This is a genomic window from Enterococcus sp. AZ191 (assembly GCF_051713845.1).
Classification (GTDB): Bacteria; Bacillota; Bacilli; order Lactobacillales; family Enterococcaceae; genus Enterococcus_B; species Enterococcus_B durans.
On the sequence record NZ_JBIOQS010000001.1, the window covers coordinates 287514 to 402856 of the forward strand.

The 115343-nt window shown below is 37.5% G+C and carries 91 protein-coding genes, 10 tRNA genes, 3 rRNA genes, 3 pseudogenes and 1 other annotated feature (2 of these 108 cut by a window edge); of the genes and pseudogenes, 77 read left to right on the forward strand and 30 right to left on the reverse strand.

Features of this window, described 5'->3' with window-relative positions; all coding sequences use genetic code 11:
- The 6 genes from gyrA to dnaA all read right to left on the reverse strand — a co-directional run.
- Positions 1-474, reverse strand: partial view of a DNA gyrase subunit A gene (gene gyrA, locus IGI47_RS01450; protein WP_438783124.1) — the start only. The gene continues 2028 nt to the left of window position 1, outside the view; only the first 474 of its 2502 coding nucleotides appear in the window; it begins with the start codon at positions 472-474; its stop codon lies off the left edge, out of view.
- Between the two features lie 19 nt (positions 475-493).
- Positions 494-2440: a DNA topoisomerase (ATP-hydrolyzing) subunit B gene (gene gyrB, locus IGI47_RS01455; protein WP_438783126.1), complete on the reverse strand. Its 1947-nt coding sequence runs from the start codon at positions 2438-2440 to the stop codon at positions 494-496.
- Positions 2441-3562 (reverse strand): DNA replication/repair protein RecF, encoded by a 1122-nt coding sequence (gene recF, locus IGI47_RS01460; protein WP_005875801.1) that lies wholly within the window; start codon positions 3560-3562, stop codon positions 2441-2443.
- Positions 3549-3791, reverse strand: a complete 243-nt coding sequence (gene yaaA, locus IGI47_RS01465; protein WP_005875799.1) for a S4 domain-containing protein YaaA — start codon at positions 3789-3791, stop codon at positions 3549-3551. Before yaaA ends, recF begins: the two co-directional genes overlap by 14 nt.
- A gap of 216 nt (positions 3792-4007) precedes the next feature.
- Entirely contained in the window at positions 4008-5138 is a 1131-nt protein-coding gene (gene dnaN / locus IGI47_RS01470) for a DNA polymerase III subunit beta (protein WP_311931289.1), read from the reverse strand.
- A gap of 187 nt (positions 5139-5325) precedes the next feature.
- The gene (gene dnaA, locus IGI47_RS01475) at positions 5326-6660 is read right to left on the reverse strand and encodes a chromosomal replication initiator protein DnaA (protein ID WP_438783128.1); all 1335 of its coding nucleotides are present in this window, start codon (positions 6658-6660) and stop codon (positions 5326-5328) included.
- A gap of 532 nt (positions 6661-7192) precedes the next feature.
- Here dnaA and rpmH point away from each other — a divergent pair.
- From rpmH to jag, 4 genes are all read left to right on the forward strand, one after another.
- Complete coding sequence (gene rpmH, locus IGI47_RS01480) at positions 7193-7327, forward strand: 50S ribosomal protein L34 (RefSeq protein WP_002293121.1); 135 nt, start codon at positions 7193-7195, stop codon at positions 7325-7327.
- Positions 7328-7443: 116 nt separating this feature from the next.
- Entirely contained in the window at positions 7444-7800 is a 357-nt protein-coding gene (gene rnpA / locus IGI47_RS01485) for a ribonuclease P protein component (RefSeq protein ID WP_311931287.1), read from the forward strand.
- On the forward strand, positions 7797-8618 hold the full coding sequence (locus IGI47_RS01490) for a YidC/Oxa1 family membrane protein insertase (protein ID WP_311931286.1): 822 nt from the start codon (positions 7797-7799) through the stop codon (positions 8616-8618). Before rnpA ends, IGI47_RS01490 begins: the two co-directional genes overlap by 4 nt.
- A 14-nt stretch (positions 8619-8632) precedes the next feature.
- The gene (gene jag, locus IGI47_RS01495; protein WP_311931285.1) at positions 8633-9391 is read left to right on the forward strand and encodes an RNA-binding cell elongation regulator Jag/EloR; all 759 of its coding nucleotides are present in this window, start codon (positions 8633-8635) and stop codon (positions 9389-9391) included.
- Positions 9392-9578: 187 nt separating this feature from the next.
- On the opposite strand, the gene IGI47_RS01500 is transcribed toward jag, so the two are convergent.
- Complete coding sequence (locus tag IGI47_RS01500) at positions 9579-9917, reverse strand: heavy metal-binding domain-containing protein (protein ID WP_438783131.1); 339 nt, start codon at positions 9915-9917, stop codon at positions 9579-9581.
- A 360-nt stretch (positions 9918-10277) separates the two neighbouring features.
- On the opposite strand from IGI47_RS01500, the gene IGI47_RS01505 reads away from it, so the two are divergent.
- The 10 genes from IGI47_RS01505 to guaB all read left to right on the forward strand — a co-directional run bounded on the left by IGI47_RS01505 (position 10278) and on the right by guaB (position 23209).
- Positions 10278-11282 (forward strand): hypothetical protein, encoded by a 1005-nt coding sequence (locus IGI47_RS01505; protein WP_438783133.1) that lies wholly within the window; start codon positions 10278-10280, stop codon positions 11280-11282.
- Positions 11283-11562: 280 nt separating this feature from the next.
- On the forward strand, positions 11563-12960 hold the full coding sequence (gene mnmE, locus IGI47_RS01510; RefSeq protein WP_311931282.1) for a tRNA uridine-5-carboxymethylaminomethyl(34) synthesis GTPase MnmE: 1398 nt from the start codon (positions 11563-11565) through the stop codon (positions 12958-12960).
- 13 nt (positions 12961-12973) lie between these two features.
- A complete protein-coding gene (gene mnmG / locus IGI47_RS01515; protein ID WP_438783135.1) occupies positions 12974-14869 on the forward strand; it encodes a tRNA uridine-5-carboxymethylaminomethyl(34) synthesis enzyme MnmG in 1896 nt (631 codons plus the stop codon).
- 2055 nt (positions 14870-16924) lie between these two features.
- Positions 16925-17638, forward strand: a complete 714-nt coding sequence (rsmG, locus tag IGI47_RS01520) for a 16S rRNA (guanine(527)-N(7))-methyltransferase RsmG (RefSeq protein ID WP_311931329.1) — start codon at positions 16925-16927, stop codon at positions 17636-17638.
- A gap of 11 nt (positions 17639-17649) precedes the next feature.
- Positions 17650-18417, forward strand: a complete 768-nt coding sequence (locus IGI47_RS01525; RefSeq protein ID WP_005875771.1) for a ParA family protein — start codon at positions 17650-17652, stop codon at positions 18415-18417.
- On the forward strand, positions 18404-19291 hold the full coding sequence (locus tag IGI47_RS01530; RefSeq protein WP_311931277.1) for a ParB/RepB/Spo0J family partition protein: 888 nt from the start codon (positions 18404-18406) through the stop codon (positions 19289-19291). The genes IGI47_RS01525 and IGI47_RS01530 overlap by 14 nt, the downstream gene beginning before the upstream one ends.
- A gap of 120 nt (positions 19292-19411) precedes the next feature.
- On the forward strand, positions 19412-19603 hold the full coding sequence (locus IGI47_RS01535) for a DUF951 domain-containing protein (protein WP_104660237.1): 192 nt from the start codon (positions 19412-19414) through the stop codon (positions 19601-19603).
- Between the two features lie 8 nt (positions 19604-19611).
- Positions 19612-20712, forward strand: a complete 1101-nt coding sequence (gene ychF / locus IGI47_RS01540; protein ID WP_005875768.1) for a redox-regulated ATPase YchF — start codon at positions 19612-19614, stop codon at positions 20710-20712.
- Positions 20713-20797: 85 nt separating this feature from the next.
- The gene (locus tag IGI47_RS01545) at positions 20798-21493 is read left to right on the forward strand and encodes a DUF1129 domain-containing protein (RefSeq protein ID WP_438783138.1); all 696 of its coding nucleotides are present in this window, start codon (positions 20798-20800) and stop codon (positions 21491-21493) included.
- Positions 21494-21724: 231 nt separating this feature from the next.
- Positions 21725-23209, forward strand: a complete 1485-nt coding sequence (guaB, locus tag IGI47_RS01550; RefSeq protein WP_005875762.1) for an IMP dehydrogenase — start codon at positions 21725-21727, stop codon at positions 23207-23209.
- Positions 23210-23527: 318 nt separating this feature from the next.
- Here guaB and serS read toward each other — a convergent pair whose 3' ends face one another.
- The 3 genes from serS to IGI47_RS01565 all read right to left on the reverse strand — a co-directional run bounded on the left by serS (position 23528) and on the right by IGI47_RS01565 (position 26982).
- Entirely contained in the window at positions 23528-24799 is a 1272-nt protein-coding gene (serS, locus tag IGI47_RS01555; RefSeq protein ID WP_311931275.1) for a serine--tRNA ligase, read from the reverse strand.
- Positions 24800-24848: 49 nt separating this feature from the next.
- Positions 24849-25061: a binding site (T-box leader), on the reverse strand.
- 57 nt (positions 25062-25118) lie between these two features.
- Positions 25119-26303 (reverse strand): sensor histidine kinase, encoded by a 1185-nt coding sequence (locus tag IGI47_RS01560; protein ID WP_311931274.1) that lies wholly within the window; start codon positions 26301-26303, stop codon positions 25119-25121.
- Entirely contained in the window at positions 26293-26982 is a 690-nt protein-coding gene (locus tag IGI47_RS01565; RefSeq protein ID WP_311931272.1) for a response regulator transcription factor, read from the reverse strand. The genes IGI47_RS01560 and IGI47_RS01565 overlap by 11 nt, the downstream gene beginning before the upstream one ends.
- Before the next feature lie 713 nt (positions 26983-27695).
- Between IGI47_RS01565 and IGI47_RS01570 the strand changes: the two genes are divergently transcribed.
- From IGI47_RS01570 to gor, 18 genes are all read left to right on the forward strand, one after another.
- Positions 27696-29255: ribosomal RNA gene (locus IGI47_RS01570) — 16S ribosomal RNA — on the forward strand.
- A 77-nt stretch (positions 29256-29332) separates the two neighbouring features.
- A tRNA-Ala gene (locus IGI47_RS01575) sits at positions 29333-29405 on the forward strand.
- A 210-nt stretch (positions 29406-29615) separates the two neighbouring features.
- Positions 29616-32529 (forward strand): 23S ribosomal RNA (locus IGI47_RS01580).
- Between the two features lie 92 nt (positions 32530-32621).
- Positions 32622-32737: ribosomal RNA gene (gene rrf, locus IGI47_RS01585) — 5S ribosomal RNA — on the forward strand.
- The 16S, 23S and 5S rRNA genes sit together here with 10 tRNA genes alongside, the layout of an rRNA operon.
- Before the next feature lie 14 nt (positions 32738-32751).
- Positions 32752-32824 (forward strand) — tRNA-Val (locus IGI47_RS01590).
- 3 nt (positions 32825-32827) lie between these two features.
- Positions 32828-32900 (forward strand) — tRNA-Lys (locus tag IGI47_RS01595).
- Positions 32901-32908: 8 nt separating this feature from the next.
- A tRNA-Leu gene (locus tag IGI47_RS01600) sits at positions 32909-32990 on the forward strand.
- 17 nt (positions 32991-33007) lie between these two features.
- Positions 33008-33080, forward strand: a tRNA-Thr gene (locus tag IGI47_RS01605).
- 10 nt (positions 33081-33090) lie between these two features.
- Positions 33091-33162: transfer RNA gene (locus IGI47_RS01610), tRNA-Gly, on the forward strand.
- A gap of 15 nt (positions 33163-33177) precedes the next feature.
- A tRNA-Leu gene (locus IGI47_RS01615) sits at positions 33178-33263 on the forward strand.
- Positions 33264-33273: 10 nt separating this feature from the next.
- Positions 33274-33347, forward strand: a tRNA-Arg gene (locus IGI47_RS01620).
- Between the two features lie 18 nt (positions 33348-33365).
- A tRNA-Pro gene (locus IGI47_RS01625) sits at positions 33366-33439 on the forward strand.
- Between the two features lie 60 nt (positions 33440-33499).
- Positions 33500-33573, forward strand: a tRNA-Arg gene (locus tag IGI47_RS01630).
- Between the two features lie 142 nt (positions 33574-33715).
- Positions 33716-34183, forward strand: coding sequence for a CtsR family transcriptional regulator (locus IGI47_RS01635; RefSeq protein ID WP_311930623.1), 468 nt, complete (start codon positions 33716-33718; stop codon positions 34181-34183).
- 6 nt (positions 34184-34189) lie between these two features.
- Positions 34190-36670, forward strand: a complete 2481-nt coding sequence (locus IGI47_RS01640; protein WP_311930622.1) for an ATP-dependent Clp protease ATP-binding subunit — start codon at positions 34190-34192, stop codon at positions 36668-36670.
- 186 nt (positions 36671-36856) lie between these two features.
- Positions 36857-37780, forward strand: a complete 924-nt coding sequence (locus IGI47_RS01645; protein WP_311930621.1) for a peptidase U32 family protein — start codon at positions 36857-36859, stop codon at positions 37778-37780.
- Positions 37781-37798: 18 nt separating this feature from the next.
- A complete protein-coding gene (locus tag IGI47_RS01650; RefSeq protein WP_438783141.1) occupies positions 37799-39040 on the forward strand; it encodes a peptidase U32 family protein in 1242 nt (413 codons plus the stop codon).
- Between the two features lie 165 nt (positions 39041-39205).
- Positions 39206-40552: a glutathione-disulfide reductase gene (gor, locus tag IGI47_RS01655; RefSeq protein WP_438783143.1), complete on the forward strand. Its 1347-nt coding sequence runs from the start codon at positions 39206-39208 to the stop codon at positions 40550-40552.
- Positions 40553-40613: 61 nt separating this feature from the next.
- Here gor and IGI47_RS01660 read toward each other — a convergent pair whose 3' ends face one another.
- From IGI47_RS01660 to IGI47_RS01670, 3 genes are all read right to left on the reverse strand, one after another.
- A complete protein-coding gene (locus IGI47_RS01660; RefSeq protein ID WP_005881153.1) occupies positions 40614-40904 on the reverse strand; it encodes a hypothetical protein in 291 nt (96 codons plus the stop codon).
- Entirely contained in the window at positions 40897-41172 is a 276-nt protein-coding gene (locus IGI47_RS01665; RefSeq protein WP_311930618.1) for a DUF2089 family protein, read from the reverse strand. The genes IGI47_RS01660 and IGI47_RS01665 overlap by 8 nt, the downstream gene beginning before the upstream one ends.
- A 250-nt stretch (positions 41173-41422) precedes the next feature.
- Complete coding sequence (locus IGI47_RS01670) at positions 41423-42616, reverse strand: helix-turn-helix domain-containing protein (protein WP_438783145.1); 1194 nt, start codon at positions 42614-42616, stop codon at positions 41423-41425.
- A gap of 600 nt (positions 42617-43216) precedes the next feature.
- Here IGI47_RS01670 and IGI47_RS01675 point away from each other — a divergent pair.
- The 11 genes and pseudogenes from IGI47_RS01675 (at position 43217) to IGI47_RS01725 (ending at position 56342) form a co-directional block, all read left to right on the forward strand.
- A complete protein-coding gene (locus IGI47_RS01675; RefSeq protein WP_438783146.1) occupies positions 43217-44638 on the forward strand; it encodes a helix-turn-helix domain-containing protein in 1422 nt (473 codons plus the stop codon).
- A gap of 110 nt (positions 44639-44748) precedes the next feature.
- Entirely contained in the window at positions 44749-45093 is a 345-nt protein-coding gene (locus tag IGI47_RS01680) for a hypothetical protein (protein WP_438783148.1), read from the forward strand.
- A 23-nt stretch (positions 45094-45116) separates the two neighbouring features.
- A complete protein-coding gene (locus IGI47_RS01685) occupies positions 45117-48137 on the forward strand; it encodes a hypothetical protein (protein WP_438783149.1) in 3021 nt (1006 codons plus the stop codon).
- 28 nt (positions 48138-48165) lie between these two features.
- Positions 48166-49887, forward strand: coding sequence for a VirD4-like conjugal transfer protein, CD1115 family (locus IGI47_RS01690; RefSeq protein ID WP_438783152.1), 1722 nt, complete (start codon positions 48166-48168; stop codon positions 49885-49887).
- Between the two features lie 313 nt (positions 49888-50200).
- A complete protein-coding gene (locus IGI47_RS01695; RefSeq protein ID WP_081135092.1) occupies positions 50201-50431 on the forward strand; it encodes a hypothetical protein in 231 nt (76 codons plus the stop codon).
- 28 nt (positions 50432-50459) lie between these two features.
- The gene (locus IGI47_RS01700; RefSeq protein ID WP_142422255.1) at positions 50460-51284 is read left to right on the forward strand and encodes a type IV secretion system protein; all 825 of its coding nucleotides are present in this window, start codon (positions 50460-50462) and stop codon (positions 51282-51284) included.
- Between the two features lie 13 nt (positions 51285-51297).
- Positions 51298-51651: a PrgI family protein gene (locus IGI47_RS01705; protein ID WP_438783154.1), complete on the forward strand. Its 354-nt coding sequence runs from the start codon at positions 51298-51300 to the stop codon at positions 51649-51651.
- Positions 51648-53990, forward strand: a complete 2343-nt coding sequence (locus IGI47_RS01710; RefSeq protein WP_438783156.1) for a VirB4-like conjugal transfer ATPase, CD1110 family — start codon at positions 51648-51650, stop codon at positions 53988-53990. The genes IGI47_RS01705 and IGI47_RS01710 overlap by 4 nt, the downstream gene beginning before the upstream one ends.
- Before the next feature lie 678 nt (positions 53991-54668).
- Positions 54669-54854 (forward strand): annotated as a pseudogene (locus tag IGI47_RS01715) (lysozyme family protein); the annotation flags it as partial.
- Positions 54854-55330, forward strand: a pseudogene (locus IGI47_RS01720) (Gx transporter family protein); the annotation flags it as partial. The pseudogenes IGI47_RS01715 and IGI47_RS01720, both read left to right, overlap by 1 nt.
- Before the next feature lie 22 nt (positions 55331-55352).
- On the forward strand, positions 55353-56342 hold the full coding sequence (locus IGI47_RS01725; protein WP_311930601.1) for a polyprenyl synthetase family protein: 990 nt from the start codon (positions 55353-55355) through the stop codon (positions 56340-56342).
- 743 nt (positions 56343-57085) lie between these two features.
- On the opposite strand, the gene IGI47_RS01730 is transcribed toward IGI47_RS01725, so the two are convergent.
- From IGI47_RS01730 to IGI47_RS01750, 5 genes are all read right to left on the reverse strand, one after another.
- A complete protein-coding gene (locus IGI47_RS01730) occupies positions 57086-57628 on the reverse strand; it encodes a hypothetical protein (protein ID WP_438783158.1) in 543 nt (180 codons plus the stop codon).
- A 1041-nt stretch (positions 57629-58669) separates the two neighbouring features.
- Entirely contained in the window at positions 58670-59641 is a 972-nt protein-coding gene (locus tag IGI47_RS01735) for a biotin--[acetyl-CoA-carboxylase] ligase (protein WP_311930599.1), read from the reverse strand.
- Positions 59642-59814: 173 nt separating this feature from the next.
- Positions 59815-60618: an ABC transporter ATP-binding protein gene (locus IGI47_RS01740; RefSeq protein WP_311930598.1), complete on the reverse strand. Its 804-nt coding sequence runs from the start codon at positions 60616-60618 to the stop codon at positions 59815-59817.
- Positions 60619-60620: 2 nt separating this feature from the next.
- Positions 60621-61526 (reverse strand): ABC transporter permease, encoded by a 906-nt coding sequence (locus IGI47_RS01745; protein ID WP_438783160.1) that lies wholly within the window; start codon positions 61524-61526, stop codon positions 60621-60623.
- An 18-nt stretch (positions 61527-61544) separates the two neighbouring features.
- On the reverse strand, positions 61545-62513 hold the full coding sequence (locus tag IGI47_RS01750) for an ABC transporter substrate-binding protein (protein WP_438783162.1): 969 nt from the start codon (positions 62511-62513) through the stop codon (positions 61545-61547).
- A gap of 735 nt (positions 62514-63248) precedes the next feature.
- On the opposite strand from IGI47_RS01750, the gene rpoB reads away from it, so the two are divergent.
- The 3 genes from rpoB (at position 63249) to msrA (ending at position 71632) form a co-directional block, all read left to right on the forward strand.
- Positions 63249-66866 carry a DNA-directed RNA polymerase subunit beta gene (rpoB, locus tag IGI47_RS01755; protein ID WP_005881184.1) on the forward strand — a complete coding sequence of 1206 codons (3618 nt, stop codon included), beginning with the start codon at positions 63249-63251 and terminating at the stop codon, positions 66864-66866.
- Positions 66867-66945: 79 nt separating this feature from the next.
- Positions 66946-70596 carry a DNA-directed RNA polymerase subunit beta' gene (rpoC, locus tag IGI47_RS01760; protein WP_311930595.1) on the forward strand — a complete coding sequence of 1217 codons (3651 nt, stop codon included), beginning with the start codon at positions 66946-66948 and terminating at the stop codon, positions 70594-70596.
- A gap of 502 nt (positions 70597-71098) precedes the next feature.
- Positions 71099-71632: a peptide-methionine (S)-S-oxide reductase MsrA gene (gene msrA / locus IGI47_RS01765; protein ID WP_438783165.1), complete on the forward strand. Its 534-nt coding sequence runs from the start codon at positions 71099-71101 to the stop codon at positions 71630-71632.
- Positions 71633-72010: 378 nt separating this feature from the next.
- On the opposite strand, the gene IGI47_RS01770 is transcribed toward msrA, so the two are convergent.
- The gene (locus tag IGI47_RS01770) at positions 72011-72694 is read right to left on the reverse strand and encodes a prepilin peptidase (protein ID WP_438783167.1); all 684 of its coding nucleotides are present in this window, start codon (positions 72692-72694) and stop codon (positions 72011-72013) included.
- Between the two features lie 76 nt (positions 72695-72770).
- On the opposite strand from IGI47_RS01770, the gene IGI47_RS01775 reads away from it, so the two are divergent.
- Positions 72771-74303 carry a gluconokinase gene (locus IGI47_RS01775; RefSeq protein WP_438783169.1) on the forward strand — a complete coding sequence of 511 codons (1533 nt, stop codon included), beginning with the start codon at positions 72771-72773 and terminating at the stop codon, positions 74301-74303.
- A 471-nt stretch (positions 74304-74774) separates the two neighbouring features.
- Entirely contained in the window at positions 74775-75242 is a 468-nt protein-coding gene (locus IGI47_RS01780; protein ID WP_005881193.1) for a Dps family protein, read from the forward strand.
- A 213-nt stretch (positions 75243-75455) separates the two neighbouring features.
- On the opposite strand, the gene argH is transcribed toward IGI47_RS01780, so the two are convergent.
- Together argH and IGI47_RS01790 are read right to left on the reverse strand one after the other, a co-directional pair.
- Complete coding sequence (gene argH / locus IGI47_RS01785; protein WP_438783171.1) at positions 75456-76838, reverse strand: argininosuccinate lyase; 1383 nt, start codon at positions 76836-76838, stop codon at positions 75456-75458.
- A 57-nt stretch (positions 76839-76895) separates the two neighbouring features.
- Positions 76896-78110 carry an argininosuccinate synthase gene (locus IGI47_RS01790; protein ID WP_311930589.1) on the reverse strand — a complete coding sequence of 405 codons (1215 nt, stop codon included), beginning with the start codon at positions 78108-78110 and terminating at the stop codon, positions 76896-76898.
- A gap of 378 nt (positions 78111-78488) precedes the next feature.
- Here IGI47_RS01790 and rplM point away from each other — a divergent pair, with 378 nt between their 5' ends.
- Positions 78489-78917 (forward strand): 50S ribosomal protein L13, encoded by a 429-nt coding sequence (gene rplM, locus IGI47_RS01795; protein ID WP_034865780.1) that lies wholly within the window; start codon positions 78489-78491, stop codon positions 78915-78917.
- 15 nt (positions 78918-78932) lie between these two features.
- Positions 78933-79325: a 30S ribosomal protein S9 gene (rpsI, locus tag IGI47_RS01800; RefSeq protein ID WP_005881201.1), complete on the forward strand. Its 393-nt coding sequence runs from the start codon at positions 78933-78935 to the stop codon at positions 79323-79325.
- Positions 79326-79347: 22 nt separating this feature from the next.
- On the opposite strand, the pseudogene IGI47_RS01805 reads toward rpsI, so the two are convergent.
- The 4 genes and pseudogenes from IGI47_RS01805 to IGI47_RS01820 all read right to left on the reverse strand — a co-directional run bounded on the left by IGI47_RS01805 (position 79348) and on the right by IGI47_RS01820 (position 82398).
- A pseudogene (locus IGI47_RS01805) lies at positions 79348-80630 on the reverse strand (site-specific integrase).
- 65 nt (positions 80631-80695) lie between these two features.
- Positions 80696-80971, reverse strand: a complete 276-nt coding sequence (locus tag IGI47_RS01810) for a helix-turn-helix transcriptional regulator (protein ID WP_438783173.1) — start codon at positions 80969-80971, stop codon at positions 80696-80698.
- 39 nt (positions 80972-81010) lie between these two features.
- Positions 81011-81856: a rolling circle replication-associated protein gene (locus tag IGI47_RS01815; RefSeq protein WP_311930586.1), complete on the reverse strand. Its 846-nt coding sequence runs from the start codon at positions 81854-81856 to the stop codon at positions 81011-81013.
- 197 nt (positions 81857-82053) lie between these two features.
- Positions 82054-82398: a hypothetical protein gene (locus IGI47_RS01820; RefSeq protein ID WP_311930585.1), complete on the reverse strand. Its 345-nt coding sequence runs from the start codon at positions 82396-82398 to the stop codon at positions 82054-82056.
- A gap of 181 nt (positions 82399-82579) precedes the next feature.
- Between IGI47_RS01820 and IGI47_RS01825 the strand changes: the two genes are divergently transcribed.
- The 9 genes from IGI47_RS01825 (at position 82580) to IGI47_RS01865 (ending at position 91412) form a co-directional block, all read left to right on the forward strand.
- Entirely contained in the window at positions 82580-83449 is an 870-nt protein-coding gene (locus IGI47_RS01825; RefSeq protein WP_311930584.1) for a helix-turn-helix domain-containing protein, read from the forward strand.
- A gap of 41 nt (positions 83450-83490) precedes the next feature.
- A complete protein-coding gene (locus tag IGI47_RS01830; protein ID WP_438783175.1) occupies positions 83491-84789 on the forward strand; it encodes a sensor histidine kinase in 1299 nt (432 codons plus the stop codon).
- Between the two features lies 1 nt (position 84790).
- A complete protein-coding gene (locus IGI47_RS01835; protein ID WP_438783176.1) occupies positions 84791-85528 on the forward strand; it encodes a LytR/AlgR family response regulator transcription factor in 738 nt (245 codons plus the stop codon).
- Positions 85529-85630: 102 nt separating this feature from the next.
- Positions 85631-86200 (forward strand): accessory gene regulator B family protein, encoded by a 570-nt coding sequence (locus IGI47_RS01840; RefSeq protein ID WP_438783177.1) that lies wholly within the window; start codon positions 85631-85633, stop codon positions 86198-86200.
- 11 nt (positions 86201-86211) lie between these two features.
- Positions 86212-86352 carry a hypothetical protein gene (locus tag IGI47_RS01845; protein WP_311930580.1) on the forward strand — a complete coding sequence of 47 codons (141 nt, stop codon included), beginning with the start codon at positions 86212-86214 and terminating at the stop codon, positions 86350-86352.
- Positions 86353-86569: 217 nt separating this feature from the next.
- Complete coding sequence (locus IGI47_RS01850) at positions 86570-87028, forward strand: hypothetical protein (protein WP_311930579.1); 459 nt, start codon at positions 86570-86572, stop codon at positions 87026-87028.
- Positions 87029-87101: 73 nt separating this feature from the next.
- Complete coding sequence (locus IGI47_RS01855; RefSeq protein WP_311930578.1) at positions 87102-87485, forward strand: hypothetical protein; 384 nt, start codon at positions 87102-87104, stop codon at positions 87483-87485.
- A gap of 236 nt (positions 87486-87721) precedes the next feature.
- On the forward strand, positions 87722-89179 hold the full coding sequence (locus IGI47_RS01860; protein WP_438783178.1) for an HlyD family efflux transporter periplasmic adaptor subunit: 1458 nt from the start codon (positions 87722-87724) through the stop codon (positions 89177-89179).
- Positions 89180-89192: 13 nt separating this feature from the next.
- The gene (locus tag IGI47_RS01865) at positions 89193-91412 is read left to right on the forward strand and encodes a peptidase domain-containing ABC transporter (protein ID WP_311930576.1); all 2220 of its coding nucleotides are present in this window, start codon (positions 89193-89195) and stop codon (positions 91410-91412) included.
- Positions 91413-91876: 464 nt separating this feature from the next.
- On the opposite strand, the gene IGI47_RS01870 is transcribed toward IGI47_RS01865, so the two are convergent.
- Both IGI47_RS01870 and IGI47_RS01875 read right to left on the reverse strand, forming a co-directional pair.
- Entirely contained in the window at positions 91877-92497 is a 621-nt protein-coding gene (locus tag IGI47_RS01870) for a helix-turn-helix domain-containing protein (RefSeq protein ID WP_438783179.1), read from the reverse strand.
- Between the two features lie 470 nt (positions 92498-92967).
- Positions 92968-93333 carry a lactococcin 972 family bacteriocin gene (locus tag IGI47_RS01875; protein ID WP_311930574.1) on the reverse strand — a complete coding sequence of 122 codons (366 nt, stop codon included), beginning with the start codon at positions 93331-93333 and terminating at the stop codon, positions 92968-92970.
- Between the two features lie 126 nt (positions 93334-93459).
- Between IGI47_RS01875 and IGI47_RS01880 the strand changes: the two genes are divergently transcribed.
- The 12 genes from IGI47_RS01880 to IGI47_RS01935 all read left to right on the forward strand — a co-directional run bounded on the left by IGI47_RS01880 (position 93460) and on the right by IGI47_RS01935 (position 106319).
- On the forward strand, positions 93460-93972 hold the full coding sequence (locus IGI47_RS01880; RefSeq protein ID WP_311930573.1) for a helix-turn-helix domain-containing protein: 513 nt from the start codon (positions 93460-93462) through the stop codon (positions 93970-93972).
- A gap of 156 nt (positions 93973-94128) precedes the next feature.
- Positions 94129-96282, forward strand: a complete 2154-nt coding sequence (locus IGI47_RS01885) for a hypothetical protein (RefSeq protein ID WP_438783180.1) — start codon at positions 94129-94131, stop codon at positions 96280-96282.
- Positions 96279-96896 carry an ABC transporter ATP-binding protein gene (locus tag IGI47_RS01890; RefSeq protein WP_194184995.1) on the forward strand — a complete coding sequence of 206 codons (618 nt, stop codon included), beginning with the start codon at positions 96279-96281 and terminating at the stop codon, positions 96894-96896. Before IGI47_RS01885 ends, IGI47_RS01890 begins: the two co-directional genes overlap by 4 nt.
- Positions 96897-97445: 549 nt before the next feature.
- Positions 97446-97598 (forward strand): hypothetical protein, encoded by a 153-nt coding sequence (locus IGI47_RS01895; protein WP_311930571.1) that lies wholly within the window; start codon positions 97446-97448, stop codon positions 97596-97598.
- A 103-nt stretch (positions 97599-97701) separates the two neighbouring features.
- On the forward strand, positions 97702-97947 hold the full coding sequence (locus IGI47_RS01900; RefSeq protein ID WP_311930570.1) for an EsaB/YukD family protein: 246 nt from the start codon (positions 97702-97704) through the stop codon (positions 97945-97947).
- Positions 97948-97979: 32 nt separating this feature from the next.
- Positions 97980-98201: a type VII secretion protein EssB/YukC gene (locus IGI47_RS01905; RefSeq protein ID WP_311930569.1), complete on the forward strand. Its 222-nt coding sequence runs from the start codon at positions 97980-97982 to the stop codon at positions 98199-98201.
- Positions 98201-99364, forward strand: a complete 1164-nt coding sequence (locus IGI47_RS01910; RefSeq protein ID WP_438783181.1) for a hypothetical protein — start codon at positions 98201-98203, stop codon at positions 99362-99364. The genes IGI47_RS01905 and IGI47_RS01910 overlap by 1 nt, the downstream gene beginning before the upstream one ends.
- Complete coding sequence (essC, locus tag IGI47_RS01915; RefSeq protein ID WP_438783182.1) at positions 99364-102714, forward strand: type VII secretion protein EssC; 3351 nt, start codon at positions 99364-99366, stop codon at positions 102712-102714. The genes IGI47_RS01910 and essC overlap by 1 nt, the downstream gene beginning before the upstream one ends.
- Positions 102715-103362: 648 nt before the next feature.
- Positions 103363-103608: a hypothetical protein gene (locus IGI47_RS01920; RefSeq protein WP_438783184.1), complete on the forward strand. Its 246-nt coding sequence runs from the start codon at positions 103363-103365 to the stop codon at positions 103606-103608.
- A 7-nt stretch (positions 103609-103615) separates the two neighbouring features.
- On the forward strand, positions 103616-103927 hold the full coding sequence (locus IGI47_RS01925) for a hypothetical protein (RefSeq protein WP_438783185.1): 312 nt from the start codon (positions 103616-103618) through the stop codon (positions 103925-103927).
- Positions 103928-104281: 354 nt separating this feature from the next.
- Positions 104282-105583, forward strand: coding sequence for a sensor histidine kinase (locus tag IGI47_RS01930; protein WP_438783186.1), 1302 nt, complete (start codon positions 104282-104284; stop codon positions 105581-105583).
- A 4-nt stretch (positions 105584-105587) separates the two neighbouring features.
- The gene (locus tag IGI47_RS01935) at positions 105588-106319 is read left to right on the forward strand and encodes a LytR/AlgR family response regulator transcription factor (RefSeq protein ID WP_438783187.1); all 732 of its coding nucleotides are present in this window, start codon (positions 105588-105590) and stop codon (positions 106317-106319) included.
- 28 nt (positions 106320-106347) lie between these two features.
- On the opposite strand, the gene IGI47_RS01940 is transcribed toward IGI47_RS01935, so the two are convergent.
- Positions 106348-107082, reverse strand: a complete 735-nt coding sequence (locus tag IGI47_RS01940) for a CPBP family glutamic-type intramembrane protease (protein ID WP_438783188.1) — start codon at positions 107080-107082, stop codon at positions 106348-106350.
- 192 nt (positions 107083-107274) lie between these two features.
- Complete coding sequence (locus tag IGI47_RS01945; protein ID WP_311930565.1) at positions 107275-107616, reverse strand: hypothetical protein; 342 nt, start codon at positions 107614-107616, stop codon at positions 107275-107277.
- 357 nt (positions 107617-107973) lie between these two features.
- Here IGI47_RS01945 and IGI47_RS01950 point away from each other — a divergent pair, with 357 nt between their 5' ends.
- The 5 genes from IGI47_RS01950 to IGI47_RS01970 all read left to right on the forward strand — a co-directional run bounded on the left by IGI47_RS01950 (position 107974) and on the right by IGI47_RS01970 (position 113917).
- Positions 107974-109623, forward strand: coding sequence for a MutS-related protein (locus IGI47_RS01950; protein ID WP_438783189.1), 1650 nt, complete (start codon positions 107974-107976; stop codon positions 109621-109623).
- Between the two features lie 482 nt (positions 109624-110105).
- Entirely contained in the window at positions 110106-111041 is a 936-nt protein-coding gene (locus IGI47_RS01955) for an ABC transporter ATP-binding protein (RefSeq protein WP_438783190.1), read from the forward strand.
- Positions 111034-111804 carry an ABC transporter permease gene (locus tag IGI47_RS01960; RefSeq protein WP_081135255.1) on the forward strand — a complete coding sequence of 257 codons (771 nt, stop codon included), beginning with the start codon at positions 111034-111036 and terminating at the stop codon, positions 111802-111804. The genes IGI47_RS01955 and IGI47_RS01960 overlap by 8 nt, the downstream gene beginning before the upstream one ends.
- Positions 111805-112319: 515 nt before the next feature.
- Positions 112320-112841, forward strand: a complete 522-nt coding sequence (locus IGI47_RS01965; protein ID WP_311930561.1) for a GNAT family N-acetyltransferase — start codon at positions 112320-112322, stop codon at positions 112839-112841.
- Positions 112842-112948: 107 nt separating this feature from the next.
- Positions 112949-113917, forward strand: coding sequence for a tRNA dihydrouridine synthase (locus IGI47_RS01970; protein WP_311930560.1), 969 nt, complete (start codon positions 112949-112951; stop codon positions 113915-113917).
- A gap of 284 nt (positions 113918-114201) precedes the next feature.
- Here the strand turns inward: IGI47_RS01970 and IGI47_RS01975 are convergent, their stop codons facing one another.
- Positions 114202-115185, reverse strand: coding sequence for an AraC family transcriptional regulator (locus tag IGI47_RS01975; protein WP_311930559.1), 984 nt, complete (start codon positions 115183-115185; stop codon positions 114202-114204).
- A gap of 111 nt (positions 115186-115296) precedes the next feature.
- Here IGI47_RS01975 and IGI47_RS01980 point away from each other — a divergent pair, with 111 nt between their 5' ends.
- A protein-coding gene (locus IGI47_RS01980; protein ID WP_311930558.1) for an MFS transporter crosses the window boundary here: on the forward strand, positions 115297-115343 show its start. The gene runs 1261 nt beyond the window's last position; 47 of the gene's 1308 nt are visible here — the first part of the coding sequence; the start codon lies at positions 115297-115299; its stop codon lies beyond the right edge, outside the window.

Consider the following 115343-nt stretch of genomic DNA (forward strand, 5'->3'; position numbering starts at 1 on the left):
AACAGGTTCTTTTTCTGTATCATCATAGTTGCTTTGGAAATCGACTGTATTTTTATTGATATCACGGAGCATCTCTGTGGCGATTTTGCTCATACGCGCTTCGGTATAACGCATCGCAGCAGCTCCATCTCCATCGACTGAACCAAAGTTTCCGTGACCGTCTACCAACATGTAGCGGTAACTAAATGGCTGTGCCATACGGACCATTGATTCATAGATCGCACTATCACCGTGGGGATGATACTTACCCATGACATCCCCAACGATTCTGGCTGATTTTTTATGTGCTTTATCTGGCGTCACACCTAATTCATTCATTCCGTATAAGATACGGCGGTGAACAGGCTTCAAGCCGTCTCGAACATCCGGTAGTGCACGAGCTACAATAACACTCATCGCATAATCGATGAAGGAGTCTTTCATTTCGCTAGTTAGATTGACATCATGGATGTTCTCTCTGATTTCTTCACTCATCTTTATTCCTCCTTCATGATTAAATATCTAAGTTTTTCACGTAATGGGCATTTTCTTCAATGAACGCACGGCGTGGTTCAACACGGTCACCCATCAGCATTTCGAAAATCTGATCAGCTGCAATTGCATCATCCACGCTGACGCGAGCCATCATTCGATTGCTAGGGTCCATCGTTGTTTCCCATAATTGATGATCGTCCATTTCTCCCAAGCCTTTGTAACGCTGTACACTAGGTTTTGGTGTCGCTGGTAAAGAAGCAACAACTTCTTTCAAATCTTCTTCAGCAGTTTTACCTGGCTGAACGTACGTAATTTTTTTCCCTTGTTTTACGCCATACAATGGTGGTTGCGCAATATAAACATATCCTGCTTCCACGATAGGTCGCATATAACGATAAAATAGTGTCAACAGTAATGTCCGAATATGTGCGCCATCGACATCGGCATCCGTCATGATAACTAATTTATGGTAACGGGCTTTAGAAACATCAAAATCTTCTCCAAAACCGGTGCCCATCGCTGTAAATAAAGAACGGATTTCTTCATTCGCTAAAATTTTGTCCATGCTGGCTTTTTCAACATTCAGGATTTTCCCGCGGATCGGTAAAATCGCTTGGAATTCACGATTTCGTCCTTGTTTTGCAGAACCACCGGCAGAATCTCCTTCGACGATGAATAATTCACATTTTTCAGGATCATTACTTGAGCAATCGGCCAATTTACCTGGCAGATTACTGATTTCCAACGCACCTTTTCGTCTTGTCACTTCTCTTGCACGTTTAGCAGCTAAGCGGGCTTTAGAAGCCAATAATCCTTTTTCGATGATTTGGCGTCCGACACTTGGATTTTCTAACAAGAACTTCATGAAGTGCTCGCTGAATAAACGGTCAGTTACAGTACGAACTTCTGAATTTCCCAGTTTTGTTTTGGTTTGTCCTTCAAATTGGGGATCGGGATGCTTGATAGAAATGACTGCTGTCAAGCCTTCTCTTACATCTTCTCCTGTCAAATTATCATCATTTTCTTTCATCAGCTTTTGTTTACGCGCATAATCGTTGATGACACGAGTCAATGCTGTTTTGAACCCAGATTCATGGGTCCCGCCTTCATATGTGTGGATATTGTTCGCGAAACTCATGATGTTGGAATGGTACCCATCGGTATATTGCATCGAAACTTCGACCGTGATATCTTGCTGTTCGCCTTCTAAATAAACAGGCTCTGGAAAGATCACTGTCTTATTGGCATTTAAATATTCGACATAACTCTTGATCCCACCGTCATAATGGTATTCTTTCACTACAGGTGTTTCTTCACGTCTGTCTTCGATTGAGATGTGCATGCCGCGATTCAAGAAAGCTAATTCACGAATACGAGTAGCTAATTTATTAAAATCGAAAACAGTTGTTTCTGTAAAAATTTCCGGGTCTGGAATAAAGTGGACAGTTGTTCCGTGACGGTCACTTTGTTCAATGATTTTTAGATCATCAACGACTGCACCACGACGATATTGTTGGTAATAAACATTGCCGTCCTTATAAACTTTTACATCTAATTGTGACGATAACGCATTAACAACGGATGAACCAACGCCATGAAGTCCACCAGATACTTTATATCCTCCTCCGCCAAATTTCCCCCCTGCATGAAGCACGGTAAAAACAGTTTCTACAGCAGGACGACCCGTTTTTGCCTGGATATCCACAGGAATCCCGCGGCCATCGTCAACTACAGTGATGCTGTTATCTTCTTCAATAATGACTCCAATCTTAGTAGCAAATCCCGCTAACACTTCATCGATCGAATTATCGACGATTTCCCATACCAAGTGATGTAATCCTTCAGAACTAGTAGATCCGATGTACATTCCTGGACGTTTTCGAACGGCTTCTAATCCTTCAAGGACTTGAATCTGACTGGCATCATATTCTTTAGCGCGTTCAATTAAACTTCTCTCATCTGTCATTTAACTTTCTTCTCCTTCTATTTTTCCTTGCTGAACATAAAAAATCTCAGGTTCAACGGTCATTTTATTTTTTACATGATCAAGTGTGGTTGTTGTCAAGAAAGTTTGGACTTTACCTTCAATCGTTTCTAGCAAGTGCAGTTGGCGATTATCATCTAATTCACTCATCACATCATCAAGCAAGAGAATTGGATATTCCCCTGTTTCTTCTTTGATCAAGTCGATTTCAGCTAATTTGACGCTCAAAGCTGTGGTTCGCTGTTGTCCTTGAGACCCATAATTCTGCACGTTTTTTTGATTGACGAAAAAAGAAAGGTCATCACGATGGGGCCCTATCGTTGTTGTCCCTCGAAACAAATCTTTCTTTTTATTCTGATCTAGCAATGCCAAAAACTGTGTTTGGATCTCTTCTTGTGTTTGTGAATGCAAAGAAGAAATCGCTGTTACGTATTCAATCTCTAATTGTTCTTTTTGATGGGTGATTTGTTGATGCAACGTGTTTGCCCAAAACTCTAATCGCTGAACAAATTGCGCACGAGCTTTCAAGATTTTACTGCCAAATTCAGCTAACTGCTCAGATAAAATATCTAAGTAAAGTAGATCTGTTTGCTTTTTTTCGTTCAATTGTTTTAAATATTGGTTTCTTTGTTTTAAGATCCCTTGATATTGAACCAGATCATAAAGATAGATCGGATTGATTTGTCCTAATTCCATATCAAGAAATTTTCGTCTTATCTGAGGACTACCTTTGACTAGAGAAAGGTCTTCCGGTGCAAATAAGATGACGTTCAATTGTCCAACATAACTGCTTAACTTCTTTTGCTCGATATGATTGATTTTTGTTTTGCGCCCTTTTTTTGAAAGTAAGATTTCTAGAGGGATTTTAGATGTACCTTTCGTGATTTCTCCTTGAATCAATGCTTGGTCATCATTCCAACCGATCAATTCTTGTTCACTACTTGTACGATGACTTCTAGTCATAGCTAAAACATAAATACTTTCCAAAAGATTCGTCTTTCCTTGCGCATTTTCACCTAAGAAAATGACGAGATTTTTCGAAAACTCTATTTGTAATTCCTGATAGTTACGATAATTTTTTAAATAGAGCTTATTCAGCCTCATTATCTTTTTTCCCTTTTTTTACCATAAAAAAAGTTCCTACTTCTGGAACTTCAACCATCATACCGGGATAAAGTTTTCGTCCGCGGCGATTCTCAGGTTCGCCATCTACTAAGACAGTGTTCTCAGCTAAATACCATTTTGCTTGTCCACCACTGCTGATCACCGTGACTTCTTTTAGCATTTGACCCAACGTCATAAATTCTGTTTTTAGAATGACTTGTTGTTTCACTCTTCATCCCTCATTTTCATTATAAATGTATACTCTATTATACCTTTTTTTGATCAATAAAACAAATTTATCCATATATTTTTCCATATAAGACGATTTAAGCAAAAAAAGGTGTTTTAAACAAAAAGAAACAAAAAGCCTTAAAATTGATTTTAGGGCTTTTTGCTTCTTTTCTATTTCTTTTCATCTAATTTTTCAATCTATCAAGAAAGTTGCTTAATTTGTACGTACAGGTGTGATCAATTGGATAAATTGAACACCGTCTTCTGTTGGTTCTAAAGTAAATGGACGAATAGAAGAAATAAATTTCACTTTGATACTCATATCGCCAAAAGCACGCAATGCAGCTTTCATGTAATCAGGGTTAAAGGAGATCTCTAAAGGATCGCCACTACTTGTCACATAGTTCAAACTTTCTTCGACTTTACCAATTTCAGGAGAATTTCCATAAAGAACAACAGAATCTGAAGTGATAGATAGACGAACGATGTTGTTACGTCCTTCATGTGACAATAAAGAAGCACGTTCGATCGCTGCTAAGAAGCTAGGTACTGAAAATTCAACTTCTGTATTGAAACTTGAAGGAATCAAACGATTCGTATCAGGGTAGTTCCCTTCTAACAAGCGTGAATAAAAGTACATATTTTCTGTTTTGAACAGTACTTGATTTTCCATGATGCTGATTTCAACGATTTCCTCTTCATTTGTTAGTGAACGAGAAAGTTCCGTTAAACTTTTACCAGGAATGACAATATCGAATTGATCTACTGCTTGTTCAACTGGGATCACTCGTTGGCTCAACCGATGTGAGTCTGTTGCGACAGCTAACAAAGAATTGCCTTCTAAAATAAAATGGACCCCAGTAAGAATTGGGCGACTTTCATGTTGTGAAACGGCAAAAACTGTTTCGTTGATCAGTTTCGTCAAGACATGCACAGGTAATTTCATTTGGTTATGACTTTCTACTACCGGTAGATGTGGGTAATTGTCTGCATCTAATCCATTGACTAAAAAGTTGGCTTTACCTGAAGTGATCGCCACTTGTTTATTTTCTAAAACTTCTAAAGTGAATGTCTCTTCTGGTAAACGGCGAATGATCTCACTAAAGAAACGAGCTTGTAAAACAATTGATCCAGTAGATTCAATTTGCATTTGTGCTTTTTCATTTTCGACCGATAAAAATGTTTCGATTGAAATATCTGCATTGCTACCAGTTAACGTCAATCCTTCTTGTGTCAGAGTGATTTTGACCCCTGTCAAAATGGGAATAGTTGTTTTACTTGATATAGCTCGTTGAACAGTTTGCAACTCTTGCATAAAACTTGCTCGATTTAAGGTAACTTTCATGATGTTTCTCCTTTAGACATGTATTTATTATTAGTTAATATAAAATAATAAAAGTATTAGGTACTGTTGATTCTGTGGAAAACTAAAAAAATGCAAGAAAGAAAAGAAAAAACAGCTGTGGAAAAGGTGTGCATAACTTTTTTGTTTTTTTCACTTTTATCCACAAAGCGTTTTTCCTTTGGTTTGATTAATTTAAAAGAAAATTTTTGATTTCCGATACTTCATTTTGCATGCTTACGCTTGAATCAACTAAGTGTTGGATTTTTTCGTGCGCATGGATGACTGTGGTGTGATCTTTTCCGCCAAATTCGGCTCCGATTTTTGGCAGCGAACTGTCAGTCAACTCTCTTGCTAGATACATTGCGATTTGACGTGGGACAACGATCGATTTCACTCGTTTTTTCCCTTTTAGATCCTTTAATTGAATATGGTAATACTTTGCAACCTCTTCTTGGATCTGTAGGATCGAAAGTTGCGGGTGTCCTTTGCCAGATTTCAGTGTTTTCAGTGCATCAGCAGCTAAACTTGTTGAAATATCTTCACTATTCATCGCAGCAAATGCTTGGACACGCACCAGAGCTCCTTCTAATTCACGGATATTCGAATCGATTTGGCCCGCGATATAACTTAACGTATCGTCGGGGATCTCTAATCGTTCAGCAGCGGCTTTCTTTCTCAAAATCGCTGTTCGTGTTTCTAGATCAGGTGGCGTGATGTCAACGGAAAGCCCCCATGCAAAGCGTGATACTAAACGTTCTTGCAGTTTTGGTATCTCGTTTGGCAAGCGATCACTTGTTAGAACGATCTGCTTTCCTTCGTTGTAAAGTGCATTGAATGTATGGAAAAATTCTTCCTGTGTAGCTTCTTTTTCTGCAAAGAATTGAATGTCATCAACTAATAAAAGATCAACGTTTCGGTATTCTTGACGAAACTCTTCTGCTGTTTTGTTCTGGATCGAGTTGATGAAATCATTCGCAAATGTTTCACTACTAACGTATTTGACCTTCGCATCAGGTTGGCTCAACAGCATCTGATGACCAATTGCATGCATCAAATGGGTCTTACCAAGACCAACGCCTCCATAAAAGAATAACGGGTTGTAAATAGAGCCCGGATCTTCTGCAACGACTAATGCCGCAGCATGCGCCATTTGGTTTCCTTTCCCAATAACAAACGTGTCAAAGGTATATTTAGGATTCAACATCGCTTTTTTTATGGGATTCGCTACAGGTATTTTTGGACTTTGGACTTCTGCAATGATTTCTTGTTCTGCTTCTTCCCCGGTAACAAAACGCGGGATGATCTCTTTACCTGTCAGCATATAACCGACTTCGACGATCTTTGTCGCTAGGTTTTTTTCCCAATATTCTTTATGAATTTTACTAGGAACTTCTACAACTAACTGGCTTTGATCCAACGATCTTGGTTGAGCGGTTTCGATCCAAGTATTATAACTTGCAGGCGATAAATCTTTTTGGTAAGTGGTTTTTAATTCATTCCATAAAGCATCGAGGGATACCATATAAGGCCTCCTCCTTCATTAAAAAGTGAATAACTAGTACTAATTTATCATTTTTCGCTGAAGTTTTCCACAGAAAGAAAAGAAAAAATTTTTATTTTACGTTTATCCACAAAATCAAGAGGTGAATGAGAAGAAAAAAACACAAGTGGGAAAAATAGTTATCCACAAGAGTAATCAACAGGTGGATAAGTGGTATTTTGGAGAAATTCTCCAGAAGTATCTGTGGATAATAAATCTATATTTATCAGATTGTTCAGCAATCAATTCACAAGTTTTTCCCTGTCTGTGGATTACTTTTTTTACAGGTGTTTATTCTGTGTAAAAAGGGCATGGAAAATGTTGTGGATAATTCGTGTGCATAACTTTTTCCACATATAAAACACATTGCAAAAAATAGTTCTGTGGAAAAATAGAATACGTATTTTAACAAGAATCGTTCTATTTTATATTGACAAAATACCTTAGTTGTCGTTATACTATCAAAGTATGTCTGTGTTTAATCAGTAGATAAGAAATTTTGGAGGTGGAATACATGAAAAGAACATACCAACCAAATAAACGTAAACGTCAAAAAGTTCACGGATTCCGTAAACGTATGAGTACTAAAAATGGTCGTCGTGTTTTAGCAAGCCGTCGTCGTAAAGGAAGAAAAGTTCTTTCAGCTTAAGCCACTGGGGTTTCAGTGGTTTTTTTTATATCCTTTTTTGCGAAAGGGTAAAAGAGTCACATGAAATATGGTATGATTATTGACGTAAGTGAGAGATAGAAAAGGAAAGAAAACGAATGAAAAAAGCGTATCGTGTTAAAAAAGAACGAGAATTTCAAGCTGTGTTCCAAACAGGAGCATCATTTGCTAATCGTAAATTTGTTATCTACCGCTTAGAGAAAAAGGGCCAACAGCATTTTCGTGTGGGGCTTTCAGTAGGTAAAAAAGTAGGCAATGCCGTATGTCGCAATGATGTAAAGCGCAAGCTCCGTGCAGCGATTTATTCTTTAAAAGAAGAGATCGACCCGGAATTGGATTTTATTGTGATTGCCAGACCAAGTGTCAAAGGGTTGACTTACGATGAGATTCGTTCCAATCTAGTCCATGTCTTAAAACTTGCAAAAATAATCGATAGAGAGGAAAAGAGTAAGTGAAGAAATACAAACGTTTACTTTTGATGGTAGGGATCATAGGTCTTGCCGTCGTCTTATCCGGTTGTGGAACTGGAGAAGTGAGTGCACAAAGCACAGGAATTTGGGATCGCTACATCGTTTATTATTTTGCAGAAGCGATCAAAGCATTGTCATTTGGTAACGCAGGAATTGGGATCATTTTGTTCACCTTGATCATTCGTGTGATACTGATGCCTTTGATGCATTTTCAGACAAAGAGTATGCGCAAAACGCAAGAACTTCAACCAAAACTGAAAGCATTGCAACAAGAATATAGTTCTAAGGATCCAGATACACAAAGAAAGTTACGTGAAGAGCAACAACGTCTATATGCAGAGAATAATGTGAACCCATATGCAGGTTGTTTACCATTATTAGTACAAATGCCAATCTTGATGGCGTTGTGGCAATCCATTTCACGTGTACCAGAATTAAAACAAGGACACTTTTTATGGTTGAACCTAGGAACTGCTGATCCAACATTTATTTTGCCGATTCTAGCGGCTATCTTTACGTTTGCAAGTACTTATTTAAGTAGTATGAGCCAACTTGAGTCGAATGCGTCAATGAAGATCATGAACTTCGTGATGCCTGTGATGATTTTAGTGATGGGTGTCAATTTAGCCAGTGGTCTTTCATTATATTGGGTAGTCTCAAATGCGTTCCAAGTACTACAAACGCTATTGATCAACAATCCATTTAAAATCAGAAAAGAACGTGAAGAAGAAGCACAACGTATTCGTGAAAAAGAACGAGCAATGAAGAAAGCAATGAATCCTAAGAAAAAACGTAGAAAATAAGGGAGGTAATGCTAATGCCAATTTATGAAGCTGCGACAATAGATGAAGCGGTCCAACTCGGACTGAATGATTTGGGTCTATCAAAAGACAACGTAGAGATCGAGATACTTGATGAAGGTAAAAAAGGATTCTTAGGTCTAGGAAAAAAGAATGCCCGTTTGATGATCAAACCTTCAATCAGTGAAACTGTTTCAGAGACGATCGAAGAAACAGTGGAAGAAGTTTTAGAAGAAAAACCTGAAATAACAGAAATTGTTTACGAAGAAGAATCTCAAGCAGAAGTGCCTAAAAAAGAACTAAGTGAATTAGGTGATGAAGCAGCTTTAACGGAATTAGCAGTTTATCTCACTGAAATTACGAAACAATTGGATGCACTAGCTGTAGTAAAAATCAAGCGAGAAGCAAACATGATCGTTTTTCAATTGGATACTCAAAAACAAGGGCTATTGATCGGGAAACATGGAAAAACGCTGAATGCCTTACAATATTTAGCCCAGGTATTTATTCATCGTGTAGCTGAAAATAAGCTTTCTGTGGTAGTGAATGTAGGCAATTATCGGGAGAAACGCCAAGAAATCATCCAACGACTTGCAGAACGTACAGCGGATAAAGTCAGTCGTACGGGACAACCGGTATTTTTAGAACCAATGCCTGCTTTTGAACGAAAGCAGATCCATGCGGTGTTGAGTAAAAATGAAGCTGTCCAAACTCATTCAGAAGGTGATGAACCTTATCGTTATTTGGTCGTTGAGCCAGTGAAAAAACGCTTGTAACAGAAGGATGATTTCTAGAAATAATGAATACTCGTTGACAAACTTTTTTAAACCAAGTATATTTTACTAGAAATCATTCTTATCGGAGTATACGATGTTCAAGTAGTCTTACTTTGATAGGAAAAGCACATGAAGCCTCGCTTCATGTGCTTTTTTTGCATTAAGATGTACTAATTGTATCAGGTAATCAGCCAATCGTAGTTTGGACAAACTGGATGACCGTTCCGTAGGCAAATAATTCCAAGCACTGTTTTTCGCCACGTGAGCGCTGCTGATAGTCAAAATGACAATTGATCACTGCGTTTGCCCCGTATTCCAGCACTTTCTTTTTTAACTTTCGTTTCGTTGTTAAAAACAGATCTTCAGTATTAAAATTTGGGTAAAACAAGTCAGCTTCAAAGCATTCCACCACAAAAACAATATCACGTACAATATATTTTTGGTTGATATTTCCCGTGGATAACACGACATCATTGATGCGCGGGTCATCTTCACCGTCAAATGAAATAGGATTAAACTGGCCCATAAGTTTCTCCTTTCGATAAAACAAAGTGTAGGTAGATAGCGCTACCATTTTAGTGTACCTTTTTTTTAAAGAAAGATAAAGGAGTATGTAAGAAAGAGCAACGATTACTTCTAGTTAGGGAAAAAATGAATTAAAACTAAAAGAAAATATTACTACACTTTAGAGGATAAAAAGAGGATAAAAAATTTTTTTATCGAAAACACTGAATTGAGGTGATGATTAGTGGGTATTTACGAGTTATTTAGAGAAAGAAAACGGTTAAAACTTATACAATCGGTTGAAAGAAAACGTCAGCGGTACCTAAATAGCGAAGAATACGTGAAAAACATGTGTAGCACGATCATTCAGAATTTAAACCTAATGGGGAATCCAATTCAAGAAAAAATGAAAAAGGTGCCTAATCCCGTGATTGAATTTATGACGACTTACCAACAAGTGTTAGATGTTTACTCAGATAAGTTCCAAGATAGAAATATTCCTCTGTTAAAAGAATCTGTTCAAAAAAGCATGAACAGCTCTGTTGAGACAAAATTAGTGCCTTTTTATTTAAATGAGTTGAAAGAAGATCATCCTGACAGTTTTTTGCTTGTGCCAATAAGTGTTTGTATGAAACTTCCAAATGGAGATGATGGGTATCATGCAGTGGATGTGATTATCAAAAAGATCAGAGGAGATTTTGAAGTTGCTACCTATGATAAAGCACAGATGCGTATAGTTAGCCCTGATAGCCAATCCATTCAAAAAAAATTGAGTGAAGCTGTATACATAGATAGCAAAAAGAAACAGATTACACCGATTTATATCTATAAGATCAAAAATTCACCACAAAAGATCAAGGCAATCACTCAGGCATTGCGTATAGGACGGCTACATCTGAATTGGTTTGAACGAAACGAATTAATAAAAGGACCATTTGAAGAATATCGTCCGCTTCATTTGTTCAGTCGTTGTGCAAAGAAAGAATATCATTCCAATGATCTGGCAACCTCACAATATGTCCAAGATAATTGTATGATCAATAATTTAAATGGTGCAATGAAATATATTTTAGGGGTCAAGAAACAGTTCAAAATAAAAAAACAAATATTTTATAAATCAAGTATTCCTAATTTATCTAATGGAGATTTCAAAAAAGAATTGACTCATTTAGCGATAGTTCATTTGAAAAACAGTGGAGCTTCTAGTAAAACATTAAAAATACTGCAACAGGCACTAGTGACATACCTAGATGAAAAAGGTAAACGTACCGAAGTACTTCAGCAAGAAAAAATTTCTTATAAACTAAAAAAAGGAAAAGAGACGCACCATGCGTGGCTACAAAAAACACTAAGGTCACAAGAGTTAAAGATAGAGCAATCTCGGTAATGAAAGAGAACGACTCAAGAAATAGCCCACTTCCATGTTGAGAAAAAAGTGAAAAGAATCAGCTAAGATAAATCAGGTAAAGTTTACCCAAAAACATGAAAGTCCTAGTAAAGATAAAGCCAGTATCCGATTAAAAACCCTTGATTCCTTCTATTAGATGTGATAACCTATGACCAGAATTTAATCGAGAACAAGCAGTCAAAGTGCTAAGTTCACCATTTATTACAAAGGGTGAAGTGGGCGCTTTTTTTGTGCGTAAAATGAAAGAGGAAGTGAGAAAATGGCTGAAATTACTTTAGAATTTGATACGATTGCTGCAATTTCGACTCCACCTGGAGAAGGCGCCATCAGTATTGTCCGCCTCAGCGGAGATCAAGCAGTAGCGTTAGCAGATAAAGTATATCGTTGTGGAAAGAAAAGTTTACTTGAAGTCCCAAGTCATACTATTCATTATGGGCATATCGTTGATCCTAAAAATGAACAGTTAGTTGATGAAGTCATGGTTTCTGTCATGTTAGCACCCAAAACATTTACTCGTGAAGATGTGGTAGAAATCAATTGCCACGGCGGAATCGTTGTAGTAAACCAAATTTTACAATTGTTGTTGCGTGAAGGCGCAAGACTTGCAGAACCTGGTGAATTTACAAAGCGGGCATTTTTGAATGGGCGTGTCGATCTATCGCAAGCCGAAGCCGTGATGGATCTGATTCGTGCGAAAACCGATAAAGCAATGGGCTTAGCTTTGAACCAGCTGGATGGAAATCTATCTGCGTTGATTCGTTCGTTACGACAAGAAATTTTAGAGACATTAGCACAAGTCGAAGTCAATATTGATTATCCTGAATATGATGATGTAGAAGAACTAACTACGAAACTATTATTGGAAAAAGCCACGATGATCCAAGAAAGAATCCAAGCATTGTTAGCGACCTCTAAACAAGGTAAAGTTCTCCGTGAAGGGTTAAGTACGGCGATCATTGGTAGACCAAATGTAGGAAAATCTAGTCTCTTGAATCACTTATTACGTGAAGAAAAGGCAATCGTCACTGATATTGCAGGAACGACTAGAGATGTCATTGAAGAGTATGTCAATGTTCGCGGGGTACCATTGAAACTGATCGATACAGCTGGCATTCGTGAAACAGAAGATGTTGTGGAACGAATTGGTGTAGAACGAAGCCGCAAAGCGCTTGCTGAATCAGATTTGATTTTATTAGTCTTGAATCAAAGCGAACCGTTAACGAGAGAAGATGAACAGCTGCTAGAGGTCACTAAGGGCTTGAAGCGGATTATTCTTTTAAATAAAACGGATCTACCACCAAAATTAGAAACAGAAAAACTTGAACAATGGGTAGAAAATGAACCAGTTTTTGCCGTTTCTGTGACTAAAAATGATGGTTTGGATCGTTTAGAAACAGCAATTTCTGATTTATTCTTTGGTGGTCAAACGGGAGAACGTGATGCGACATATGTGTCAAATACGCGTCACATTGCTTTGCTTGAAAAAGCAGCTATTTCATTAGAGGAAGTCATCGAGGGCATCGCTGCTGGTATGCCTGTAGACTTAGTACAAATCGACATGACTCGCTGTTGGGATTACTTAGGTGAAGTAGTCGGAGACAGTGTACAAGATGAACTGATTACTCAATTATTTAGTCAATTTTGTTTAGGAAAATAAGGAGGAAAATCTTTTGAATCATTATCAAGCAGATGCTTATGACGTGATCGTCGTCGGTGCTGGACATGCGGGATCTGAAGCCGCATTAGCCGCAGCAAGAATGGGCTCAAAAACATTACTATTAACGATCAATTTGGATATGGTTGCTTTTATGCCATGTAATCCATCCGTTGGTGGACCTGCCAAAGGAGTAGTCGTCCGCGAAATCGATGCATTAGGCGGAGAAATGGGTAAAAATATCGATAAAACCTATATTCAAATGCGTATGTTGAATACTGGGAAGGGACCAGCTGTCAGAGCATTGCGTGCGCAAGCTGACAAACATGCCTATTCCGCAGAAATGAAACATACGATCGAAAAAGAACCAAATTTGACCTTACGTCAAGGTATTGTCGAAGAATTGATCGTTGAAGACGGTATTTGTCGTGGTGTCATTACATCTACTGGGGCGAGTTATCGTGCGCAAGCTGTCGTTATCACTGCTGGAACAGCTCTACGTGGCGAAATCATCATTGGAGAATTGAAATATTCTTCTGGTCCTAATAACTCTCAACCTTCTGTTGGATTAGCGAATAATTTGAAAGAGCTTGGCTTTGCCATTGAACGGTTCAAAACAGGAACACCGCCACGTGTCAAATCAAGCACGATCGATTATTCAGTCACAGAAGAGCAATCAGGTGACAAGGAACCCAATCATTTTAGTTTCAGTACACCTGACAGTGCATATAATTTAGATCAAGAGTCTTGCTGGCTAACTTATACTGGAGAAACGACCCACCAGATCATCCGAGACAACTTACATCGTGCGCCGATGTTTACTGGGATCGTAGAAGGTGTGGGCGCACGCTATTGTCCATCAATCGAAGATAAGATCGTTCGTTTTGCTGACAAGCCACGTCATCAATTATTCTTGGAACCAGAAGGATTGCATACGGAAGAAGTCTATGTACAAGGATTATCAACTTCTTTGCCAGAAGATGTCCAAGTAGATGTGTTACATTCGATTGCTGGTTTGGAAAAAGTAGAGATGATGCGCACCGGTTATGCGATCGAATATGATGTCGTTGAACCACACCAATTACGTCCAACACTAGAAACAAAAGTCGTTGAAAATCTTTACACGGCCGGACAAACAAATGGAACAAGTGGCTACGAAGAAGCAGCTGGACAAGGCTTGATCGCTGGGATCAATGCCGCATTGAAAGTGCAAGGAAAAGAACCATTGGTAATCAAACGAAGTGATGGTTATATCGGTGTGATGATCGATGATTTAGTCACAAAAGGAACAAATGAACCTTATCGTTTATTGACTTCTCGTGCAGAATACCGTTTGCTTTTACGTCATGATAACGCGGATCTACGTCTCACTGAAATGGGCTACCAAGTAGGTTTAGTCAAAGAAGCCCAATACAATGCATATTTGAAAAAGAAAGCTGCTGTTGAAGAAGAAATCAAGCGTTTGATGAGCGTTCGTATCAAACCAACAGAAGAAGTTCAAGCTTTCTTAGCAACAATCAATGCGGCCCCATTAAAAGATGGTGTTTTAGCAAGTGATTTCTTAAGACGACCAGAAATCAGCTACCAGGATCTATTACAGTTTATTCCTGCTAATGAAGCATTGACATGCAAAGAAATCGAACAAGCAGAAATCCAGATTAAATATGAAGGATACATCAAAAAGGCACTTGAAAAAGTAGAAAAACTGAAACGGATGGAAGCTAAAAAGATACCAGAAAATATTGATTATGCAGCCATCAATGGCTTAGCCACTGAGGCAAAACAAAAACTGCAAAAGATCCAACCTGAAACGATTGCACAAGCAAGTCGAATCAGTGGAGTCAATCCAGCTGATTTAAGTATTTTGATGGTCTACATCGAACAAGGGAAGATTGCGAAAGTTGAAGCGTAATGTAGTGGTACGAAAGGACTTATGTTAAAAAATGAGTCCTTTTAGTATGTGATGATGTGACAATCACTCATGAAAATGGAGATAACACATACCGGGCTAAAGCTACGTTAGACAATGGGAGTGCAATAAATATAAATATTGAATACTATCCCAAGAAAGATCGTGTATATGTAGAAATACCATATACCGAGGTGTTAATGTTAAACTAATTTAAATTTATTATGTATACCGTCTGAATAGAAACTCCCAAAGGTGCAAATTCACTAGGGAGTTTTTATAGTTTCCATCGTATAAGTGGAAATATCAACTATGATGATGGTTAAGGAAAATTTGGAAAGCAGCTTATTTTTTATTTTGTAGGATTGATGATAATTAGTTTAGCCGATGGCAGTTTTCTGTCGAAGTATTTTTTGATAAACAAGACAAAGATTTACTGGGTACTGTTAGCCGACAGATAAGTTAGCAGAAGAAAGTCAGTTTAAAATAGAGTATAAAAAATGTACGAAATAACTTTAAATGGTGATACTCTATTAAGTTTAAGATCGAGAATATAAAGTCTAGTGAAGAGATAGATTTCATCTATATTACTGGTAAGGACAGAGATATTTCAACTGATCACCAGTGTATAAAATATCAAAAAAAGTGACCAAATTTGAGGTTAGGTTACATGTAAAAAAAATGATTTTAGTAATTAGGAATACCTGCGGCTATGGAATATTGATTTAGTGAGAAAAAGTAAAGTTGGTTAATTCTTCGTGAATTTTTGTGTAGTTATATAGAGGTGGTAGTTATGAAAAAATGTATTAGTAATTCTATGTATTTTCACTATTTTCAGTCTTTCTACTTATGGTGATTTTACAAGTATGACATCGCTAGGAGTTGAGTACAAGGAAATTCACGCCTGCTGTGGTCCGACAATTAAATGAGCAATATCAAATAGCCGTATCCAAACTAAAGGATATGGCTATTTTTGTGTTAGGGATATACGTCATGTAAGATGATGAGTTGATTCCACTTGAGAATGAATTGAGGTAAACGAGAAGAGTTAAGAAAATTGTACGATTCAAAGATGGTAGTAAAGTGGAAGTGTAGAAAATAGGGATAGATATCTTTTATTTGTTCACATTTTATAACGAAGTATTTAAGATAGCTATTGAATAATGTTTCCTCCACATTTTTCATTTATTTACCCCACCCCGTTGTTATATGACCGTATCTCAAGAGGAACTTTTAGAAAGCATAAACTAACTAGGAGTTCCTTTTTCTGTTTTTTTGGAATCCGCTTATATAAAGTGTATCTGAAATGGGAATAGAGACATTTTTTACTATAATGGCAAGGTTTCAGATACCATGTAGTCAAAAATAGTTTATTGAGAAAATAGGAGAGTATTTGCTACTAACTAGTAGAAAAAAATGGGAAAAAAGGTACATGGAATCATTTCAGGTAATCTGAAATAAAAACATACAGCCACGTAGTGGGACTGTATGTTTTTAAATTTTCAGCGGGCTTGTTTTGACTCCGTGTCTGACTCCGTTTTATTGATTTCAAATGTTATTCAATGACCATTTAACAGGTCGTTTTTGAAATTTTTGTCTCTACATGACTCAGTTTGATACTTATTGATAGATCGATTTGAGTCTACATCGAACAAGGGAAGATTGCGAAAGTGACAGAGGACAAGGCTTGATGATACGCCTTTTTTTATGATTGTTAGTTGCTGATTTTAAAAAAATGAATAAAGTCCCTTGTAATGTATGCCATCATCTTACTCTTTTTTGACACGTTTTTAACACAATATAGAAAAGAATGTTTGATTCAGTACACCATCAATGAATAAGGTGATCCGGAGAGGAAATATGACAAAGCTTTTTGTCATATACTTTCTTTTTTGATTCTTCATTTTTTAACTTACATTTGGAATAGTTAAAATTATTTTTCCTCTCTTTTTTCTGTTTAAATTTCTATTGGAAAGATTGCAACTCCTGACATTTTGCGTTAAAGTAAGAAGAGATTTCGTGAAACAATGAAACTGTTTCACAATGAAAGGACAAACTATGACACCAGAAGAATTTCATCAGATTTTGGCAGAAAAAGGTATCCAGTTAACGGATCAACAAATGACTCAATTTGAACGTTACTATCAATTATTAGTAGAGTGGAACGAAAAAATGAATTTGACAGCAATCACAGAAAAGAAAGATGTTTATTTGAAACATTTTTATGATTCATTGACTTTAGCGTTTGATGGGGACTTTTCAAAAGATGGTACACTTTGTGATGTTGGCTCTGGCGCAGGCTTTCCAAGTATTCCATTAAAAATCGTTTTTCCAGAATTGCAGATCACGATTGTTGACTCTTTGAATAAACGGATTACTTTTTTAACGGAATTAACGAAAGAGTTAGGTATTACCGCAAATCTTTACCATGATCGAGCTGAAACATTTGGACAAAATCCGCAATTTCGTGCGTCTTTCGATTACGTAACGGCGCGTGCAGTAGCTCGATTGAACGTCCTAGCTGAATTGTGTTTACCTTTAGTAAAACAAGAAGGCTATTTTTATGCGCTCAAAGCAGCTAAAAGTGAAGAAGAGTTACTGGAAGCAAAATCGGCAATTGCCCTTTTAGGTGGTAAATTCGTCAAAGAATACACCGTTGAATTACCTAACGTAACGGATAAACGGCACATTCTCATGATTCAGAAAAAGAAGGTCACACCGAAAAAATATCCAAGAAAACCTGGATTGCCTAACAAGCAACCAATTAAGTAGGAGGAGAAGAGATGGCACAAATAATATCTGTTGCAAATCAAAAAGGTGGAGTCGGTAAAACAACGACAACGGTAAATTTAGGCGCATGCCTAGCTAGCCTTGGGAAAAAAGTTCTATTAGTAGATATGGACGCGCAAGGAAATGCAACAAGTGGCGTAGGTATCCGCAAACCTGATGTGACACAAGATATCTATGATGTTTTAGTCAATGAGTTACCTATCGCTGACGCAACACTTGTTACTGAACACGAAAATCTAAGCATTGTGCCAGCAACTCTCCAATTAGCAGGAGCTGAGATCGAGTTAACCTCAATGATGGCCAGAGAATCGCGCCTAAAAGGTTCATTAGCTGAAGTCACCGACTTATATGATTATATTTTGATCGATTGCCCACCTTCATTAGGACATCTGACAATCAATTCATTTACAGCTAGTGATTCAATTTTGATCCCTGTTCAATGTGAGTATTACGCATTAGAGGGATTAAGCCAACTATTGAATACTGTTCGTCTTGTTCAAAAGCATTTCAATCCTGAGTTAGAGATTGAAGGAGTGTTGCTTACGATGTACGATGCGCGCACAAACCTAGGCAACGAAGTAGTGGCTGAAGTCCGCAAATATTTCCGTGAAAAAGTATATGAAACAATTATTCCAAGAAATATCCGACTTTCAGAAGCGCCAAGTCATGGAATGCCTATTATCGATTATGATCCACGTTCTAGAGGAGCTGAAGTCTACCAAGCATTGGCAAAGGAAGTGGTTAATCGTGAAGAAAAATAAAGGATTAGGTCGAGGAATCGATGCATTGTTCCAAGACTTAGAAAATTTAGAAACTGTAGATGTAACAGATGAGACCGTAATCCAGTTGCCATTGAATGAATTACGTCCCAATCCGTATCAACCACGGAAGACTTTTGAAGAAGTTTCTTTGCAAGAATTAGCGAATTCAATTGAACAATCAGGTGTTTTTCAACCCATAATTGTGCGCCGATCAGCAGTAAAAGGCTATGAGATCATCGCTGGAGAACGCCGTTTTCGAGCGTCTAAACTAGCTAAAAAAGAAACTATCCCAGCGATCGTTAGAGAATTTGATGAAGAATCAATGATGCAAGTTGCCGTTCTAGAAAATCTGCAACGGGAAGATTTAAATCCGCTAGAAGAGGCGGAAGCATATGATATGCTGATGAAAAATCTCAAATTGACACAAGCTGAAGTGGCAAACCGCTTAGGCAAGAGTCGGCCTTATATTGCGAATTACTTGCGCTTGTTGACGTTACCCGATCTTGTCAAAGAAATGGTCCAAGATCAACGCCTTTCGATGGGACAAGCACGTACACTCTTAGGCTTGAAAAATAAAAGCTTGATACTAAAATTAGCAAATCGAGCAGTAACGGAGAATCTGACTGTTCGTCAATTAGAACAAATTGTGTCACAATTAAATGAAAATGATGGAAAAGAAAAGAAAAAAATTCCACGTTTAGCAAAAGAAAAACCTTACTATATCCGTGAAAGCGAAGATCGTTTAATGGATAAGTTCGGCACAAGTGTCGCTATCCAAGAAAAAGATGGAAAAGGAAAAATCGAAATTGAATATCTGTCACAAAATGATTTGACAAGAATCCTGGATATTCTTAATATTCAATTTGACGAATAAAACTGAGAAACAAAAATCTTAGGTTTTGTCCTATTACTTTCAATAATAGAGAATCCATCATTGCGCTTCGGTTAATAAAGCAAGCGTTCAGATATTTTTTTCAAAAAGGAGGGGACTTTTATGTACGACTTACATGATATCGTTGAAATGAAAAAACCTCATGCGTGTCAGACGAACCGTTGGGAGATCATTCGAATGGGTGCTGACATCAAAATCAAATGTGTGAATTGTGGACATATCGTTATGATGACTCGTCGAGAATTTGAAAAAAAACTAAAAAAAATACTTGAAAAAAATGCAGAGAAAGAGTGAATAAATTTATGGCATTAACTGCTGGAATCGTAGGTTTACCCAATGTCGGAAAATCGACTTTATTTAATGCAATTACTAAAGCTGGAGCAGAAGCAGCAAACTATCCTTTTGCAACGATTGACCCAAATGTAGGGATGGTAGAAGTACCAGACTGGCGTTTACAACGGTTGACGGAATTAGTTCATCCAAAGAAAACTGTGCCAACTACTTTTGAATTTACGGATATCGCTGGTATCGTAAAAGGTGCAAGTAAAGGTGAGGGCTTAGGTAACCAATTTTTGAGTCATATCCGCCAAGTAGATGCAATCTGTCATGTCGTCCGTTGTTTTGATGATGACAACATCACTCACGTGGAAGGACGAGTTGATCCTTTAGCTGATATTGATACGATCAATTTGGAGCTTGTATTGGCTGACCTTGACTCAATCAACAAACGCTATACACGAGTGGCAAAAGTTGCTAAAACAAAGGATAAAGATGCTGTAGCAGAATTAGCTGTGCTAGATAAAATCAAGCCAGTTTTAGAAGACGGTCGTTCTGCACGTTCGATCGAATTTACAGAAGAAGAACAAAAAATCGTTAAATCATTGTTCTTATTAACAACAAAACCAATCTTATATGTAGCAAATGTGGCAGAAGACGAAGTAGCAGAAGCAGAATCCAATCACTATGTTCAAGAAGTACGTAACTTCGCGGCAGAAGAAAAAGCAGAAGTAATCGTTGTTAGCGCGCGTGCAGAGGAAGAAATCGCCGAGTTAGATGATGAAGATAAAGCTGAATTCTTAGAAGCATTAGGGATCGAAGAATCTGGATTAGATCAATTGATCCGTGCAGCCTATGATTTATTGGGATTGGCTACTTACTTTACTGCTGGAGAACAAGAAGTCCGAGCTTGGACATTCAAAAAAGGAATCAAAGCTCCTCAAGCAGCTGGAATCATCCATTCAGATTTTGAACGAGGCTTCATTCGTGCAGAAACAGTCTCTTTTGAAGATTTAGATCATTATGGCAACATGCATGCCGCAAAAGAAGCAGGTCGCGTTCGTCTAGAAGGTAAAGATTATGTAGTCCAAGATGGCGACGTTATGTTATTCCGTTTTAATGTATAAAAGGGCTATCAAACTGTACGTATAGTATGTTAGAATGTCTTTTGTGACAACCGTTAGAGTAACGGCTAAGGAGGACTATTAGATCATGGAACCAGAACAATTACGCGAGATCGTAAAAGAAAACAATAGTTTAGAAGAAAAGTTGACGAAAAGAAACCAACAATATATTTTTGATTTGAAAAAATCTTTAGAAGCGGCTAACTTATCCGAAGAGGAAAAAGTCACAGCCCTTCATGACATCCTTCCGACTTTAGTTTCTGAGCAAAAGGGCGGAAGAACAGCGAGACAACTATTCGGTACTGTTGCAGAACGAACAGAAGCAATCATCAATAAACCAGCTGAAGTAAAAGTAAATGCCAAACCAGTCTTGATGTGGCTAGATAACGCATTATTACTACTTGGTCTGTTGAGTATCATGGTTGCGATCACTGGATTGTTTTCACGTGGAACAACACCGGCTTATGGAATTTCAACTCTTATTTTAGGTTCTGCAGTCGGTGGCTGGGTATTTTATCTGATGTATAAATACATTTATCAGTATGAATATCCTGGAGCAGATCGCAGTAAAAAACCGGGTATGGGTAAAACATTGCTTATTTTAGGGGGAACAACGCTGATTTGGGTAATCGCATTTTCTGCTACAACGTTACTTCCACCAGTACTAAACCCATTACTAGATCCAGTAGTCATCGTGATCATCGGCGGGGTCGCACTTGCGTTACGTTACTACTTGAAGAAGAAATACGGTATTGTTGGTAGTCTATCAGTACCTAGAAGATAAAAAAAATAAGGAATTAGTCAGAATTTTTGAAGTCTCTTTTGGGAGGATAAAAGATTCTGACTGTTTTTTTTTAGAGAAAACTGCTAAGAGTGAAGTAATAAATCATCTATACGTAAACGATTACAATAAATATCTTCTTAGAAAAGATAGGGATTACGGGAAGACTGTTGACTTAATAAAGAAAATCGATTATTTTAGTAGATAAACTAAAACAGAGGAGTGGTACTAAAAATGTCCAACTGGGAAACAAAGTTCACGAAAAAAGGGTTTACTTTCGACGATGTCTTATTGATACCAGCAGAAAGTCACGTGTTACCAAACGAAGTGGATATGAGCGTACAATTAACAAAAAATATTAAGTTGAATATTCCGATCATCAGTGCAAGTATGGATACTGTTACTGATAGTAAAATGGCAATTGCCATGGCAAGACAAGGCGGATTAGGTGTTATTCACAAAAATATGACGATCAGTCAGCAAGCCGATGAAGTACGTAAAGTAAAACGTTCTGAAAGTGGTGTGATCATCGATCCTTTCTTTTTAACGCCGCAACATCTAGTAGCAGATGCAGAAGAACTAATGAGCAAATACCGTATTAGCGGAGTGCCAATCGTTGAAACTTTAGAAAACAGAAAATTGGTTGGTATTATTACGAACCGTGATATGCGCTTTGTGACTGACTATCATATAGCAATCAATGATGTGATGACAAAAGAAAACTTAGTAACAGCCCCAGTAGGTACTTCTCTAAAAGATGCAGAAAAAATTCTGCAAAAACATAAAATCGAAAAATTACCGATCGTTGACGATGAAGGTCGCTTGAGTGGTTTGATCACCATCAAAGATATTGAAAAAGTGATTGAATTTCCTAACGCAGCGAAAGATGAACATGGACGTTTATTAGTTGCTGCTGCTGTAGGTGTCACAAGTGATACTTTCGAACGTGCCGGCGCATTGTTAGAAGCTGGTGTAGATGCAATCGTTATTGATACAGCACATGGACATAGTGCTGGTGTCATTCGTAAAATCCAAGAAATCCGTTCAACCTTCAAAGACGCAACGCTAATTGCAGGGAATGTGGCAACAGCTGAAGCAACAAAGGCATTGTATGATGCTGGTGTGGATGTTGTAAAAGTAGGGATCGGACCTGGTTCGATTTGTACGACACGTGTCGTAGCTGGTGTGGGTGTACCACAATTAACAGCGATTTATGATGCTGCTTCTGTGGCTCGTCAATATGGAAAAGCAATTATTGCAGATGGTGGTATCAAATATTCTGGCGATATCGTCAAAGCATTGGCTGCTGGCGGACATGCAGTGATGTTAGGAAGTATGTTGGCTGGTACAGATGAGTCACCAGGTGAATTTGAAATTTTCCAAGGACGTCGTTTCAAGACTTATCGTGGTATGGGTTCATTAGGCGCAATGGAAAAAGGTTCGAAAGATCGTTACTTCCAAGGAAGTGTCAATGAAGCCAATAAATTAGTTCCAGAAGGAATCGAAGGGCGCGTAGCTTATAAAGGAAGCGTTGCAGACATCATTTTCCAAATGATCGGTGGGTTAAAATCTGGTATGGGTTATGTAGGAGCAGGTAATTTGAAACAATTACGTGACGAAGCACAATTTATCCAAATGAGTGGTAGCGGATTGAAAGAATCACATCCACATGACGTACAGATCACAAAAGAAGCACCGAACTATTCAGTTGAATCTTAAGTCGTAACAGAACAGATTGGCTACAAGACATAAGAAAGGATTTCCCAGACGTTGTTCTTGAATTTCTGTGAAATCTCGGCTTCGTTTTCAGAGAAGCTATTTGTAGGAGACCGTTATCTTGAGTCAGTTCGACTGCTTAAATTGAATAAAAAGCGAGTTACTCGAAAATAATTTAAAATGTCCCGCAAAAGTTAGATTTTTGGTCTGATTTTTGCGGGACATTTCTTTGCCTGTAGCTTCGAGATCACGTAGTGTGTATTCGTTTTTGATAGCACACGAACGCATTGCAAGCTTGAATAGTTGTCTTAAAGGCTAATTTTATTTGATGATTTTCAAATTCCCCATGTAAGGAACAAGCGCTTCAGGAACTGTGACAGAACCGTCTTCATTTTGGTAATTTTCAAGAATAGCTGCCACTGTTCGGCCAACAGCTAAACCAGAACCGTTTAGTGTGTGTGTGTAATGGATTTTTCCATCTTCATCACGGTAACGGATCATTGCGCGACGTGCTTGGAAATCTTCACAGTTTGAACATGAGCTGATTTCACGATACATATCTTGGGCTGGGATCCAAACTTCTAAGTCATAAGTTTTGGCAGCTGAGAAGCCCATATCTCCAGTTGATAAAGCAACAACACGATAAGGTAAATGCAATTTTTTAAGGATATCTTCTGCATCAGCTGTCATTTTTTCAAGTTCTTCATATGAATGTTCTGCATCAGAGAATTTGACCATTTCAACTTTATTGAATTGGTGTAGGCGAATCAATCCACGAGTATCTCGGCCAGCACTTCCTGCTTCAGAACGAAAAGCTGGACTAAGGGCAGTGAAATAGATCGGTAGGTCTTGACCGTCTAAAATTTCGTCATTGTAATAGTTCGTTAACGGAACTTCTGCAGTTGGGATCAGTGTCAAATCTGTATCCTCTAATTGGAAAACATCCTCTTTGAATTTAGGGAATTGTCCTGTACCAAACATTGCACGTCTGTTCACCATGTAAGGAGTGATCATTTCAGTATAACCATGTTCATAAATATGTTGATCTAGCATAAAGTTATAGACGGCACGTTCTAAACGAGCGCCCAATCCCTTGTAATAAACAAAACGGCTACCTGATACTTTTGCTCCACGTTCAAAATCTAAGATGCCAAGATTTTCAGCGATTTCCCAATGAGGTTTGGGTTCAAAAGAGAAGTTACGAGGTTCATTCCAACGACGCACTTCGACATTGTCGTCTTCATCCTTTCCGATAGGGACAGAATCATTTGGTAAGTTTGGCAAAGTAGTTGCAATTTCTTTTAATTTTTCATCTACTTGTGCGACTTCTTCGTCAAGGGCTTTGATATTTCCCCCAACTTCTTTCATTTCATTGATTTTAGCGGTAGCATCTTCTTTATTTCTTTTTAGTTGTGCAATTTCACCAGAAACATCATTACGGTATTTCTTCAGCTCTTCACTTTTGACAAGTAATTTTCTACGATTTTCGTCAAGTTCCATAAATTCAGCTAAAGTTTCTTTTTTCACGCCACGAGTCATTAGTTTTTCTTGTACATAGTCAAAATTTTGGCGCATCATTTTTACATCTAACATTCCTATTCCTCCTTAGTATAATAAAAAAGACCGATCCATCCCAATGTATTCTTGGGACGAATCAGTCTAACATTCGCGGTACCACCCGAGTTCAACACATGATCAGTGTTGCTCTTGCTAACAGATAACGGCTGTTTGCCGACCTTTCTTATTTCGAAAGGTACACGTCATAGAACTGGAACTTCCAAATTATTTTTTACTGATTTTCAGCAGCCATCAGCTCTCTTGAAAAAAATAAAATGTACTGGGTTCTGTGTTTCATCGATTATCCATGATTGTAATAAGAATATCGGATATTTTAGCGTTCGTCAATGGTTTCCTAGCTTTCGATGGGTAACTTTTCATTTTTTCTTAGTGGCAAGTGCATGATAAAAGAGGTCCAATGTTCATCTGATTTGGCATAGATGTACCCACCGTGTAGAGCAACGATGCTCTGGGCGATCGCAAGGCCTAATCCTGTTCCACCAGTTTCTTGTGAACGTGATTCTTCAACACGGTAAAAGCGGTCAAAAAGGTTATCGATCGCTTGTTGAGGAATCATCGCCCCATTGTTTTTTACAGTTGCAACCACTTCTGAACCGATCTTTTCAACCTCAATCACGATTTTTGTTGCACCTTTTCCGTACTTTAAAGCGTTCGTCAGTAAATTATTGAAGACGCGGACTAATTTTTCAGTATCTCCATCCATGATCAGAGAATCCACTTGGCTTGTCACAACGATTTGAATATGTTTTTTGGAAGCCTCTAATTCAAAATCAGCTGCTAATTGCTCGATTAGTTGGATCAAATCAAAAGCAGAAAAATTAATAGGAACGGCTGGTTGCCGAACCTTTGTGTACTCAAAGAGGTCGTCTACCAGTAATTTCATTTGTTTAGCTTTGATGTAAGCTGTGTGTGTATATTTTAAAATATCTTCTTCTGTTTGATATTGCCCGTCTTCGATCAGACCAAGATAGCCAATAATCGATGTTAGAGGTGTGCGTATATCGTGACTGACGTTGGTAATCAATTCATCTTTTGATTTTTCGATTTTGCGTTCATCCTCAATGGCTGCGACTGTACTGTCTACTAAACCATTGATACTAGTGACTACCCGACTAAGGTCACCGCTCAATTCAAAAGGAATTCGGTGGTCATAGTTACCATTTGCGATATAATGCAGTTCACTGATGATGTGTCGCAACTGCATTTGACGATACCTACGAATCAGTCGCCAATATAAGACACCAATATCTAAAAGAAAGAAGAGAGGGAAGATAAAGTTTCGGCCATTCCAAAATAAATCGCTGTTCAAACGTTCAGCAAAAATGTTTTTTGAATCCCAAATGGCATTTGTCAATGAAGGGGAACTACTGATTACTGAACTAAGAACAACCAATATTGCGACATTCAATAGAAGAAGTAAGATAACTGTGATGATTCCTTCTGCTAATAATTCGCTAATTTCTTTAGAAGTCAAGTTGATCCGCCGACGCTTTTCTGTACCTCTTGTTTTATCGTGCATCAATTTTATAGCCCACTCCCCAAACGGTTTGAATGACTTTTTCTCCACCAGTTGCGTCTTCAATTTTATCTCTTAAGTGACTTACGTGTACCATGACTGTTTTAGCAGAAACAATACTTTCCTGTTTCCACACACGTTCAAAAATTTCATCTGCGCTGAATACGCGGTTTGGATGACTTGCTAATAAATAGAGGATTCCAAATTCTAGTGCTGTTAATTGGATCTCTGTACCATCAATCGTTTTTACTTCATGTGAATCTTTATTGATGATCAAAGAATTTACTTCTAATATATCTGGTTGGTCAGGGGTAACTTGCATTTTTGTCCGACGAAGTAACGATTTCACACGAGCCATCACTTCCAAAGGATTGAATGGTTTAGTTACATAATCATCAGCACCTGCTACCAGACCTTTGATTTTATCCATATCTGTAGTTTTAGCTGTAAGCATGATGATCGGGATCTGTGATTCTTTACGCAATTCTTTTACTACTTGCATTCCATCCATTTCAGGCATCATGATATCCAAGATAAGCAGTTCGATATCGGGAATGGTACGGATTTTTGATAAGGCTTCTTTTCCGTCATAAGCTTTCACAGCTTCATAGCCTTCGTTGTGAATATAGATACTTAGTAATTCAACAATTTCTTTATCGTCATCAGCAATTAATATTTTCATCGATCGTTCCTCCAAGATTATAATGTAGCTATTTACTATATATATTAGCAAAAAAAAGCGTAAATAGATAAAAGCAACACTTTGTTAACAAAAATTTTAGAAGGTTCAGGAAATAACTATGTACCAAGGAAAACAAAACCTGAACATTTAATGGAAATAAAGGCTAAAAAAAACGAAAATACGAACATTGAAAAGCAATTAGAGGGGAATGGTCGAATATGCTATAAATGTTGATAAAACAGCATTTTCTTATTGACTTTCTATTTTGATGTTGGTATATTATTATGTGTTCGAAAGAGCGCGAAACACTTCACAATAACTTAAAAAAGTTCTTGACGTGTGGGTGACCACATGATAAGATAACCAGGTAGTTTAAAAAGAACTTATTGAAAAGCTTGATTTAATCAAGAAAAACTTCAAAAAAGTCCTTGACAAATAACAAAAGATGAATTATGATATACGAGTTGCTGAAAGATTTCTAAAAAACGAAATCGAAAATAACTTTTAAAAAAACAGTTGACATTCACTTGTCACTCTGATATGATATAAAAGTTGCTATGGCAATTCAAGTAGACCTTTGAAAACTGAACAAAGTAAGACAAACCAAATGTGTAGGGCGTCTTGATTGATTCAAGACAACAAACATTTTTAACAAGCAAGCAATATGCTAGCAAACAAATTGAGCTTAACAATCGCAAGATTGTTCTAACTTTTATTATGAGAGTTTGATCCTGGCTCAGGACGAACGCTGGCGGCGTGCCTAATACATGCAAGTCGTACGCTTCTTTTTCCACCGGAGCTTGCTCCACCGGAAAAAGAAGCGTGGCGAACGGGTGAGTAACACGTGGGTAACCTGCCCATCAGAAGGGGATAACACTTGGAAACAGGTGCTAATACCGTATAACAATCGAAACCGCATGGTTTTGATTTGAAAGGCGCTTTCGGGTGTCGCTGATGGATGGACCCGCGGTGCATTAGCTAGTTGGTGAGGTAACGGCTCACCAAGGCCACGATGCATAGCCGACCTGAGAGGGTGATCGGCCACATTGGGACTGAGACACGGCCCAAACTCCTACGGGAGGCAGCAGTAGGGAATCTTCGGCAATGGACGAAAGTCTGACCGAGCAACGCCGCGTGAGTGAAGAAGGTTTTCGGATCGTAAAACTCTGTTGTTAGAGAAGAACAAGGATGAGAGTAACTGTTCATCCCTTGACGGTATCTAACCAGAAAGCCACGGCTAACTACGTGCCAGCAGCCGCGGTAATACGTAGGTGGCAAGCGTTGTCCGGATTTATTGGGCGTAAAGCGAGCGCAGGCGGTTTCTTAAGTCTGATGTGAAAGCCCCCGGCTCAACCGGGGAGGGTCATTGGAAACTGGGAGACTTGAGTGCAGAAGAGGAGAGTGGAATTCCATGTGTAGCGGTGAAATGCGTAGATATATGGAGGAACACCAGTGGCGAAGGCGGCTCTCTGGTCTGTAACTGACGCTGAGGCTCGAAAGCGTGGGGAGCAAACAGGATTAGATACCCTGGTAGTCCACGCCGTAAACGATGAGTGCTAAGTGTTGGAGGGTTTCCGCCCTTCAGTGCTGCAGCTAACGCATTAAGCACTCCGCCTGGGGAGTACGACCGCAAGGTTGAAACTCAAAGGAATTGACGGGGGCCCGCACAAGCGGTGGAGCATGTGGTTTAATTCGAAGCAACGCGAAGAACCTTACCAGGTCTTGACATCCTTTGACCACTCTAGAGATAGAGCTTCCCCTTCGGGGGCAAAGTGACAGGTGGTGCATGGTTGTCGTCAGCTCGTGTCGTGAGATGTTGGGTTAAGTCCCGCAACGAGCGCAACCCTTATTGTTAGTTGCCATCATTCAGTTGGGCACTCTAGCAAGACTGCCGGTGACAAACCGGAGGAAGGTGGGGATGACGTCAAATCATCATGCCCCTTATGACCTGGGCTACACACGTGCTACAATGGGAAGTACAACGAGTCGCGAAGTCGCGAGGCTAAGCTAATCTCTTAAAGCTTCTCTCAGTTCGGATTGTAGGCTGCAACTCGCCTACATGAAGCCGGAATCGCTAGTAATCGCGGATCAGCACGCCGCGGTGAATACGTTCCCGGGCCTTGTACACACCGCCCGTCACACCACGAGAGTTTGTAACACCCGAAGTCGGTGAGGTAACCTTTTGGAGCCAGCCGCCTAAGGTGGGATAGATGATTGGGGTGAAGTCGTAACAAGGTAGCCGTATCGGAAGGTGCGGCTGGATCACCTCCTTTCTAAGGAATATTACGGAGACTACACTGGTTGTTTTATACTTTGTTCAGTTTTGAGAGGTCTACTCAAAATTTAGATCGGGGCCTTAGCTCAGCTGGGAGAGCGCCTGCTTTGCACGCAGGAGGTCAGCGGTTCGATCCCGCTAGGCTCCATTAACAACTTATGTTGTTAAATTATTTTGTTCATTGAAAACTGGATATTTGAAGTAAATTAAGTAATACAAACCGAGAACACCGCGTTGAATTTGAAGGCTAAACACTTGTTTAGCTGGATAGAGTTTTTTAATAAGTTCAATTGCTTATTTTCTTGATCGGACTTCTATCGCTAGAAGAAAGGTCAAAACCCAACCGCAAGGTTGATAAGGTTAAGTGAATAAGGGCGCACGGTGGATGCCTTGGCACTAGGAGCCGATGAAGGACGGGACTAACACCGATATGCTTTGGGGAGCTGTACGTAAGCTATGATCCAGAGATTTCCGAATGGGGAAACCCAACATCTTTTATAGGATGTTACGTTTGCGTGAATACATAGCGCATTCGAGGTAGACGCAGAGAACTGAAACATCTAAGTACCTGCAGGAAGAGAAAGAAAATTCGATTCCCTGAGTAGCGGCGAGCGAAACGGGAAAAGCCCAAACCAATGAGCTTGCTCATTGGGGTTGTAGGACTCCGATATGGTAGTTCTTTCAGATAATCGAATGACTTGGAAAAGTCAGTCAAAGAGGGTAAAAACCCCGTAGATGAAATTTGGAAGGCACCTAGGAGGATCCTGAGTACGGCGGAACACGAGGAATTCCGTCGGAATCCGGGAGGACCATCTCCCAAGGCTAAATACTCCCTAGTGACCGATAGTGAACCAGTACCGTGAGGGAAAGGTGAAAAGCACCCCGGAAGGGGAGTGAAATAGAACCTGAAACCGTGTGCCTACAACAAGTCAAAGCCCGTTAATGGGTGATGGCGTGCCTTTTGTAGAATGAACCGGCGAGTTACGATTGCATGCGAGGTTAAGTCGAAGAGACGGAGCCGCAGCGAAAGCGAGTCTGAATAGGGCGTTTGAGTATGTAGTCGTAGACCCGAAACCATGTGATCTACCCATGTCCAGGTTGAAGGTGCGGTAAAACGCACTGGAGGACCGAACCCACGTACGTTGAAAAGTGCGGGGATGAGGTGTGGGTAGCGGAGAAATTCCAAACGAACTTGGAGATAGCTGGTTCTCTCCGAAATAGCTTTAGGGCTAGCCTCGGATTTGAGAATGATGGAGGTAGAGCACTGTTTGGACTAGGGGCCCATCTCGGGTTACCGAATTCAGATAAACTCCGAATGCCATTCATTCATATCCGGGAGTCAGACTGTGAGTGATAAGATCCATAGTCGAAAGGGAAACAGCCCAGACCACCAGCTAAGGTCCCAAAATATATGTTAAGTGGAAAAGGATGTGGGGTTGCACAGACAACTAGGATGTTGGCTTAGAAGCAGCCATCATTTAAAGAGTGCGTAATAGCTCACTAGTCGAGTGACCCTGCGCCGAAAATGTACCGGGGCTAAACATATTACCGAAGCTGTGGAGTACACCATGAGGTGTATTGGTAGGAGAGCGTTCTAAGGGCGTTGAAGGCAGATCGTGAGGACTGCTGGAGCGCTTAGAAGTGAGAATGCCGGTATGAGTAGCGAAAGACAGGTGAGAATCCTGTCCACCGAATGACTAAGGTTTCCTGGGGAAGGCTCGTCCGCCCAGGGTTAGTCGGGACCTAAGCCGAGGCCGACAGGCGTAGGCGATGGACAACAGGTTGATATTCCTGTACTCGTTGTTTTTGTTTGAGCAATGGAGGGACGCAGGAGGCTAAGGAATGCAGACGATCGGAAATGTCTGTCCAAGCAGTAAGTCTTGATAGGAGTCAAATGCTTCTGTCTACACGGATAAGCTGTGATGGGGAGGGAAATAATAGTACCGAAGTTCCTGATGTCACACTGCCAAGAAAAGCTTCTAGTGAGAAAACAATGACCCGTACCGCAAACCGACACAGGTAGTCGAGGAGAGAATCCTAAGGTGAGCGAGAGAACTCTCGTTAAGGAACTCGGCAAAATGACCCCGTAACTTCGGGAGAAGGGGTGCTGATCTTCGATCAGCCGCAGTGAATAGGCCCAAGCGACTGTTTATCAAAAACATAGGTCTCTGCAAAATCGTAAGATGAAGTATAGGGGCTGACGCCTGCCCGGTGCTGGAAGGTTAAGAGGAGTGCTTAGCGTAAGCGAAGGTACGAATTGAAGCCCCAGTAAACGGCGGCCGTAACTATAACGGTCCTAAGGTAGCGAAATTCCTTGTCGGGTAAGTTCCGACCCGCACGAAAGGCGTAACGATTTGGGCACTGTCTCAACGAGAGACTCGGTGAAATTTTAGTACCTGTGAAGATGCAGGTTACCCGCGACAGGACGGAAAGACCCCATGGAGCTTTACTGTAGTTTGATATTGAGTGTCTGTACCGCATGTACAGGATAGGTAGGAGCCGTAGAAATCGGAACGCTAGTTTCGATGGAGGCGCTGGTGGGATACTACCCCTGCGTTATGGCCACTCTAACCCGCACCACTGATCGTGGTGGGAGACAGTGTCAGATGGGCAGTTTGACTGGGGCGGTCGCCTCCTAAAAGGTAACGGAGGCGCCCAAAGGTTCCCTCAGAATGGTTGGAAATCATTCGAAGAGTGTAAAGGCAGAAGGGAGCTTGACTGCGAGACCAACAAGTCGAGCAGGGACGAAAGTCGGGCTTAGTGATCCGGTGGTTCCGCATGGAAGGGCCATCGCTCAACGGATAAAAGCTACCCTGGGGATAACAGGCTTATCTCCCCCAAGAGTCCACATCGACGGGGAGGTTTGGCACCTCGATGTCGGCTCGTCGCATCCTGGGGCTGTAGTCGGTCCCAAGGGTTGGGCTGTTCGCCCATTAAAGCGGCACGCGAGCTGGGTTCAGAACGTCGTGAGACAGTTCGGTCCCTATCCGTCGCGGGCGTTGGAAATTTGAGAGGAGCTGTCCTTAGTACGAGAGGACCGGGATGGACTTACCGCTGGTGTACCAGTTGTTCTGCCAAGGGCATTGCTGGGTAGCTATGTAGGGAAGGGATAAACGCTGAAAGCATCTAAGTGTGAAGCCCACCTCAAGATGAGATTTCCCATTTCTTTAAGAAAGTAAGATCCCTGAGAGATGATCAGGTAGATAGGTCAGGAGTGGAAGGCCAGTGATGGTTGGAGCGGACTGATACTAATCGATCGAGGACTTAACCAAATGGTTAAAAGAAAAGAACTCGGACATTACTTAAACTTCAAATCCAGTTTTGAGTGAGCAAAATGCAAACTCAATAAAAGATAACACCACAGTGTGGTGGCGATAGCGAGAAGGATACACCTGTAACCATGCCGAACACAGAAGTTAAGCTTCTTAGCGCCGATTGTAGTGAGGGGTTGCCCCTTGTGAGAGTAGGACGTCGCCACGCTTGAATTATCTTATGGAGGTTTAGCTCAGCTGGGAGAGCATCTGCCTTACAAGCAGAGGGTCAGCGGTTCGATCCCGTTAACCTCCATATGAGCCGTTAGCTCAGTTGGTAGAGCATCTGACTTTTAATCAGAGGGTCACAGGTTCGAGCCCTGTACGGCTCATATTTTTTGCGGGTGTGGCGGAATTGGCAGACGCACTAGATTTAGGATCTAGCGCCTTACGGCGTGGGGGTTCAAGTCCCTTCACCCGCATTATATGATTTATACATGCCGGCTTAGCTCAGTTGGTAGAGCATCTGATTTGTAATCAGAGGGTCGAGGGTTCAAATCCTTTAGCCGGCATCATAACCACGCGGAAATAGCTCAGTGGTAGAGCACCACCTTGCCAAGGTGGGGGTCGCGGGTTCGAACCCCGTTTTCCGCTTTGCCAAAGCACTACGCCGGGGTGGCGGAACTGGCAGACGCACAGGACTTAAAATCCTGCGGTGAGTGATCACCGTACCGGTTCGATTCCGGTTCTCGGCATTATAAATATGCGCCCATAGCTCAACTGGATAGAGTGTTTGACTACGGATCAAAAGGTTAGGGGTTCGACTCCTCTTGGGCGCGTAGTCTTTTTTATATCTTCGGGAAGTAGCTCAGCTTGGTAGAGCACTTGGTTTGGGACCAAGGGGTCGCAGGTTCGAATCCTGTCTTCCCGATTTTTTGTTTTTAATTGCTTTTCCTTTCAAGTTGATTTATAATTTGAATGAACTGAATATGCGCCCATAGCTCAACTGGATAGAGTGTTTGACTACGGATCAAAAGGTTAGGGGTTCGACTCCTCTTGGGCGCGTTAATACGGAATGGTTTATTCCGTATTTTTTTTATATATTTTAATAAATAATAAGGTAAAGATGACGAAAAGTCATTCTTCTTTCTTTCTGATATTAAATTCGTTATAATTAAGGTCAATATTAGTCAAAGGAATGAGTAAGATGGCACATCAGAATACCTCGGATTTAATTGAATCTTATATAAAGAAAATTTTGGAAGATAATGAAATGATTGAGATTCGTAGGATTGAAATGGCAGACCTCTTTAATTGCGTTCCTTCTCAGATCAACTATGTCATCAATACGAGATTTACGATTCAACGTGGATATCTAGTTGAAAGTAAGCGGGGTGGCGGAGGCTATATACGTATTGCAAAAGTAAGAATTTCTGATAAAAGACATATGCTGGAACAAATCAATCAGCTGTTTGATGAAACGATCAGTGAAAAAAATGCGTTTGCGATTATCCAAAAGCTATATGAAGATCAAATGATTTCAAAAAAAGAAGGAAATTTAATGTTAAGTGTAATTGCTAAAAGTACACTTAATTTTAGTGAATTAGAAGACTATACACGTGCTAGAATTCTTCGAGCCTTTTTAGAACGTTTAAGTTATGAAGATGGGAAGTGAACATAAATGGAAGAACTTTTTACAGAAAGAGCGCAACAAGTATTAGAAATTGCGCAAAAAGAAGCAAAAAAATTCAAACATCAGTCTGTTAGTTCTGAGCATATCTTGTTAGCCTTAGTACTCGAACCAAATGGTATCGCAGGGAAAGTCTTGCGAGAAGTGGGGCTTAACGAAACGGATATTTATGAAGAGATCGAACATTTAATTGGTTATGGGATGGTCAATTCGTATCCTCAGGGTGTATTTCTTCCATATTCCCCAAGGATGAAACAAATATTTGCATTGGCGAATAGCGAAGTAAAGAAAATGGGTTCGCAAAAAGTCGGTACAGAGCATATTTTGTCTAGTCTGTTGAAGGATGAAAGCATCATGGCTGCTCGTATCATGATCAATTTAGGAATCAGTTTAACGAAAGTACGCCAATCACTGAAACAAAAAATGGGCTTGAAAAATGATACTCGTAATGGTGGACTACGTCGTCGAAACCCACAAGAGAAGCGCCAAATGGTAAAAGGTACACCAACTTTGGATTCTTTAGCAAGAGATTTAACGCAACTAGCTAAAGAAGGCAAATTAGATCCAGTAGTAGGACGTTCAAGAGAAGTAAAACGCTTGATCCAAATCCTTAGCCGCCGCACTAAAAATAATCCAGTATTAGTGGGTGAACCTGGTGTAGGTAAAACTGCTATTGCGGAAGGACTTGCACAAAAGATCATCTTAGGTGAAGTGCCTGAAGAGATGCAGGAAAAACGCTTGATGATGCTTGATATGGGCTCATTAGTTGCGGGTACAAAGTATCGTGGTGAATTTGAAGATCGAATGAAAAAAGTCATTGATGAAATTTATAACGATGGCCAAGTGATCTTATTTATTGATGAGTTGCATACGCTGATCGGTGCTGGTGGAGCAGAAGGCGCAATCGATGCTTCGAATATTTTGAAACCAGCGTTAGCTCGTGGTGAGTTACAGACGATCGGTGCAACGACTTTAGATGAATACCAAAAGTACATTGAAAAAGACTCGGCATTGGAAAGACGTTTTGCCCGTATTCAGGTGGATGAACCAACGCCGGAGGAAGCAGAAGAAATCTTGCGCGGACTACGCTCAAGATATGAAGAACATCATAATGTAGAAATCACAGATGAAGCTGTACGTTCTGCTGTCAATCTCTCTGTACGTTATATCACTTCCCGACAATTACCCGACAAAGCGATTGATTTGATCGATGAATCAGCTGCAAAAGTTCGTTTAGATCAGACAGATGATCTATCTAAATCGGCGATGGTCAAGTTAGAAATCGATACTTTTGTGAAAGAAAAAGAACGAGCTATCCAGAAACAAGACTTTGAAACGGCAGCTCAATTCCGCAGACAAGAAAAAGCAATGCGTAAAAAACTAGATAAGTTATTATTGCTTGAAGAAAAACACGAAAATGGTTATGCGAACCGTGTAACTGAAGAGGATGTGGCGACTGTCGTTTCTGAATGGACAGGTGTCCCACTTCAACAGTTGGAAAAAAAGGAAAGTCAGCGGTTATTAGAACTAGAAGCATTACTACATGAACGTGTAGTTGGACAAGATGAAGCAGTTAAGGCAGTGTCGCGTGCGATTCGACGTGCTCGTAGTGGGCTGAAAGACCCTAATCGTCCGATTGGCTCATTCATGTTCTTAGGACCAACGGGTGTCGGTAAAACGGAGTTGGCTAAAGCATTATCAGAAGTGATGTTTGGCGATGAAAACTCGTTGATTCGTGTGGATATGTCTGAATTTATGGAAAAATACAGCACAAGTCGTCTAATTGGTTCACCGCCAGGATATGTTGGGTATGATGAAGGTGGACAATTGACAGAGAAAATCCGCCAAAAACCTTATTCGGTGATCCTATTAGATGAAGTGGAAAAAGCCCATCCAGATGTTTTCAATCTGTTGTTACAAGTACTAGATGATGGTCACTTAACAGATTCTAAAGGTCGAAAAGTTGATTTTCGAAATACGATCATGATCATGACTTCAAATATTGGAGCGACACAAATTCGAGAAGAAAAGAATGTTGGCTTCAATGTTCAAGATATTACAAAAGATCATAAAGCCATGCAAAAACGTATTTTAGAGGAATTGAAGAAAACGTTCCGTCCAGAATTTTTGAACCGTATCGATGAAACGGTAGTATTCCATTCTCTAAGCAAAGAAGAAATTCATGCGATTGTTGAGATCATGAGTCGTGCAATCGTCAAACGATTAAAAGACCAAGATATTCAAGTGAAAATCACACCAGCAGCAGTTGACGTAATTGGAAAAGCGGGATTTGATCCTGAATATGGTGCTCGTCCGATCCGCCGTGCCTTACAAAAAGAAGTAGAAGATCGCTTAAGTGAAGCTTTACTGGGTGGTGAGATCCATTTAGGGGATCAAGTCACAGTTGGCGCATCGAAGGGGAAAATCACCTTAAACGTTCGCTTACTAAAAAAGGAAACAATTGAATCCTAATGATTAAGAAGAGTGGTTTTTATCTCTCCTAACGTAAACATTACGTGGAGGGATAATAGCCGTTCTTTTTTATTATGTGCAGTTTTTCTTGTGAAGAAATTTTCAAAAATCCAACAATAAATATAAGAAGTATTGGAAAGTTTTTTAAGCTATGCTACTATTATGGAGTTGTAGGAGGAGGAACTAATGATCGAAATCATAACTACTGTAGAATCTTTTGAACAAGCGAAAGAGCTGATTAAAGCTGGGACGGACACTTTATATTTTGGCGAAGAGTTATTTGGCCTAAGATTACCCGCGTCATTCTCGAGAGAAGAACAACGACAATTAGTTGAATTGGCTCATCAATATGGCAAACAAGCAAATATTGCGGTGAATGGCATTATCCATCCTGAAAAAATGAAAAAAGTTCCAGAATACCTGACATTTCTAAAAGAAATCGGGGCCGATAAGATCACGGTGGGCGATACTGGGATTATTTATACAATGAAAAAATACCCTGAATTGAGTATTCCATATATATTTGACGCAGAAACGTTGGTTACTAGTGCAAGACAAATCAACTTTTGGGCGAAAAAAGGAGCGACTGGTGCAGTACTGGCACGTGAAGTTCCGTTTGAAGAAATGAAAAAAATGGAAGAGAAATTGACGATTCCTGTCGAAGTACTCGTGTATGGTGCTACATGTATCCATCAATCGAAACGGCCGCTTTTACAAAATTATTATCATTTTACGAAGCAAGAGGAGCGAGCAGACCGTGACAGAGGGCTCTTTCTTTCTGAACCTAAAAAAGAAGAAACACATTATTCCATTTATGAAGATACACATGGTACACATATTTTTGCAAGCAATGATCTAAATCTTTCCAAAGAATTGGGTGAACTTTATGCGCATCACTTCCGTACATGGAAATTAGACGGATTATTTACACCAGGAGAAAATTTTGTAAAGATCACACAAGAATTTGTAAAAGCCAAAGACTTGCTACTGGCTGATTCATGGAATGAAGAACAAGCTGAATCAATTTGTACTGCAATCAACGAATTACACCCAACGAATCGTGAATTAGATACAGGCTTCTTTTATATTGATCCTGAAGCCATCAAGTAAGGAGTAGACGAAAGTAAAATGACAACAAAACGAAAATTAAAACGTCCGGAAGTCTTAGCTCCGGCAGGAACACTTGAAAAATTAAAAACGGCGATCCATTATGGTGCAGATGCTGTATATATTGGCGGGAATGCGTATGGTTTACGAAGTCGTGCCGGTAATTTCACTTATGAAGAAATGGCTGAAGGTGTTGCTTTTGCTAAAGAACATGATGCAAAAGTGTATGTTGCTGCGAATATGGTCACTCATGAAGGAAACGAAGAGGGAGCAGGAGAATTTTTTAGAAGTCTGCGTGATGTTGGTATTTCAGCGGTGATCGTTTCAGACCCTGCCTTAATCGAGATTTGTGCAACGGAAGCACCTGGTCTACCTATTCATCTTTCTACCCAAGCCTCTGCAACCAACTTTGAAACGCTTGAATTCTGGAAAGAAGAAGGATTAGAACGTGTCGTCTTGGCACGCGAAGTTTCAATGGAAGAAGTCGCAGAGATCCGTAAAAATACAGACATTGAAATTGAAACGTTCATTCATGGTGCAATGTGTATTTCTTATTCTGGACGTTGTACATTGTCTAACCACATGTCGATGCGTGATGCAAACCGCGGTGGCTGTTCTCAATCATGCCGTTGGAAATATGGACTGTTCGATATGCCATTTGGTCAAGAGAGAAATAGCTTAACTGATTCGGGAGAAATCGAAGAAGAATTTTCGATGAGTGCAGTCGACATGTCAATGATCGAACATATCCCTGAATTGATCGAGAATGGGGTCGATAGTTTCAAAATCGAAGGACGGATGAAATCGATCCATTATGTATCAACTGTTTCGAATGTCTATAAAGCAGCAGTGGATAGTTACATGGAAGATCCAGATAACTATGTATGTAAACAAGAATGGATCGATGAGTTATGGAAAGTGGCACAACGAGAGCTTGCTACTGGTTTTTACTACAATACACCAAGTGAAAATGAACAATTATTTGGGGAACGTCGCAAGATCCCTGTTTATAAATTCGTTGGTGAAGTATTGTCTTATGATGCAGAAACAAAGATTGCAACGATCCGTCAAAGAAATCTTTTTTCTATAGGCGATGAAATTGAATTTTATGGACCAGGGTTTACACATTTCAGCCAACCAGTGGAAGTAATGTATAATGATGAAGGAGAGTCTATTGATCGCGCGCCTAACCCAATGATGATCTTAACGATGCCAGTAGCTCAACCAGTTAAGCCAGGTGACATGATCCGTAAAAGAAAATAATAGCGGAGGCATGACAAGCTGAGCATTTGAAACCTATTATTTAGTAAAACGTGTTACACTTATTTTTTGTAAGAACAAAACTTGTGAAAAAGCATTCATAGTTTGTTTAAGCTGTTATCTAAGGGATCATTACTGACATGATCCTTTTAAATCGGGAGGTATAACATGGAAACTTATGATTATATAGTCGTCGGTGGTGGTTCAGGTGGGATTGCCTCAGCAAATCGTGCAGGAATGCATGGTGCAAGAGTCTTATTGATTGAAGGAAATGAATTAGGTGGCACTTGCGTAAATGTCGGCTGTGTACCTAAAAAGGTCATGTGGCAAGCAAGTACGATTTTAGAAACGATCGAACGAGATGCTCCAAGTTATGGCATCCAAGTGGATCTAAAAAAGGTAAACTTCAAAGAATTAGTTGAACGACGTGAAAAATACATCGAATTTTTACATGGAGCATACCAACGTGGGTTGGATAGTAATCATGTTGATGCAATCAAAGGATATGCAACATTTGTCGATAGCCAAACAGTGGAAGTAAATGGCGAAACATATCAAGCAGAAAAAATTTTGATCGCTACAGGCGGAAAACCTAGCAAGATGAGTATTCCTGGGGGCGAGTATGCGATTGATTCAAATGGCTTCTTTGAATTGACAGAACTACCAAAACGAGCAATTGTTTTAGGTGCTGGATATATTGCTGCGGAGCTTTCAGGAGTCTTTCACGGCTTAGGGAGCGAAGTAATGTGGGCATACCGCAAAGAACGCCCGTTACGTACATTTGATCAAATGTTATCTGATAACTTAGTAGAGATGTACCAAGAAGCTGGGATTCAAACCTACGCATACTATGTGGCCAAAGAAATCATCAAAAATGAGAATGACTATACTGTCGTATTTGAAAATGGTGAAAAATTGACAGGGGATTGTGTCCTATTTGCTGGTGGTCGTGTACCGAATACGGCAAAACTTGGCTTGGAGAATACACAAGTCCAATTAGATGAAAAAGGATTTATCGTAGTTGATAATTACCAAAACACAACAGATAGCCATATTTTTGCTGTTGGAGATGTTATTGGGAAAATTGAATTGACACCAGTAGCGATTGCTGCAGGACGTCGTTTATCTGAACGTTTATTCAATGGTAAAGCTGATTCGTATTTAGACTATAACTTGGTACCAACGGTCATCTTTACGCATCCACCGATTGCAACGATCGGTGTGACAGAAAAAGAAGCAATCGAGGAGTACGGAGAAGAAGCAATCAAAGTCTATCGCTCCCGCTTTACACCTATGTATTTTGCATTGAATGATTATCGTCAGAAATGTGAAATGAAATTGGTTTGTATAGGTAAAGAAGAAAAAATCATTGGCTTACATGCAATCGGTGTTGGTGTAGATGAAATGCTCCAAGGATTTGCTGTAGCTATCAAGATGGGAGCGACAAAAGCCGATTTTGATAATACTGTAGCAATCCATCCTACAGGTGCTGAAGAGTTTGTAACCATGAGATAATGAAAAAGCAATACGCCGTCTAATTTTAGAATGTCTAAGTTAGGTGGCGTATTTTTTATTGTTATCGCTTAAGGATATCTTTTGCTTTCATTTTTTCTAATTCTTTTGCGAGTTTCTTTTTCTTCGACTCTTTTCCGCCTTCATACATACAGATCAGCGCGATCAAACCAACGAAAGGCATCAAAATATTTTTAAAAGATAGATCCCAGTGACCACTAATGACAATATAGACAACTAAGCCACTAAAAATCACCGGTAAGATAGCACCTAAATATTTTTTTCCTAAATATCCTGACAGCGTTTGAAAAGCAATGACGAAAACAATCAATAAAAGCTCTAAAATATTATTCATGGTTACTCTCCTTATGTTTTATTAAAATTTCTTTTGCTAATTCTAAGGATAGTTTTTCATTAATAACCATCTCCATGATTGCAATTTCAAAAGAATCATTGTTTTCTTCAGATAATTTTATCTTTTCGATCAATCGATCCAATCTTAATCTGACAGTCGGATAACTAACTTGATAATCTTTTGCTAATTGCTTTAAGGAACCCGAGGCGAGTAAGAATTTCTTGATAAATTCTTGTTCTTCAGTTTCTAAAGAGAAAAACCAATCCATTTACTTTACTCTCCTTTTTATTAATATTATTTATTATAATTTAATATTATTAAAATTAAAAAGCAAATTATATTTATAAAATCAATTATAGGTTGGAGTGATATATAAGGAACTAGAAAAATCTAAGAAGGGATTCACAAAAATTTGAAAAGCAAATTCTGTGAATCCCTTCTTAGTTATCGGAGCTATTCTGTCCGACTTTTTTATACTATCCATAGGTTTTTGTTAGTTCTTTTGACCAATGGATGTGTCAGGTATAAAGGATTTCTTCTAAATTGTTCCAAAAAGAAGAAATAGGTACTTTGGAAATTTTTAGCATCTGTGTGGTTATTCGACTCTTATTTAGTTCGATATCCGTTAAGATCAAGTCATATTGATTGATTTCTTGGTAATCTAGTTTGAAGATATTTCCCTTGTATGTATCAATTGAATGCAATGCGGGCAATTTCTTTAATAAAAGTTGCTTGTAAAAGGATAAAATTCGTTCTTCTTGATAGGAAATGATCAAGATCGAAAAATGCGCTTTATGTGGAAATAAAGTCGCCAATAGTTGAGGGGATAAAGTGATCAATTCCAGCAGTAACTCTTCATACAGAAAATGGTTCTTTTTAATGTTTGTAAGTCCGACTTCTTCTATGGCTGTATCGTAAGCAACTAGAAGTTTCGGTGAATGCTTGATTAAAAGATCGGATAGAATTTCTATGTAAGTTGTTTTGAACGACTGCAACTCCTGATTGAAATGAATAAAATCCTGCAACTGTTGCTTCTCTTCAGTAGATAAAGGCGCAACTATATTTAATTGAGTATAAAAGCGTTGCGCTAATGTATGTAATTGATCGCATTCATTTTTTTTATGGTTGTCAGCACGATTTTCGAACAAATATATCCCAGATTGAATGATATCTTGAATTGCTGCTCTAGTGATCTTACATTGATAATTCTTTTCGATGATTGAGCATAGGACAGTATTTTTTTGTAGTAAATCAAAAAATATGGAGGTTGTACTACAATTTTCAGTCGGAGATATTTCTACTAAATGATGATGCCCGATACGGATAAGTGAAATATAGAAATAATAACTATTCAAAATCAATTTATATGTACTGATACCAGTGGCAGAATTACTTTTTTCATAATAACGTTTCAAAATTTCAAATAGGTGTTCAAAATGAGGGAGATGTTGCGGTGGATATAACTCCCGAAACATGCTGCAAAAAAAGTGCCGGATAAAAATTTCATCGCCAATGATTTTTGGTTTTGTTGTTATGTGGATGCTTATAGGCAATTTCTTACTTTTAAAATAAGTGTTGATCTTTAAAATGATGCGCTGAATACTTGTTTCACTTAAAAACAGCGCTTCTGAAAGCTTCGATAAAGTTATTTCTTCTATAAAAATATGTTTGAGTATCTGAATATTTATTGAATGATTAAGAATTTGTTTCATCAGGTCTTCTAAATTCTGATCACTTGGTATGTTTAACGAGGTAATTTGATATTGATCGATGTTGATTGCAATCGGTGAATAGGTATGATTAAAAAAAACAACATCACTCAATAAAGTTTTTTTTTGTGATATTTAATTGTTGTGCTAAGGTGTCACAATCGCTGTCTGCCATACCCAGAATCAAGGCTAATTTTATTTGTCTTTCAGAAGATTTTTCAAGTATACTAGGTTCTTTTGTCATCTTTTTTAGATTTTTAAATAGCAAAAATCTTTTTTCGCCACCTTTCATTTTTTAGTATATATATTATTTTATCATAATTATTTAACAATGTAAGTGTTTTTTTATAGGAGAAATATAAAATAAAATTCCAAATTTTAAATAATAAAAAATTATTTTATATATTAATATATGTTATTTTGTGTTTTTTGCATTGTAATGAATACTCGTTCTATCATTGATGAAAATAAAATATAAATTATATCATAATTTATGTTCATACTTAAAACTTAAATTTATGATAATAGAAAAAAAGTTCCAGAGTAATAAAGGAATTGACTGTACGATACATCTATAGCTCTGAAAGAGAGGAGAAAAATGATATGGGGTTACTTGAAAAGCAACTGGAAAGGCAAATTACCTTACTTTATTTGTTAAATATTGAATCCTCTAATATTAGTGAACTGGCGATAAAATTAAATATAACCGATAAAACGATTACTGCTGACATTGATCATTTCAATGTTTCTTGCTTTCCTGCACATATTGGAATTAATCATTATAAAGAAGCATTTTTGAGGATTCCTAAGAATATCAACTTAGATGATATTTATGTGAAAATATTGAATAGTTCGATCAATGTCAAGATTTTAAAACATATCTTTATCGCTGAACCGACGTTAAATGATGTTTCTACAGAACTTTTCCTAAGTAAAACAAGTATTCGGCGTATAGTAACAAAAATCAATACATATTTTTTACATGAGAAGATGGATATACAGATAGACTTAGATACAAAGTTAGTTATCGTTGGCAATGAAACGAAGATCAGGCAGCTGTTTGCCAGTATGTTCAAAGAAATGTATCGAGTAAAAGAGTTTACATATTTTGACACCATTTATCAATTGCTGCGACGTTGCTTAAAAACACAAAAAAAGGCAGCTAGTACGCCAAAAATCATTTATTCCGTATATTATATTTTTGTTTCGATCATTCGTGTGGGGAATAAGCATTTTATTCCTGCAATCGAATTGATCAATAAAGAAGAAGTTGTTGACATGGTCTATAAGATAATTCACGATGATACAGTTTTCGGTACTTTGATGAACCAAAAGTATAAATTTAACGTCAATAAAGTCAATGTGGCCAATGTCATAAGCTCGTATTTTGGGTTACTATTTACTGATAATCCAAGGGAGTATGGGGCGATGCCTACAAAAATCGAAAAATTTTTGACGCATTTTTATTACTTGTTGAATATTGATTCCGCAGTCAATAAAAGAAAAGTGGACTATTTTTTGGACTATATCAACTTCTATAAAGAATTGATGATCTTTAAAGTAAGTTATGCAGATATCTTTTATCAGAAAATGATGAAGACGAATCCAAAGATCTGGCAGGCCTATCATCTGGCCTTAGCCACGTCTGAACTCCATTTTATCAAGCAAAGTGAATTATTACATAAAGATTTATTTTTAGAACTGATCATCTCATCGCCTCAACTGTTGCGAATGATCGAACCTAAAATACAAGAAAAGTCGATTTTGGTTTTAAGTACACAAGAAGTCGGTATAGCCTTGCTATATAAAAAGCTGATTTTGAACAAGTATCCTTTTTTCAAAAATATCGATATTTATGGAAAAGACATCTTTGCTATCGACTATCAAATCGTGAATAAATATGACTTGGTCTTGACTGATCTTTCATTGAATTTTGAGCGGATCACATCGGAGATCTTGAAAATTTCTAAAGTACCGACACCTATCTTTTGGACGAATTTTGAGGAGTGCTTGTATTCCTCCTAGCTTTTTGGCTCGTCAAATTTTTAATAATTTTGAAAAAATAGAAATGAGATCATGACTATTTTCGTCTATCATTAAACAAAAGTATGATTTATAGAGAGGAAGGAAGAAAAATGTTTACTTTATATGATTGTAAAATGTTGGAATGCTTAGGAAAAGGGATATGGGGACTACTTAAGTTAGCTGGATTGATAGCTAAAACCGTCCTTTATAATTGGATGCTCAAGCCTTTAGGAAAATGGGGCTATAAAAAGTACCAAGAACGAAAGGCAAGAACCGCTGTTAAAGAAGTGGAAAGAAATCTAAATTCTCCTGTGAATGAATTAACAAAACGGGATGCCAAACAATCAGAACGACAATCATTTAAGGAAAAAATCAACAATGTCCATACGCGTTCTGGGCAAAGTAGCCAATCACTTCCTAAATCTCCTACATTAGCAAGTGATCATACACTGTAAGCTTTAGAAAGAAGGGATAAGAAATGGGAACGAACGAAGAAGATAAATCAGGGAATCCAATAGATGATCTTATCAATCAGTCTAATTTAACGGAGGATTTTATTAAACTTTTTTTGACTGAGAAAAGCGGGCAACATAACAAACGGATTTTAAGAATAGCAAGTGGCGAAAAAACACCTTCTATAGGGAATATCTTAGAAAGCTTTGAAGAACTAAAAGCGACTAAGTTACAGAACTTAGAAACAGAAAAAAAAATCAGTGATTGGCTAGTTGAAAAAGAAAGTTTAGAAAAAAAGAAGAGTTTTTTACAACCCACAGGTAAAACGATTGACTTAAAGGCATTAGAAGAAAAACAGAAAAATTTGATGGCTGACTTGGTTCAAGCCAAAAAAAATTATCAAATCAATAATCAAAAATTGGAAACAGTTAAAAATGGATTAAACATTATTTCTCTCGAGCAAGCAATCAAAGATCCCTCTAACCAAAATATCTCGTATCTTACTAGTTTGAAATCAGCAGAATTCATGCGAGCGAATAGTGTACTTAATGAGAAAAATAAAAGTCTTGAAAAAGAAGTGGATAAGCTTCGAAGAGAAGTTAGTCAATTAAAAAAACATGAAAACAAAGTCGTCCAAGAAGCATTGACGAATACTGAAAAAAATATTGCTCAGTTGTCTAATATAGAAATCCAGATCGTGGAAAAACTGGGGAATACGAACGATCTTATGAACATAGAAAAAGTGGTTGAGCCTGTCCAACGTTTGGAAAGAACGCCATCATTTTCGCAATATCTTCCAAAGAACGAAGAGTCTGTAGTCGATTTAAAGCAAAAATTAGACGCTGTCCAAGAGATGAAGGAAAAATTGACGTTTGAAAAAAATGTTTACATAGCACATAGTGAAATACTGGAAAATATTGCAGTATCAGATTCTGCGAAAGTATTAAATACTTCTGATTTGTTGCTTCGACAATCAGAATTTAACATTCCACGTCCTAAACTAAATCGTTCTCAATCCATTCAAGAGAACATACAAGAACGGCCTAAGTTAACACGTAGTTACTCCGCACCTCATTTAACCGATAGAACTGGGATCTCTAAAATCAAACTGCCACGTCCTCAGTTGAAACGTGATTATTCAGCGCTTCACGTAGTTGATGGAAGTGAGAACCCTAAAATCAAGCTTCCGCGACCTAATTTAAAGCGTCCTCACTCTGTTCAAAAGGCGATGGAAAGCCCAGCAGTAAAACATAGTCGGCCTACACCTGAATTAACTTTACCAAATCAGAAGGTAGATGGAAAGTTGATAGAGGCATATCGGCCTTATTTGAAGGAGCAAGTCGAATTATTGGAACAACGTGTTCGGATTGCTGAGGCAATAATAAAAAAAGCACCGATGAATAACTTTCTCCTTGATAGAAAATCTAAGACACAAAGAGTAGATCGATTTAAGGATATCAAGGCTACCATGGCGGAAGATATGCAGCTCATAAATGATCTAAAGAGTATTCTCCAAGATAAAGATAAATTAAACGACTATATTGAAAAAGTAGTACCAAAAGATAAAAGTATGCTGTCACAAGAAATTGAACAAGTAAAAAAAGATACGCTTGAGATGATTGAAAAGACGAATGAACTAAAAAAGATAGACTATAAAGAGCTAAGCAATCGTTGGTACCATGTCTTTAAAAGACCATCGTTTTATACGCTTATCGGGAGGCAAGCTGCGTGGGCTACGCCATTTCTCTTAATGCCTGCCGTTCCAGGTTTTATAGCGCAAGTCATGCCAGAAATGACTTTTATAATGAATGGAGCAGCGGGGATTAGTGCAGTTCAACAAGCAATTCTAGGAACGTATGTCGCACAAAAAGTTTTGTATGTAGGACCAAAGCTTTTGGGACGAGGAATAGACAGACTTTCTCAAGCGACCCGAAAGAAGTTTCCGCGAGCAGCTAAAGGTTTAGATAAGGTTGTGGAGAGGGTGCAGGTAAAGGTTCTTTCCCCCGTTAAAGACAAAGTGTTTACGCCAATAAAAAATAGAATAGCGAACACACAAGAAACCATTTCAAAACATACGATACGGCCGGTAGCTACGAAATTAGCACCAGTAATTACGCAATTGAAAAAAACGCTACACATCGACGGAAAATTAACACCAGAACAAAGAAAACTTCGGAATAAAGGATTCAATCCTTTGACTGGGGAACGGTTATCTCTGAAAATGCGTGCGTGGAATTTGACTAAGCGTTCCCTCGATTATATGTGGCGTCATAAGATAAAAATCGCATTGATTGTTGGTTTGACTGCTGGAGCGATCTTTACCGCCGGAGCAATTGCCCCGGCGATATTCCCAGCATTAGTTTCTTCAATCATGACCGATGCATTTGCTCTTGCGACTAGTTCATTTATCATTTGTGGTTCGGTATTGTTGGCGGATAAGTTGGTGTTCAAACCAATTCAAAAATTTCTTGTTCGACGAGAAGTACGCAATCGGGCAAAGATGATTGTTAAGCGGTATGAAAAAGATAAAGAAAAAGGACAGCATCAGTCACTAAATCAAGAATATAAAGAAAAGATTAGTGAAATTGTGAAAGTGGATACAAAAGAACAAGTCGTTGCTAAAGAGAAAATGCCGGAACCAGTAAGAACGGAAGTGGCCAAATCAGCAGTTGAGCGGCCACAGGCAGAAATGGTAGCGCAAAAAGTAGAAGGACCTAAGGTAACGGAATCAGTTCATAAAGGAGAACAGAATTCTCAAAGTCGAGTAGATCAAGCGGGGCCAAGCCAGCCAAAAATAGAAGCAATCAAAAATGAAGCGACTCATTCTGTCAATGTAAAAAGTGAACAGCGAACTCCGGAAGCTGTGGCCGAGAAAAAAGTATTACGCTTGTTCTCTGATTTAAAGAATACATCAGTTGAAAAATCCAATCTAGCGAGTCAGAGAAATAATCAGACACTGCAAGTAGCACATGAAGACCAAAAAAAACGAGAAGCGACTCAAAGTAACACTAGGAAGAAAAAGGTAGAACAACCAGTAATGAGTTAAAAAAACGATCAGAGAAGGAGGTTTCAACTTGAGAAAAAAACAATATGCATGGATCAGCTTGCATATCGTCATTATTAGCATACTGCTTTATATAGGGAATCGAACATGTTTTTTATTTTTAGCTGAAAATTCAGAAGAGCTTTCTTTTTTAAATAAACTGATGACAGGATTTCTTCAGACTATAGATGAACTGTCAAATATTTCCTTTCATTTTACTTTTGATACTAGATCATTAGCTGGAGGAGGTTTTTTGACTCTAGCTTACGGATTATTTGTCTTGTATAAAGTGTTCGACGACAAGAATATCAGACCAGGAGAAGAATACGGGAGTGCACGTTGGGGGAAACCGCGGGACATCTACCCATTCATAGATAAGAAAAAAGATTTTAACATTTTATTGACGAAGACGGAAAGTTTATCGTTATCAGGCAGGATGAAGATAACCGGCAAAGACAACTTCAATCGAAATAAGAATGTTGTAGTTGTCGGAGGTGCTGGGAGTGGTAAAACACGGTTCTACGTAAAACCGAATTTGATGCAGATGCACTCTTCTTATGTAGTAAGTGATTCGAAAGGGTTATTATTGGCGGAAACAGGAAAAATGTTTGAAGAAGCAGGCTACCACATCAAAGTATTCGACTTGATCAATCGCCGGGATACACATCACTACAACCCATTCCATTACATAAAAACAGAAGATGATATCTTAAAAATCGTGAACAATCTGATCAAGAATACCTCTAACCCTAACAAAAAAGGGGGTGATGACTTCTGGGAAAAGGCAGAAACGGCTTTGCTCATGGCAATTTTCAGTTATTTACTCCAAGAAGTGGTGGAAGAAGATCGCACACTAGGCAATGTGATCGAACTGGTTCGGTTAGCCGATATCGAAGAAGATGTTCCAGGCTTTGTCAGTCCGTTAGATGTCTTATTCAATGAGTTAGAAGAAAAAGATCCAACGAATTTTGCTGTAGCGCAATATAAAATCTTCAAATTATCTGGGGATAAGACAACGAAGAGTATCTTAGTGAGTTTAGGTGTACGGATGTCACCATTTGATATTCCAAGTATCAAAGAGTTGGTTTCAAAAGATACGTTGGAACTAGATACAGTGGGTGATGAGAAAACCATTCTGTACATCTTGTTGCCAGATACAGATACGAGTTTCAACTTTTTAGCAAGTATGATGTACCAGCAGCTTTTCGATATGCTCGTATACAAAGCGGATAATATCTATAAAGGACGATTGCCTTGTCATGTGCGTTGTATCCTAGATGAATTTGCCAATATTGGACAGATACCCGATTTTGAAAAAGTGATTTCTGTTATCCGAAGTAGAGAAATTTCAACGAATGTGATCTTGCAAAATATCAGCCAGTTAAAGACATTGTATAAGGATACCTGGGAAACTATCATTGGTACGAGTGATGTGTTCTTATACTTGGGTGGAATGGAGCAAAGTACGCATGAATATATTTCTAAATTACTGGGGAAAGAGACGATCGAACAGCGAAATATCAGTGTGACAAAAGGTTCAAATGGTTCATTCAATGAAAGCTTCCAAAAATTGGGGCGTAATCTGATGGATCCTGATGAAGTAGCAAGTTTAAAAGGGAAACAGTGTATCTTAAAAATACGTGGTGCAAATCCATTTTTATCGGAAAAATATGATATTCTCAAACATAAAAATTATAAGAAATTAGGCGATGTAACAGAAAAATATATGTATCTACGCGACTTATCTGCTTAACTTTTTCTACTCTCTTTTTGCTATTTACCGTAAATTGGTCAATTAAAAAGAGAGTTTTTGTGTGAAAAATAAAAAATAACAAAAATAACAGAAAATGATTTGTTGGATCTTGTTAGAGGGATTCATTTCCGATTGATATATAGACGCAAAATCAAGAGAACACTCGCTTTTATGAAGAATGAGTGTCACCGAATAAAGAAATGTTCTAAATTTTCTCAACTTGAAAATAACTGGAGAAAAGATAACAAAAAAGTAGCATATACTAAATGATGGAACACAAAAAAATTACATAGATAAAGGAGTATTTAACATTATGGGCGATTCAGATTTATTAAAACAGGTATTTGATCTAGTATCTAAATTCACATTAGTTGGTGGAGGACTTTGGCTTATTTGGGGGACAATCATTCTAGCTGGAGCATTGAAAGATAAAAATGGCCCTCAATTGCAGCAAGGAATTTGGCAAATTGTTGGTGGTGGGTTGATCTTAGCTGCAGCTGGATGGTTTGGTTCATCCTTTGATTTTAGTTCATTGGTACCATAATTTGATTTGGAGAACAGGAGTTTAATTCATGGAAAAAGCAATAATGAATATCTTCAGTCAAATCATGACCTATTTAAATGGAGAAGATTTACAAAATACGCTTGGACAAAATCTAAGTTCCTATATGTACGATGCATATGATCTGGTAAAAGATCTGCAAACCATTGTAGTAGGACCGCTTGCACTGTCGATTCTTGCTCTTTTTATCCTTTTAGAATTCCAACGGATTTCTTTGAAGGTAGAAGGAGCAGGAGGTGCTCCAATGCTTGGATTTGAGATGATCATCAAGTCATTTATCAAATTTGCAATCTGTTATGTAGTGATTTTAAGAATTCAAGACATTTTAGATGGGATCATCGTTATCACAGCAAACTTATCAGCAAAAGTTTTAGCAATAGGAGCGAGTGGAAAAGTACAGGATGTGTCAGAGCGAGTAGAACGAGCAGTAAATGCTCTGTCTTGGTGGGAACAAATCGTTGTGTTACTGATCATGTGTATCTTGTTCTTAGTAGCTCTAGTCGTACGGGTATTGATTCAAGTAACGATCTATTTACGTTTTTTAGAATTATACATATTTTCTGCAATGGCACCGATTCCGATGGGTGCATTACCGAGTCAAGAGTTTTCATCAATGACAAAAAGCTTCTTCAAAAATTTTGCCTCCACGGGTCTGCAAGCCACTTTTATCGCCTTGGTTCTTATCATTTATCCAATGATTTTTGCTAGGATCATGAAGGATGTAGGGGAAGGCATGTGGGGGATCATACTAGGATTGACGATCTATATGATCGCTTTACTACTTTCGATCAATAAGACAAAAGGTTGGGCGAAGACGATATTGTCTGCATCTTAACCAAGGAGGAATTATGGCAATAGAAGTAAAAGTACCAAAAGATATCAAAGAATATAAAGAAAAAATAATTGCAGGAATGAATCTAAAGCAATTGTTGTGTTTGACGATTGCTGGGGGTGTGAATATTCTCATTAGTCTAATCTTTGTCGTCTGGCTGAAAATTCCGATGGAAATCACAAGTTGGCTGATGATTTTAGTTTCTATCCCCATCGTATCCTTTTGTTGGTTCAAACGAAATGGCTTGAATTTTGAAACGTATATCAAATATTTATTTAAATACCATCTTTCTGCAGGCGTCAGAAAAAAGAAAGAAGCAGAACCAAAAGATAAGAATGAGCAAACCAAGTTAGGCGGACAAGAAACATGATGAAATTAAAAGGTTTCACATCAGTAAAAAAGACGGATAAATCCACGATGGAGGATACAAAAAAGAAGAGAAAAAAAATAAAGAAGGATCCTAAAGAAATGGATCTACTGCGAGACACTTTTTTATTTCAGGAAATCTATCCTAGTGGTATCTGCCGACTCGATGAGACGACGTATTCGGTCACCATTGAGTTGAATGACATCAACTACCAGTTATCTTCAGAAGATAGTCAGATCGAGATTTTTTCTCAATACTGTGATTTCTTGAACTCACTCAGCAGTAAAACAAAATTGCAACTGACTGTCTACAAGAAAAAAAGACCTCTGGCGGATTTACAATCTATTCTGTATTATCAGGAAAAAAATGATTTTTTAGATTCTTATCGTGCAGAGATGAATGATATTATTTCTCGTAAGTTAGATGAGGAAAAAAATGGATACAAAAAAACGATTTTATTCACTTTCGTACAAACTCATCAGAAACTCGAGTTTGCAGAAAAAGAATTAGACATGGTGACGGATCGCTTTTTGATGTTTGCAAACCGCTTAGGAAGTCAGGCTAAAAGAATACCTAAAAAGGAATTACTGACGATTCTTTCAGAGATATTAGTGACGAAATCTATGGTAGTACAGCCAGAAATTGAAGATATTTTACCGGAAGTGATCGAACTGAAGGAAAATAAGAACTATTTGAAAGTCGATCAGCATTATGCAAAGACCGTTTACTTACAGGAGTATCCAGCAGAGTTATCGGATACTTTTATCTATGAATTACTAGAAATCCCTCGAGAACTAGTGATTACCTTACATATCGATCCACTTGAACAGGATGAAGCTTTTGATTTAGTCAAAACGAAATTGGCCTTCATGGAGCAGCAAAAAGTGGATGAACAAAAGAAAGCATTACAAAATGGATATGACTTTGAAATGCTTTCTTATGATTTATCGTATTCGTTGACAGAAGCCAAAGGACTAGTAGACGACTTGCAAAATAAAGGACAAAAACTGTATTCAATGTCCAGTACGATCCATTTCCATGCGGATACTGTTGAAAAATTAACAGAGATCCATGATGAAGTCAATTCGATTGGGCGTCAATTCGGATTCAAAATCATTGAATTAGAATTTATGCAAGAAGCTGGTCTGAATGCAACATTGCCATTAGGGATCAATCAGATTCCTTTAGACCGAACAATGTCTACTGCAAGTACCGCAATCTTTATTCCATTCACGATTTCCGACTTGATCCAAGAAAATGGGAAATATTACGGTGTCAATGCGATCTCTAAAAATATTCTTTCCCTCGATCGAAAACTATTGAAAGCACCAAACGGTTTTGTATTGGGGACACCTGGTTCTGGGAAAAGTTTTTCAGTCAAACGAGAAATCGTGAATGTTTTATTACGTGATGCAGATGATGAAGTGATCATCATTGATCCAGAACGTGAATACTCAGTGATTGGTCAAAATTTCAATGGAGAAATCATCAAAATTTCTAGTGATTCAGCTACAACGATCAATCCAATGGATATCAATGAAAATTATGGAGATGATACAGATCCGGTCGTTTTAAAATCAGAATTTTTGATTTCTTTATTTGATTTGATCATTGGTGGAGCTCTTGGTTTGAGTTCTACTCAAAAGACATTGATTGACCGAGTTTGCCGACGAACATATGAAACATTGGGAAGACAAACACCGACATTTATCGACTTTTATACTATCTTGAAGGAACAAGAAGAAGAGGAAGCAAGACAATTAGTGATGGATCTGGAAATCTATATCGAAGGTAGTTTGTCTGTCTTTTCTGCAAAAACGAATGTAGACATTACAAAGCGTTTGGTCATTTATGACATCAAAGATTTAGGAAAACAATTAAAAACAATGGGGATGCTGATCGTGTTAGACCAAGTATGGAATCGTATCACGACAAATAGAGAACGTGGTGTCCGTACATGGCTGTACATCGATGAGATGCAGTTGCTATTTACCAATGAGTACTCTGAGAATTATTTTTTTGAACTGTGGAGTCGTGCCAGAAAATGGGGAGCTATTCCAACTGGTATCACGCAGAATGTGGAAACATTACTACTCTCAGATTTAGCGAGACGGATGCTTTCAAATAGCGATTTTGTCATGATGCTGAATCAAGCAAAATCTGACCGTACGCAATTAGTTCGATTATTTGATATTTCCGAGGAACAAGAAAAATTTGTTGTCAACTCTCCAGAAGGTTATGGCTTGATGGTTTTTGGTGATACAACATTGCCTTTCTATGATCATTTTCCTAAAGATACTAAACTCTATAAGATGATGTCGACGAAGCCGGGTGAAACATAAAAAGAATGAAATCAGAAAGGATACGTCACAGTGCCCGATTTGAATGAACAAGAAAACCAAAAAGGAAATGAGAAGAAAAACGATAAGATCATTGATCGCTTGGAGACGGCAAAGAACATTACATCCACCAAAAAAGAAAAAAATGTTTCAAAGAATGAGAAAATCACTACTAGTAAAAGCAAACATCGCAAGGCTGTAATCATTCGGAAAAACCAATCGACTGTATCACGAAGCAAGCGAGCAAAAATCAGAATGATGCTCCGAAGACAACAGCAAGACAAAAAAGGCAACGCACCACTGACAAGTTCGCCAATCAGACGCTCAAAGAATTTAAAGCATAAAAAAATGATACAGGCGCAAGGGGGCAGAAACAAACGGCTTTTTAGGAATCTAAACGCCAGCACCAGAGAAGAGCGAAAGAAACAGCAAAAAATTTATCTGAAAAAAAGTGAGAAATATCAGAAGACGATCAACCGCAACAGTAAATTGTCCAATGACGTAAAAAAGGTCAATACGCAAAAGATCCAACAGAAAAAAGCAATAAAAGCCCGTGCGCTAATAAACAATAAAAAACAAACAGATGGTCGGGCACTTGTAAAAAAACAAAAGCCCACTGTCCAGAGTGTTCGGCAAAAGCAAGATCGTAAACAACAACTAATTCTGAAAAAAAAGAAAAAAATTTCTGCTGACATCGGTAAACTAGTTGAGGTAGCTAAAAAGGAATTAGGTACACCGAATGGGGATAAATATTGGCAATGGGGTGGCTTTGATAAACGCATCGAATGGTCCGCGATCTTTGTTTCTTGGGTCGCTAGTCAGGCTGGCTATCTAGATCAAGGACGCGTGCTGAATACACCAAGTCCTTTTCTTTTGCACCTGGAGCCAAATTAGGTCTAGCAAATTTGATTACGATCGTAGCGATCTTTACGATGAACAAACGAGATAGTTTTTTGCTCCTGTGGCTACGTTTGTTTTTAACGACATTATTAGGTGGAACAATCTCTACTTTTCTGTATAGTATGAGTGGCGCACTACTTAGTTATTTAGGGATGTTACTAGTCAAAAAACTAGGACCAAAAAGAGTCAGCATTATCGGTATCAGTGCAACAGGTGGATTTATGCATAATGTGGGGCAGCTCGTTACAGCCTCTTTTATTGCCCAATCTTGGACGGTTATGCTTTATTTACCAATTTTATCTTTTTTAGGCATCTTGTCAGGTATCGCTATTGGAATTGCCGCAAATTACTTATTGCGCCATGTACGAACCCTTCAAAAATTCCAAAAAGAATATGAGTTAAAAAAGAAAGACAAATGGCAGTCCGTTTTTTTAGAAAAATAATCGCTATGCAAGGAGTTTTTTTATGAAGTTACATCCAATGTGGGAGGGCTATCCCGGTTTAAAAGACGAGTTAACAGAAACGTTGAAGAAAATGGAAGATGTCATCCGCTTAAAAAATAAACCAGTTGAACAAGCAATTAAAGAAACGATCCATGCTGGTGGCAAATTATTACGGCCTGCATACCAATTATTGTTTTCTCAATTTGGTGCTGAGAACGATCGAGATAAAGCAATTGCGTTAGCCGCTTCGATCGAAATGCTTCATACGGCTACGCTGATCCATGACGATATCGTCGATGAAGCAAATATACGTCGCGGAAAGAAAAATATTCGGGGCAATTTTGGGAATACGGTAGCCGTCTATGCGGGAGACTATTTATTTGTGTGTTGTTTTAAATTACTTTCTAATTATTCTACTTCCCTTAAAAGTCTGCAGACAAATTCCCGCAGTATGGAAAAAATATTAGATGGAGAGTTAGGCCAAATGGATGATCGTTATAATTATCATCTAACAGTTGAGGAATATTTAGAAAATATTTCTGGTAAAACAGCTGAACTATTTCAGTTGAGCTGTTCGATAGGCGCTTATGAAAGTGGGACAACTGAACGGTTTGCGAAAAAAGCTGGTACGATCGGTTTAGCGATCGGGATGGCTTTTCAAATCATTGATGATATTTTAGACTATACTAAAAGCAGTGATGAAATTGGTAAGCCAGTACTAGAAGATATGCGTCAAGGCGTATATTCACTACCGTTGATCTATGCGTTACAGACGGATAAAAAGGCAGAACTTATCTCATATCTTGATAAAAAAGACAAGTTGACTTCTGAGGAAATAGAGAAAGTTCGAACACTAGTCGCAGAAGCAAAAGGGGTAGAAAAAGCCAAAGGATTAGCTGGAAAATATACCAAAAAAGCATTAAATGAAATCAACAAACTACCAGATAATCCATTTAGAACGAAGGAAAATTTACTGTCGCTCACGACCTTGATCTTAGAGCGAGAAAATTAAGGACGATTTGGTACAGAGGTTGGAACAGAAGTGTGTAACTCAGAGAAACAAGGAGTTGCTTCTGCTCCCACCGTTTATTCGTTTTTAAAGAATGAGACAAACGTGTTTCTTGCTTTTGTCTCACGCTTTTTGAATTTTTGTGAATGTCAGCTTATTTCCAAAAGAGTTTCTTTCGTCCCAGCTATTTTTTTCTTTTTAGGGAAAAAAAGTTTCTCCCATTGTTTGATTAGCAAGTATGCTAATACTAGATGCAAGTCTATTATTTATTGGTAACATTTGATACGTGAATTTTGTGTGAAAAGTGATAAAAGCAGTGATCAAGTGGCTATTTTTTGAGATAAAATCAAGCATCAATTTGTTTAAAAAGGAGGGACAGAAGAAGCCAGTACACATAAAATGTTTTGGGGGAAATGTTTTGTGCGTAAGAGATCGCTACACATCGTCAAATCCAATTAAATAAATTGTTAAAAAGTTGTTGAGCTGACTAAAAGGATTTCTTTTTAGTTATACTCAGCAACTTTTTTGTCGAACCCTTAGCTGATGGATACGATCGTAAAATAACTTATGTTCTATAAAATAAAAAAGAAACAAACATGCTTAAAATAGTGGGAGTTATTTCAAGCATGTTTCACAGTCAGATGAAGCCAATGGCTATTTTGTTAAGGACTGATCTGTAGTTCGTGTGATAGTTGATCGGTGGTTTTGGTTGGTTTGCTGATTAGATGAAGTTATCGCTTGTTTTTTTACTTGATCGAACGTAGTAGAGGGACACTTTTCTCACTGAAAACTGCATTTTGTTTAGTATTAGTTATTTCCGGTTGGAGCTTCGCTACTTCTTGCAAAAGATTTGCAATATGCGGTTTGATCTCCGAATGATTTTTTAACTGATTGGGTAAATTTTTTGAAACTTTGGTTATTTCTTGTTCAAGATTAGATATATTTTTTTGATATACTTCTTCTTTTTCATTTTCAAGCTTTGCTGGAGCTTGTTTTTGCGCTTTTAAATCTTGTTCGATTTTCTGTGCCTTCAAAATCGTCATGATAGTAAATGTGAGGGTGATCCATCCTTTTACTACAGGTAGTACTTGCATTGGTACATGATTTGAACGTGAAATTTTTTGACTCAACTTTGCAAGTTTTTGTTGTTTTTCTTCCAGATCATACGCATCTTTAAACGCTTTGTTTTGTTCAATTTTTGCGCTTTTTTCTGATGTTCCTTTGTCTTTTTCATTTTCTTTTGAGGGAATGCTCCTTTTATCTTTCAACATATTTGTGATCCTAGCCATAATTAGGTACTCCTTTGTCATAATTGTTGACTTAACTCTAACATTGATGGTAAAGAATCGTACGCCAGAAATTTCTTCTTTTGGAAATGTTCAGACAAGGAAAAAACGTTCTTTCCTTTTTTAAAAAATTCTTGTTCTAGTGGTAAAAAAGATTCATGCTATAGTTTCAATTACCAAACCACTGTAAGAGAGGAAGATTTTTTTGAGGAAACAACTAGCGACCGATTTATCAAGAGTAGATGTAAATGAGATTTTGACTCAGCTTTTAACAAAAAAGAATTATTTTTCTTTCAACGACATTGAAAAAGAATGTCAAAGAACATTAACTACGGCTGATAAATTTTCGATCCGTTGTGTAGTGGTCAAAAAATTCAATTTGAATATTGAGTATTTAGCATCGAACCAGCTAAAATTTTATAGGAAAAAAGAATGTCTTTCTTGAAAAAAAAACTGAATAAAAATGTTGTAATACTGTACAAAATAACAAGTTCATCTAGTTATAATTTATTATAATGATAGAAGCAATGAAATAAAAAAGGAGGCTGAAAAAACAAAAAATGTTGTTGTATAGAGGATTGTTTGAATATTTTATATACGTTATCTTTTTTTGAACGGAAACGATTTCGGAAGTTGACACATGTATAAATAAAATGGGGTAATATACCTATGGCTAGATTTTGGGGAGATTTTTTTTAAAAGATTTACTTGTTGACCAACTTTTATTGACGGCAGAATTTCAGTTAGTAGAAAATTATCTGTAATTGGGGTAGGTAGTTTTCTTACAGTACGTCTAGTAATTATAGTAGTCAAGAGCACATAATGTATTTATTGTAGTTTGTTAGTAAAACAATAGCACATAAAAACTAGTCTTCAGTTTTACTCGTGAGTTGAAGACTAGGGAGAGTAAACAACGAGATCATATAAAAGCAACCACCATTGAGAAAAAGCCGTCTATCACAGAAGTTTCCAACATGAATTTCTGTGATAGACGGCTTTTTAATGTCACTATGTGAATAGTTGATCTACTAATAGCTGTTTTTTTTAGATCGATTCGATCGCAGAAAGGCTGATTTCACCAGAGGAAAGAGACAAGGTTCCCTGTGAGGTCTCAACGATCAATTCGCCATGCTCCCCGATTTCTCTGGCGATACCTGTGTAAGAAATCCCTTTTTGTGTAAAGCTGACTTTTTTGCCTAACACAAACGATCTTTCTCGATAGAGATTTAAATAAGCATCACTTGTATCTGAAAGATAAGTAAAGAAATTTTGCCAAATTTGACTGATCATTTCATTACGTGTAGTGGTTTTGTTTCCATCTGCAAATAGGGAAGAAGCTTTGTTTTGGATTGCCTCAGGAAAATGTGCTTGAGGAATGGAGAAATTCATTCCGATCCCAATAATCACTGAACTGATTTCGCCAGATTCCATATCACTCACGGCCTCTGAAAGAATCCCACTGATTTTTTTGCCATTTAAATAAATATCGTTGACCCATTTGATTGATGCAGACTTGCCGGTTAATTCTTGGATCGCTTTTATACACGCACTGGCAGCGATGATTGTATATTGAGGTAACTCATCAAACCGTTGATTTGGATGTAGCAAAAGACTCATGTAGATTCCTTGACCAGGCTCCGCAAAAAAAGGTCTACCAAAACGACCGTGCGCCTGTTCTTGTGTATCTGCTACCAATAAAACCGGATCCATCTGGTGTTGGGTAGCAATCAGTTTTGCATCTTTCATTGTTGATTCAGATTGCTTTAGGACCTGTACTTTTAAATCAGGGGCGAAATAGTGTAGTGCTTGGCTGATTTCTTGGGCGTCCAAAACATCAGAAGGGAGATAGCGGTACCCTTTTGCTTGATGCTCAAATTGATAGCCTGCTTTTTCTAATTCTTTGATCGCTTTCCAGATACTCGTACGGGAAACTTGTAATTGTTGGGCAATTTTTTCTCCAGAAAGGAACTCGGATGAATCCTTCAATAATTGTAGGACTTTCTCTTTTGTCGCCATCATGATCACTCCTTTTCAGTTCATTGTATCAATAAGTGAAAAAGAACAAAATAATAACTTCAATAAACTCGTTGAAATTTAATCAAATGGGTTTTATTAAAAAAATACGTCAATTTAGCAAAGTCGGAAAAAAGAATGATCTAAGCTAAATTGACGTATTTATTCAGAAAGGATCAAGAGAGTAATACTTGATCATCTTTCAACGCTGTTCCGCTATTTTGCTTGAACATATCCAAGAGTTGAGGAACAGTTAATTGTTGTTTTTCTGCTTCATGGATGTCTACTACGATATTTCCTTGGTGTAACATGATCAGGCGATTCCCATACCGAATGGCATCCTCCATATCATGTGTGACCATGAATGCTGTCAAGTGTTGTTCGCCAATCAGTTTTTCAGTCAATTCCATGACTGTTTTTGAAGTGGCAGGATCAAGAGCAGCCGTGTGTTCATCCAATAAAATCAGTTCAGGCCTTTGGAGTGTTGCCATCAGTAGAGTGATCGCTTGGCGTTGTCCACCAGAAAGCAAGCCGATTTCAGTTGTTAGTCGATCTTCAAGTCCCAGATTCAAACGGGCTAATTGTTCTTTGAAAAATGTACGATCCTGAGGTTTGACTCCGCGGAAGAAGCCTCGTTTTTTTCCACGTTTCATGGCCAACGCCAAATTTTCTTCGACAGTTAAACGGACGGCAGTGCCTAATTTAGGATCTTGGAACACGCGGCTGATGTCTTTTGAACGTGCCACAACTGATTTTTTAGTCAGGTCTTTCCCATTTAGCAACACATGCCCTTGATCTACAGAAAAGTAACCGGCAATACTGTTTAACAGAGTAGATTTACCCGCTCCGTTCCCACCGATGATCGTTACGAAGTCACCAGACTTCAAGGATAGGTTGATCCCTTTAAGGACATGGTTCTCGTTGATTGTTCCTTTTTCGAAGGTATGATGAAGGTTTTCTAGCGTTAATACATCAGTCATTTTTATTTACCTCCTTTTGCTTTGGTACGTGTTGGTAGTTTTAATTTCTGTCGGATCTGAGGGAATGATAGACAGATAACGAGTACAAGTGCAGAAGCTAATTTTGAATCGCTTGGTTGTACGTTCAATTCAAATACTAATGCCAGGATAAAGCGGTAGATCACGGCTCCCAAGATGATAGTCATTAAACGGAATAGCAAGGATTGATTTCTAAATAGTACCTCAGCAATAATGATCGACGCCAAACCGATGACGATCGTACCGATCCCTGAGTTTAGATCCGCGAAGCCATTGTTTTGGGCTAACAAAGAACCAGATAGAGCGATACAACCGTTTGAGATCATATAGCCAATGATTTTCATATTATCTGTGTTGATCCCATTTGCTTCACTCATGGCTAAGTTATCTCCCGTTGCACGAATAGCAAGACCCGTCTCTGTTCGTAGGAAAAGGACGAGCAAAGCCACCACGATCAAAGCAAAGATCAAGCCAACGATCAAAACAGCATTTTCTTTTGTCATGCCATAAGATTGGACCCAGTCAAAAACAGTCTTTTGTCCCAACAACGAGATATTAGGAGCACCCATCACTCGAGAAGTAACAGAATATAGACCAGTCATTGTAATGATCCCAGCTAATAAAGCGGGGATTTTAAGTTTCGTGTGAAGTAATCCGGAGACAAGTCCCGCTACAGCTCCTCCTAAAAAACCTAAAAGACAAGCAAGGACTGGATGGATGCCTTTTGTTATACTCATTGCGGCAATCCCAGCACCTAGTGGGAAACTTCCTTCAGCAGTCAAGTCAGCGATATCTAAAATACGAAAGGTTAAGAATACTCCGATAGCAAGGAGTGCCCATAGGACCCCTTGCGAAGCGGATGATAAAAAAATTGAGATGAGATTTGTCATGATTGTCCTCCTATAGGTCTATTCAGCAGATTTGATCGTTGATGGATCGATCCCGATGGCTTTTGCCATTTCTTCGTTTACATACAATGAAAGATCATCTGCAGATTCTACAGGAAGTTCGCTTGGTTTTTTACCATCTAAGATTTTTGCAGCTATTGCGCCTGTTTGTTTCCCTAATTTTTCATAGTCGATCCCAACTGTTGCTAAACCACCATCTTTGACTTGGTCAACAGAACCTGCAACGATCGGTGTTTTCGTTTCTTTTGCTACTTCACCGACGACACTGGCTGCACTTGCAAAGGTATTGTCAGTAGGGATATAGATACCATCAACGTCTTTTGCTAAACTTTTTGTTACTTGTTGGACATCATTTGTTGTATTTGCTGTTAAGACTTTGACTTTCACACCTGCTTTTTTCAATGCTTTTTCAGCTAGATCGCCTTGGATCTTAGAGTTTGCTTCACCATTGTTGTACATGATCCCGATTGTTTTTGCATCAGGCACGATGCTTAGTAATAAATCGATCTGTTTGTCGATCGGTACCATGTCAGTTGTTCCTGTCACATTCCCGCCAGGTTTTTCATTAGAGGAAACTAAATGCGCTTGTTCTAAGTCTGTTACGGCTGTCACTGTGATTGGTATCGTTGTTGTTTCATTTAAAAGTGATTGTGCTGCAGGAGTTGCAATCCCTAAAAGCAAGTCTGGATCGTCTTTGATTAGTTTTTCGCTCATGCTCTTCAAGTTATCTTGATTATTTTGAGCATTTTGATAGTCGATGGTCAGATTATCGCCTTCTTTATAGCCGTTTTCTTTCAATCCTTCTTTGAAACCTTTATAAGCAGCATCTAGTGAATTGTGTTGTACAAGTTGTAAGACGCCGATTGTTTTTGTGTTATCTGTTTTTTCAGAAGAGTTCCCTGATGAACCACATCCTGCAAGTGCGAGTAGTAAAGCTGTTCCTAATCCGATCATTAATTTCTTTTTCATTTGTTTTTCCTCCTTAAATTTGAAAACAAAAAATCCATTTAGACAAAACGTCTAAATGGATCGGTCATCGAAATATATGAAAGTAAGTAAATACTTTGCACTCTTTCGCTCAGCCACTTAGCGTAATGTCTACGTGGCCTCTTATGCAGTACAAAGTGCTTTAGCCATCATAGATACAAACTGTCGTTTAACGTTTGCACCCATGATCAATCATGAATACAAACCTATCTAAAGTAGCTAAAGTAAAAGTTATTCAGTTGTGTTGGTGTTAGTTGGTTGATTTTTATTTTCATAAAAAAGCCCTCCACAATTTGAATTTTCTCAAGTATAGCGGAGGGCCATCCCACTGTCAAGCAGAAATTTCAGAAAATTCTCAAAAAACACGAAATAAATTTTTTACTATAGTAGGAAAAGATTAAGAAAATATTGTGAAAAGTCAGAGGAAACGCCAGGAAGTGTTGACTTTTATGAAAAATGAGTGTAGTATATGAAGTTGCAAAAACTATCTGATGAAGTGAAGGCAGAAACGAAATATTGTCCGTTTCGGCTTTAATATAAGGAAACAAAAGTAGAAGCTCATGAAGGAATGGTTTCAAGAGAATGTTCTATTTTTGGTTTTTTTTTGCCTAAAAGCCGCAAAAAATGTCTGTTGTTACCTAAATATAATATTTTTAATATTATTGTAACAATTGATCGGGTAGTCTTTTTGAATGACATTTTAGAGGGGTGAAGAGCTTGGCTGGACACGTAGTAAAATACGGAAAACACCGCGAACGTAGAAGTTTCGCAAGAATCAGTGAAGTGTTGGAATTACCAAATTTGATCGAAATTCAAACAGACTCGTACCAATGGTTCTTAGATGAAGGACTAAGAGAAATGTTTGAAGACATTTTGCCAATCGATGATTTTAACGGCAATCTATCTTTGGAATTTGTGGATTATGAATTGAAAGAACCTAAGTATACTGTAGCAGAAGCTCGCGCACATGATGCCAATTATTCTGCGCCATTACATGTCACTTTGCGTTTAACAAACCGTGAAACTGGTGAAATCAAAGCACAAGAAGTATTCTTTGGTGATTTCCCATTAATGACGGAACAAGGAACATTTATCATCAACGGGGCAGAACGAGTAATCGTTTCTCAGTTGGTTCGTTCACCAGGTGTTTATTTCCATGGTAAAGTCGACAAAAACGGAAAAGAAGGATTCGGGTCAACTGTAATCCCTAACCGTGGTGCTTGGCTAGAAATGGAAACTGATGCAAAAGATATTTCTTACGTACGTATCGATCGCACACGTAAGATTCCATTGACTGTTTTAGTTCGGGCTTTAGGATTTGGCTCAGATGATACGATCTTTGAAATCTTCGGCGATAGTGAAACATTGCGTAATACGATCGAAAAAGATTTGCACAAAAATGCAAGCGACTCAAGAACAGAAGAAGGTTTGAAAGACGTTTATGAACGTTTACGTCCAGGCGAACCTAAAACAGCGGATAGCTCACGTAACCTATTGAACGCTCGTTTCTTCGATCCAAAACGTTACGACTTAGCAAATGTTGGTCGTTACAAAGTAAACAAAAAATTAGACTTGAAAACACGTCTATTGAATTTGACTCTAGCAGAAACATTGGTCGATCCAGAAACTGGCGAGATCATTGTTGAAAAAGGAACTGTTTTGACTCACCAAGTGATGGAAACACTTGCTCCTTTCATCGAAAATGGCTTGAATTCAGTGACTTACTACCCATCAGAAGACGGTGTAGTGACTGATCCAATGACTGTCCAAGTGATCAAAGTCTTTTCACCAAAAGATCCAGAGCGTGAAGTAAATGTCATCGGTAATGGCTATCCAGAAGCACCTGTGAAAACAGTGCGTCCAGCAGATATCATTGCTTCAATGAGCTACTTCTTGAACTTGATGGAAGGCATCGGCAATGTAGACGATATCGACCATTTAGGAAACCGTCGTATCCGTTCAGTCGGGGAACTTTTACAAAACCAATTCCGTATCGGGTTAGCTCGTATGGAACGTGTGGTACGTGAAAGAATGTCGATCCAAGATACAGAAACATTGACACCGCAACAATTGATCAATATCCGACCAGTTGTCGCAAGTATCAAAGAATTCTTTGGTTCTTCTCAGTTGTCACAGTTCATGGACCAAACGAATCCTCTTGGCGAATTGACACACAAACGTCGTCTTTCAGCCTTAGGACCTGGTGGTTTGACACGTGACCGTGCGGGTTATGAAGTCCGTGACGTTCACTATTCTCACTATGGCCGTATGTGTCCGATCGAAACGCCTGAAGGTCCGAATATCGGATTGATCAATAGTTTATCTAGCTATGCAAAAGTAAATAAATTTGGATTTATTGAAACTCCTTATCGTCGTGTTGACCGTCAAACAGGTCGTGTAACAGACCAAATCGATTATTTGACAGCCGATATCGAAGACCATTACATCGTTGCCCAAGCAAACAGCCCATTGAATGAAGATGGCACATTTGCTCAAGACGTAGTTATGGCTCGTGCACAAAGTGAAAACTTAGAAGTGTCGATCGATAAAGTCGACTATATGGACGTTTCTCCTAAACAAGTAGTTGCGGTAGCAACAGCATGTATTCCTTTCTTGGAAAACGATGACTCCAACCGTGCCTTGATGGGTGCCAACATGCAGCGACAAGCTGTACCGTTGATCAATCCACAAGCTCCATGGGTTGGTACTGGTATGGAATATAAATCAGCACATGACTCAGGTGCTGCATTATTATGTAAACACGATGGAGTAGTTGAATTCGTTGATGCTTCTCAAATCCGTGTTCGTCGTGATAATGGTGCATTAGATAAATATGATATTACGAAGTTCCGCCGTTCAAACTCAGGAACAAGTTACAACCAACGACCAATCGTTCATTTAGGCGAAAAAGTTGAAAAAGGCGATACATTAGCTGATGGACCTTCTATGGAACAAGGTGAAATGGCTTTAGGACAAAACGTTCTTGTCGGTTTCATGACTTGGGAAGGGTATAACTATGAAGATGCGATCATCATGAGCCGTCGTTTGGTAAAAGATGATGTGTATACTTCGATCCATATTGAAGAATATGAGTCAGAAGCTCGTGATACAAAATTAGGACCAGAAGAAATCACTCGCGAAATCCCTAACGTTGGGGAAGACGCATTGAAAGATTTAGACGAAATGGGCATCATCCGTATCGGTGCAGAAGTGAAAGATGGAGATCTACTTGTTGGTAAAGTTACGCCAAAAGGGGTTACTGAACTATCAGCAGAAGAACGTCTATTGCATGCGATCTTTGGTGAAAAAGCTCGCGAAGTCCGCGACACTTCTTTACGTGTACCACATGGCGGTGGCGGGATCGTTCACGATGTGAAGATCTTTACTCGTGAAGCTGGCGATGAATTGTCACCAGGTGTGAACATGTTAGTTCGTGTCTATATCGTTCAAAAACGTAAAATCCATGAAGGGGATAAAATGGCCGGTCGTCACGGTAATAAAGGGGTTGTTTCCCGTATTATGCCGGAAGAAGATATGCCATTCTTACCAGATGGAACACCGATCGATATCATGTTGAATCCTCTAGGGGTGCCATCACGTATGAATATCGGACAAGTATTGGAATTGCATTTAGGGATGGCTGCTCGTCAACTAGGCATCCACGTTGCAACACCAGTCTTTGATGGTGCAAGTGATGAAGACGTGTGGGAAACTGTTCGTGAAGCTGGTATGGCTAGCGATGCGAAGACTGTTCTTTATGACGGTCGTACTGGTGAACCATTTGATGGCCGTGTGTCTGTCGGCGTGATGTACATGATCAAGCTTGCCCACATGGTTGATGATAAATTGCATGCTCGTTCAATTGGACCTTACTCATTGGTTACACAACAACCGTTGGGTGGTAAAGCACAATTTGGTGGACAACGTTTTGGGGAAATGGAAGTTTGGGCACTGGAAGCTTACGGTGCAGCATATACCTTACAAGAAATCTTGACTTACAAATCAGATGATGTTGTCGGTCGTGTGAAAACATACGAAGCAATTGTTAAGGGTGAACCAATTCCAAAACCAGGCGTTCCAGAATCCTTCCGAGTATTAGTAAAAGAATTACAATCACTTGGTTTGGATATGCGTGTCTTGGATATCAAGGATGCTGAAATCGAACTTCGTGATATGGATGACGAAGACGATGATTTGATCACCGTTGATGCATTGACTAAATTTGCGGAACAACAAACTGCAAAAGAGCTAGAGAAAAAAGCTGCAGAACAAGTAGAAGATGAACGACAAGATGTCATCCAAAACTTTGAAACCGCAGAAGATAAATTAGACTAATCCGGTCTATGAGCTGTAAGGCGGTCGATGATCAGCCGCCTTGCGGTTTTGCCATTAAACGAAATGGAGGGAACCCCTTTTGATCGATGTAAATAAATTCGAAAGTATGCAAATAGGTTTGGCTTCTCCCGAAAAAATCAGAAGCTGGTCTTACGGTGAAGTAAAAAAACCTGAGACGATTAACTATCGTACCTTAAAACCTGAACGCGAAGGGTTGTTCTGTGAGCGGATTTTTGGTCCTACAAAAGACTGGGAATGTGCCTGCGGAAAATACAAACGTATCCGTTATAAAGGAATCGTTTGTGATCGATGCGGTGTGGAAGTCACACGTTCAAAAGTTCGTCGTGAACGTATGGGACACATTGAATTAGCAGCACCTGTTTCACATATCTGGTACTTTAAAGGTATTCCTTCTCGTATGGGTCTTGTATTAGACATGAGCCCACGCGCACTAGAAGAAATCATTTACTTTGCTTCATATGTGGTCATCGAACCCGGAAACACAAACTTAGAGAAAAAACAATTGTTGACTGAACGCGAATACCGCGAAAAACGTGAACAATATGGACAAGAATTCCAAGCAGCTATGGGAGCAGAAGCAATCAAACAATTACTTGATAATGTTGATTTAGATGCTGAAGCAGCTGAATTAAAAGAAGAATTGAAATCTGCACAAGGACAAAAACGTACACGTGCGATCCGTCGTTTGGATATTTTAGAAGCTTTCCGTGCTTCAGGAAATGAACCAAGCTGGATGGTCATGGATGTTATCCCTGTCATCCCGCCAGATCTACGTCCAATGGTCCAATTAGAAGGTGGCCGTTTTGCGACAAGTGACTTGAACGACCTTTACCGTCGAGTAATCAACCGTAATAATCGTTTGAAACGCTTGTTAGACTTGAACGCTCCTGGTATCATCGTTCAAAATGAAAAACGTATGTTACAAGAAGCTGTTGATGCATTGATCGATAATGGTCGTCGTGGCCGTCCAGTTACTGGACCAGGTAACCGCCCATTGAAATCTCTTTCTCATATGTTGAAAGGGAAACAAGGTCGTTTCCGTCAAAACTTACTTGGTAAACGTGTGGACTATTCAGGTCGTTCGGTTATCGTTGTTGGACCATTCTTGAAAATGTATCAATGTGGTCTACCAAAAGAAATGGCGATCGAATTATTCAAACCATTTGTGATGCGTGAACTTGTTCAACGTGAACTTGCTTCAAATATCAAAAATGCGAAACGTAAAATCGAGCGTCAAGAAGACGAAGTTTGGGATGTCCTAGAAGACGTAATCAAAGAACACCCAGTTTTGCTTAACCGGGCACCTACGCTTCACAGACTTGGTATCCAAGCATTTGAACCAGTATTAGTTCAAGGTCGTGCAATCCGTTTGCATCCACTTGTATGTGAAGCTTACAATGCCGATTTCGATGGAGACCAAATGGCTGTCCACGTACCATTGAACGAAGAAGCACAAGCAGAAGCACGCATGTTGATGCTCGCTGCTCAAAACATTTTGAATCCAAAAGACGGTAAACCAGTTGTAACTCCTTCTCAAGATATGGTTTTAGGTAACTACTACCTAACGATGGAAGAAGAAGGACGTGAAGGCGAAGGTATGGTCTTCCGTGATCAAAATGAAGCCGTGATCGCATGGCGTAATGGCTACGTTCATTTACATTCACGTATCGGTGTAAACCCTAATTCACTAGGTGAAAAACCATTTACTGAATGGCAAAAAGAACGTACGATGATCACAACTGTTGGTAAGATCATCTTTAATGAAATCATGCCACCAGAATTCCCTTACTTGAATGAACCTACTGACTTCAACTTAACAGTCCAAACACCGGATAAATATTTTGTTGAAGCAGGTACAGATATCCCTGCACACATCAAAGAGCAAGAATTAGTCTTACCATTCAAGAAAAAAAACTTAGGAAATATCATTGCAGAAGTCTTCAAACGTTTCAAAGTAACAGAGACTTCTAAGATGCTTGACCGTATGAAAGACTTAGGGTACAAACATTCCACTCATGCTGGTATCACAGTGGGTATCGCAGATATCAGTGTACTAGATGAAAAACAAGGAATCATTGAAAATGCCCATAAACAAGTTGAAACAATCACTAAACAATTCCGTCGTGGGTTGATTACTGATGATGAACGTTATGAACGCGTAATCGCTGTTTGGAACGCTGCCAAAGACAACATCCAACAAAAACTGATGGAAAGTCTGGAAGCGAAAAACCCAATCTTCATGATGTCTGATTCTGGAGCCCGTGGTAACATCTCCAACTTTACACAGCTTGCTGGTATGCGTGGATTGATGGCTGCCCCTAACGGACGAATCATGGAATTGCCGATCATTTCAAACTTCCGTGAAGGACTATCTGTCTTGGAAATGTTTATCTCTACTCACGGAGCGCGTAAAGGAATGACCGATACAGCCTTGAAGACAGCCGATTCAGGTTATCTAACTCGTCGTTTAGTAGACGTTGCCCAAGACGTAATCATTCGTGAAGAAGATTGCGGTACAGATCGAGGGCTTGAGATTCAAGCGATTCGTGAAGGAAACGAAATCATTGAATCACTAGAAGATCGTTTGATTGGACGTTACACACGTAAAGAAGTCCGTCATCCTAAAACAAATGAAGTGATCATTGCTGGAAATCAATTGATTTCAGAAGACGTTGCAAAACAAATCGTTGATGCGGGTGTTGAAACAGTAACGATCCGTTCAGTCTTCACATGTAACACAAAACACGGTGTCTGCAAACATTGTTATGGACGTAACTTGGCAACTGGCTCTGACGTTGAAGTCGGAGAAGCAGTTGGTACGATTGCCGCTCAATCAATCGGTGAACCAGGTACTCAGTTAACAATGCGTACGTTCCATACGGGTGGGGTTGCCGGAGACGATATCACTCAAGGGCTTCCTCGTGTCCAAGAAATTTTTGAAGCACGTAATCCGAAAGGACAAGCCGTGATCACAGAAGTAACCGGAGATGTCATCGACATTTCAGAAGACGCTGCGACACGTACAAAAGAAGTAACGATCAAAGGGAAAACAGATACACGTACGTATACTGTTCCTTATACAGCTCGTATGAAAGTTGCTGAAGGCGATATGATCCATCGTGGAGCACCATTGACAGAAGGTTCGATCGATCCTAAACAATTGTTACAAGTCCGCGATGTATTGTCTGTTGAAAACTACTTGCTACGTGAAGTACAACGCGTATACCGTATGCAAGGGGTAGAAATCGGAGACAAACATATCGAAGTAATGGTTCGTCAAATGTTGCGTAAAGTTCGCGTAATGGACCCAGGTGATACAGAAATCTTACCAGGAACATTATTAGATATCGCAGATTTCAAAGACCAAAACTACAATACGTTAGTAGCCGGCGGTGTTCCTGCAACATCTCGTCCAGTCTTACTAGGTATTACAAAAGCTTCATTAGAAACAAACAGCTTCTTATCTGCTGCATCATTCCAAGAAACAACTCGTGTCTTGACGGATGCTGCTATCAGAGGGAAGAAAGATCCACTTCTTGGTTTGAAAGAAAATGTTATCATCGGTAAGATCATCCCAGCTGGTACTGGTATGTCACGTTACCGCAACATGGAACCAAAAGAAGTCGGTGTAGCAAGTGAAAATGTTTATAGTATTTCAGACATCGAAGCACAAATGGCTGCAGAAGATGCAATGAATGAACAAAAATAAGCATAACGTGTAAGTAAAGCGGTCGGAACAGAAGGATTCATCAAGAAATGACTTCTGTTCTCCCTTGTTATTCGAACTAGAGGATGTGATAAAATCTATCACATCCTCTTTTTTTGAATAAAATAGTAGTCTAGTTAATTGTTGGAACATAAACAGAGATTTATTGAAGCGAATTCTAGCTATGCTCATCTCGTGAGTTATTTTACAGATAAATCGTCCTAGAGTTTATCAAATGATTTTAAAAAATTGTGGATAAAAAAGCGGGAGGAAGCTATCAACAGTCAGTAGGAAATGCAAAAAGTTATACGAAAAATAAATCCACAGGTGGATAAGTTTTTTCTTTTTCAATAATTATCCACAACATCAAAAAAGTAAGGCTGGAATAGGCAGTAGGAAAAACAGAAATAAAGCGGCTTTTTGAATACCCTAGCAGGGTAATTTAAGCAAATCAATAGGACTTTCATCTAAAATGAGTATGATAAAAGGAAAGGAGTTGATCATTATGGCAGTAAAAAAAGCAGTATTTGCCGGAGGATGTTTCTGGTGTATGGTAAAACCATTTGAAACGCAACCAGGTATTTTCTCTGTTGTTTCAGGCTATACAGGTGGACACGTCCCTAATCCAACATATGAACAAGTGACAACAGGAACGACAGGACATACGGAGGCCGTGGAGATTACTTATGATCCTGACATCATCAGCTATGAACAACTGGTGGAGATCTATTGGCAACAAACCGATCCGACCGATGCGTTAGGACAGTTTGCAGATCGAGGGGATTCCTACCGGCCAGTCATTTATTATGGGAATGAAGAAGAGCGGGAAATAGCTGAAAAATCAAAACAAAAGCTGCAAGATAGTGGCCGATTCGATAAATCGATCGTAACGAAAATCGAACCTAAAAGCGACTTTTATCCAGCAGAAGAATACCATCAAGATTATTATAGGAAAAACAAAGTACATTATCAGCTATACCGTGAAGGCTCTGGCCGTGGAGGCTTTTTGAGAAAGCATTGGGGCGATAAAAAGAGCTAAAAAAAATATAGAGTCTGGGACCAATCTAAAAATCAGTGTTGCTACAGACTCTCGAATAAACGAAAGTCCAAAAGTCAGGTTTTTCGAGAATTTCAAAAAAGAAGCTGGGACAGAAGCGTTTAACTCTGATAAATAAGAAGAAATTAACGAAAATTGCTTTTCAAATTTTTGTGAATTTCGGCTTATTTAAGAAGGAGTTGCTTCTGCTCCCACCGTTTATTCGTTTATAAAGAACGAGACAAAAGTGTTTCTTACTTCTGTCCTAGCCTCGTTTTTCTCCAATTTCTCAAACCTAAACGACTTTTTTCTCGACCTCTATGTTCGGCCGACAGCTAGGGTACAACTAGAGGTCGGCTTTTTCATTGCTATAGTATCGCATTATTCAATATATTGGACAACGAGTAAAGCCACACTTAAAAAAGGCAGAAAGGGTAATTTCGTGATCCTCTTTTGAAAGAAGAAATGAGTGCAAAGCATAAAACAAATTCCTAGGGCACTAGCAACAAAGACTAAGTACAGTAATTGTACTAGTGAGAGATGTCCGCTCCAACACCATATGAGCAATATATCGCCGGAACCTAAATAATCAGTAGCATAAAAAAGCAAAAGACTACATACGATGGATAGAATCAAAACTGTTTTGAATTGAAAATGCCAATTAAACAACCAATAACTCCACAAAATGATCCAAATAAGGTAAAGTATCCTAGAATCAATGAAGAAATAAAAACAATCCATCAGTGAGAACAAAAAAGCAGAGAGTATCCAAAAAAGGAGCATTAGATCGGTACTTGGTGCATAGTGGAAGAACCAAACAAAGATCCCGCCACAAGCCAGTTCAGCTAAAAAATAGCTTTGGGGTAAGGGAACATGGCAAGAGCGACAGCGAAATCGTTGCAAGCAGATCGAAAGCAAAGGAATCAATTCATACCATGTCAAAAAATGGTGGCAGTTGACACAATGTGATCTGGGAGAAATAATAGAATGACCTTGGGGAATCCGTTGTGCCGACAAACATAAGAAAGAACCAATACAACAACCAATGACTACAGACAGTAACATGAATGTATCCTCCTTTTTAGGTAAGATACGTCAGTAATGCTCCAATTTTTTCGTAATTTTTAGTAGAGGTGATAAAATGAATATCTCAATTGGTATAGATATTGGCACCACCCAAACCAAAGCAGTCGCATTCGATGAACAAGCACAAGTCATCGATTCAGCGTATTTTCCTTACCCCTTGATCCAAGAACAACCAGGGATGGCCGAACAGGACCAAGAACTGATTTTCCATGCAGTTTGTACTGTGATCCAACAATTGACTGAAGGTTTATCGAAAGAAGCAACGATTGACGTCATTTCCTTCTCATCAGCAATGCACAGTTTGATTTTGTGCGATGAACAAATGGTGCCACTTACCCGAATGATCACTTGGGCAGATACACGTGCTGTGGAACAGGCAGAAAGATTGAAGAACACTCCACTAGGTGTAAGCATCTACCAACAAACAGGTACGCCGCTTCATCCAATGACGCCATTCGCAAAAATCAAATGGTTACAAGAAACACAACCAGAACTAATCAAACGTACCGCGTATTATATCGGGATCAAAGAATATATTATTTATCGTTTGTTTGGCAAGCTCATAACAGATTATAGTACAGCCTCTGGCACAGGATACTTCGATATCCATCAGTTCAAATGGGCAAAAGAAGTGCTGGATTACTTAAATATCAGTGAAAAACAGTTGCCTGAAATAGCTCCACCCACCATGAAGATGCCGAAACTTCAAGCAGAGATACAAGAAATATTGAAACTTGAAAATGATATATCTTTTATTTTAGGAGGTGCAGATGGACCGCTCTCAAATTTAGGATTAGGCGCATTTGGGGAGGATATCGCTGCATTAACGGTCGGGACGAGTGGTGCTATCCGATTTATAACAGATCATCCACAGTTGCACCCAGATATGGAAACTTTTTGTTACGTATTGGATCAAAGCCATTGGGTCGTTGGTGGGGCAACAAGTAATGGTGCAGGGATCTTTGATTGGGCAAGTCAAACCTTGATGCAAGAGGTCACGGAACAAGCGATTGCGCAAGGAGACAATCCTTACGATGCACTGTTCTCAGTAATTGCTTTTGTCCCTCCAGGAGCAAACGGCTTACTTTTTCAACCTTATTTATTAGGAGAAAGAGCGCCACTATGGGATGCAGAGGCTTCTGGGAGCTTCTTAGGTCTCCAACGGCACCACACAGAAAAAGAGATGATGCGGGCAATCTTAGAGGGAATCTGTCTCAACTTGAAACGGATCTTGGAAGGAATCTGCCAAGAAGGTCAGCTATCTGAGCTACGAGCGACAGGTGGATTTGCTCGATCCTATGTTTTTCGTCAACTCATGGTAGATGTTTTAGGCTATCCACTCGTCTTTCCAACTGTTTCTGAGGCCTCCGCTTTAGGGGCTGTTTTTCTAGGCTGGCAGAGCCTAGGGAAAATCAAGGAATTAAATGAAGGCAAAAAATGGATCAAATTAGAGACCCAAGTTCCCGTACAGAAAAATATCCACGAGATCTATGAAATCATTTATCCGACATTCGTTGATACACAACAACAATTAGTCAGTACCTATAAACGACTAGCACACCTTCGCCAAGCATTAGCCATAACATGATACCCAAAAATTGAATCCAATGGAATAAGGTCAGCTAAAGGTGAAGTTAAAGGGGAAAGCACAAAGGTAAGCACACAGCCACAAAAAAGCAGTGAGGACAGCTTCGGTGCCTCGAATGCGGGCTGCCTTAGAGGTATTTTGAAGTCTGGCATCAAGAACAAGCATCAAGGACAGAGTTACCCCAATCAACCGTGGGATTTTCCCAAAAAATTTTCCATCCTAGAGGTTTTCTCTCTGCTAGTGGTAGGAGGAATAGCAGATCAGAGTAGTATAAATCAACAAATTGGACTAGCAGTTATTTAATAATGAAGAAAGCAAGTCAATTTGTAGTGGGGAAGCACAGGGGAATAAAGTTTGGAAAAAGAATCGTTCTCTGTTGAAAATCATTCTCAAGTAAATGGTTTCATTGTACTTTTGTCTCAAAGTTTACTATGCTTTTAATGTAAATAAAAGTTAGGAGGAAATCAGAAAATGAAATTCCAACAAACCAAAGAAGTATTAAATCAGTTAGTCGCAGATTTGAGTCAAATGTCTGTTGTGGTTCACCAAACACATTGGTACATGAGAGGGCCTGGCTTCTTGACATTGCACCCAATGATGGATGAGTTCATGGATGATTTAAATGAACAATTGGATGAAATCTCAGAACGTTTGATTACGTTAGATGGCTCACCTTACTCAACTTTACGGGAATTTGCCGACAATACAAAAATCCCTGATGAAGTAGGCCGTTGGGACCGTACAATCCCAGAACGCTTAGAAACACTTGTTAAAGGCTATCGCTACTTAGCAGACCTTTACCAAAAAGGAATAGAAGTATCTGGCGAAGAAGGCGATGACCCAACACAAGACATCTTTATTGCATTTAAAACAGCTACTGAAAAGCGTATCTGGATGATCCAAGCACACTTGGGCAAAGCACCAGAAATCGATGCATAAAGATAATTGATAGAATATATAATAGTAGAAAAAGAGCTTGGGACAAAAGTAAGAAACACTTTTGTCCCAGCCTCTTTTTTATGTTAGAGAGGTATTCATTTTTATTTGGAGACCTTTTGAAAGAGAATGGCTATCCGCAAAGGGCTTCAATGAGGGATTCTCCAAAGAATAGAAGAATAAACGCAGAGTCGCCTTCTTGTGGAAGCTAATCTTCTAATTTTCGATGGCTAACTCTTTATGTGCATGGTCAAGTTGCAACCGTACTTGATCAAATCCTGTCCCACCAAGCGAGTGGCGACGTTTAACAGCAGTTTCCGGTTGAAGAGTCACATAGATATCCTCTTCGATCAAAGGACTGATTGCTTGGTATTCTTCAAAAGGAATATCTTGTAGATACCCACCTTTTTGCGTACAACGCAGAACCAATTTACCAACGATCTCGTGGGCTTGGCGGAAAGGTAATCCTTTAGCAGCCAGATAATCCGCTAATTCTGTAGCATTAGAGAAATCTTTTTGAGTGGCTGCGTACATACGTGATTTGTTCACTTTCATCGTAGCGACCATCCCATCCATGATAGTCAGGCATGCCAATACCGTTTCACTGGTATCGAACATCCCTTCTTTATCTTCTTGAAAATCCTTGTTGTATGCTAAGGGAAGACCTTTCATCAATGTCAATAACCCAAACAGATTTCCATAGACACGTCCTGTTTTTCCACGAATCAATTCAGCCATATCCGGGTTTTTCTTTTGTGGCATGATTGAACTACCTGTAGAAAACGTGTCTGTTAATTCAATAAATTGGAACTCGTAGCTACACCACAAAACGAGTTCTTCACAAAAACGTGACAAATGCATCATCAACAAGGAGCAGTTACTCAAAAATTCGAGAATAAAATCACGATCACTCACAGCATCTAGACTATTCGCATAAACACCAGAAAAATCTAACTCTTTAGCAGCAAATTCTCGGTCGATCGGAAAAGTTGTCCCGGCTAAAGCAGCACTACCTAATGGAGAAAGATCGATTCGTTTCAAACTTTCTGTTAAACGCGCATAATCACGTGTAAACATCTGATAATAGGCAAGCAAATGGTGGCCAAATGAAATCGGTTGAGCATGTTGGAGATGGGTATAGCCAGGCGCAATCGTTTCTACATGTTCTTCCGCTTTTTCCACAAAGGTTTGGCGTAGATGATGCAATTTTTCAAGTATCTCCTGCACAACATCCTTCAAAAACAGATGCATGTCCGTGGCGACTTGATCATTTCGGCTACGAGCTGTATGCAATTTTCCGGCAACTGCACCGATCTCCTGATGCAGTAATGTTTCAATATTCAAGTGGATATCTTCATTTTCAATGGAAAATTGTAAAGTCCCCTCTTGCAGTTTCTTTTGTAAGGTCTTTAATCCTTCTGTAATTGCTGCAGTTTCTTCAACCGTAAGAATTCCTGTGTGTCCAAGCATCTTGACATGGGCCAAACTCCCTAAAATATCCTGTTTTGCTAATTTTTGGTCAAAAGAGATCGATGCTCCAAACTCGTCAATCCATTCTTCACTTTTTCCTTGAAAACGACCACCCCAAAGTTTTTCCATTATTGTTCCTCCCAGTAATTGGCAAGTATCCGGCGTAAATCTTGTATGATTTGCAAATTATTTTGTACTTGTTTTGTTCATCTGTTTTTCTTGGACTTCTGCGTAGACCTTTGAAGGTAGTCCCCATAATTTGATAAAACCAACAGCTGCCTGTTGATCGAATGTATCAGCAGAAGTATAAGTAGCCAATTCCTCACTATACAGACTGTTTTCTGATTTACGTCCTTCTACGATGACATTTCCTTTGAACAGTTTCACACGAACCGTACCATTCACATACACTTGTGTCGATTTCAAAAATTGAAGTAATGCTTCTGTCAAAGGATTGAACCATAAACCGTCATAGATCATTTGACTTAATTGTTGTTCAATGATCGGTTTGAAATGTGCCAATTCGCGAACAAATGTCAAGTCTTCTAATTCTTTATGGGCTTGCATCAATGTTACAGCTCCAGGACATTCATATACTTCACGGGATTTGATGCCCACTAAACGGTTCTCAACGTGATCGATACGGCCAATACCATGTTTGCCAGCCAATTGATTCACTGCAAGAATCAGTTGTGAAAGAGAGAGTTTCTCACCATTCAATGCAACGGGCAACCCTTTTTCAAAGGTAAGCTCAATGATATCTTCTTCATCAGGTGTGTATTTCAAATCAGTCGTCAGTTCATACGCACCAGTAGGAGGAGTTGCCCAAGGATCTTCTAATACGCCACATTCGCATGCACGTCCCCAAAGATTTTGATCAATCGAGTAAGGGTTATCTAGATTCGCAGGAATCGGAATCCCATTGTCTTTCGCGTAAGCAATCTCTTCTTCCCGAGACCATTGCCATTGACGAACAGGTGCTACGATCTTTAAATCAGGCGCCAAGGCATTGATTGCTACTTCAAAACGAACTTGGTCATTTCCTTTTCCAGTACAGCCATGAGCAATCGTTGTCGCACCCGTTGCTCGAGCAAGTTCCACTAATTTCTTTGCAATTAAGGGGCGTGAAAGAGCAGAGACCAGCGGATAAGACTGTTCATAGAATGTGTGCCCTTGAAGCGCCACACTCGCAAATTCTTGGGCAAATTCTTCTTTCGCATCAATCGCATAAGAAGCAACCGCACCAACTTGTAATGCTTTTTCTTTGATGAACGCAGTATCTTTTCCTTCACCAATATCAAGACAGCACGCAATGACATCATATCCATCATCTGCTAACCATTTGATTGCGACAGATGTATCCAGACCACCAGAGTAAGCTAAAATAATTTTCTCTTTCATAGAAATCTCCCCTTAATTTTCATTGTTTTCAGAATTGATTGTTTCAAATGATAACATCATAAAAATAAAAAATCAATCAATTTAGTAAATAAATATACAATAAAATGAAATAAAAATATATATTATGCATTTATTTATGAATGTTCATCGTTTTATTCAAAGCGGATTTTTGATTGTACATTGAAAAAATGAAAAGAATAAAAGAATTTGCACTGAAAATTAAAATTTTTCATTAGAAAGAAAAAACGTTGACATTAAGGGGATTAGAAGGTAATATGTTAAATGGTATTGTTTGCCCCACAAAGAGCCCCGGAAACTCGAAGTGTATGTCAAACATCAGAACTTAAATTGGAGGAAAATAACGTGCGTACAACATATATGGCCAAACCAGGCGAAGTAGAACGTAAATGGTATGTAGTAGACGCAACTGATGTTCCATTGGGACGTCTTTCAACAGTTGTTGCATCTGTACTACGTGGTAAAAATAAACCAACTTTCACACCTCATTTGGACACTGGCGATTTCGTCATCGTCATCAATGCAGATAAAGTGAAATTAACAGGTAAAAAAGCGACTGATAAAATTTATTACCGTCACAGCAACTTCCCAGGAGGATTGAAATCAATCACTGCTGGCGAATTGCGTGCTAAAAATTCTCGTCGTTTGATCGAAACTTCTGTAAAAGGAATGCTTCCTAAAAATACTTTAGGCCGCAAACAATTTACAAAATTAAATGTATACGGTGGCGCTGAACATCCACATGCAGCACAACAACCAGAAGTTTTAGACATCACAAACTTAATCTAATAGGAGGGAATTTCATTGGCACAAGTTCAATATATCGGCACAGGCCGTCGTAAAAATGCAGTTGCTCGCGTACGCTTAGTACCAGGAACTGGTAAAATTACTGTAAACAAAAAAGATGTTGAAGAATACATTCCACATGCTGACTTGCGTGAAGTTATCAATCAACCTTTCGCTGTTACTGAAACAAAAGGCGCTTATGACGTATTTGTTAACGTAAACGGTGGAGGATACGCTGGACAATCAGGAGCTATGCGTCATGGTATCGCTCGTGCATTGCTAGAAGTTGATCCTGACTTCCGTCTTGCTCTTAAACGCGCTGGGTTACTTACTCGTGACGCACGTATGGTTGAACGTAAAAAACCAGGTCTTAAGAAAGCACGTAAAGCATCTCAATTCTCTAAGCGTTAAAAACAGCTTTATATCAGTACTTTCAGGCGTTTCGCAATTCACTTTGCGAAGCGTCTTTTTTTGAGTTGACACCATTACGGTCTGACTCTTTTTGAGACAATTTACGATAGGCAATTTCGCCAATAGGCATTTGAATGACGTTTGGTGTATTTACATAAGTTCTGGTGATGTTGGTATCACTGTGAGTCAAGGCTTCAGAAATTTGTTCTAGAGCTACACCAGCTTGTTTGGCTAAAGTTGCCCCAGTATGCCGTAACTTGTGTGGGGGCGCATGGGTAAGGTGTTTATGTCGTCGCTCAATGGATTTCATACGGTAGTTCAAATAATCTGTATGAAGTCTTTGATTGATGTTTCCTTTATCATCAAAGAAGGTAAAGAGAAGCTGTTCTTCGGTTTGTTCGATTTCAAATTGAGCTAGTTCTTCTTTTTGTTGGACTTTCCACTGTTGAAGTAATTGCTTTAGTTCATTTGGAATATGGAAAATTGTCGTTTTATTCCCTTTTGTGCTTTTTTTTTATTGCCAAATTTATCCAAGGCTTTACCAATCGTAATCTGGGAAGTAGTGAAATTCACGTTCTTCCATTTGATAGTGTAAGTTTCTGATTTGCGATCAGATAAAAAGAAGGTAGTCAGAAATAATACATAGTCTTGTAAAATCAGTTGCCCACTTTCATAATCGCTTTGGACGGCAGTTAGCCATTCTTGAAGTTGGTCAAAGGAAAGGTATAAATCTTCTTTCGTAGCTTCTTGTAATTGGTTTTTCTTAGTAGCGTTGATTCGTTTAAGCGATTTTTCTAGTTTATTCCGTTCAATGTATTCAAGCTCTTCCGCCCAATCGAAAATAGAATTAACGTAGCTACGTAGTATTTTGAAGTTTGCGTATTCGGTAGCCTTTTGTGTCATAATTTTTAAAACAAAGACTTTGTTTTGATTCAGATAGTTCAACGTGTATTTCCCAAACATTGGTAAGATGTGAAGTCGAAAAATATCTTTCGTATTCGTGATTGTAACAGGTGTGGGAGACTTCGTGTTTCGAGAAGTTAACCCAGCTGTATAAGCATCAATCCAGATATCTTCATAGAAATCTTTGAACAGTGCTTCACCACCTAGTTCAAAAGCATTCTTTTCTTTATTTTCCCGTAGCTCTTTAATCTTGGCATAAAAATCAATTTCTGCTTCTTTTGCCTCCTTTCTAGTTGTGAAAGTTTTGGAATAAAGTTTGCTTACGCCTATCATCTCTTGAATATCTTGTGGATAGTAAAGCCGTAAACGGTAAGTCTCATTTTCTGTTTTGCTAATTGCCATAGTATTTCCCTCCGAATTTGCGAGCCGAAATCAAATACTATATATGGAGTATAACGATGTCGGAATTATTTTGCTAGGCTTGCCAGCCATTGATCAATGGCGATACGGTCAAATCTATTTGATCCGTGGATTTGAATAAGGGGTAAGCCCTCTTTAATCCAGCCATCTAACGTATTATTGGAAACCTGTAGATAGTGACAAGTTTGCTTCTTATTCATATAGCGGTGTTGCAGGTTTTCCTGTGTCTTAATTTTTTCGATTTCAGTTTTGATTAATTCAGATAGTTGAGTAGAAATGATACCCATCTGATCATCACTGAGTAAAATTTTCATTTCGGTCATATTCTCACTCCCTTTGAATTTTGCGTACGGAATAATGAATTATTTTTTTATCTTGGTATAGCAAACAATGCTTTCTTGAAAATCAATCACTTGTTCAGGAGTTCCACCTTCATTTATCGCACTGTAAAATATCGGACGTCTTACAAGATACTCATTGGTATAAAGTACGTCTTGATTTGTGGTATCAAAAGGTTGATCCACGAGTTGTTTTGTGACGCTGGGCACTTTGAGGTTGCGGGATTTGAAGAACGCCTTTTTCTTATGCTCTTTCAAATCCAAGTCTTTATCGAAATATTTACTGATATAGCGTCCGCGATTTTCGATGCTATCCACATCAATCTTGTTGATTTTGACAAATCTATGTCCCCAGATGGTAGTAAGGCGATTGACGGAGATAAAAGGAAAGTCAAACAGGATAATGTGGTAATGGATGGCGCCTCGTTCTTGTTTTTTCCACGTGGCAAGGTATTTCAGGTTTGCTTTTTTTGTATGATAGAGTTCGTAGTTTAGTCGCTTGATAAATTTTTTAAATTCATTATTCGCATAGGCAATGTCTTGAATGTTTTCTCTGAAAGTGAGGGTTAAAAATTTTGTCCGATTGTCAAAGTTCATATCAACGAGTCGGGCAATTTCAAAGCGCATATTTTGATAGTATTTTTGTTTTCGTTTTAAGCTGTCGTATTGCCCTTGAGCAGATAGGTCATCATAGTTTTTTCTTTTATCAGTAGTCGTATTTTCTTCTTCATAAAGCCAGGCTAATTCTTTTTTTCGTTTTGGGTTGGTTTTATTTTTGTCTGCTTTTTGTTTAGGAGTAATGATTGCTTCATAATCATAAATTTCAAGGTGCGTGGGAGTTTCAATGATTTTCTGATTATAAGCTTTCAAAAATCATCACTCCTTGATGTGTATTCAGTTGTCAAAGAACCATCATTTGTTCTATAAATCAAGTTAAGGAGAAGTCCTGCAAAGCAGTCCTTCCAGCCTATGTGTTTATTGGGCGGTCTTAACGGACAGAAACGGCTCTGTAGCGATGCCCCGCCGTTTCGTCCTAACCACCCAACAAACCCATAGAAAAATTAGTTTTATGCAGTGTTACCTTGTTTTTTCGGAAGCAAAGTTGCCACATCTGCCGTGGCCGATAAGCCATAACTGACGAATTGACCATTGGATCGTCCCCAAGGTACAATTAATAAATTGGTAAATGTAACCAGGGCCAAACCTTGTTGAGTAAGTTCTTCCGGAGTAATCATGGGATGTTCGGATTTAACTTTGACACTGATTTTCTCGTAGCGGAGTTTAGGTAGGATACATTCATAACTCCAACCTAGAATTTCTCCGTCTTTTTGCCAGCGAGTAACATTGACGACTTGGTACTCTTTTTCGAGTTTTTCTTTTGGTAAAGTGAGATCATTGATTTTAATGGGCATAATAGGTCCTTTTTTTAATATACGATATTTTATACGATTAGTTTAAAAAAATATAGACGGCCATCTATGAATCGTATTTTATACGTTTGTTTATACGAAGTTAAGAGAATTAGCAAAAAAATATATACGAAAATTTATACGAATGATATAATGAGTAAAAATGACAAGGAGGAAGTAATCTATGTTTGGTTTATTACAACCGGATAAAGTGAAGGTAGGACAACGAATCAAAGAAATCAAAGAGAGTATGAATCTGTCCTTTACAGAGTTGGGCAATCGCTTGGGGATAAAGAAACCAACAATCAGTTCCTATGTTCAAGGCTATGCGCTAGCCCCTGAAAGCGTCATTAATCAATTATCGAGTATTAGTGGGAAACCAGTAGGCTGGTTTTACTTTGGTGATATTGAAGAATATATTGCGGACTACTTGCAGTTAAAAGGGCAGAACAGGATTGTGCAAGAACATCCAGAAGTTGTGAAAGAAATTAAAGAAGAGTTTTACACTGGGGAGTTTAAAAATTCTGCATGGGAAAATGAAGTTGGTTATCCATATGAGGAGTTTATGGATGATTATTTTTATGAACTGCAACAAGAAGTCATTAAAGAAGAAATTCAAAAAATGGTGCGTGATCAGATGAAAAAATTACCGATTGCCGACGAATTATCTAAAAAGAAAAAAGATGAAGCAATCCTTGTCATTACAAGCGGAATCTTAGAGTATATGGATGTGGCGGGAGAATTCAATTATGAAGATAAAGAAACGATAATCAAGTTAGTGAAAATAGAAACAGCTAAATTTGATTTTTATGCGGATCGAGTATTTGAAGAACGTTACTTGGTTGGGAAGCTGATCAATGTTCTCTCAGATGATGAAGAGACACGCAAATTGATCAATCAACTATCACAAGAACTAACGGATAAAGAGTTTAATGATAGATTTGGGGGAGAAGAGCTAATCAAAACATTCCAAACATTACGTCCAGCTTTGATTAAGTTGTATGGGGAAGTTAACTCAGACGAGCTGGAAGATTGGTTTGAGATGAGTAAATAAAATTTTGTAAGAAATTTTATGAAGGAAGGAATGAGGGGGATATGAGGGTATTACAAGAGACACTGTTACTGAGTGGGGAGTATTTAGTAATTGGGTTTATGAATTCGCGCTTTTTGAAAATAAAATATTTACGTTCCTATTTTTTATTTTTATTTGCTTTGATAGTGATAAATGTTGGAATATTCCATTTCATTGGTCCAATTTCTTCTGCATTATTTGGAATTTTTTTAGCAATTTTAGCTTTTAACTTTGAGAGCAATAAACTTGTAGCTGTCATTAGTAGTACCCTTTCAATAAGTCTCTATGTCTTCTTGAACTATGTATTGGGTTTCTTATTAACTAAAATTAAAATTTATGACGCTCTGACGTTACTTCAAGTTGTGGGTATGGTACTCGTCACGTATTTGTTGATTGGGTCGCTAATTTCGATAAAAATAAAAGAGTTTCTCCTTCATCTAACAAGTCAAAAAGAAACAGGCTGGATTCTGACAGCTCTTTGTTCCCTGACATTGAGCAGTTATTACGCATTAATTTTTGATGAATACTATTTTGACAGCCATTCTTATCAGGGGCTGGCGCATTTATTTTTTATCATGCTGTATGGTGGTGCATTGATTGTGGGAGCCGTTTTTTCTGTAGGCTTAATTCGTCAGTCGCTAAGGAATAAACTATTAGAGCAAGAACAACAGAGTTTAACGGAATACATGATGCTTTTAGAAAATACCAACAATGAAATTCGTAACTTTCGGCATAACTATAAAAATATCTTGTTGACGATGGATACTTTTCTTAAAGAAAAAAATTATGACGAGCTTCAACATTATTTTTATACGTCGATTTTGCCAATGATTTCTGAGCTAAATCAAGAAAGTTTTAAACTTTCAAAAGCGACCAATATTGAGAGTAAGGAATTGAAAAGTTTGGTTATTCATAAAGCTCTTATCGCACAACAAAAGGGAATTGATACCATTGTTGAGGTGCCCGAAAAAACAAAGAAATTATCCGATAAACAGATTATTCCAGTGATTAGAGGAGTAGGTATTATTTTGGATAATGCAATTGAAGGTGCAGCAACGACAGAGTATCCTAGTGTGAAGATGGGATTTATTCAGACAAAGGAGTTTCTGACTATTATTGTTGAAAATTCTTGTCTGTCGACAATTCCCCCAATTCATCAATTAAAGGAAACTGGTTTTTCTACAAAAGGAGAGGGGCGGGGAAATGGCCTTTCTATTTTACAAAATATAGTTCGTAATTCTACACAGCTGTTTTTAGAAACAAAAATAGAAGATAATCGGTTTACCCAAAAAATTGTGATTCAGATGAATGAGGAGGGCTAAAATGAATATTTTCGTTTGTGATGATGAACCTGTTTATCTTAATAAAATTGTTAAAGTCATTCATGAATATATTTTGTTTAAAGATGTGGGAATGACCCTGAAATATAGTACGACAAAACCTGAGGAGTTGCTTACGAACTTTGAACGAGATAGCGAAACAGATAGTCTGTTCTTTTTAGATGTGGATTTAAAAACGATGATTGACGGAATGGATGTAGCTGAAAAGATAAAAAGCATAAATTCTAGCGCAAAAATTGTTTTTATTACAACTCACGGGGAGTTATCGTCGTTGGCCTTCAAATATCAACTAGAAGTATTAGATTATATTGAAAAAAGTCATCTGTCAGTAGTTGAAGAACGTGTTAAAGCATGTATCGATAAAGCATCTGAACGATTTTTACAACAACGGTTGACAGAAGAAGCGATTATTTTAAAAATCGAGAATAAAGTTGAAAAAATCCCACTTAATCAAGTAATGTTTTTTGAGAGTTCCGCCAAATCCCATTGTCTTGAAGCACATTTTAATAATCGCCAGTTTGAATTTTATGGCAAACTAGCTGATTTAATGGATTTAAGTCCAACCTTAATGAAAAGTCATAAGTCCTATGTCGTTAATATCAAGAATGTGGTGAGTGTTGATGTGGCAAAGCGAACATTAACTTTTGTGAATGGTGAAAGCTGTTATCTGTCATTCCGTTTCCAAAAAAATATTCTGAATCAATTCAAAAGCCATCTATAAGATGGTTTTTTTTACGCTTAGGCATAAAAAACTACATCTTGGGCAAAAATCAACAAAATGCGTTTTATTTACTTTAAGATATCAGTAAACGGAGGTGAAACTGTGGAAGAATGGTTGGCAAACTTGGTGTGCAAGAAATACGCGGCTCAAGCAAATTATTCTGAGTATGAACGTACAGAAATTATTTATGGATGGACAGTCTTGTTTTATAACTTATTTAAAGTTTTGCTGGTATTGATAACGTCGTTGTTTCTTTATTCCTTAGAAGAAACGTTGATCAGTTATATTTCTTTCTGTCTTTTACGTATTTCAGGTTTTGGCTATCATGCGAAAAATAATTTTATCTGTAATCTATCAAGTATATTACTTTTTTCGATTGCACCTTCTATCTTAAGCAAAATCATTCAACGCACGGATATTCACTTAAATATTTTCTGTTTCCTTTTATTTGGGATACTGTGTGTGATCCTTATTCTTCTTTTTGCACCGTCTTTTACTGAAAATTCATATACAAAGGATACAGATAGAATACACTTTTTAAAATTTAGTTGTCTAATAACATTTATGGGTTTACTTGGAATTTCATTGATATTGCCAGCTCAGATAGGGCTGTTAATGATGTATGGCATGGGGACAGCTTTGCTATTTCTGTTGCCAAATTATACTATATGAGGAGGAATAAGATGGAAAAGAAAATTGGAGTTGTAGGGAAGGTCATTGGAAAGTTGGGCTTTATTTTTGGAGACGGTGCTAAATGTCAATTGGGATTCTATGAACCTAAGAAACCTCGAATCTTAATGGAAACTAAGAATACAAAGAAATAGGGAAATTGTACCAGTAAATGGTAATTAGATATGGAAAAATATTTGTAAGGTAGAAGTTAGTGAGACTCAAGAACTTTAATAAGTAAAATTGGTAATTTATCCTACTATCAACAAGCATATAAACATATATATGTTGGTTTACTGAAAGACATAGGTTGGCTTCAACCACTAGTCAATTTCATTTTCAATTCTAAATCTATTTATTGGGTGGTTACTTATGGAAAAAGTCGGTATTCAAAAGGAAAAAACTTTAAAATTAATGAAAGTTTTGATTAAGGAACTAGATCAAGTTGATTTACTTGATTTAGATCATGAAATACAAAAAATGTTAACCCTTATCCAAGTTTCAGGAATTAAAGTACGTGGACCGTTAATAACTAGGATGAAGAGGACTCACGTAACTTCAGATAGTAAATTATTAATTGATTACGACATTATGTTGCAAACTGTTTCCGGTGGTGAAATTGAAGGATTAGAATATTCAGAAGTTTATAAAGTGAGAAATTGCTTGTATGCTCACTTCGATGGGTTATCGGAAGATTTTCATTTTTCACAAGAAAAGCTAGGATTATATGCTTGGGAAAATAACATATTAACAACTGGAGAAGAGTATGTTGTTCATATTAAAAACGGTGGTGAAAAACTAATAGCAGATATTTTCAGACCTATTATTTAGATTAATTAAGGGAATGTATTTTCCCGTACCGTGTCAAAAGTTATACGAAAATTAAAAAAGAGGAGTGATTTATTTGGAAATGACCTACGCGCTTAACATGCCATCTAGTTACCTAGACTTGACGGAAGATGAAATGGTGTATCTAGAAGGTGGTACTAAAACAACTTATGGAACAGCGAAAACGCTTAAAGGAAGTGCAAGTACACAAATGGCTGCATGGGGAGCTTTGGCTGGCGGTTATAGTTATACTACAGCTGCGGCCGCTGCCTCTGGTGTAGGGATGACCGTAGCGTGGATAGCAGGATTAGGAACAGCTTATTGTGCATTTGTAGCCAATGAATTTCGTGGGGCATACAATTATTTCTCCGGTAAGAGCCAAACCGCAAAAACACAGTATTATTTACAGGTGGTAACGTTTGTTGGAGGCATTACTGGTGTCAATTATGGGAAAAAGTAATCAAAATTTGTGGATTTCATTAATAATATTTCTGATAATAACTCTTATTCAAAATATTTATGCGGTACAAGGTAAACCAATTCCCAGTATAGTTAGTTGGTTTTATAACATATTTTTAGTTGTGTTTATAGTTCTTGTATTTATCCGTTTGTGGAAGAATGGCCATTAAATTATTTTGAAATTACACCTATCTAACCCCGAACACGGTCGGGGTTTTATTTATGAGGAGAAATAGTATGAAATTTTATACAAAAGATCAATTGAAAAGTAGTCGGATTTTTTTTGATAGAAACCCGGCTAATTATTTACTGTATCTAAGTTATTTTATCGTTTTAGTTTGTATATCTTTACTCATCATTTCCAAATTTATTACAAAAACTTATATTGTTAAAGGAACAGGTACTATTGAAACTTACAATAAAATGTACATCACGCCACTTATAAATGGAAATATAACTTCTATTGAAAAGCCTGAAGGTAGCGATGTAGAAAAAGGAGATATTCTATTTAAAATTTCTACTGGTATTAACGGCATTGAAACGAGTGAACTTGATAAACAAATAAAAAAATTGGAAAAAAATAGAAACATTTATGATGAATATGAAAAGTCTCTTAAAGAAAAAAAGAACTATTTAGACAATTCGGGAGAGGAACAGACATTTTATGGCAAAGTAGAATATTACTTATCTCAGGTGAACGAGGATAAAAAATATTCAGAAAAAATTAGAGTGGATATTAAAAATAAAGAAAATGACTTAGCAGAATTGCAAACGGAACTGAATGAAATACAGACAGAAATCAATTCAGAGTACACTAAAAACTATAAAAGAAAAGTTAGTGATTTGAACAAAGCCGAATCGAAGTTACAAGAATTAGTTGGTGAGTTAGAGACTTTAAATGCAAAAGTTAACAAAAATGGTGAAGAAAAAGATAGTACTTTAAAAAGTGAAATTAGCGCTAAAGAAATTGAGATTGAAGCTCAAAACGAAAATGTTGTTCAATTTCGGCGTGAGTTAGAAGATATATCTGATACTTCTGAGAGCGAACTTAACGATGAAACAAAAATTCAAAATGAAAAAATCAAGTCAAAAAATCAAGAAATTTCAGATTTGAAATCACAAACAAGCGAAAGTTCTTTAACTACTTTTCAACAACTAATAAGTGAGCTTGGAGCAACCCGTACAAGTAATGAAACAAAAATTGTGGAATTAGAATCACAAAAGAATATCCAAGGTAGCACTGATAATTTAACTGATGTGATTACTGATAAAGGTGGAACGGTACATTACTTATCTTTAATTAAAAGTGGATTGGGGGTTCAGGCACTGCAACCAATCGCACAGATTATTGATGAAAAAACTGATGAGTTAATCGTCGAAGCATATATCTCAGCACAAGATCGAACAAAAATTAATTTGAAAAATTCAGTGACAATATCGGTTAATGGAGTTAATAGTGCAAAGTACGGGTTACTTAGAGGAACTGTTTATTCCATAAGTAATGGGACTTTGATTCAAACAGTTAACAACGAACAACAAATTTTTTATCAAGTAAACGTTTTGTTAAAAGATAAGAAGTTGCGTTCAGGTAGTGATGAAATAGCGATTCAATCATCTATGCCAGTACAGATGAACATTATTTATGACAAAGAAACTTACTGGGAATGGTTTTTGAAACAATTAAATTTTAAATAGTGAGGGGATAAGATTGTTAGATAAAAAACATCCAGTCGTTTTACAACATGATGAGTCGGATTGTGCTGCTGCGGCTGTTTCATCTATTTGTCGATTTTATGGAAGAGATTCCTCAATTACAAAAATGAGAGAAATTCTTTGTACAGATTTTAATGGTACTTCTGTTTCTGGAATTGTAAAAGGAACTGAAAAAATTGGTTTTAATGTTAAAGCAATCAAGATGAAATTCGAAGATATTACACAAGAATATACTTTACCAGCAATTTTCCACGTAACAAATACAAGTGGAGATAATCATTTTATTGTAGTCTATAAAATAAGAAAAAATAATTTCTATATAATGGATCCAGCTATCGGTTACGAGAGGAGGACGCGCCAAGAGGTAGAAAAAATTTTTACAGGTGTTGTGATTTTACTAGTTCCAAAAACTGAGTTTGAAGTAGTGAAACAATATAAAATGTCAATGGGAAGCTTATTTAAGCAAATAATGCTTCCTCAGAAAAGATTACTTTTAACTGTAATATTGATGAGTGCACTTTTAACTATTTTAGGAATTATATCAAGCTTTTTTAGTAAGGTAGTATTTGATGAAATTATTCCGTATCAGTTAAAAAATACATTGTTTATTTATGCTGGAGTCTTTCTAGTTATTGGTTTTATTCAAATTTTTTTATCTTGGTTTCGTTCGTATGTATTGCTATTTTTATCAAGAAAGATCGATTTACCCGTTCTTTTAGGGTATTATAACCACGTTTTAAGATTACCGTATAATTTTTTTAGTACTCGAAAAACAGGGGATATTTTGACAAGATTTCAAGATGCAATGGAAATTAAAGACATTTTTAGTCAAGTGAGCATTTCTTTAGTATTAGATATAACGCTTGCAGTTTTGACAGGAGTTGCCCTGATAAGTATAAATTTATCACTATTCGTTATTACCGCCATTTCAGTTATGGTAGATATTTTACTAATATATTTTTTTAAGGCAAGTTACAAGCGTATAAATTATGATCAGATGGAAGCAGGTTCTATTTTGAACTCTCAATTGATTGAAAGTTTGCAAAATATTGAAACAATAAAAGCGTATGGAAATGAGAATTCACAATTAGAAAAACTAGAAAATAAGTTCGTAAAATCTCTTAAAATCAGCTATAGTGAAGGAATTATTAGTCAACTTCAAGGAACCATATCATCGGGATTTGGAAATATAACCAGTGTTGTTATGATGGTAATAGGGGCTTTGGCAATTATTGATGGTAAAATGTCGATAGGTGATTTAATGGTGTTTCAAACATTGTCCGGGTATTTTACTCAACCAGTTCAAAATTTAGTGAATCTCCAATTGACCTACCAAGAAGCGCAAATAGCTATGAAACGCTTAGGAGAGATAATGGAGTTAGAAGTGGAAAATACGGATGGACAGCTTCTCCAGAACATAGACCTAACGGGAGATATTGATTTTAGTAATGTAACGTTCCATTACGGAAGCCGTGCTCCTATAATTCAAAATTTTAATTTATTTATTAAAACGGGCACAAAGCTAGCAATAGTTGGAGAAAGTGGCTCTGGAAAATCTACATTGGCAAAGATACTACTAAAATTCTATAATATTAACGAAGGTACAATTAAGATTGGAAATTATTCTATTGATGATATGAAAATAGATGCTGTGAGGACGAAAATTGGTTATGTACCACAAAACACTGAACTCTTTACAGGAACTATCTTTGAAAATGTTAAAATTGGCAATGAAAGTGCGACTTATGAGGAAGTTTTGAACGCTGTTAAAATGACAGGGGCCTATGATTTTATTGTAAAGTTACCACAGAGATTATACGCATCTGTTGAAGAAAATGGAACTAATTTTTCAGGTGGGGAACGACAAAAAATTGCATTAGCTCGCGCGTTTCTAAAAAAGAGAGACCTCTATATTTTTGATGAAAGCACTTCGAATTTAGATAGTTTCAGTGAACAAAAAATACAAAATGTTCTAAATGAAGCGACCAAAGAAAAAACTACAATAATTATTGCGCATAGGCTGTCAACAATAGTTTCGAGCGATTTGATTATTTATATGGAGAACGGAAGAATTATTGAGCAGGGAAATCATAATACGTTAATGAGCTTAAACGGTAAATATGCAAAGATGATCCGTCATCAATATGGAAACGAGATACCGCACTTGGAGAATAAAAAGAGTAAAATTAGTGTGGAAGAGGAGATTCTATATTGAATGATTATATTTCATAAACACTTTATGTGTATGTATCCAATAGCATTGATTTGGCTCGCAAGGAATTGACACCATTGCTTTCAAAGAATTTAAAAGTCAATAAAATTTTTCGTGTTTCAGTTTCTTTAAATCGTTGCTATTAAAGCATTATGAAATGGTTGGGCTAACCAGGTCTTAAGAAAGCACGTAAAACATCACAATTTTCAAAACGTTAATTTTATTATCGTTCAAGCAAAAACACACCTTTCATTTTGGAGGGTGTGTTTTTTTTTTAGTTATGAGAATGATGTTGGTGAAGTAAGTTACCTTGATTCTAACTTTTCTGGAACTTTCCATATTTGAGAGTGCTTTTTTTATTTAATAAAAAGCTTGGTGATGATTTTTACCTCGCAACTAGCTGTAAATTTCTAGTTGGTCAAAAAAATTACTAAGGAATCGTGTCTTAAATTCCTTTAAAATAGACATTATTTGTATCGAATATTTATCTCTTTGATATGTGAATAAGAACTTAGATCGATGGCAACTAGACCATTGTGTGAGACTTTTTTCTCACGTACACCTTCGTTAATAAATTTATACATGTCTATAGTAACGATCCCATTTTTATTGTCTACGTCTGTATAATATCCTGCGAAAGTATTCTCCTTCGGTAGATTGAATAGCACTTCTACTTTTTTATTTTTTATTGCTATTTTTTTTAGATCTTTCTTTGTGAAAAGTCCAATATCAGAAGTACTCGGTTCATCGGACTTGATAAAATTAACTGTGGGTCTTTTTGTAGAAAATAGAAAGATACTAACACTTATTGAAACTACTAATAATGTTGCAAGTACTAAACTTAATTTTTTTAGCCATTTTTTCTTGGATAAGTCTTCGTCGATCTTCTCAACAATAGTATTATCTGTATTCAATAAAAAGTCTAAAGACACATCTAAAATTTTTGATAAATCAATGAGTGTTTGAATATCTGGGTAATTTCGACCAATTTCCCAATTCGAGATAGCTGAGCAACTAACATTTAATTCTTTTGCCAATTCTTCTTGAGTAATACCTAATGAAGTCCTTCTTTCTTTCAAAAATTTCACTAAATTCCATATAGTTCCTCCAAATGTATGTAGCTGAATTAAGTATAGTTAAGCATAAAATCATTCGTTCTTGTAGTGAGTATAAAAAGAAACCGATATTTTTGGCGCCACAATTTGTGACAATGCTACTTGAAGGTGATTTGTTCCACACATAGTGAGTAAAGTAGAGTACTATAACGAATGCGAATGTTTGTGAAGCTTTTTTGTTGTAGAAATTATTATAGTGGCTACTTTTTGTTAGTGCTATAGAACCCCAATACAAAAGGTCTTGATCAGACAACACGAAAACAAGCAAACTACACTCATCTAAATTCTTTCTCCGCCAAATGAGATAAAATGGCGGAGAAAAAGGATGAATGACGGTGAAAGAATATAATTATCAGTAGTTGAAAAATTGTTCTTTTTTTGCATTATGTACGGGAAATCCTAGTAAAATCATTTTTGTAGACTGTATTCAGGCGAAATTTCTATTATTTAACATCGTTGTTCCACCAAACTGTATTGCCAGTAAGTGTAGAGTTTACTTGAGAAAATGCCTGCACTCCAGCAGCTCGAGTATCTCGTTTTCCAGCACCGTTACCATTTTTGGCGGTAGCTGAATGTTTTTTTGTCAGATGCTGGTAAGCAGAGGAATGTTTGGTACCGTTAAAACCATAGATCCAAGTTCCGCTCCCGACTTGTTCAGTGGTTCTTAATTTCGGGCTATAGTTGTCCATATTGACCATTCCCTCAGTAGGTTCTGTATTCCCAAATTCATCAGCAAAGCTAATTCCTCCTAAAGCGATTGTTCCAATTGAAGCAATTGTGAGAAGACTAGTTATTCCTATTTTTTTCATATTTTTCACTCCTTTCTGGATTAAACAATACTACATTTGTCAAAGAAATCTAGTAAATACTAATTTACATAGATATAATGAAAACAAAGTTTACATAAAGAAAAATAAAGAATAGGAGGGATTGAAATGAGTTTGGGAAAAAAACTAAAGGATTTAAGAAAGTTAGGAGGATATTCGCAACAAGAGGTAGCGGATTATCTTAATGTATCAAGGCAGTCGCTATCTAAGTGGGAGAATGATAATGGTTTTCCAGATGTGAATAATTTGATTCAATTGGCTTCTTTCTTCAATTTGAGTATGGATGAATTAGTGAATGAGAAACTGGTAGACTCCAAGCATCCAATCGGAAGAGAGTATCATTACAAACGAGTAAAAAAATTCGTGAACATTTCTAGTATTTTACTGTTGATAGCAATTTTTTTCTTACTGATAAAATTCAGATTTTACTTTTACAATCATAGTATCTATGCGTGGGTATTCATGATTTGTACGTTGTTTTCACTATTATTTTTCATATTAGGTACTTCCGAACATATTGCAAAGAGGAGTCGAACATATTTTATTGTAGCAGCGATTGGTTTTGTTTCTTTCGTGTTGTTCGCTTTTTTATTGAGTATTTTTCTTCCTCAAACATTGTAAATATTGGTTTACATAACAGAATGACACTATATATTGAACTCTTCTCTATAGTTTTTCTTGGTATGATACGAGAAACATTATTTATTCCATTTTTACCGAAATTGTTTAGGAAATTTAGGTTGGAGTGGAATAAAGGAAGTAGGATGGGGTTCAACGATGGTAAAAAAACTAATTATTTTAGGTCATTCGTTTTTCTTCTTTTTTGTACTCCTTTTTTCAATCGATTTTTGGTTGGATAAACAAATTGACGAATTTCTTTATAAAGATATTCAACAAGTTCAGATTTTATTTAATGAGAATCATTCAAAGCAGGAATACTTGGATTTTGTGAATCAATATTCGGAAGAGAATGGGCTAAATGTTAGTCAATATACTTTTCCGGAAAAAGATAAGATACTGATTTACTGTTCAAATCCGCAAAGTCAAATCAATTGGAAGAAGCGACTGAATGCAATGAAAAAGTACTCACCACATCCAACTGATACAGATAGTTATAGTATGATGGCGAATAATAGGTTCCAAATAGAAATGAAATCGTTAAATGATATGGTTAACACAGGCATAGGGAATTCATTTTATTTTAGTGAAATCAAAAAAGATACGCTTAGTAAATTTTCAAGATTTGGTCAAGTGAAAATAATTCCAGAATATCAGATGGATCGTGCAGCCATCTATAAAGTCAATGGAGGGATTGTAGTCATCGCATTGTATCTGCTGACGTTCTTGCTATTCCTATTAGTGATAAATTTGTATACACGACTGAATGTAGTTTCTATAAAAAAGTCGTTGGGCTATCAAAAATGGGAGATATTTATTCAAGAAATACTTGATCTGTTTCCCTTGGTACTTTTTACAAATGCGATTATTTCACTTTTGTTTATAATTTATGACTTTGCAAAGAATTTTTCTGATAAATCATTTAATACTGTGCCAATTCTTGGGATTGGAATAATTATAACGTGTATTTTCTTAGCAATGTGTAGTGTTGTTGACTTCTTTGCTTGCTTTATCAAGTATAATGCTGACTATATTAGAGGAAAAAAATCATCAAGATATTTATTGCTGTTTTTTTATTTATTTTGTTTTGCGGTAATGGCAGGATTCCTCTACTCTTTTAACTATGCGGGACAGAAATATCAAGAGTATAGTTACGAATCGGCAGCATTGAAAGATTTTTCGAAATACAAGGATGTCTATATGACGAATGTAACAAACCAGATAAAGCGAGAGGATGACCTTGTTGAAGCGGATTATGCGAAGAAAGCTAAAAATTTATACCGTGATTTGTCTCAGCAAAAGGATACCTTCATTGTCACAGCAGATAATTTCTCAATAGTAAATGGTGAACCGAATAATCCCATTTTTCTTTATCAAATCAATACGGAAAATGAACATGATAAGATAGTCAGCCCTTATGGCAGATCTATAATCGTAGATGCCAATTACATAAAGAAGAATAATATACAACTTGTAGAAACAGGGAAAGTAGAAGAGCTTCTGCATTCGGATAAAGGAACGCTAACTATAGTAGTTCCAGAAAAATATAAACAGTATGAACATGAAATCAGGGAAAATTATTTGAAGGACTACCAGTTTCGGATGATTGAAATTGAGAATATGCTTAGGGATCGGCAAGCGAGCAAGATTGATGAAAAGTCTTTAAGTTTGTCGGTCAATATTGTCTATGCAAAAAATAATCAAACGTATTTTACATTTAATACTAACCATGGAAGTGCTCAGGACAGATATAGAATTGAAGATCCAGTTGCGATCATTTTTGAAGATAACTTAGATGGTGTATTTTATGGGAATCTCTTCACTTCAGGAGGAGGATTTTATTTTTACGAAAGCCATCCGAAGCCGTATGATAGTATCTTGGATATTCTTATAAAAAATGATTTAGGAGCTATTATAGATCAAACACAATCTCTCTATTCTCAAAATGGATTAGCGCTAATGAATGTAAGATTTCAACTGATTAACAGTATTGTAAGTATTCTAATATTATCTATTTTGAGTATATTCCTACTTCTATCATTTCTTAAGCTATTATATAAATATTACGAGACAATCTACTTTTTAAAAACTTCGCTTGGTTACAGTTTTTGGAAACGTAATATCTTTTCTTTACTAACTACTTTTGTAATGGATATTTTATTGATAGGATGCACTATTGTATGGAAATTAAAGATGGGATCGGGCATTTTGTTACTCGGTATCATTGTTTTAGGGTTTGTTGCAATTGTTTTTTGTGACAAAAAGTATGCAACACGCTATTTTGAAAAATTCACAAGAGGAGGTTCCTTATGATAAAGATAGAGAATGTCCATAAATCTTACAAAGGTAAAAAAGTAATTGAAAATTTCTCGACTACAATCTCAAAAGGGGAATTTATATGTATATTGGGGGAGAGTGGCTCTGGAAAATCTACTTTATTGGGTTTGATGTCTTTGATGATCAAACCGGATGCTGGTAGTATTATTTATAAAGAAAAAAGTAGTCGATCGTCAAGTGAAATTCAAAAAATCAGGAGGAATACTATTGCCTATTTGTTTCAAAATTTTGCACTCTTAGATGATAAATCTGCTAAGTATAATATAGATTTGGGTGCTAAATTAAATCCGTCCTTTAAAAAGGAAGACTTGAGGGGAATTATAGAAAAAGTTGGTTTGACGGAATCGATACTTACTAAAAAAGTTTATGAATTAAGCGGGGGAGAGCAACAAAGGATTGCTTTAGCTAGAGCATTATCGAAAAAATTCGATGTTCTTTTTGCGGATGAGCCAACTGGAAATTTAGATCATAAAAATACAAGGCATGTTTTAAAAATTTTCAAAGACCTGTGTAAGAGTGGTAAATCTGTCGTTGTGGTTACACACGATATTGAGATAGCCGCATTCGCAGATAAATTGATCTATCTATAAGAGCAACAATAAGAATCATGATTGGATTTTAAAATCTCGACAGATGTTCAGTCGGGATTTTTTTTGATAATTAATCGAATAATATTTTTATTATTCGATACTTGAGCACTGACCTGAGAGTGAAACAAAAGTAAGAAACACTTTTGTCTTATTCTTTAAAAACGAATAAACGGTGGGAGCAGAAGCAACTCCTTCTTAAATAAGCCGAAATTCACAAAAATTTGAAAAGCAATTTTCGTGAATTTCTTCTTATTTCTCGGAGTTAAACACTTCTGTCCCAGCCTCAGGTCTTGATCATAAAAATAAATAAAGGAGATATTTGTATGGCAGGAGTTATTTCAGTTACACCTGAGCAGTGAAAACAACAAGCACAAGTTTATCTTCGTGCAAAGGAAGGCATCGAACAACAGATTCAAGCAGTCAATAGTATGGATAATATGGTTGCGCAAGATGCTAAATCCTTTGGGTTTAACTAAATACGGAAAGTCAGTACGAAGGTGCTGGTATTTTTTTGTATAAAGGTTGAAGAAATCAGGAAGGAGAGAACAGGTGAAAACAATCAGTCGGACAAACAAAACAGATGCCCGAAATGTTGTAAATAACCAACAGAAATCCGATTTAAAAGCGTATAAAAATTTGTATGAAGGTTTCATTTCACCACTATCATGGCAAATCGACCAAGAGAGGATCATTCATCCATGACGATGCCTAACTGGTTATGGTATTGATGAGCATAGCAAGCATTGTCTCTATAGGTACAGGGGTGCTTTTAGGCAAAAAATATGCTGGTTTAGGAGAGGAAACGGTGAAAACAACCATCAATATCAGTCTGCATATCGAAAATCATGAATTGGATTTGCGGATCCCAAATCAAGTTACACTGGTGCGATTAAAAGCATTGTTAGAGCCAATTTTACGAGAAGAACGACTGTTACAGTATGAGGACTTTGAATTAGTCATTGAGAATAAAAAGATAGTAGTAAATGACCAGCAACCATTAGCAGATTATCCATTAAGCGATGGCGATTGTTTTAGAGTGTCATTTCACTGATCTAATCAGGAAAAAGCGGAGGAAGGTTATTCATGGAGAGGATGTTCAATGGAAGTAGTGAAATTGAATTGGAACGATTAGAGATTGCTCAAAACATTGGGGATGACCAGTTGATCTTACATGTGTATACAAAATTATATGATGCAACAAAAGCAAACAGCAGGATGTCTGGAGCGAAGAAGCAGAAACAGTTAGAAAAATACCAAAAAGCAATTGATACTTATACAGCAAAAGTGGGCGGTGAAAAGAAATGATGTCGACGAATGAAACCACACACGCTTACCCTACAACACCTAATTTTGATGACCAAATTATCTCAAAAGAAGCAGTTCTCTATGATGTGTTTGTTTTTGGGGATACCTTTCACCATTTTGAAATGGGACCTACGAATGCTGTCTTGCAGTTTGAAGGGATAATGATTGAATTAACGCACGAGAATTTATTTTTCAATCAACAGAAATGGGAAATGCCAATGATTCGTTACAAAGGAGAACGTTTTTTTGTGGTTCCTCATGAATCATTGAATGTGTTCACTGCCAATTTTCCTTACGATAAACTGATCATTTCTGAAAATAAAGGCAGTGATATTGCTTTTCCGACTACAGCTTTTGCGATTATCGGACCGAAAATGAAAAATAGTCCATCGAAGGAAGAAGATTTTTATCTTTCTTTGTCTGTAGAGCAAGAATGCGTTTATTTGAATGAACAGCGTATATTCAATGGAACATATACGTTGAAAGTTGGGGATCGCTTAATTATCGGTGGTATAGCGATGGAGTATCGACCAAAGCAATTGAAATTAACTGAAATTTATCAACAAGTGACATTGAATCCTTGGAAGTTACTGTCACAAGCTTTTGAGCCAGAAGTACCGGTGAATTTTCCTGATTTTCGACGCAGTCCAAGAATCTTGTTACAACAACCAACAGAAAAAATAGCCATTCAACCGCCAGAAAGTTTAATGGATACAGGAAAAGGCGATATCATCAGCACGATTTTACCTCCTTTAGGTATGTTGGTGGTCACTGGTGCGACTAGTTTATTAAGTGGTGGCAATCCTTTGATGATGGTTGGGATGGGCAGTGCGAGTTTATTGACAGCAACTTTATCTGTGTCTTCTTACTTTACCAATAAGAAAGATTTTGCCCATAAGAAAGTGGAACGAGAAGAGGATTATCAAAGCTATCTACTAGAAAAGACCGCAGAATTAGAGCGGCTAGCCCAAAAACAACAACAAACATTCGACTATCACTTTCCTGATTTAGAAAAACTTTCACAGTTAGTTACTAACTATAGTCCCAGAATTTATGAGAAGACTGTGAATAATGCAGATTACTTGGAATTCTCATTGGGAACAGGGGACTTGATTTCTTCTTATGAAGTTGCTTTTGATGATGAACAAAAAAAAGACCATTAGTGGTATTTGCCAAGGAACATATCGTTGAACCTTATTCTGTCGTCAAGCAAGCCCCGATCTGTACTAATCTTCAAAAACAAGCATTGGGCTTGGTAGGAACTTACCCAGTCTTACGAACAGCGGTTTCCAGTATCTTATTTCAACTTGCAAGTTTTCATTCCTATCATGATTTGGAAATGATTGCCTTACTTCCCAAAGAACAGTACGACAAAGACTGGAAAAAATGGCGGTGGTTGCCACACTTTCAAATCCATAGCTTGAATCTTAGAGGATTGATCCATAACGCGCAAAGTCGGGATATGATTTTGAATAGTTTTTATCAGCTGATGAATAAAAGGAAACAAGCGTTACGAGAAGCCGGTGGCAACAATAAGATCCAGTTTTCACCGTATTTTGTTTTTACCATTTTAGACGATAGTTGGTTGGCAGGCCACGGATTGAATGAATTTTTAGCAGAGGACATGAGCAACTATGGTGTCACGGTTATTTGGGGCAAAGAAGCAGAAGCCATGTTGCCGGAAACAGTTACGACACTTGTGAAATATACCTCTAGTGAAAGTGGTCAATTGGTAAATGAAAAAAATGTCTATCTTGCCAAAGACTTTAAACCTTATCGTTTATCAGAAAAATATCCATTAGATCAAGCGATTCGTCGTTTGGCGAATTTGCATCATGTGGAAGTCGAAAAAAATGCAATTCCTGAATCTGTCGGTTTTTTGGAAATGTACCAAGTAAAAGAAGTGGAAGAACTTCAAGCCTCGACCCGATGGCAGTCAGCCAATACCGTAAAATCCTTGGCAGTGCCACTAGGATATCGTGGAAAAGATGATTTAGTGTCACTTAATTTACATGAACGTGCCCACGGTCCTCATGGGTTAGTGGCAGGAACGACTGGATCAGGGAAGTCCGAAATCCTGCAAAGTTATGTATTAAGTCTTGCCATTAATTTTGCGCCAGAGGATGTAGGATTCTTGCCGATTGACTTTAAAGGTGGTGGGATGGCGAACCTATTTGTTAATTTACCCCATTTACTTGGTTCTATTACCAACTTGGACGGTGCCGGCTCTGCTCGGGCTCTAGCAAGTATTCGGGCAGAATTACAAAAACGCCAACGTTGTTTTGGAAAATATGGGGTCAATCATATCAATGGCTATACGAAACTCTATAAAGCAGGAAAAGAAATTTATGACTCAGAAGAGAAAAAGAAATACCCTAGTGAATCATTGCCACACTTGTTCTTGATCTCAGATGAATTTGCCGAATTAAAAGTAAACGAACCAGAATTTATGGCCGAACTGGTTTCAACTGCTCGGATTGGTCGTTCCTTAGGCGTTCATTTGATTTTAGCTACACAAAAACCAAGTGGCGTAGTAGATGATCAGATTTGGTCGAATTCACGGTTCAAATTAGCATTAAAAGTTCAAGATGCTAGTGATTCCAATGAAATTTTGAAAACCCCGGATGCTGCCAATATTACTTTGCCAGGACGTGCTTATTTACAAGTCGGGAACAATGAAATCTATGAACTCTTGCAATCCGCTTGGAGTGGCGCAACCTATGATCCTGAATCGGTAAATGAAGAAAAAGTAGATGAACGTATCTGGAAAATCAACGATTTGGGACAATATGAATTATTGACGACTGATTTGTCTGAGGATGAAGAAGTTGGTGTTGCACAAGAGGAAGAACAACAGACGGAATTAGAAGCGATTGTAGATTATTTATCAGCAGTGGCCAAACAAACACAGGCAACTTTACCAGAAAAAACATGGTTACCACCTTTAGAAACTGAAATTTGTACGCCACCAATTTCCCGAGAAAAAGAATGGCAAGGGACTCGGAAACTGACAGTACCTTTTGCTTTCATGGATATTCCTTCACGACAAGCACAAGAAACGTTCTTTTTTGATTTTAACGAATTTAGCCATACTGCTATTTATGGCAGTGCTGGTTTTGGAAAATCTGTCGCCCTCCAAACGCTTGTGATGAATCTTGCGCGAAAGAACACACCAGAACACCTTCATGTTTATCTGTTAGATTTTGGGACCAATGGGCTATTGCCGTTAAAAGATCTGCCTCACGTAGTGGACCTTGTTCATCTGGAAGAAAACGAGAAATTAGTGAAATGTGTCAAAAAGATTCGACAAGAACTAACAAAACGAAAAGAGGAATTTTCTTTATATGGTGTTTCTAGTTTTTCTCAATACGAATCAAAATCTGGTAACTCTTTACCAGTTGAAGTCATTGTATTAGACAGCTACGACCCACTACGGGAAAGTCCTTTAGAAGAATTGGTAGAAAGCGTGCTGAAACAATTGTTACGAGAAGGTGCAAGCTTGGGCATATATCTGGTTGCAACCGCTCTAAGAGCAGATTCTTTCAAAATCAGCATGACTAGCAATATTCCAACACGGATTGCATTGTACCTAGTTGAAGATAAGGCTGTAAAAGATATTGTCGGTCGTGATGCCTTGATCCCACAAGAAATCACCGGTCGCATTCAAGTGAAACTAGATGAACCAATCGTGATGCAAGTCTATTTGCCAACAGAAGGAAGCAACGATATTGAACGTCTGAACAACTTAGAAGCTGAAATCAAGGAAATGGACCAAGTATGGTCAGGTGATAGACCGGCGAGGATCCCGGTGGCACCCAAACGATTGATGGCTAAAGAATTTTATTCCTACCCCGAAGTTGAAAAGTACTTGTCAGAAGGAAATCTACCATTTGGTATGAGTTTAGAAACAACTGAAATTGTCGCCTTTTCTCCAGTGGAGGATGGCTATTGTGTCATTGCTGATGATACGCCATCACAGACAGAATTTTTGAACCGAACCATCATAGAAGGATTCAAAGAACTCCAGCAACAGTACTATCGCCTTGTCTTTGATTATGGAAATCAGTATGAGTCTACTACTGCTTTTGATCGGATCGTTTCTGACAATGAATACAATCAAACAGCCTTTGAGTTATCAGGAGAAATCGACAATCGACTGGGAAATAACGCAATACCAAGTGAAAAAATGCTGGTGTATATCCCAGAAGTAGTGCCATTTTCCGAGAAGAGTCTATTGTTTGAAGACCAAGTGAAAAAAATGTTGAAAAATGGTCCTAAAGTTGGTATTTATTTTATTTTCCAATCACCGAAAAGTAAGTTAGATATTGCATTTGATGACGTTAGTAAATTGTTACGAAATAATCCATCGACAGGCCTAGTAGGTTCACGTTTAACGGATCAAGAATATATCAAAGTAAAGTCTAATTTTAGTGAACCAGAACTAGAGTATGACCAGCATAATTTTTATGCCCGCCGTAAGGCAGAACGAATCAAATTAATCAGTGAGTGGTGAGACAAATTTCTATATGTGAATAGATTAAATACTAAAATAATCGTAAGGGCGAAATCGACTGCTTTTTTGAATGCTGTAGATCATTTTTGCTTTCTGGTAGCGGGTAAATGAGTTCTTCAAATGTACATTTAAGTTTTCAAGCAGGTTTAAAAACTTGGTTAGATCAATCTCCGATTCTTGTATGACAAAGCGATAATATTGGGATTCAGACACCTCATTGTTTCGAATATATTCTTTACTGAACTCTTTTTTTCATCTCTAATTTTGCTAAAAGTTACTCCTAGATTTTCATACATAAAAAACACTCCCATATTTGCGAGTTAATCGTACAGGAGCTCATGAAAACTTTAGAATCATTCCTCAAAGGGGATGATTTTTATGGTAGGGGTTATTTCAGTTAGACCTGGGCAGTTAAAACAACAAGCACAAGTTTATCTTCGTGCAAAAGAAGACATCGAACAATAGATTCAAGCGGTCAATAGTATGAATAATGCGATTGCGCAAGAATGGAAAGGTCAATCTTTTCGATCCTACTTGGAACAATACAATCAATTAAGCTGACCGGTGAAAAAATTTGAAGAGTTACTGGTCTTTATCTTTTAACTGATGCAATTGATCAACTATAAAGGTCTCAAAGACTTTTTGCTCATGAATTTAATGGAAAGGGTGGCCATTCAAGCAGTCATTACAGCTAAAAAAATGCGAATTGGCACAATGAAACAGAGCTCGATGAGAAGAGTTGAAGAAATTTCAGAAGCAATGTTTCAACAAACCAATAGTGTCCTACCTAATGCATTAAAAGGGGTGTTACAGGGGAAAAGTGCAGAATCAGCAGATAAATATTTAAAAGAATATAAGAAACCAGCTTTAAAAACGCCAGTGAAAGAAGGTTGATTTATTGATGGAGAAAAAACAACACAGACAGCAAGAGTTAGAAGAACAATATGATGAAGACGTACAGAGGATTGGGCAACAGCAAAAAAAGTTAAATGAACAATTCATCCATTTTAGAAGAGAGACAGGTCGATTAGTGGAGAAAGTCATGCATTTCACCAAAAATGATTCATGGAACAACCAACGATTTTATCAAGTCATGGAACAAAGCAATCGTGTGATTCGCCAAGCGAAAAATCATTATATGCAACAATTGGAAGAAAAAGCACGAGAATTGACCAAACACTACCAAAAAGAATTAGAAAAATTTCAAGAATAGGAAAAAGCGCGCTTTTACATAGAAATAGTTGAAATAAAGAAGCACTGTATCATAAGGATAATAATCAAAAAGGTCTTGATAATCACGCACGGCACAAGTTGCCAATAGCTAAAAACGTCCATTGAGTCAAAGATCATATCCAGCCTTGTTTCTCCGCAAAGTTAATGGCTTCGATTCTAGAACCGGTTGCTGTTTTAAAATCTTAGATAAAAAGATAGGAAAAAATCAAAAATTATTTTTTGTTATTTTAATTAGGTATTTAGATTCCTAGATCATAATAATTTTTTTGTGATATAATTTTGTTAGTGTGTTTAATTTTGAAAAGGCTAGAAAAATTCATTTAGGGAGCGCTAGATGGACAAAATATTCTTTTATTGTATATCTTATTTCCATTTGATCATTTTTGCTTTTTGTTTTTTTGTTTTGGAAAAATTATATAGACAAAAAATATATATGTTATTTTTTTATTTTTTGTTGATTTTTATTGCTGTGATCATAAGGACTTTATTTTTTACATTAGATTTATTAGTGATGTTCATACTATTTTTTGGTTTTTCTTATAAAGTTTTTCCTCAAAAAGATTCTGTGCAGATTGTTTTATCGATCATGTGTTCAGCAATGATTGAACTGCTATTTACATCATTTTATGGAATGATCATACCTTGTTTTTTAAGACTAAGCGGATTTAGTAAAAATATCATGCTAATTTTAATCTGCTTTTTGTCACTATTTATTTGTTTGATTGTTTCTACTGTACTTAGAGAAAGAGTATATACATATCTATTTAGGAAAAAGATAGTATCACGGACTTCATTTTTGCTGATGGCAGTGATTTTAGGCTATCAAATGATAGGAATAATTCAGAGGTATGCTGAAAATAGAAATCTGCTTTTTACGTTGCTGATTTTCTACTGTTTATTGTCTGTCTTGAGTATTACGGCTGTCTACGCGCTATCTCAAAAGAAATTACTTGAGGAAGAATTAAATAAAAACAAAGTGGTTTTAGAATTACAAGAAAAATATACGAATGAGATAAAAAAGCAATATCAAGAAACTAGAAAATTCCGACATGATCATGCAAATCTACTAGCAGCGATCCATTATTATCTAGAAAACAATGAGGTTGCTGAATTAAAGAAATTTTTTTTTGACGATATCGTGAAAACAAATGAGGAGAGCAACAAAAATTTTTTTCTACTGGATGAGTTACAGAATATTGGCTCTTTGGGTGTTAGAGGTATTTTCTATACAAAATTAGTATCAGCCCAAGAAAAGGGCATAGATATACAAATTGAAATTAACGATTTTTTGTCGGAAGAGAAAAAAGTGAGGACGAGTTCGCTTGTGCGACTATTTGGTATTTTTTTAGATAATGCCATTGAAGAGTTAAACTCCATTCAAAAAGGCAGTTTAATAATAGTAGGATTTGAAGAGAACAACAATTCAGTTTTCATCATTCAAAATACAATTAGAGATAAAATTGTACCGCTTCAACTTCTCAAAAAGAAAGGATTTTCAACTCGTGGCAAAAAAAGAGGTCTGGGTTTAGCAAATGTTGAAGAAATCCTATTAGCTGAACCTAGTATTCTTTTAGAAACAAAAATTACGGATGATTTTTTTATTCAAAAAATAACTATTGTTAGCGAGGTGGAGTGATTTGTTGTCAATATTTATTTGTGAGGATAATACGATACATAGAAGAACAATCGAAGGCTACATACAAAATTATCTATTGATTGAAGAGTTAGATATGACGATCGAAGTGAGTACGGATGATCCCTATGAAATTATTTCTTACCTAGAAAAAAACTCCGTCCATAATGGCATTTATTTTTTAGATATAGACTTACAATGTGATCTTGACGGAATAAAATTAGGTGCAAAAATCCGAAATATGGACATTAGCGGAAAAATAGTCTTTATCACTACCCATAGTGAAATGATGTACTTTACGTTCAAATATAAAGTTGAGGCAATGGATTATATCATCAAAGACAATATAAATGATCTCCAGAAAAGAATCATAGCTGCTTTGGAACAGGCAAAAAAGCATTATCAAGAGGATAAAAATGACCAAAAAGAACGAATAAAAATAATAATCAATAAACAGATCCGCGTTTTTCCGTTGAAAGAAGTCATGTTTATCGAAACCTCACAAGTTCCTCATAAATTGATTCTTCACTTATCCCAAAATACTATCGAATTTTATGGGAAAATACATGAGATTGAAAGTTTGGCTTCTTCGCTGATTCGTATCCACAAATCAGTTGTCGTAAATATTGGAAATATTGCTACGATAGATAGAAGAAAATATATGGCTGTCATGAAGAATGGTGAAAGCTGTCCAATTGCCATTAGGAAGATTTCCATGTTAAAGAGAAGACTGAGATAGAAAAAATATTTTTTTGATAATCGCCACTTTATTTAAGTAAAATGATTGATAGAATAATCAAGATGATTATTGAGCCAAAGATAAGTGGTAGGTGTATTGTACTTTGCAAGAAAATAGCATAGTAAACAGTGAAAGTTGCAGTTAGATTCGTCATCGAGTGAAAAATAATAGTATAAAACAAATTCTCATCTTTGCGATAAAATAAGTTTAATGCTAATGAAATAAGGAAGTAGAATGGTGCTGTAATTGGAGAATCAACTATTTGTATAAGATGGGCTAGCATGAATGAAATAGTTAAAATTAGTATATAAAATTTAGGGAAACTATTTTTAACATCTGAATAAAGAAGTTTTCTAAAAACAATTTCTTCAATGATAGGAGCTATAATGATTGAACTAGGTAGAGATAGCAATACGTTCGTAAAAGAGGGAAGATGTCTTACAAAATCTGATATTTCGAATTGTGTCAATCCATAAGCTATTTGGATGAAAGTATGGCAAACAGACAAACAACTAAAAAAAATTATTCCTAAAAATAAGTTTTTTTTATTCGAAACTTTCGTTCTGTTTTCAAAAAGTCTACTATCTTTACCTACGCTAGCAAAAAAAAGAATGGGGATATACAGAAGCAACAAGGCATTTAATTCCTCTATGAAAAAATGGTCATTATGGAACAAATTGATAAGAACATTAGCTAGTGAGGTATTGTAGATAAATGCATAAAAAGGGATACCCACTAATTTAATCAATATCTTTCTCTGCATAGAGTATCCCTCCTTTATAAAAAAACAATCATTTTAAATTAGTCTGGTACACTATCTCTATAAGAAGTATTAGATATGTGAGTTTCCGTCCTTAAATATTTATTGTCAACTTTTCTATAAACTTTCACAGTCACTCTAATTGTTGCGAATTGTGTATAATCTTTGTACCATCCAGAAACAGAATGTTTTACTTCAAATTTCCCCCCTACTTTTGGGATGGGAATACTTACTGAGACAGTAGTTCCTTTTGAAACGGCCTAAATAGATTCTTCCAGTTTTGGTAATAGTATAGTTTTGTGCTTGAGACCAAGTTCGTTCCTTTGAAATTAAAGGCTCTATCACGTAATAATTTTCATCATCTTCAAAATACTGGTCAAGTGCAAGTTTGTTTCCCTCAAGTAATTCACTTTCTCTTTTTTCAACAACCACTTCGGCGGTAGTATCTTCTTCCAAGTCATTTGCGAAGATGGTGGTAGGAGAAGTAAACATGTTACCTAATGTAAGACTCGTTACAAATAAAACAATTTTTTTCATATCATTCCCTCCATGTTTTTTTTGCGTGTATAAGCTACTATACCCACTAGTATTATTAACCAAAATGGTTTATCTAGCGTCTTTTTATAAAAAAAAGACCATTTTTACACTTGATAGTACATATCAGATAAATGAGCAACGATGATGATATCTTGAACGTCTGATTTTCTTCCTCATTTTTACATAAAATTTCTCTATTTTAGGAAAGTTATAGATTTTTTTCTTCATCTTTTCTATGTTGTTCGAAAAATGCAACAGAAAGCAAGAATGTAAAAAGCGATACCTCGCTAAAATAATCCCTCCCCTCTAAGCATTTCAATGCTATACTTAAGCCAATTGAAAGATGGAGGAAACGGGATGGATCAAAAAACGTTTATTGTGGCAATGATTCTTGCGGTCATTGTTTTATTGATTGGTTTGGAAGTGCATGCGCGGTATAAATTAAAAGAAAGTGTTCACCAAAAATGGGGAAAGCTATCTTATCAGCCACGGTTTGATAAAGAAGAGAGCTTGAAGGAAGCATGGTTGACGGAGAAAAAGTTTCGTTCGTGGGCCAGTGAAGTAGATGATTTAACGTGGTATGACTTGGATATGTTCGAGGTGTTTGAAGGAATCAATCTGACGTATTCGAGTATTGGCTCAGAGGCGTTGTATCAACGGTTGCGAAGCTTTGACTTTACTGAAGATAAACGGTTGGAACGATTGATCGCCTTTTATCGAGAAGAGCCATTGGTTCGTGAAAAGATCCAATATCAATTTGCCCGGCTTGGTAAAAAGGATGGGAATTTTACCAAGCAATATCTGGCAGATGGGAAAAGTAAGAAAATCGGGCATATCGGGTTATTTACTTTCTTAGGTTTTTTACCGCTCATTGGCGTACTTCTGCTTTTATTAGGGCAAGTTTTTGGACTGTATTTAGCGATCGGTAGTTTGGTTTTTAATACGATCTATTATCAAGTAAAAAAACAGACATTAGAAACAGAACTCAATAGCATGGGCTATCTGGTTTCAACGATTTCAACGGCTAATCAGCTGGCCAAGATCAAAACGCCATTTCAAGAAGAATTGCGACAAAATGTGAAACCGTTAAGAGATATTCCTAAATTTGGTTTTTCTTTTCGTGTGAAAAGTGGTTCGGAAGCGGAAATCATATTTGATTACGTGAATATGATGTTTATGTTGCCGTTTATTTCTTATCATTTTGTCATTAGTAAATTAGAAAAGAAAACAGCAGAAGCAATGAAAGTGTGGGAATTACTGGGGGAATTGGAAGTTGCGGCGGCGGTATTGAATTATCGAACATATATGCCGATTAATTGCCAACCCCAATTCGCTAAAGGTGGTGTAGAAGCGGAAGATTGCTACCATCCGCTATTGGCGGAAGCAGTGGTAAACCCAGTTGACTGGCATAATAATACTTTAGTGACGGGTTCGAATGCTTCCGGGAAATCTACCTATGTAAAAAGCATTGCCATTAATTGTATTTTAGCTCAAAGTATCCAAACGGTGTTGGCGGAACGGTTTATGCTTGAACATGGCCATGTGTTGACATCAATGGCAATCGAGGATGATTTGTTTGAAGGTGACAGCTACTTTGTTTCAGAGATCAAGTCGATAAAACGATTGCTGGATCAAGTGGCATCTAAAGAGCGTTGTTACTGCTTTATTGATGAAATTTTAAAAGGGACAAACACGATTGAACGGATTGCCTCTTCTGCAGCAGTGGTGAACTGGTTGTCTGATTATCCATCTTTAGCATTTGTAGCGACACATGATATCGAACTGACGGAAATTTTAAAAAATGAGTGTGAGAATGTCCATTTCGAAGAACAAGTCACACCAGAAAAAGGGATCAGTTTTGATTTCCAATTAAAAGCAGGACCAGCGATAACCAGAAATGCGATCGCGTTATTAAAAGTGTTGGATTACCCTGATAAATTAGTCAAAAATGCGAAAGAAGAAGCTACTTTCTTTGATCATAATCGTACGTGGCGTGTATTTGAGTAAAAAATGAGATAAAAAGGAACAACGGGATGACTTCATCCGTTACATCTAAATAAGTAGCGGGAATAGAAATGGCTCCTCTGAAATAAGTTGAAATGAGGTCGAGACAAAAGTCGTTTAGGTTTGAGAAGTTGGAGAGAAAAGAGGCTGGGATAGAAGTGTTTAACTCCGAGAAATAAGAAGAAATTAACGAAAATTGCTTTTCACATTTTTGTGAATTTCGGCTGATTTAAGAAGGAGTTGCTTCTGCTCCCACCGTTTATTTGTTTTTAAAGAATGAGACAAAAGTGTTTCTTACTTTTGTCCCATGTTTTTTTATTTCCGAAAAACTTGACTTTTGGATGCCGTTTATTCGAGAGTTTGTAGCAAACCTGATTTTTAGATTTGTCCCACATTCTCTTTTTTTTTTGGTCTTTTCCACGGTTAAAAAAGGAGATTCCGTGGTACAATAGAGAATCAGTTGAACAAAGGAGATCATTAGAAAAATGGCAAATGCTCTTGAAATAAATGGATTAAAAAAAATATATGCAACAGGGGTCGAGGCGTTACGTGGGATCGACTTGACTGTTGAGGCGGGAGATTTTTATGCGTTGTTAGGCCCAAATGGTGCAGGGAAATCAACGACGATCGGTATCATTACGTCTCTAGTCAATAAAAATTCGGGTAAGGTAAAAGTATTTGGGTACGATCTGGATACCGATTTGGTTCGAGCGAAACAACAGATTGGTTTAGTTCCACAAGAATTCAATTTCAATCCTTTTGAGACGGTACAACAAATCGTAGTGAACCAAGCAGGTTATTATGGGGTTTCACGCCAAGAAGCGCTAAAACGCAGTGAAAAGTACTTAAAACAATCAAATTTGTGGGAAAAGCGAAATGTGCGGGCACGGATGCTTTCTGGCGGGATGAAACGCCGATTGATGATTGCTAGGGCACTGATGCACGAACCTAGATTGCTGATTTTAGATGAACCTACTGCGGGTGTAGATATAGAATTGAGACGGGAAATGTGGGAATTTTTACGTGAACTGAATGAAAGTGGCACGACGATCATTTTGACGACCCATTATTTAGAAGAAGTAGAAATGCTGTGTCGAAATATTGGGATCATCCAATCAGGTGAGTTGATTGAAAATACAAGTATGAAATCATTACTCTCCAAGTTACAGTTTGAAACATTTATCTTTGATTTGGCACCATATGAGCAAACACCAACGCTTACAGGCTATAATTACTCGTTTGAAGATGAACGGACAATTGCGGTGGAAGTCAAACGTGATCAAGGCGTCAATGGCATCTTCGATCAGTTTAGTCAACAAGGTGTCAAAGTTCTTTCGATGCGGAATAAGTCGAATCGTTTGGAAGAATTATTCTTGAAAATCACGGAAGAAAATGGTCATGTGGAGGAAAAAAATGTTTAGTCTTTATTTTACAGCTTTAAAAAGTTTAGCTATCAAAGAAACCAATCGCTATTTACGTATTTGGGTCCAAACTTTAGTTCCACCTGTTATTACTACGTCCCTTTATTTTGTTATTTTTGGTAAAATGATCGGCGGGCGTATCGGGGATATGGGCGGATTTTCTTATATGCAGTTTATCGTCCCTGGACTGATCATGATGTCAGCGATCACTAGCTCTTATGCGAATGTTTCATCGTCCTTCTTCTCGCAGAAGTTCCAAAAAAATATTGAAGAGATCTTGGTTGCTCCAGTGCCTACACATGTGATTATCTGGGGCTTCGTTATTGGTGGATTAGGACGTAGTGTACTGGTAGGATCGTTGGTAACGGTAGTGTCGCTCTTTTTTGTTCCACTACATGTCCATTCGTGGGTGATCATCATCGTGACCTTGTTGATGACGGCGATTTTATTTTCTCTTGCTGGGTTGATCAATGGGATCTTTGCCCAATCCTATGATGATGTATCGATTGTACCAACATTTGTTTTACAACCTTTGACATATCTAGGTGGAGTATTTTATTCGATTTCAATGTTACCACCTGTTTGGCAAGCTATTTCAAAAGTCAATCCAATCGTGTACATGATATCTGGATTCCGTTATGGTTTTCTTGGGACAAAGGATGTACCGATAGGCGTTTCCCTTACGATTTTAGTCTTGTTTATCATCGTCCTATATTCAGCTTGCTGGTATTTGATCAATAAAGGACGCGGATTGAGAAGCTAATCATTGCTATAAAGAGGCAGAAGTGCTCAACTTCAAGATATATGAAGAAAGTCACAGGAATTATTTTTGAATTTTTGTGAATATTGACTTATTTTTTGAAGAAGTTGTTTTTGCTTTCACCATTGAGGTGAGAGGTCGAGACAAAAGTCGTTTCGGTTTGAGAAATTGGAGAGAAAAGAGGCTGGGACAGAAGTGTTTAACTCCGAGAAATAAGAAGAAATTCACGAAAATTGCTTTTCAAATTTTTGTGGATATCGGCTTATTTCCGATGGAGTTGCTTCTGCTCCCACCGTTTATCCGTTTTTTAAGAATGAGACAAAAGTGTTTCTTACTTTTGTCCCACGCTTTTTTTTGAAATTTCCGAAAAATCTGACTTTTGGACGCCGTTTATTCGAGGGTCTGTAGCAAACCTGATTTTTAGATTTGTCCTATATTCTTTTTGTCAAATGTTAAGTTAGAGTTGCTCAAGGATCATTGTTTGTATTAAAATAGAAAATTAAAAAGGAGTGGGTGGAATGAGCCTTGTATTTCGGAAAACAACAGTAGAAGATTTGCCAGCTGTGATGAAAATCATCAATGATGCGAAGGCATTGTTAGCGGCTGCCGGCAGTCCACAGTGGCAAAATGGCTACCCTAATGAAGAAACGATCAAAAATGATATTGAAGAGGGGATTTCTTATATTTTTCTAGTCGATGGAGTGGTGGCTGGAACACTGGCGTTACAACGGACACCAGACAAAAATTACCAAGAAATCTTTGAAGGAAAATGGGAAAATGAAGCAGATCCATATACAACGATCCACCGTATTGCCCTGTCGGAAGAATTTCGTGGGCAAAAATTGGCGTATCGCTTGATTGAATTTGCAGAAGCCGAAACGAAAAAACAAGGAATCCATCAAATTAGAGTGGATACACACAAAAAGAATAAAGGAATGCAGCGTATCATGGACCATAGTGGGTTTGAGTTGCGAGGCATCGTTTATGTGAGTGACTATACAGATAATGAACGATTGGCTTATCAAAAGCTTGTTCGTTAAAGAAGTGAAGCGCTGATTTTGCTTCTTTTACATATAACTAGTATAATGACCATGTTTTTTTAAGATGAAGATCAATAAAGAGCCAGTAATGAAATGGAGTGTATGATGTGAAAGAAAATTTTTGGGCAGCGTTACCTAAGCCCTTTTTTATATTAGCCCCGATGGAAGATGTCACAGATGTGGTTTTTAGGCATGTTGTGAAAGAAGCAGGCGCACCTGATGTATTTTTTACTGAGTTTACGAATTCGGATAGTTTTTGTCATCCTGATGGTAAAGAAAGTGTTCGAGGCCGATTGACTTTTACAGAGGATGAACAGCCTATGGTAGCCCATATCTGGGGGGATAAGCCAGAATTCTTCAAAGAAATGAGTATCCAACTGGCTGAAATGGGATTTAAAGGAATCGACTTGAATATGGGGTGTCCTGTACCAAATGTCGCTGAACGAGGCAAGGGCAGTGGGTTGATCCTTCGTCCAGAAGTAGCGGCGGAATTGATCCAAGCTGCAAAGGCAGGGGGACTACCGGTTAGTGTGAAAACACGAATTGGGTTCACGCAACAATCGGAATTAGATCATTGGATCAGCCATCTCTTGAAACAAGATATCGCGAATCTTTCTATCCACTTACGAACAAGAAAAGAAATGAGTAAAGTAGCTGCCCATTGGGAGTTGATTCCAAGGGTTGTAGAGTTGAGGGATGCACTTGCACCGCAAACATTGATCACTATCAATGGGGATATTCAAGACCGACAAATGGGCTTGGAATTGGCAGAAAAATATGGAGTAGACGGCATTATGATCGGTCGTGGGATTTTCAAAAACCCATTTGCTTTTGAAAAAGAAGCGAGAGAACATTCGTCAGAAGAACTGATTGCATTACTCCGCCTACAATTAGATCTGCAAGATCAATATGCGCAGTTCATTCCACGTTCGATCACAGGATTACACCGTTTCTTCAAAATCTATGTCAAAGGTTTTCCTGGTGCAAACGATCTGCGTGTTCAACTAATGGATACCAAAACAACAGATGAAGTGAGAGCAATACTGGACACATTTCAAGCGAACAAAAACAGATAAGACTGAGATGAAATAATCAAGGCCAAAAATATAAGCCGAAATTCACGGAAATTGCTTTTTTGATTTTTGAGAATTTTGGCTTTTTGAAGAGGTTGTGCCAGTATAAAAAAGAGAATCGAAAAACGGTTGTAATACTAATCAAGTAGGCTAGGATACTCGTTCGTGTGGATGAATGAAACAAGCCAAAAAACGCCTAAGAGATCAATCTAAATGAAAAAGCCACGAGAAATTCAGTTGGATTTCTTGTGGCTTCTTTATTTTAAGGGGAGTCATTTCAAGTGATGTTATGGTTCCTCAGTCATTTTTCTGAATGCACTCGGTGTTTTGCTATAAATTGCTTCAAATTTTTTGTAAAAATTGGTGCGGTTCTTTAGGCCTACCAATTCAATGATCGAACCAATTGAAAGAGAGGAGCTTTCAATCAAAAACTTAGCCTGCTTCATTCGTTGTTCTGTTAACAGGGTTGAAAAATTTTTATTTGTCTTTTGTTTGATGATATTGCTCAAGTAGTTTTTATTGTAGCCAAGTTGTTTAGCTGCATTTTCTAATGAGAGGGTGGCATAATCTTTTTCAATCAGTTTCAAGGTATCGATGACGACTTGATGGTTGGTCTTGTCTTTTTTTTCTTCGTAGAAATCATAGGTACAGTTGCCAATCAATTCGGTAAACAGAATTGGGATGTACAAAGAAATGATTTCATTTGCGAAGACGGGTTCAGTAAAATATTTATTGATCATTTGATCTAGAATCATTTGGACATGCTCATTTTCGGAGCAACGGAAAATCAAATATTCTTTTCGTGAACGAGTGGCCATCGTCTGAGCTAAAAAATTAAAGAGCACACTATTTTTAACATTTAAATTAGACAGCCAATTAATGTCGACTTTGTCATTTGGAAAAATAATATCGATGAGAATATCTTGTTCCCCATGTACTTCTAAGGAATGGGAAGAACCGCGATCAAGCAATAAAATCTCACCTTGATTGATCACCTCACGCTTATTGTTGATATACTGAACTGATTTTCCTGAATAAACATAATTCAGTTCTAAAAAGTGATGACTGTGTTTTGGATAAGGCGCAAAACGTGGATGTTTACTTATATAGATATAATTATTTTTCAAGAAGTAATCTTTTAATAAAACCATGTCTTCTTTTGCGGTTTGAAAAGATGTTGAAGGAATATCCATTACGAATTTTTTTTTATTTAATTGAGCTTCTTCCACTTGTGTATGATGATGTAAATAGTCTTCTACGATTTTATTCATATTAATACATCCCTGTAATTTTGATACATTTATTCTATACCCACGATATTGAAAACGCAACCATAAATTCCGATAATAAGAATGTAAATAAACTTAAGGAGCGGGTGAACTATGAGTGGTCAAAGCGGTGGAGGAAGAAAAGAGACCATTGCGGTTTC

Bases quoted from the DNA above. Each gene is read 5' to 3' on its own strand.
- IGI47_RS01930 (WP_438783186.1), top strand. From the start codon at position 104,282: ATGGACAAAATATTCTTTTATTGTATATCTTATTTCCATTTGATCATT.
- IGI47_RS01850 (WP_311930579.1), top strand. From the start codon at position 86,570: ATGGAAAAAGTCGGTATTCAAAAGGAAAAAACTTTAAAATTAATGAAA.
- IGI47_RS01640 (WP_311930622.1), top strand. From the start codon at position 34,190: ATGGAAGAACTTTTTACAGAAAGAGCGCAACAAGTATTAGAAATTGCG.
- IGI47_RS01725 (WP_311930601.1), top strand. From the start codon at position 55,353: ATGAAGTTACATCCAATGTGGGAGGGCTATCCCGGTTTAAAAGACGAG.
- IGI47_RS01910 (WP_438783181.1), top strand. From the start codon at position 98,201: ATGTCGACGAATGAAACCACACACGCTTACCCTACAACACCTAATTTT.
- IGI47_RS01950 (WP_438783189.1), top strand. From the start codon at position 107,974: ATGGATCAAAAAACGTTTATTGTGGCAATGATTCTTGCGGTCATTGTT.
- IGI47_RS01695 (WP_081135092.1), top strand. From the start codon at position 50,201: ATGGGCGATTCAGATTTATTAAAACAGGTATTTGATCTAGTATCTAAA.
- IGI47_RS01940 (WP_438783188.1), bottom strand. From the start codon at position 107,082: ATGCAGAGAAAGATATTGATTAAATTAGTGGGTATCCCTTTTTATGCA.
- IGI47_RS01835 (WP_438783176.1), top strand. From the start codon at position 84,791: ATGAATATTTTCGTTTGTGATGATGAACCTGTTTATCTTAATAAAATT.
- IGI47_RS01750 (WP_438783162.1), bottom strand. From the start codon at position 62,513: ATGAAAAAGAAATTAATGATCGGATTAGGAACAGCTTTACTACTCGCA.
- dnaA (WP_438783128.1), bottom strand. From the start codon at position 6,660: ATGGTATCCCTCGATGCTTTATGGAATGAATTAAAAACCACTTACCAA.
- IGI47_RS01975 (WP_311930559.1), bottom strand. From the start codon at position 115,185: ATGAATAAAATCGTAGAAGACTATTTACATCATCATACACAAGTGGAA.
- IGI47_RS01780 (WP_005881193.1), top strand. From the start codon at position 74,775: ATGAAATTCCAACAAACCAAAGAAGTATTAAATCAGTTAGTCGCAGAT.
- gyrB (WP_438783126.1), bottom strand. From the start codon at position 2,440: ATGACAGATGAGAGAAGTTTAATTGAACGCGCTAAAGAATATGATGCC.
- IGI47_RS01560 (WP_311931274.1), bottom strand. From the start codon at position 26,303: ATGCACGATAAAACAAGAGGTACAGAAAAGCGTCGGCGGATCAACTTG.
- jag (WP_311931285.1), top strand. From the start codon at position 8,633: ATGCCAATTTATGAAGCTGCGACAATAGATGAAGCGGTCCAACTCGGA.
- IGI47_RS01525 (WP_005875771.1), top strand. From the start codon at position 17,650: ATGGCACAAATAATATCTGTTGCAAATCAAAAAGGTGGAGTCGGTAAA.
- IGI47_RS01955 (WP_438783190.1), top strand. From the start codon at position 110,106: ATGGCAAATGCTCTTGAAATAAATGGATTAAAAAAAATATATGCAACA.
- mnmE (WP_311931282.1), top strand. From the start codon at position 11,563: ATGGCTGAAATTACTTTAGAATTTGATACGATTGCTGCAATTTCGACT.
- IGI47_RS01635 (WP_311930623.1), top strand. From the start codon at position 33,716: ATGGCACATCAGAATACCTCGGATTTAATTGAATCTTATATAAAGAAA.
- IGI47_RS01710 (WP_438783156.1), top strand. From the start codon at position 51,648: ATGATGAAATTAAAAGGTTTCACATCAGTAAAAAAGACGGATAAATCC.
- IGI47_RS01740 (WP_311930598.1), bottom strand. From the start codon at position 60,618: ATGACTGATGTATTAACGCTAGAAAACCTTCATCATACCTTCGAAAAA.
- IGI47_RS01700 (WP_142422255.1), top strand. From the start codon at position 50,460: ATGGAAAAAGCAATAATGAATATCTTCAGTCAAATCATGACCTATTTA.
- IGI47_RS01790 (WP_311930589.1), bottom strand. From the start codon at position 78,110: ATGAAAGAGAAAATTATTTTAGCTTACTCTGGTGGTCTGGATACATCT.
- IGI47_RS01665 (WP_311930618.1), bottom strand. From the start codon at position 41,172: ATGGATTGGTTTTTCTCTTTAGAAACTGAAGAACAAGAATTTATCAAG.
- ychF (WP_005875768.1), top strand. From the start codon at position 19,612: ATGGCATTAACTGCTGGAATCGTAGGTTTACCCAATGTCGGAAAATCG.
- IGI47_RS01650 (WP_438783141.1), top strand. From the start codon at position 37,799: ATGACAACAAAACGAAAATTAAAACGTCCGGAAGTCTTAGCTCCGGCA.
- IGI47_RS01545 (WP_438783138.1), top strand. From the start codon at position 20,798: ATGGAACCAGAACAATTACGCGAGATCGTAAAAGAAAACAATAGTTTA.
- argH (WP_438783171.1), bottom strand. From the start codon at position 76,838: ATGGAAAAACTTTGGGGTGGTCGTTTTCAAGGAAAAAGTGAAGAATGG.
- IGI47_RS01920 (WP_438783184.1), top strand. From the start codon at position 103,363: ATGAATTTAATGGAAAGGGTGGCCATTCAAGCAGTCATTACAGCTAAA.
- IGI47_RS01500 (WP_438783131.1), bottom strand. From the start codon at position 9,917: ATGGGCCAGTTTAATCCTATTTCATTTGACGGTGAAGATGACCCGCGC.
- rnpA (WP_311931287.1), top strand. From the start codon at position 7,444: ATGAAAAAAGCGTATCGTGTTAAAAAAGAACGAGAATTTCAAGCTGTG.
- IGI47_RS01925 (WP_438783185.1), top strand. From the start codon at position 103,616: ATGGAGAAAAAACAACACAGACAGCAAGAGTTAGAAGAACAATATGAT.
- dnaN (WP_311931289.1), bottom strand. From the start codon at position 5,138: ATGAAAGTTACCTTAAATCGAGCAAGTTTTATGCAAGAGTTGCAAACT.
- IGI47_RS01705 (WP_438783154.1), top strand. From the start codon at position 51,298: ATGGCAATAGAAGTAAAAGTACCAAAAGATATCAAAGAATATAAAGAA.
- IGI47_RS01885 (WP_438783180.1), top strand. From the start codon at position 94,129: ATGGTAAAAAAACTAATTATTTTAGGTCATTCGTTTTTCTTCTTTTTT.
- msrA (WP_438783165.1), top strand. From the start codon at position 71,099: ATGGCAGTAAAAAAAGCAGTATTTGCCGGAGGATGTTTCTGGTGTATG.
- IGI47_RS01565 (WP_311931272.1), bottom strand. From the start codon at position 26,982: ATGAAAATATTAATTGCTGATGACGATAAAGAAATTGTTGAATTACTA.
- IGI47_RS01745 (WP_438783160.1), bottom strand. From the start codon at position 61,526: ATGACAAATCTCATCTCAATTTTTTTATCATCCGCTTCGCAAGGGGTC.
- IGI47_RS01890 (WP_194184995.1), top strand. From the start codon at position 96,279: ATGATAAAGATAGAGAATGTCCATAAATCTTACAAAGGTAAAAAAGTA.
- IGI47_RS01735 (WP_311930599.1), bottom strand. From the start codon at position 59,641: ATGGCGACAAAAGAGAAAGTCCTACAATTATTGAAGGATTCATCCGAG.
- IGI47_RS01860 (WP_438783178.1), top strand. From the start codon at position 87,722: ATGAAATTTTATACAAAAGATCAATTGAAAAGTAGTCGGATTTTTTTT.
- IGI47_RS01875 (WP_311930574.1), bottom strand. From the start codon at position 93,333: ATGAAAAAAATAGGAATAACTAGTCTTCTCACAATTGCTTCAATTGGA.
- IGI47_RS01775 (WP_438783169.1), top strand. From the start codon at position 72,771: ATGAATATCTCAATTGGTATAGATATTGGCACCACCCAAACCAAAGCA.
- gor (WP_438783143.1), top strand. From the start codon at position 39,206: ATGGAAACTTATGATTATATAGTCGTCGGTGGTGGTTCAGGTGGGATT.
- IGI47_RS01905 (WP_311930569.1), top strand. From the start codon at position 97,980: ATGGAGAGGATGTTCAATGGAAGTAGTGAAATTGAATTGGAACGATTA.
- IGI47_RS01535 (WP_104660237.1), top strand. From the start codon at position 19,412: ATGTACGACTTACATGATATCGTTGAAATGAAAAAACCTCATGCGTGT.
- IGI47_RS01880 (WP_311930573.1), top strand. From the start codon at position 93,460: ATGAGTTTGGGAAAAAAACTAAAGGATTTAAGAAAGTTAGGAGGATAT.
- rplM (WP_034865780.1), top strand. From the start codon at position 78,489: ATGGCCAAACCAGGCGAAGTAGAACGTAAATGGTATGTAGTAGACGCA.
- rsmG (WP_311931329.1), top strand. From the start codon at position 16,925: ATGACACCAGAAGAATTTCATCAGATTTTGGCAGAAAAAGGTATCCAG.
- IGI47_RS01685 (WP_438783149.1), top strand. From the start codon at position 45,117: ATGGGAACGAACGAAGAAGATAAATCAGGGAATCCAATAGATGATCTT.
- IGI47_RS01670 (WP_438783145.1), bottom strand. From the start codon at position 42,616: ATGAAACAAATTCTTAATCATTCAATAAATATTCAGATACTCAAACAT.
- IGI47_RS01505 (WP_438783133.1), top strand. From the start codon at position 10,278: ATGGGGAATCCAATTCAAGAAAAAATGAAAAAGGTGCCTAATCCCGTG.
- IGI47_RS01830 (WP_438783175.1), top strand. From the start codon at position 83,491: ATGAGGGTATTACAAGAGACACTGTTACTGAGTGGGGAGTATTTAGTA.
- IGI47_RS01810 (WP_438783173.1), bottom strand. From the start codon at position 80,971: ATGACCGAAATGAAAATTTTACTCAGTGATGATCAGATGGGTATCATT.
- IGI47_RS01770 (WP_438783167.1), bottom strand. From the start codon at position 72,694: ATGTTACTGTCTGTAGTCATTGGTTGTTGTATTGGTTCTTTCTTATGT.
- IGI47_RS01845 (WP_311930580.1), top strand. From the start codon at position 86,212: ATGGAAAAGAAAATTGGAGTTGTAGGGAAGGTCATTGGAAAGTTGGGC.
- IGI47_RS01645 (WP_311930621.1), top strand. From the start codon at position 36,857: ATGATCGAAATCATAACTACTGTAGAATCTTTTGAACAAGCGAAAGAG.
- IGI47_RS01675 (WP_438783146.1), top strand. From the start codon at position 43,217: ATGGGGTTACTTGAAAAGCAACTGGAAAGGCAAATTACCTTACTTTAT.
- IGI47_RS01825 (WP_311930584.1), top strand. From the start codon at position 82,580: ATGTTTGGTTTATTACAACCGGATAAAGTGAAGGTAGGACAACGAATC.
- IGI47_RS01680 (WP_438783148.1), top strand. From the start codon at position 44,749: ATGTTTACTTTATATGATTGTAAAATGTTGGAATGCTTAGGAAAAGGG.
- recF (WP_005875801.1), bottom strand. From the start codon at position 3,562: ATGAGGCTGAATAAGCTCTATTTAAAAAATTATCGTAACTATCAGGAA.
- IGI47_RS01945 (WP_311930565.1), bottom strand. From the start codon at position 107,616: ATGAAAAAAATTGTTTTATTTGTAACGAGTCTTACATTAGGTAACATG.
- IGI47_RS01965 (WP_311930561.1), top strand. From the start codon at position 112,320: ATGAGCCTTGTATTTCGGAAAACAACAGTAGAAGATTTGCCAGCTGTG.
- IGI47_RS01660 (WP_005881153.1), bottom strand. From the start codon at position 40,904: ATGAATAATATTTTAGAGCTTTTATTGATTGTTTTCGTCATTGCTTTT.
- rpmH (WP_002293121.1), top strand. From the start codon at position 7,193: ATGAAAAGAACATACCAACCAAATAAACGTAAACGTCAAAAAGTTCAC.
- guaB (WP_005875762.1), top strand. From the start codon at position 21,725: ATGTCCAACTGGGAAACAAAGTTCACGAAAAAAGGGTTTACTTTCGAC.
- IGI47_RS01730 (WP_438783158.1), bottom strand. From the start codon at position 57,628: ATGGCTAGGATCACAAATATGTTGAAAGATAAAAGGAGCATTCCCTCA.
- IGI47_RS01960 (WP_081135255.1), top strand. From the start codon at position 111,034: ATGTTTAGTCTTTATTTTACAGCTTTAAAAAGTTTAGCTATCAAAGAA.
- serS (WP_311931275.1), bottom strand. From the start codon at position 24,799: ATGTTAGATGTAAAAATGATGCGCCAAAATTTTGACTATGTACAAGAA.
- IGI47_RS01820 (WP_311930585.1), bottom strand. From the start codon at position 82,398: ATGCCCATTAAAATCAATGATCTCACTTTACCAAAAGAAAAACTCGAA.